At 72.7% G+C, this 87,923-nt stretch carries 78 protein-coding genes, 1 tRNA gene and 1 pseudogene; 25 read left to right on the forward strand and 55 right to left on the reverse strand.

Translation table 11 applies throughout. From position 1 onward, the window contains the following. Positions 1-183: 183 nt before the first annotated feature. From ACGF1Z_RS33650 to ACGF1Z_RS33680, 7 genes are all read right to left on the reverse strand, one after another. The gene (locus ACGF1Z_RS33650; RefSeq protein WP_393010125.1) at positions 184-1,821 is read right to left on the reverse strand and encodes an ABC transporter ATP-binding protein; all 1,638 of its coding nucleotides are present in this window, start codon (positions 1,819-1,821) and stop codon (positions 184-186) included. Further along, positions 1,818-2,807 carry an ABC transporter permease gene (locus tag ACGF1Z_RS33655; protein WP_393010127.1) on the reverse strand — a complete coding sequence of 330 codons (990 nt, stop codon included), beginning with the start codon at positions 2,805-2,807 and terminating at the stop codon, positions 1,818-1,820. Before ACGF1Z_RS33655 ends, ACGF1Z_RS33650 begins: the two co-directional genes overlap by 4 nt. Next, complete coding sequence (locus tag ACGF1Z_RS33660; RefSeq protein ID WP_393010262.1) at positions 2,804-3,787, reverse strand: ABC transporter permease; 984 nt, start codon at positions 3,785-3,787, stop codon at positions 2,804-2,806. The genes ACGF1Z_RS33655 and ACGF1Z_RS33660 overlap by 4 nt, the downstream gene beginning before the upstream one ends. 2 nt (positions 3,788-3,789) lie before the next feature. After that, entirely contained in the window at positions 3,790-5,520 is a 1,731-nt protein-coding gene (locus ACGF1Z_RS33665) for an ABC transporter substrate-binding protein (RefSeq protein WP_393010129.1), read from the reverse strand. 173 nt (positions 5,521-5,693) lie between these two features. Beyond that, on the reverse strand, positions 5,694-5,789 hold the full coding sequence (locus tag ACGF1Z_RS33670; RefSeq protein ID WP_393010131.1) for an Ms4533A family Cys-rich leader peptide: 96 nt from the start codon (positions 5,787-5,789) through the stop codon (positions 5,694-5,696). 122 nt (positions 5,790-5,911) lie between these two features. Beyond that, positions 5,912-7,435, reverse strand: a complete 1,524-nt coding sequence (locus ACGF1Z_RS33675; RefSeq protein WP_393010133.1) for a DUF3152 domain-containing protein — start codon at positions 7,433-7,435, stop codon at positions 5,912-5,914. 8 nt (positions 7,436-7,443) lie between these two features. Beyond that, on the reverse strand, positions 7,444-8,427 hold the full coding sequence (locus ACGF1Z_RS33680; protein ID WP_393010135.1) for an alpha/beta fold hydrolase: 984 nt from the start codon (positions 8,425-8,427) through the stop codon (positions 7,444-7,446). Positions 8,428-8,550: 123 nt separating this feature from the next. On the opposite strand from ACGF1Z_RS33680, the gene ACGF1Z_RS33685 reads away from it, so the two are divergent. The 4 genes from ACGF1Z_RS33685 to ACGF1Z_RS33700 all read left to right on the forward strand — a co-directional run bounded on the left by ACGF1Z_RS33685 (position 8,551) and on the right by ACGF1Z_RS33700 (position 10,561). Then, complete coding sequence (locus ACGF1Z_RS33685; protein WP_393010137.1) at positions 8,551-8,766, forward strand: hypothetical protein; 216 nt, start codon at positions 8,551-8,553, stop codon at positions 8,764-8,766. 307 nt (positions 8,767-9,073) lie between these two features. Continuing rightward, positions 9,074-9,733 (forward strand): TetR/AcrR family transcriptional regulator, encoded by a 660-nt coding sequence (locus tag ACGF1Z_RS33690; protein ID WP_393010138.1) that lies wholly within the window; start codon positions 9,074-9,076, stop codon positions 9,731-9,733. Positions 9,734-9,862: 129 nt separating this feature from the next. Beyond that, positions 9,863-10,090 carry a DUF3107 domain-containing protein gene (locus tag ACGF1Z_RS33695; protein WP_365338563.1) on the forward strand — a complete coding sequence of 76 codons (228 nt, stop codon included), beginning with the start codon at positions 9,863-9,865 and terminating at the stop codon, positions 10,088-10,090. A gap of 201 nt (positions 10,091-10,291) precedes the next feature. After that, positions 10,292-10,561, forward strand: coding sequence for a hypothetical protein (locus ACGF1Z_RS33700; RefSeq protein ID WP_393010140.1), 270 nt, complete (start codon positions 10,292-10,294; stop codon positions 10,559-10,561). Positions 10,562-10,664: 103 nt separating this feature from the next. On the opposite strand, the gene ACGF1Z_RS33705 is transcribed toward ACGF1Z_RS33700, so the two are convergent. Beyond that, complete coding sequence (locus ACGF1Z_RS33705; protein WP_393010142.1) at positions 10,665-11,396, reverse strand: ferritin-like fold-containing protein; 732 nt, start codon at positions 11,394-11,396, stop codon at positions 10,665-10,667. Between the two features lie 479 nt (positions 11,397-11,875). Between ACGF1Z_RS33705 and ACGF1Z_RS33710 the strand changes: the two genes are divergently transcribed. Together ACGF1Z_RS33710 and ACGF1Z_RS33715 are read left to right on the forward strand one after the other, a co-directional pair. Beyond that, complete coding sequence (locus ACGF1Z_RS33710) at positions 11,876-14,731, forward strand: DEAD/DEAH box helicase (protein WP_393010143.1); 2,856 nt, start codon at positions 11,876-11,878, stop codon at positions 14,729-14,731. Between the two features lie 142 nt (positions 14,732-14,873). Continuing rightward, positions 14,874-15,776 (forward strand): alpha/beta fold hydrolase, encoded by a 903-nt coding sequence (locus ACGF1Z_RS33715; protein WP_393010145.1) that lies wholly within the window; start codon positions 14,874-14,876, stop codon positions 15,774-15,776. Here the strand turns inward: ACGF1Z_RS33715 and ACGF1Z_RS33720 are convergent. Further along, positions 15,736-16,653, reverse strand: a complete 918-nt coding sequence (locus ACGF1Z_RS33720; RefSeq protein WP_393010147.1) for an NYN domain-containing protein — start codon at positions 16,651-16,653, stop codon at positions 15,736-15,738. The two genes, ACGF1Z_RS33715 and ACGF1Z_RS33720, sit on opposite strands and share 41 nt — an antisense overlap. A gap of 108 nt (positions 16,654-16,761) precedes the next feature. Here ACGF1Z_RS33720 and ACGF1Z_RS33725 point away from each other — a divergent pair, with 108 nt between their 5' ends. Continuing rightward, a complete protein-coding gene (locus tag ACGF1Z_RS33725) occupies positions 16,762-16,914 on the forward strand; it encodes a hypothetical protein (RefSeq protein ID WP_393010149.1) in 153 nt (50 codons plus the stop codon). An 84-nt stretch (positions 16,915-16,998) separates the two neighbouring features. On the opposite strand, the gene ACGF1Z_RS33730 is transcribed toward ACGF1Z_RS33725, so the two are convergent. The 4 genes from ACGF1Z_RS33730 to ACGF1Z_RS33745 form a co-directional block, all read right to left on the reverse strand. Then, on the reverse strand, positions 16,999-17,604 hold the full coding sequence (locus ACGF1Z_RS33730) for a MarC family protein (protein WP_376632142.1): 606 nt from the start codon (positions 17,602-17,604) through the stop codon (positions 16,999-17,001). Positions 17,605-17,773: 169 nt separating this feature from the next. Next, on the reverse strand, positions 17,774-18,634 hold the full coding sequence (locus ACGF1Z_RS33735) for a PHP domain-containing protein (protein ID WP_393010151.1): 861 nt from the start codon (positions 18,632-18,634) through the stop codon (positions 17,774-17,776). 354 nt (positions 18,635-18,988) lie between these two features. Further along, entirely contained in the window at positions 18,989-19,627 is a 639-nt protein-coding gene (locus ACGF1Z_RS33740) for a DUF6758 family protein (protein WP_393010153.1), read from the reverse strand. 113 nt (positions 19,628-19,740) lie between these two features. Next, positions 19,741-20,331: a suppressor of fused domain protein gene (locus ACGF1Z_RS33745; RefSeq protein ID WP_393010155.1), complete on the reverse strand. Its 591-nt coding sequence runs from the start codon at positions 20,329-20,331 to the stop codon at positions 19,741-19,743. Positions 20,332-20,749: 418 nt separating this feature from the next. Here ACGF1Z_RS33745 and ACGF1Z_RS33750 point away from each other — a divergent pair, with 418 nt between their 5' ends. Further along, positions 20,750-21,883 (forward strand): magnesium and cobalt transport protein CorA, encoded by a 1,134-nt coding sequence (locus tag ACGF1Z_RS33750; RefSeq protein ID WP_393010157.1) that lies wholly within the window; start codon positions 20,750-20,752, stop codon positions 21,881-21,883. Between the two features lie 50 nt (positions 21,884-21,933). Further along, on the forward strand, positions 21,934-22,449 hold the full coding sequence (locus tag ACGF1Z_RS33755; RefSeq protein ID WP_393010159.1) for a hypothetical protein: 516 nt from the start codon (positions 21,934-21,936) through the stop codon (positions 22,447-22,449). A gap of 75 nt (positions 22,450-22,524) precedes the next feature. Here ACGF1Z_RS33755 and ACGF1Z_RS33760 read toward each other — a convergent pair whose 3' ends face one another. After that, positions 22,525-23,346, reverse strand: a complete 822-nt coding sequence (locus ACGF1Z_RS33760) for a hypothetical protein (protein WP_393010161.1) — start codon at positions 23,344-23,346, stop codon at positions 22,525-22,527. 222 nt (positions 23,347-23,568) lie between these two features. Here ACGF1Z_RS33760 and ACGF1Z_RS33765 point away from each other — a divergent pair, with 222 nt between their 5' ends. Genes ACGF1Z_RS33765 through ACGF1Z_RS33775 form a run of 3 tightly spaced genes read left to right on the forward strand, consistent with a single transcriptional unit; the run spans position 23,569 to position 26,592 of the window. Then, positions 23,569-24,837: a magnesium transporter MgtE N-terminal domain-containing protein gene (locus ACGF1Z_RS33765; protein ID WP_376632129.1), complete on the forward strand. Its 1,269-nt coding sequence runs from the start codon at positions 23,569-23,571 to the stop codon at positions 24,835-24,837. After that, positions 24,830-25,414: a DUF1003 domain-containing protein gene (locus ACGF1Z_RS33770; RefSeq protein ID WP_393010163.1), complete on the forward strand. Its 585-nt coding sequence runs from the start codon at positions 24,830-24,832 to the stop codon at positions 25,412-25,414. The genes ACGF1Z_RS33765 and ACGF1Z_RS33770 overlap by 8 nt, the downstream gene beginning before the upstream one ends. Positions 25,415-25,458: 44 nt before the next feature. Beyond that, complete coding sequence (locus tag ACGF1Z_RS33775) at positions 25,459-26,592, forward strand: Mrp/NBP35 family ATP-binding protein (RefSeq protein WP_393010165.1); 1,134 nt, start codon at positions 25,459-25,461, stop codon at positions 26,590-26,592. Positions 26,593-26,711: 119 nt separating this feature from the next. On the opposite strand, the gene ACGF1Z_RS33780 is transcribed toward ACGF1Z_RS33775, so the two are convergent. From ACGF1Z_RS33780 to sigE, 5 genes are all read right to left on the reverse strand, one after another. Further along, positions 26,712-27,314 carry a hypothetical protein gene (locus ACGF1Z_RS33780; protein ID WP_393010167.1) on the reverse strand — a complete coding sequence of 201 codons (603 nt, stop codon included), beginning with the start codon at positions 27,312-27,314 and terminating at the stop codon, positions 26,712-26,714. Between the two features lie 75 nt (positions 27,315-27,389). Continuing rightward, complete coding sequence (locus ACGF1Z_RS33785; RefSeq protein ID WP_393010169.1) at positions 27,390-27,830, reverse strand: sec-independent translocase; 441 nt, start codon at positions 27,828-27,830, stop codon at positions 27,390-27,392. A 91-nt stretch (positions 27,831-27,921) separates the two neighbouring features. Beyond that, positions 27,922-29,676 carry a trypsin-like peptidase domain-containing protein gene (locus ACGF1Z_RS33790; RefSeq protein WP_393010171.1) on the reverse strand — a complete coding sequence of 585 codons (1,755 nt, stop codon included), beginning with the start codon at positions 29,674-29,676 and terminating at the stop codon, positions 27,922-27,924. Between the two features lie 85 nt (positions 29,677-29,761). Beyond that, on the reverse strand, positions 29,762-30,463 hold the full coding sequence (locus ACGF1Z_RS33795) for an anti-sigma factor family protein (RefSeq protein WP_393010173.1): 702 nt from the start codon (positions 30,461-30,463) through the stop codon (positions 29,762-29,764). Then, positions 30,460-31,218, reverse strand: coding sequence for an RNA polymerase sigma factor SigE (gene sigE, locus ACGF1Z_RS33800; RefSeq protein ID WP_393010175.1), 759 nt, complete (start codon positions 31,216-31,218; stop codon positions 30,460-30,462). Before sigE ends, ACGF1Z_RS33795 begins: the two co-directional genes overlap by 4 nt. A 208-nt stretch (positions 31,219-31,426) precedes the next feature. Here sigE and ACGF1Z_RS33805 point away from each other — a divergent pair, with 208 nt between their 5' ends. Beyond that, the gene (locus ACGF1Z_RS33805; RefSeq protein WP_393010177.1) at positions 31,427-32,041 is read left to right on the forward strand and encodes an O-methyltransferase; all 615 of its coding nucleotides are present in this window, start codon (positions 31,427-31,429) and stop codon (positions 32,039-32,041) included. A 95-nt stretch (positions 32,042-32,136) separates the two neighbouring features. Here the strand turns inward: ACGF1Z_RS33805 and ACGF1Z_RS33810 are convergent, their stop codons facing one another. Continuing rightward, a complete protein-coding gene (locus ACGF1Z_RS33810; protein WP_376632111.1) occupies positions 32,137-32,304 on the reverse strand; it encodes a DUF3117 domain-containing protein in 168 nt (55 codons plus the stop codon). 279 nt (positions 32,305-32,583) lie between these two features. Between ACGF1Z_RS33810 and ACGF1Z_RS33815 the strand changes: the two genes are divergently transcribed. Continuing rightward, positions 32,584-33,387 carry an enoyl-CoA hydratase/isomerase family protein gene (locus ACGF1Z_RS33815; protein WP_393010179.1) on the forward strand — a complete coding sequence of 268 codons (804 nt, stop codon included), beginning with the start codon at positions 32,584-32,586 and terminating at the stop codon, positions 33,385-33,387. 27 nt (positions 33,388-33,414) lie between these two features. Here the strand turns inward: ACGF1Z_RS33815 and ACGF1Z_RS33820 are convergent, their stop codons facing one another. Together ACGF1Z_RS33820 and ACGF1Z_RS33825 are read right to left on the reverse strand one after the other, a co-directional pair. Beyond that, positions 33,415-34,005, reverse strand: a complete 591-nt coding sequence (locus ACGF1Z_RS33820) for a DNA-3-methyladenine glycosylase I (protein ID WP_393010181.1) — start codon at positions 34,003-34,005, stop codon at positions 33,415-33,417. Beyond that, positions 34,002-34,322, reverse strand: a complete 321-nt coding sequence (locus ACGF1Z_RS33825; RefSeq protein ID WP_393010183.1) for a DivIVA domain-containing protein — start codon at positions 34,320-34,322, stop codon at positions 34,002-34,004. The genes ACGF1Z_RS33820 and ACGF1Z_RS33825 overlap by 4 nt, the downstream gene beginning before the upstream one ends. A 113-nt stretch (positions 34,323-34,435) precedes the next feature. On the opposite strand from ACGF1Z_RS33825, the gene folP reads away from it, so the two are divergent. Continuing rightward, positions 34,436-35,296, forward strand: a complete 861-nt coding sequence (gene folP / locus ACGF1Z_RS33830; protein ID WP_393010185.1) for a dihydropteroate synthase — start codon at positions 34,436-34,438, stop codon at positions 35,294-35,296. A 129-nt stretch (positions 35,297-35,425) separates the two neighbouring features. Here folP and ACGF1Z_RS33835 read toward each other — a convergent pair whose 3' ends face one another. Then, complete coding sequence (locus ACGF1Z_RS33835; protein WP_393010186.1) at positions 35,426-36,175, reverse strand: TIGR00730 family Rossman fold protein; 750 nt, start codon at positions 36,173-36,175, stop codon at positions 35,426-35,428. Positions 36,176-36,259: 84 nt separating this feature from the next. Then, positions 36,260-37,354 (reverse strand): succinyl-diaminopimelate desuccinylase, encoded by a 1,095-nt coding sequence (gene dapE, locus ACGF1Z_RS33840; RefSeq protein ID WP_393010188.1) that lies wholly within the window; start codon positions 37,352-37,354, stop codon positions 36,260-36,262. Positions 37,355-37,392: 38 nt separating this feature from the next. Between dapE and ACGF1Z_RS33845 the strand changes: the two genes are divergently transcribed. Continuing rightward, on the forward strand, positions 37,393-38,331 hold the full coding sequence (locus tag ACGF1Z_RS33845; RefSeq protein ID WP_393010190.1) for a hypothetical protein: 939 nt from the start codon (positions 37,393-37,395) through the stop codon (positions 38,329-38,331). A gap of 381 nt (positions 38,332-38,712) precedes the next feature. Further along, positions 38,713-39,141 carry an ATP-binding protein gene (locus ACGF1Z_RS33850; RefSeq protein WP_393010192.1) on the forward strand — a complete coding sequence of 143 codons (429 nt, stop codon included), beginning with the start codon at positions 38,713-38,715 and terminating at the stop codon, positions 39,139-39,141. A gap of 77 nt (positions 39,142-39,218) precedes the next feature. Here ACGF1Z_RS33850 and ACGF1Z_RS33855 read toward each other — a convergent pair whose 3' ends face one another. Both ACGF1Z_RS33855 and fdxA read right to left on the reverse strand, forming a co-directional pair. Then, a complete protein-coding gene (locus ACGF1Z_RS33855) occupies positions 39,219-40,313 on the reverse strand; it encodes a bifunctional succinyldiaminopimelate transaminase/glutamate-prephenate aminotransferase (RefSeq protein WP_393010194.1) in 1,095 nt (364 codons plus the stop codon). 78 nt (positions 40,314-40,391) lie between these two features. Beyond that, entirely contained in the window at positions 40,392-40,712 is a 321-nt protein-coding gene (gene fdxA, locus ACGF1Z_RS33860; protein ID WP_010474859.1) for a ferredoxin, read from the reverse strand. 112 nt (positions 40,713-40,824) lie between these two features. Between fdxA and ACGF1Z_RS33865 the strand changes: the two genes are divergently transcribed. Both ACGF1Z_RS33865 and ACGF1Z_RS33870 read left to right on the forward strand, forming a co-directional pair. Continuing rightward, complete coding sequence (locus ACGF1Z_RS33865) at positions 40,825-41,826, forward strand: GNAT family N-acetyltransferase (protein ID WP_393010196.1); 1,002 nt, start codon at positions 40,825-40,827, stop codon at positions 41,824-41,826. A 14-nt stretch (positions 41,827-41,840) separates the two neighbouring features. Beyond that, positions 41,841-42,659: a tetratricopeptide repeat protein gene (locus ACGF1Z_RS33870; protein WP_393010198.1), complete on the forward strand. Its 819-nt coding sequence runs from the start codon at positions 41,841-41,843 to the stop codon at positions 42,657-42,659. Between the two features lie 11 nt (positions 42,660-42,670). On the opposite strand, the gene ACGF1Z_RS33875 is transcribed toward ACGF1Z_RS33870, so the two are convergent. From ACGF1Z_RS33875 to ACGF1Z_RS33895, 5 genes are all read right to left on the reverse strand, one after another. Further along, positions 42,671-42,748: transfer RNA gene (locus tag ACGF1Z_RS33875), tRNA-Trp, on the reverse strand. A 264-nt stretch (positions 42,749-43,012) separates the two neighbouring features. After that, positions 43,013-45,022 carry a hypothetical protein gene (locus tag ACGF1Z_RS33880; protein WP_393010200.1) on the reverse strand — a complete coding sequence of 670 codons (2,010 nt, stop codon included), beginning with the start codon at positions 45,020-45,022 and terminating at the stop codon, positions 43,013-43,015. A gap of 291 nt (positions 45,023-45,313) precedes the next feature. Next, positions 45,314-45,730 (reverse strand): DUF6113 family protein, encoded by a 417-nt coding sequence (locus ACGF1Z_RS33885; RefSeq protein ID WP_393010202.1) that lies wholly within the window; start codon positions 45,728-45,730, stop codon positions 45,314-45,316. Beyond that, positions 45,727-46,728, reverse strand: a complete 1,002-nt coding sequence (gene mshB, locus ACGF1Z_RS33890) for an N-acetyl-1-D-myo-inositol-2-amino-2-deoxy-alpha-D-glucopyranoside deacetylase (protein ID WP_393010204.1) — start codon at positions 46,726-46,728, stop codon at positions 45,727-45,729. Before mshB ends, ACGF1Z_RS33885 begins: the two co-directional genes overlap by 4 nt. Before the next feature lie 41 nt (positions 46,729-46,769). Continuing rightward, positions 46,770-46,964, reverse strand: a complete 195-nt coding sequence (locus tag ACGF1Z_RS33895; protein WP_376632082.1) for a hypothetical protein — start codon at positions 46,962-46,964, stop codon at positions 46,770-46,772. A 156-nt stretch (positions 46,965-47,120) separates the two neighbouring features. Between ACGF1Z_RS33895 and ACGF1Z_RS33900 the strand changes: the two genes are divergently transcribed. Beyond that, positions 47,121-49,319, forward strand: a complete 2,199-nt coding sequence (locus tag ACGF1Z_RS33900; RefSeq protein ID WP_393010206.1) for an alpha/beta fold hydrolase — start codon at positions 47,121-47,123, stop codon at positions 49,317-49,319. A 76-nt stretch (positions 49,320-49,395) separates the two neighbouring features. On the opposite strand, the gene ACGF1Z_RS33905 is transcribed toward ACGF1Z_RS33900, so the two are convergent. The 14 genes from ACGF1Z_RS33905 to ACGF1Z_RS33970 all read right to left on the reverse strand — a co-directional run bounded on the left by ACGF1Z_RS33905 (position 49,396) and on the right by ACGF1Z_RS33970 (position 69,358). Next, a complete protein-coding gene (locus ACGF1Z_RS33905; protein ID WP_393010208.1) occupies positions 49,396-50,349 on the reverse strand; it encodes a hypothetical protein in 954 nt (317 codons plus the stop codon). 201 nt (positions 50,350-50,550) lie between these two features. Next, positions 50,551-51,852, reverse strand: a complete 1,302-nt coding sequence (locus tag ACGF1Z_RS33910) for an ABC transporter ATP-binding protein (protein WP_393010210.1) — start codon at positions 51,850-51,852, stop codon at positions 50,551-50,553. Continuing rightward, the gene (locus tag ACGF1Z_RS33915; protein ID WP_393010212.1) at positions 51,845-52,828 is read right to left on the reverse strand and encodes an ABC transporter ATP-binding protein; all 984 of its coding nucleotides are present in this window, start codon (positions 52,826-52,828) and stop codon (positions 51,845-51,847) included. The genes ACGF1Z_RS33910 and ACGF1Z_RS33915 overlap by 8 nt, the downstream gene beginning before the upstream one ends. A gap of 6 nt (positions 52,829-52,834) precedes the next feature. Further along, a complete protein-coding gene (locus ACGF1Z_RS33920; RefSeq protein ID WP_393010214.1) occupies positions 52,835-53,854 on the reverse strand; it encodes an ABC transporter permease in 1,020 nt (339 codons plus the stop codon). Further along, positions 53,847-54,770 (reverse strand): ABC transporter permease, encoded by a 924-nt coding sequence (locus tag ACGF1Z_RS33925; RefSeq protein ID WP_393010216.1) that lies wholly within the window; start codon positions 54,768-54,770, stop codon positions 53,847-53,849. The genes ACGF1Z_RS33920 and ACGF1Z_RS33925 overlap by 8 nt, the downstream gene beginning before the upstream one ends. 112 nt (positions 54,771-54,882) lie before the next feature. Further along, entirely contained in the window at positions 54,883-56,511 is a 1,629-nt protein-coding gene (locus tag ACGF1Z_RS33930; RefSeq protein WP_393010218.1) for an ABC transporter substrate-binding protein, read from the reverse strand. Between the two features lie 331 nt (positions 56,512-56,842). Continuing rightward, entirely contained in the window at positions 56,843-57,952 is a 1,110-nt protein-coding gene (locus ACGF1Z_RS33935; protein ID WP_393010220.1) for an ABC transporter ATP-binding protein, read from the reverse strand. Next, the gene (locus ACGF1Z_RS33940) at positions 57,945-59,000 is read right to left on the reverse strand and encodes an ABC transporter ATP-binding protein (protein ID WP_393010222.1); all 1,056 of its coding nucleotides are present in this window, start codon (positions 58,998-59,000) and stop codon (positions 57,945-57,947) included. Before ACGF1Z_RS33940 ends, ACGF1Z_RS33935 begins: the two co-directional genes overlap by 8 nt. 11 nt (positions 59,001-59,011) lie before the next feature. Next, the gene (locus ACGF1Z_RS33945; protein ID WP_393010224.1) at positions 59,012-59,971 is read right to left on the reverse strand and encodes an ABC transporter permease; all 960 of its coding nucleotides are present in this window, start codon (positions 59,969-59,971) and stop codon (positions 59,012-59,014) included. After that, the gene (locus tag ACGF1Z_RS33950; protein ID WP_393010264.1) at positions 59,964-60,896 is read right to left on the reverse strand and encodes an ABC transporter permease; all 933 of its coding nucleotides are present in this window, start codon (positions 60,894-60,896) and stop codon (positions 59,964-59,966) included. The genes ACGF1Z_RS33945 and ACGF1Z_RS33950 overlap by 8 nt, the downstream gene beginning before the upstream one ends. 171 nt (positions 60,897-61,067) lie before the next feature. Next, entirely contained in the window at positions 61,068-62,705 is a 1,638-nt protein-coding gene (locus ACGF1Z_RS33955) for an ABC transporter substrate-binding protein (RefSeq protein ID WP_393010226.1), read from the reverse strand. Between the two features lie 516 nt (positions 62,706-63,221). Continuing rightward, a complete protein-coding gene (typA, locus tag ACGF1Z_RS33960; RefSeq protein ID WP_393010228.1) occupies positions 63,222-65,123 on the reverse strand; it encodes a translational GTPase TypA in 1,902 nt (633 codons plus the stop codon). 285 nt (positions 65,124-65,408) lie between these two features. After that, a complete protein-coding gene (locus ACGF1Z_RS33965; protein ID WP_393010230.1) occupies positions 65,409-67,799 on the reverse strand; it encodes an ABC transporter family substrate-binding protein in 2,391 nt (796 codons plus the stop codon). A 512-nt stretch (positions 67,800-68,311) separates the two neighbouring features. After that, complete coding sequence (locus tag ACGF1Z_RS33970) at positions 68,312-69,358, reverse strand: hypothetical protein (RefSeq protein ID WP_393010232.1); 1,047 nt, start codon at positions 69,356-69,358, stop codon at positions 68,312-68,314. 115 nt (positions 69,359-69,473) lie between these two features. Between ACGF1Z_RS33970 and ACGF1Z_RS33975 the strand changes: the two genes are divergently transcribed. Next, positions 69,474-71,597 (forward strand): TPM domain-containing protein, encoded by a 2,124-nt coding sequence (locus ACGF1Z_RS33975; RefSeq protein WP_393010234.1) that lies wholly within the window; start codon positions 69,474-69,476, stop codon positions 71,595-71,597. 84 nt (positions 71,598-71,681) lie between these two features. Next, a pseudogene (locus tag ACGF1Z_RS33980) lies at positions 71,682-71,795 on the forward strand (PspA/IM30 family protein); the annotation flags it as partial. Between the two features lie 98 nt (positions 71,796-71,893). On the opposite strand, the gene ACGF1Z_RS33985 reads toward ACGF1Z_RS33980, so the two are convergent. The 6 genes from ACGF1Z_RS33985 to ACGF1Z_RS34010 all read right to left on the reverse strand — a co-directional run bounded on the left by ACGF1Z_RS33985 (position 71,894) and on the right by ACGF1Z_RS34010 (position 78,723). Beyond that, a complete protein-coding gene (locus tag ACGF1Z_RS33985; RefSeq protein ID WP_393010236.1) occupies positions 71,894-74,500 on the reverse strand; it encodes a SpoIIE family protein phosphatase in 2,607 nt (868 codons plus the stop codon). Between the two features lie 144 nt (positions 74,501-74,644). Further along, complete coding sequence (locus ACGF1Z_RS33990) at positions 74,645-75,067, reverse strand: ATP-binding protein (protein ID WP_393010238.1); 423 nt, start codon at positions 75,065-75,067, stop codon at positions 74,645-74,647. 110 nt (positions 75,068-75,177) lie between these two features. After that, positions 75,178-75,678, reverse strand: a complete 501-nt coding sequence (locus tag ACGF1Z_RS33995; RefSeq protein ID WP_393010240.1) for a (deoxy)nucleoside triphosphate pyrophosphohydrolase — start codon at positions 75,676-75,678, stop codon at positions 75,178-75,180. Positions 75,679-75,732: 54 nt separating this feature from the next. Then, positions 75,733-75,912 (reverse strand): SPOR domain-containing protein, encoded by a 180-nt coding sequence (locus ACGF1Z_RS34000; protein WP_393010242.1) that lies wholly within the window; start codon positions 75,910-75,912, stop codon positions 75,733-75,735. 160 nt (positions 75,913-76,072) lie between these two features. Next, positions 76,073-77,800 carry a purine-cytosine permease family protein gene (locus tag ACGF1Z_RS34005; protein ID WP_393010244.1) on the reverse strand — a complete coding sequence of 576 codons (1,728 nt, stop codon included), beginning with the start codon at positions 77,798-77,800 and terminating at the stop codon, positions 76,073-76,075. Between the two features lie 170 nt (positions 77,801-77,970). Next, the gene (locus ACGF1Z_RS34010; protein ID WP_393010246.1) at positions 77,971-78,723 is read right to left on the reverse strand and encodes a GntR family transcriptional regulator; all 753 of its coding nucleotides are present in this window, start codon (positions 78,721-78,723) and stop codon (positions 77,971-77,973) included. A 224-nt stretch (positions 78,724-78,947) separates the two neighbouring features. Here ACGF1Z_RS34010 and ACGF1Z_RS34015 point away from each other — a divergent pair, with 224 nt between their 5' ends. After that, complete coding sequence (locus ACGF1Z_RS34015) at positions 78,948-80,297, forward strand: glycoside hydrolase family 18 protein (protein WP_393010248.1); 1,350 nt, start codon at positions 78,948-78,950, stop codon at positions 80,295-80,297. 476 nt (positions 80,298-80,773) lie between these two features. On the opposite strand, the gene ACGF1Z_RS34020 is transcribed toward ACGF1Z_RS34015, so the two are convergent. Next, positions 80,774-81,787, reverse strand: coding sequence for a DUF4190 domain-containing protein (locus ACGF1Z_RS34020; RefSeq protein WP_393010250.1), 1,014 nt, complete (start codon positions 81,785-81,787; stop codon positions 80,774-80,776). A 293-nt stretch (positions 81,788-82,080) separates the two neighbouring features. Here ACGF1Z_RS34020 and ACGF1Z_RS34025 point away from each other — a divergent pair, with 293 nt between their 5' ends. Further along, on the forward strand, positions 82,081-83,247 hold the full coding sequence (locus tag ACGF1Z_RS34025; protein WP_393010252.1) for a serpin family protein: 1,167 nt from the start codon (positions 82,081-82,083) through the stop codon (positions 83,245-83,247). A 66-nt stretch (positions 83,248-83,313) separates the two neighbouring features. Here the strand turns inward: ACGF1Z_RS34025 and ACGF1Z_RS34030 are convergent, their stop codons facing one another. Continuing rightward, positions 83,314-84,888, reverse strand: a complete 1,575-nt coding sequence (locus ACGF1Z_RS34030; RefSeq protein ID WP_393010254.1) for a S8 family serine peptidase — start codon at positions 84,886-84,888, stop codon at positions 83,314-83,316. A gap of 246 nt (positions 84,889-85,134) precedes the next feature. On the opposite strand from ACGF1Z_RS34030, the gene ACGF1Z_RS34035 reads away from it, so the two are divergent. After that, positions 85,135-86,256: a threonine synthase gene (locus ACGF1Z_RS34035; RefSeq protein WP_393010256.1), complete on the forward strand. Its 1,122-nt coding sequence runs from the start codon at positions 85,135-85,137 to the stop codon at positions 86,254-86,256. On the opposite strand, the gene ACGF1Z_RS34040 is transcribed toward ACGF1Z_RS34035, so the two are convergent. Both ACGF1Z_RS34040 and ACGF1Z_RS34045 read right to left on the reverse strand, forming a co-directional pair. Next, positions 86,241-86,723 (reverse strand): cupin domain-containing protein, encoded by a 483-nt coding sequence (locus ACGF1Z_RS34040; protein WP_393010258.1) that lies wholly within the window; start codon positions 86,721-86,723, stop codon positions 86,241-86,243. The genes ACGF1Z_RS34035 and ACGF1Z_RS34040 overlap by 16 nt on opposite strands. Before the next feature lie 84 nt (positions 86,724-86,807). After that, positions 86,808-87,521 (reverse strand): DUF4232 domain-containing protein, encoded by a 714-nt coding sequence (locus ACGF1Z_RS34045; protein ID WP_393010260.1) that lies wholly within the window; start codon positions 87,519-87,521, stop codon positions 86,808-86,810. Positions 87,522-87,923 lie beyond the last annotated feature (402 nt).

Consider the following 87,923-nt stretch of genomic DNA (forward strand, 5'->3'; position numbering starts at 1 on the left):
CCGTTCTCCGGTGGCCGGCGGTCACCGAGCGGGTCGGGTGACCCGCAGCTGTAATAAGGTCTGCTTCTGTGGGGGTGGTGCGACGGACGGTTGTCCGCCCCACCACCGGAAGGGGTGAATGCACGTAACTTTCCCACCACGGTCGCGTTCCGTCGCGGTACGAGGCGGTTCGGTCACCCTCGGTCAGGCGGCGGCGGCCTCCGGGACGAGGCCGCGCCGGTGCTCGCGGCGCTCGGCGGCGAGCACCGGGTCGAGGGACGGGACGGCCGCCAGGAGCCTGCGGGTGTACGGGTCGCGCGGGGCGCCGTACACCTCCTCGACGGTGCCCTGTTCGACGATCCGGCCGCCCCGCATCACGGCGACCCGGTCGCTGACCTGGCGCACCACCGACAGGTCGTGGGCGATGAAGACGAGCCCGAGGCCGAGTTCGGCCTGGAGGTCCGCGAGGAGGGCGGTGACCTGGGCCTGGGTGGTGACGTCGAGGGCCGAGACGGGCTCGTCGCAGACGATCAGGCGGGGCTCGGCGGCGAGCGCCCGGGCGATGCCCACGCGCTGGCGCTGGCCGCCGCTGAACTCGTGCGGATAGGCGTCGTAGCGGTCGGGGTCGAGCCCCACCCGGTCGAGGAGTCCGCGCACCCGGGCCCGGATCCGCGTGTCGTCGGTGGCTCCCGCCGCGCGCAGCGGGTCGGCGACGGACTCGCCGACCGAACGGCGGGGGTTGAGCGAGGAGACGGGATCCTGGAACACCATCTGGAGCTCGCGCCGGTACGGGCGCAGTTCCCGGTCCGACAGGCGCCCGATCTCCGTGCCCCGGTAGCGCAGCGTGCCGTCGGTCGGGTCGAGGAGCCGGACCAGCATCCGGCCGAGGGTGGTCTTGCCGCTGCCGGACTCGCCGACCACGCCGAGGGTCTCCCCGGCGCGCACGGTGAGCGACACGCCGTCGACGGCGGTGACGCGGGCCGCGCCGCGCCCGAACTCCCGGCGCAGCCCGCTCGCTTCGAGGAGCGGCTCACCCCGAGCGGGCCGGGGGTTCCGCAGCGGGCCGTCCAACCGGGGCACGGCGGCGAGCAGTTCGCGGGTGTACGGCTGCCGGGGCGCGCCCAGCACCCGGCCGACGGGGCCGCGTTCGACCTCGCGTCCGCCCCGCATGACGAGCACGTCGTCGACGCTCTCGGCCGCCACGCCCACGTCGTGGGTGACGAGCAGCAGCCCCATGCCGGTCTCCCGGCGCAGCTCGTGCAGCAGATCCAGGATCTGGGCCTGGACGGTGACGTCGAGGGCGGTGGTCGGCTCGTCGGCGACGAGCAGCCGCGGTTCGCAGGCGAGGGCCATGGCGATGAGGGCGCGCTGGCGCATGCCGCCGCTGAACTCGTGCGGGCGGGAGCGGGAGCGGCGGACGGCGTCGGGGATGCCGACCCGGTCGAGGACCTCGACGGCGCGGGCCCGGGCGGCCTTCCGGGTGCCGCGCCGGTGGACCCGGTACACCTCGGCGATCTGGTCGCCGATCGCGTAGTACGGGTCGAGGGCGGACAGCGGGTCCTGGAAGACCATGGCGGCCACGGAGCCGCGCAGCGTCCGCAGGGCGGCGGGGCTCGCGGTGGCGACGTCGATGCCGTCGACGGCGACGCGCCCGCCGACCCGGGCGCCGGTGCCGTGGTGGAGGCCGAGGAGGGCGCCGGCGACGGTGGACTTGCCGCTGCCGGACTCGCCGACGAGGGCGAGCGCCCGGCCGGCGTCCAGGGTGAAGGACAGGTCGTCGACGGCGCGCACGCCGTCCTCGTAGGCGACGGTCAGCCCTTCCACGGTGACGAGCGCGGTCATGTGAGTGCCACCCTTCGGTCGGCGAGGGCGTAGAGGAGGTCGGCGACGACGTTGGCCAGGACCACGGCGACGCCCGTCAGGAGCACGACGCCCACGACGATCGGCAGGTCGACGTGCCGGACGCCGTCGATCAGGGTCTTGCCGAGGCCGGGGATGCCGAAGAGGGACTCGGTCAGCACGGCCCCGCCGAACATGGTTCCGAGGTCGATCGCGCTGAGCGCGATGACCGGCGGCACGGCGCCGCGCAGGGCGTGCCGGGTGACCACGGAGCGCTCCCCCACGCCGTACGCGCGGAAGGTGCGGATGTGGTCCTCGGCCAGCGTCTCCAGGGTGGAACTCCGGGTCAGCCGGGCGTATTTGGCGGACTCGAAGAAGCCGAGGGTGAGCCAGGGCAGCAGCATGTTCCAGGCCCACTGCTCGGGGTCCTCGCCGAGCGGCACGTAGGTCGGGAAGGGCAGCCACCGGAGGTAGGCGCAGACCGTCATCAGGAGGAGCAGGCCCAGGATGAAGACGGGGGTGCCGGTGCCGGCGAGGGTGAGCACGGTCAGCGCCCGCTCGGTCGGTCCGCCGCGGCGCAGCGCGGAGAGGAGTCCGGTGCCGATGCCGACGACGAGCCAGATCACCATGGCGCCGAGGGCGAGCGAGGCGGTGGCGGGCAGCCGCTCCAGGATGACCTGGGTGACCTGCTGGTCGGTCCGGTACGACAGGCCGAGGCAGGGTGCGTCGCAGTGCAGGAGGCCGGTGCCGGCGGAGTAGTCGCGGCCGGCCGCGACCCCCTGCAGGAAGCGCAGGTACTGGACGGCCACGCCCTCGTTCAGGCCGAGTCGCTCGCGCACCTGGGCCACCTGCTGCGGGTTGCAGCGTTCGCCGCAGGCGAGCCGGGCCGGGTCGCCCGGTGCCAGGTAGAACAGCCCGTAGACGAGGACGGAGAGCGCGAGGAGGACGAGGACGGCGCTCGCGAGCCGCTTCAGGACGTAGCGGGTCATGCGGGACGTTCCTTGGGTCGGGCCTTGCGGGTGCCGACGGTCAGCCGGCCGGCCTCGCGCGGGTCGAGGGCGGTGCGGACGGCGTCGCCGAGGACGGTGAAGGCGAGCACGGTCACGAAGAGCAGTCCGGCCGGGAGCAGCACGAACGCCGGGTCGGCGCGGAACCAGGTCTGTGCGGTGGACAGCATCTGGCCCCAGGACGGGGTGGGCGGGGTGACGCCGACGCCGAGGAAGGAGAGCGAGGCCTCGACCACGATGTTGGTGGGGACGAGGATCGCCGCGTACGTGATGACGGGCGCGGCGAGCGAGGGCAGCAGCTCGCGCCGGGCGGTGCGCCGCGCGCCGGAGCCGGCGAGCCGGGAGGCGGCGACGAAGTCGAGGCTCTTGAGGGTGAGGGTCTGGGCGCGCACGATCCGCGAGGTCCCGGCCCAGCCGAGCAGCCCGATGACGAGGATCAGCAGCAGGGGGCGCGGGAAGTCGCGGGGCACGACGGCGGTGAGCGCGATGGCGAGGACGAGGAACGGCAGGGCGAGGAACACGTCGGTGACCCGGCCGAGGACGGCGTCGGCCCAGCGGTTGCCGAGACCGGCGGCGAGGCCGACGAGCAGTCCGGTGAGGACCTGGACGGCGGTGGCGCCGACGGCGACGAGCAGCGAGATCCGGGCGCCGTACAGGAGCCGGACGAACAGGTCGCGTCCGGTGCCGGGTTCGACGCCGAGCCAGTGCTCGGGGCTGATGCCGCCGAAGGAGCCGTACGGGACGCCGCCGCGGGCGGAGTCGACCAGGTCGTCGTGGTAGGTGTGCGGGTCCTGCCCGGCGAGGGCCGCCAGCAGCGGCGCGGCGAGGGCGAGCAGCACGAGGAGGACGAGGACGGAGGCGGCGGTGAGCGCGGACGGGCGGGTGCGCAGCCGCCGCCACACCTGCCGGGCGGCGCCGGGGGCGGGGGTGCCCGCCACCGGCGCCGGGACGTCGGTCGGCAGGCTCACTTGACCGCGACCTGCGAGACGTCGAGGACACCGGTCCAGTCGCTGATGACGACGTTCTTGACGTTCTTGCCGACGAGCCGCTTGTAGACGGGGTGGAAGAGCGGCACGTCGAGGGCCTGCGCGCCGATCTTCCGGTCGAGGGCGCCCCAGCGGGCGGCGGCGGCCTTGAGGTCGGTCAGCTTGTTGATCTCGTCGATCTCCTTGTTGACCGCGGGGTCGTTCAGCTGGGCGTGGTTGTAGTTGGAGCCGTTGGCGACGATCTGCCGGCCGTCGAAGATCGGCGCGAGGAAGGGGCCGCCGGCCGGCCAGTCGGCGCCCCAGCGGGAGAGGAAGAAGCCGGGGGCGTCCTTGACGCTCCAGCGCTTCTCGTTGAAGGAGTTGGGCTCCTGGCCGTCGAGCTTGACGGTGATGCCGGCCTTGGCGAGCGCCTCCTGGACGGCGGTGGCTATCTCGGGGCTGGTGGTGCGGTTCTGGGCGGTGGAGTGCAGCAGGGTGACGGTCAGGCCGTTCGGGTAGCCGGCCTCCTTGAGGAGCTGCTTCGCCTTCTCCGGGTTGCCGGTCTTCCCGGCCGGGAAGTGGTCGTAGGCGGTGAAGCCGAAGGCCTGCTGCTCGGGCAGGAAGGTGGTGGCGGGCTCGGCGAGCGCGGAGCCGCCGGCGGCGTTGACGACGCTGGTGCGGTTGACCGCGTAGGAGATCGCCTGGCGCACCTTGGCGTTGTCGAAGGGCTTCACCTTCGGGTTGAAGGCGATGTAGTTGGTGAAGCCGAAGTGGCCGGTGCCGACGCGGGCGGCGAGCTCCCGGTCGGAGCCGACCTGGGCGAGTTCGGCCGGGCCGAGGTTGGTGTCGGTGGTGACGGCGGCGGCGTCGGCGCCCGCGGAGGTGGCGAGGCGCTGGTTGATGACGGCCTCGTCGAGGCCCGAGCGGACGTCGATCCGGTCGGGGTAGGCCTTGCGCTCCTCGTCGGTCTTCGGGTCCCAGTGGGCGTTGCGCTCCAGGACGAGGTGCTCGCCGTCGTTCTCGTTCCTGACGACCTTGTACGGGCCGGACGAGACCGGGTGCTCCTCGTACTTCGCGCCGGTGTCCCTGGCCTTGGGCACGGGGGCGAACTGGGTCTGGGTGGCGACGAAGGGGAACTCGCCCTCGGGCTTCCTCAGCTTGAAGACGAGGGTCCGGGCGTCGGGGGTGACGATCGAGGCGAGGCCCTTGGGGTCCTTGTAGGGGCCCTGGTAGGTGTCGCCGCCGACGAGCCAGTCGCGCAGGTAGGGGGCGCCGCCGGAGAGTTCGGCGGCGAAGGAGCGCTCGATGCCGTACTTGACGTCGGCACTGGTGATGGGCGTGCCGTCCTCGAACTTCAGGCCCTCCTTGAGGGTGTACGTCCACTCGGTCGCGTCCTTGTTGGGGCGGCCGGTGTCGGTGGCGAGGTCGGGGACGACCTCGGTGCCGGCGGCGCCCGCCTCGCGGTTGCGGGTGGTGAGCGTGCGGAAGACGAGGGAGGGGACGTTGCCGCCGCCGGAGGTGTAGAGGCGCGCCGGGTCGAAGTCGCTCTGGGCCTCGTTGTTGAGGACGGTGAGGGTGCCGCCCTTCCGGGGCGCGCCGTCGGCGCCCTGGCCGGCGGCCCCGCCGCCGGAGGCGTCCTGCGGTCCGGCGCAGGCGGCGGCGCCCGAGGCCAGGACGAGACTGACGGCGGCCGCTGCCACGCGGCGCGAGATGACGGACGATGGACGCATGGGAAGGTACCTCTCGGGGTGAACTGCGGGAAAAGGAAGGCGACTTCCGCAGGCACGGCGCGACGGGCACCGAAAGGGTCCGGGAGGGAACAGGAACGCGCGCCTGCGGGACGACCCGGGCGCGCGGAGAGAGGGCGGCGGCGAGAAGGCCGACGCGTGCGCTCGGGCAGGCGTCAGCGACAGAGAACGTCGGCGACCGCGTGTCCGGTCACGCCGAAGAGCGCCAGCTCAAGGGCGGCGCGATCGGAGGCGACGGGACGGTGCGACATGCCGAGAAATATGGACGACCACCCGGACGATGTCAACGCGCCTGCCCGCGTTTTCGAGACGCCCGTCTCACGGACCGGACGCGGTGCGGCGCGCAGCAAGGGCGCGCCGACCGGACGGGACGTCAACTCCCCGGGTGCACCCAGGGGTTGGGGCGGCACTTGATGTCGTCGATGTCCAGGGACTTCGTCTGCTGCTGCATCACGGGGGCGAGCGCGCCGGGCGTCCGGCAGCTCACGTGGCCGTGGCCGAGCCGGTGCCCGACCTCGTGGTTGATGAGCATCTGGCGATAGGCGTACATCGCCTTCGGGCCGAAGGTCACCGAGCCCTGCGCCCACCGGAAGGCGTTGATCATCACGCGCTCGGTGGAGGCGGAGTCGCAGGACACGTTGTCGACCGTCGTGTCCAGGCCGGACTTCCGGCACCAGTCGCCCGTGGTCCCCGGACTCGCCAGGGTGATCACGAACTCGGGCTCGCCGCTGGAGATCCGCTCGAAGGTCATCTCGCCCCTCCCCGCCCAGCTGCGCGGGTCGTTGAGCGTCTTCTGCACCGCCTGGGCGAACAGCACGCCGTCGAGCCCGAGGCCCTTCTCCACATCGACCCGGTAGCGGATCTTGCGGCCCTTCCCCGGCGCCCTGTCGAACCCGGGCACGGCCTGGAACTCCCCCGACGCCTTCGACTTCGGGTCGATGGGGAACTGGCGGGCCATCAGCTGCTCGTACGTCGGCAGCGCGGCCGGGGCCGGCCGCACGGGAGCCGCCCGCTCGTCCGAGCGGGAGGCCGGGCTCGCGGCGCCGACGCGGTCCGCGGACTCGTCCGCCGCGCTGGTGCTGCGCCCTCCGTCGTTCTCCTGCCCGGCGACCTGGCCGGCGACGACGACGGCGAGCACGGTGGTGATCGCGGCCGCGGCGATGCCGGTGAGGGTCCGCCCGAGCCGGGCCGGCTGCCGCTCCGGTGACGAGGCGTCCGGCTCGTCCGCGGCGGGCTCGTGCGCCGTCTCCCCGGAGCGCGCGCCGGGGTCGGCAGGCGCGGGCACCGGCCGGTCGGCGCGGCGCGGCCCGGGGATGAAGGGTGCGGCGGGCACGGCCTCGTCCTGCACGGGATGTCCGCCGCGGGTGGCGCTGTCGTGGGGCCCCTGGTAGCGGGGCGTGCCGTGCATCGGCGTGTCGAAGGCGGGCGCGGCCGGAACGCCACGGGCGGGCGTGTCGCGGAGGGGGGCCGCCGGGCGGCGCGGGCCGCCCTGCCCGGGAGCCGGCCGGCCCTGCGGGCCGTAGCCGGGGACGCCGTTCGCGGGCGTGTCGTACGGGGGGCGGGCCTGGCTGCGCGGGCCCTGCGCCGGGGCCGCCTGGCCCCGCGGGCCGTAGCCCGGGGCGCTGCCGCGTCCCGGGGCGGTCCGGCCCTGCGGGCGCTGGTCCGGGGCGGTGCCGTGACCGGGGGCGGCCTGCCCCCGCGCGCCGTACCCGGGGACCCCGTGCGTCGGCGTGTCGTGTCCCTGCGTGTCGTAGGGGGCCGGCTGCTGCGGGGGCGCCGGGGGCTCCTGCCCCTGGCCGCGCCTGCGTCGCCCCGTCCCCGGGCCCGGCCCTGTGGCCTCCCGCTGCCCGGTGTCCGCCACCGGGGCGACGGGGCCCTTGCGACTATGTCGTCCCACGGTCCGGCTCAGCTCCCGCCCTCGGCCGCCGCCTGGTGCGCGGCATCGGTGATCAGCTCGCGTACCGCCGCGGCGACGGTCTCCGGATACTCCATCATCGCGACGTGCCCGGCCTCGGGGAGCGTCAGGAGGCGTGAACCGCGGAACGCCGCGGCCGCCCTGCGCGCCATCCGGTACCCGACCAGCTGGTCGCGGCCACCGTAGACCAGGAGCGTCGGTGCGAGCACCCGCTCGGCCTGACGCCACAGCCCGTGCTGGCCGCCCAGCGTGTACGCGTCGACGATGCCGCGCGAGGAGCGGGCCATCGCGTCCCAGAAGTAGGGGAGCTCCAGGCGCCGCTCCATCTCCTCGACGGCGTGCCGGAGGCCTTCGTCGGTGACGCGGCCGGGGTCGCCGTAACAGAGGGAGAGCACGCCGCGGACCCGCTGCTCGGGGGTCCAGTCCCGGCTGAGCCGCGCGAACAGGGAGGCGACGCCGGGCAGTGCGAGCAGCGCGGTCGGCCAGGCGGAACGCTGGGCGCGCAGTTCGGGCAGGGCCGGCGAGATCAGGGTGAGGGTGCGGACCAGGTCGGGGCGCACGGCGGCGACCCGGGTGGCGACCGCGCCGCCCAGCGAGTTGCCGAGGAGGTGCACGGGGCCCCGGCCGCCCGCGTCGAGCAGCCGGATGACCGCCCGGGCGTGGCCCGTGACCGAGTAGTTGCCGTCGTCCGGCGGCGGCGAGTCGCCGAAGCCGGGCAGGTCGACCGCCTCGCCGTCGACCAGGTCCGCGAGCAGCGGCATCAGGGCCGACCAGTTCTGGGACGAGCCGCCGAGCCCGTGCACGTACAGCGCGGGCGCGAGTCCGGGCCGGGCGCCGGGCCGGGCGCGCACGGTGAGCGTGAGGCCGGGCAGCGCGACGGAGCGCAGCTCCTCGCCGTCGGCGATCCGCACGGTGCGCGACCGGGTCGCGGGTGGTGCGGCGGTCCGGGTTTCCGGCAGCTCGGTCGAGGACATGGAGGCGATATTACGAGACGATCACGCCCGGGCGTGTGTGTGCGGCGTCACAGGATCGGGTGCGGCACGCCGGGGTACCTCCTAGGCTCGGACATGAGAGTCATCGCGACCGGAAGGAACCGCATGACTACCGACCCGACCGAGCCGGACACATTCGCCGGGAAAGAGGACGTCGTGCTCGACGAGGAGACCCCGGAGGCCGACGCGGCCGAGCAGCACGCCGCGCTGCAGCAGGACGAGGACGAGCCGCTGAACCAGATCGCCCACGAGTCGGCGGACGACGCGGACGCCGTCGAGCAGGCGCGCGTGGTCACGCTGGACGAGGACGACTACCGCTGACGTCCGGCGGTCGCCGCACCCGTGGCTCCGGGCTTCCGCGCGCGCCCGTCGGCCACGGCTTCCCCGGTCTGCCCCGGCGCCGCCGGTGTGCCTCCGGCCGTCGGGCGCGCCCCTTCGGCTACCGCCGGGTAGCGTCGCGGACCCCTGCCGTTCTGTTCGATTCCATGACCATCTTCTTGCCCGGTGCCTCTCGCCCCGGGCGTCCGGTCCGTGAAATTCTGCGTTCGCACCGCGCACAGCCGGGTTACCCAAAAGTACGATGGCGGCGCGACGCATATGCGCGCATGGATCGATTTTGGGAGGCGGCGTGAGCGCCATCGAGCAGACAGAGGCAGCACGCCCGCGGGGCACGCGCCTGCCGCGCCGTGCCCGACGCAACCAGCTTCTCGGCGCCGCCCAGGAGGTGTTCGTCGCCCAGGGGTACCACTCGGCCGCCATGGACGACATCGCCGAGCGGGCCGGGGTCAGCAAGCCGGTGCTCTACCAGCACTTCCCCGGCAAGCTCGAGCTCTACCTCGCGCTGCTGGACCAGCACTGCGAGGCCCTGCTCCAGTCGGTGCGCACGGCACTCGCCTCCACCACCGACAACAAGCTCCGGGTCGCCGCGACGATGGACGCCTACTTCGCGTATGTGGAGGACGAGGGCGGCGCCTTCCGGCTGGTCTTCGAGTCCGACCTCACCAACGAGCCGGCCGTGCGCGAGCGCGTCGACCGGGTCTCGCTGCAGTGCGCGGAGGCCATCTCGGAGGTGATCTCCGAGGACACCGGCCTCTCCAAGGACGAATCGATGCTCCTGGCCGTGGCCCTCGGCGGCGTGTCCCAGGTCGTCGCCCGCTACTGGCTCTCCAGCGAGTCACCGGTCCCCCGCGACAAGGCGGTGGCCCTGCTGACCTCGCTGGCCTGGCGCGGCATCGCCGGCTTCCCGCTGCACGGCGCGGACGGGCAGCTCAGCGCCGAGGGGCACTGAGGCCCCCACCGGCTCTGTTCGCTCCTGGCGTTCCGCGCCCGCGCCGTGTCCGTCCCCTTACCGGGCTAATGTGTGCCAGGTACGGCGCGGGACCCACGCGCAAGGCTGACCGTTCGGAGGGACATAGCCGTGGAGGTCAAGATCGGCGTGCAGCACGCACCCCGGGAGATCGTGCTGGAGAGCGGGCAGTCCGCCGAGGAGGTCGAGCGCGCGGTGGCCGACGCGCTGGCCGGCAAGGCGCAGCTGCTCAGCCTGACGGACGAGAAGGGCCGCAAGGTCCTGGTGCCGGCCGACAAGATCGCATACGTCGAGCTCGGTGAGCCGGCGGTGCGCCGAGTGGGCTTCGGCGCACTCTGATCGGCGGATCGAAGACGGAAGGCCCGGTGGACACAGGTCCACCGGGCCTTTCGCATGTCCGGCCGCGGTACGGCCACGGCTCCGCCACCCGGCCGTCATCGGCGCACGTCAGGGGGTACGGGAAGGATTGTCCTCACGAGTGACCGGGTAGGACGGGTGTGACCGACCTGCCCGCCCCGCACCGACGCGAGGTGATTTGCCGTGTTTCTGGAAGCCCTCGGTTCCGCTCTGCTCGGCTTCGCCCTGGCCTGGGCCGCCCTGCACCGGTTCTCCGACCGCCTCCCGGCACGGGGCGTCGTCCTCGTCACGGGTTCGCTCGGCGGAGTCTTCGGCGCCCTGGTGACCCACGGAGCCCTCGGTCCCGGTCACTTCCTCGCCACTCTGGTCGGTGCCGTCGCGGTCGCGGCCGTGCTGCTCTCGCTGCTGCTGCGGCCGGCCTCGCGACGGCTGCGCCGATCAGCCGCGGCCTAGGCCCCGTCGCCGAACTCCCGCCTGCCCTCCGGGCAACGACAGGACTTTGACGACAGGACCCAGGGTCGGGGCCGGGAGACAGACCCCAGGGGCCTCCGGGCCGTCAGGCCGCGAGGCCGAGGGCCGCCATCCGCTTGGTGTGGGCCTCGGTGATCCGCGAGAACATCCGGCCGACCTCGGCGAGGTCGAAGCCCGCGGCCATCCCGTCGACGCCGCCGACCAGCATCGTCGACAGCGCGTCGCGCTCGGCGACCACGCGCTGCGCCTGCGACAGGGCCTCGCCCATCAGCCGGCGCGCCCACAGCGCGAGGCGGCCGCCGACGCGGGGGTCGGCGTCGATCGCGGCGCGGACCTTCTCGACGGCGAAGTTGCCGTGGCCCGTGTCGTCGAGGACCGAGAGCACCAGCGCGCGGGTGTCGGAGTCGAGACGGGCCGCGACCTCCCGGTAGAAGTCGCTCGCGATCGAGTCGCCGACGTACGCCTTGACCAGGCCCTCCAGCCAGTCGGACGGCGCGGTCTGGCGGTGGAAGTCGTCCAGCGCCTTGGCGAAGGGCTCCATCGCGGAGGTCGGCTCGGCCTCGACGGTCGCGAGCCGGTCGCGCAGCTGCTCGAAGTGGTGGAACTCGGCGGAGGCCATCTTCGCCAGCTCCGCCTTGTCCGCGAGGCTCGGCGCCAGCTTGGCGTCCTCGGCGAGCCGCTCGAAGGCCGCGAGCTCGCCGTACGCGAGCGCGCCGAGCAGGTCGATCACGGCGGCGCGGTACTGCGGCACGGCGGAGGCCGTCGCCCAGTCCTGGGCGGCGATACCGGTGTGTGTGGCGTTGTCAGGCGTCTCCATGAAGCGCACAATAGCCCGCTCCGCCGACGGCCCCAGGCCCTGGTCAGTGACTGTGACCGTGACCTCCTCGGGAATTCTTCCGACACACATGCGCGATTCCGGGGTACAGTGGTAATGCGCCTGCTGAGTATGCGGACATGCTTTCGCACGTTCGGACGTACACGGTAGGCCGACGCATGAATGAGGATGCCCGGTCGGTGGCCCGATCGGCTCCGGCCCGACAGCCCTTCCGGCGGCCCGCCGAGGGGTCCCTCAGCGGCACGACGCTCGAGCGGCGGCAGTGGTCCCGCGCCACCCGGTGGAGATCTTTCCGATCCTGCCGGAGGTTCCCGGCACGGTGAGACCCCCTTCGTTCGCCTCGCGCCGCGTCTCACAGAAGAGGCAGCACCCTGACTACGTTCCGCGACCTCGGGATTCTTCCCGAGACGGCCGAGGCCCTCGAAGCCGTCGGCATCGTTTCCCCCTTCCCCATCCAGGAGATGACCCTCCCGGTCGCCCTCACCGGCACCGACATCATCGGCCAGGCCAAGACCGGTACGGGCAAGACCCTCGGCTTCGGCCTCCCGCTGCTGGAGCGCGTCACCGTGCCCGCGGACGTCGAGGCCGGCCGGGCGAAGCCCGAGCAGCTGACCGAGGCCCCGCAGGCGCTCGTCGTCGTCCCCACCCGCGAGCTGTGCCAGCAGGTCACCAACGACCTGCTGACCGCGGGCAAGGTGCGCAACGTCCGCGTCCTCGCGATCTACGGCGGCCGCGCGTACGAGCCGCAGGTCGAGGCCCTGAAGAAGGGCGTCGACATCATCGTCGGCACCCCGGGCCGTCTGCTCGACCTGGCCGGCCAGCGCAAGCTCGACCTCTCCCACGTCAAGGCCCTCGTCCTGGACGAGGCGGACGAGATGCTCGACCTCGGCTTCCTGCCGGACGTCGAGAAGATCATGAACATGCTCCCGGCCAAGCGCCAGAGCATGCTGTTCTCGGCGACCATGCCCGGCGCGGTCATCGGCCTGGCCCGCCGCTACATGTCGCAGCCGACGCACATCCGCGCCACCTCGCCCGACGGCGAGGGCGTCACCGTCGCCAACATCAAGCAGCACGTCTACCGCGCGCACTCGATGGACAAGCCCGAGATGGTCTCCCGCATCCTGCAGGCCAACGGCCGCGGGCTCGCGATGATCTTCTGCCGGACGAAGCGCACGGCGGCCGACATCGCCGAGCAGCTGGAGCGGCGCGGCTTCGCCTCCGGCGCGGTCCACGGCGACCTCGGCCAGGGCGCCCGCGAGCAGGCGCTGCGCGCCTTCCGCAACGGCAAGGTCGACGTGCTCGTCTGCACCGACGTCGCCGCGCGCGGCATCGACGTCGAGGGCGTCACGCACGTCATCAACTACCAGTCCCCCGAGGACGAGAAGACCTACCTGCACCGCATCGGCCGCACCGGCCGCGCGGGCGCGAGCGGTACGGCGATCACGCTGGTCGACTGGGACGACATCCCGCGCTGGCAGCTGATCAACAAGGCGCTGGAGCTGGACTTCAACGACCCGGTCGAGACGTACTCCAGCTCGCCGCACCTCTACGCCGAGCTCGACATCCCCGAGGGCACCAAGGGCATCCTGCCGCGCGCCGAGCGCACCCGCGCCGGCCTCGACGCCGAGGTGCTCGAGGACCTGGGCGAGCCCGGTGGCCGCCGTGCCCGCGGCGGTCGTCCGGAGAAGACCGAGGAGCGCCCGGAGCGCACCCGGACCCCGCGCCAGCGCCGCCGCACCCGCGGTGGCACGGACGCCCCGGAGCAGACCGTCGCCGAGGCCCCGGCCGCCGACGCGGACTCCGCCGAGGCGACCGCGCGTCGTCCCCGTCGCCGCCGCACCCGCGGCAACGCCCCGTCGGCCGGGATCCCGGTCGCCGGCGCCGCCACCGCCGTCGCGGAGCCGGCAGAGGCTCCGGCCGCCGAGGCCCCTGCCGTGGAGAGCCCGGCCGCGGAGACCCCCGCCGCCGAGCCGCGCACCCGCCGCGCCCGGTCCCGGGGCGCCCGCGCGGCCGAGGCCGCCGGCACGGACACCGTCGTCGCCGAGGCCCCGGCCCCCGAGCCGGTCGTCGCCGAGACCGCCGTCACGGAGACCCCCACCGTCGAGGACCGCCCGCGCCGCACCCGTGGCCGGTCCGGCAACGGCCGCACGGCCGAGGCCGTCGGAACGGAGGCTCCGGCCGCCGAGGCACCGGCGGCGCCCGTCGCCGAGACCCCGGCGCCCGTCACCGAGTCCGCTCCGGCCGAGCCCAGGCCGCGCCGGCGTCGTGCCCGTGGTGGTGCCCGCCCGGAGACCGGCGAGACGACGGCCGCCCCGGCCGCCCGCCCCGCCGCCCCGGCCGGCCGCGCCGCGACCGCCGTCGAGACGCCGGCACCGCGCCGGCGTCGGGTGCGGCGCCCGGCCGCCGAGGACAGCGTGACGTTCCAGACGGTCGAGACGGCCGCCGCCGCGCTCGCCGCCACCGCCACGGTGCCGGCGCAGAGCACGGCCGAGCCGATCCCCGCCGCGCAGCCGAAGGCCGCCGCCGTGCAGCCGAAGGCCGCCACCCAGGTCGTCACCGCCGCCGTCCCGGCGCAGGCCGCCGAGCCGGTCGCGTCCGGGCCGCGAGGGCGTCGCCGCGCCACCCGCCCGGCGACGAGCTCGACCGCGACGACGGTCCAGGCCCCGAAGGAGCCGGAGGCTCCGGTCGCACCGGCCGCACCGGTCGAGGAGCCGAAGCCGGCCCGTCGCCGCGCGACCCGTAGGGCGTCGAGCCCGGTGACGTCCACCCCGGCCCCCGAGGCCGTGGTGATCGTCGAGACCGCCCCGGTCGAGGCCGCCCCGGTCGAGGCCGCTCCGGTCGCCGTGGCGCCGGTCGAGGCCGAGGCGCCGAAGAAGGCGGCCCCGCGCAAGCGGGCCGTCAGGAAGGCCGCCGAGCCGGTCGCCGCCGAGGCCGTCGCCGAGGTGGCGGAGGCTCCGAAGGCCCCGCGCAAGCGCGTCGCGAAGAAGGCCGTCGCGGCCGAGGCGCCGGTCGCCGAGGCCGGGACCGCGGAGGCGCCGAAGAAGGCCGCACCGCGCAAGCGGGTCGCCAAGAAGGTCGCCGAGGCCGTCACCGACGTCGTCGCCGAGGTGGTCGAGGCCGCGCCGAAGGCCCCGCGCAAGCGGGTCGCCAAGAAGGCCGTCGCGGCCGAGGCGCCGGACGCCTCGGAGCCGAAGACGCCGGCCCGTCGGCGCACGGTGAAGAAGGCCGCCGAGGCGGTCGACCCGGCGGAGGCGCCCAAGAAGGCCGCACCGCGCAAGCGCGTCGCCAAGAAGGCGGCCGCCGAGCCGGAGGCGTAGGCCCTCCCGAGCAGCACCCGCCGCGGCCCGGTCCCTCCCCGAGGGGCCGGGCCGCGGCGCGTACGGAACCGGGCCGCGCACCGTCCGGACCTGCGCCGACCGGCCGGAAGCCGGCCCCGACGGTGCCGGTTACAGTCCCTGTATGAGCAAGCCCCGGTCCCTGGCGCTGCCGCCGCGCACCCGTGCCTACCGTCTCGGCACCGCGCGCGGCGACTTCGCCGTCCTCGACACCGCCCCCGTCGGCCCCCCGCACGGGACCGCGCTGCTGCTGCCCGGCTACACGGGCAGCAAGGAGGACTTCCTCGCGCTGCTCGCCCCCCTCGCCGAGGCCGGCTACCGCGTGGTCGCCGTCGACGGACGCGGCCAGCACGAGACGCCCGGACCGCGCGGCCGGGCCGCCTACCGCCGCAAGGCGCTGGCGCTCGACGCGGTGGCGCAGGCGGCGGTGCTCGGCGACGGCCCGGTGCACCTGCTCGGGCACTCCTTCGGCGGGCTGGTGGCCCGTGCGGCGGCGCAGCTCGCGCCCGAGGCCTTCGCCTCGCTCACCCTGCTGTCCTCGGGCCCGACCAGGGTCGCCCGTTCGCAGCGCGTCCGGGTCCGGGCGCTGCGCGGCGCGCTCGCGCTGCTGCCGAAGGAGCGGGTGTGGCAGGCGACCCGATGGCTGGACAGCCGGGGCGAGGAACCGGGCCCCGGGGACCCCCCGGAGATCGTGCGGTTCCTGCGCCGGCGCTGGATGCGGACCCGGATCGCCCAGCTGTCGGGTGCGGGCCGCCTGCTGCTCGGCGACCCGGACGGCACGGCGGCGCTGGGCGCGCTGCCGCTCCCGCTGCACATCGCGTACGGCGACGAGGAGACGGTGTGGCCGGTCCCCGATCTGGCCGCCGCGGCCGCCCGGACGGGCGCGCAGCACACGGTGGTGGCGGGAGCGGGCCACTCCCCCAACGTCTCGCATCCGCAGGAGCTGGCGGCCCGGCTGACCGCGTTCTGGGACCGGGCCGCCGAGGTCAGTACTGCGCCCGCAGGTGCTGCCAGAAGCCGTCCCTGAGGGAACGGCGCAGCGCGGCGTGGCCGCGCATGGAACGGCTGAGCAGGCGTTCCGCCTCGACGAGGAGGTCCTGGTCGACGGGGCCCGGCAGATACGGGTGGCCGGGGAGCAGCTCGCCGAGCTGGTCCCGGCCGCGCTCGGCGAGCCAGGTCGCGGCGATCTGCGCGCCGATGAAGCGGACCTCGTCGCGTGAGGGCGGGGGCTCGCTCTCGTTCTCGTACAGCGTGACGGGCTTGCGGGTCACGTAGGGGCGGCAGAAGTCGAGGTCGAAGACGCGCTGGCTGTCGACCTCCCAGAGCAGCGGTTCGGCCTGGTTGCCGCCCTCGGCCGCCTCGATGCCCCAGAGGTGGACCCGGGCGCCGTAGCCCTGGGCGGCCTCGACGGCGGAGACGAGGTCCTCGTCGCCGCCGACGAGCGCGGCGTCGCTGATGGCGCGGTGCCTGGCGAGGGACTCCAGGTCGGAGCGGATGAGGGAGTCGACGCCCTTCTGCTGGTTGTTGGCGTTGAGGTTGCCGAGGCGGACCTTGACGTCGGGCAGGGCGGCGACGGCCTGCTGTTCGGGGGTGTGGATGCGGCGCCGGGCGCCGTCGTACCAGTAGACGCGCAGCAGGCGGCTGTCGGCGAAGATCGTGCGCGCCGTGTCGATGAAGGCCTCGATGAGGCCCTCGGCGTCCAGGTCGAAGTTGCGCCGGTCCTCGGTGCCCGCGACCAGCAACCCGGCGGAAGCATAGACGTAACCCGCGTCGACGAAGATGGCATGCGTGGAGGGGGTCTTCGCCACCTCGGCCAGCATCCGCTGGAGGAGTTCGTTGGTGCGCTCCAGGCGGGCCTCGATTCCGATCGGCTCCTCCCTCCCGACCTGTGAGTAGTTAGTCATCCGAAAAATTTCCTTAGCGTAGGGAATGTTTGCAGGATGCATGCCGTTGAACCCCTACGTAACGCAGTTCTCCACCAGGAGGATCAACTCAGACGAAGGGAGAAGCCCATGCGCTTCGAAATCCTGCGACTTGACGACATCGACGGTACGCCCGTCGACCGGACCGTCGTGGACGCCGCCTCCGTCAACGGGATCGTGCAGCAGGCCGCCGCTGTCGGCCAGCGCATCTGGATCCGTCCCGCCGAGGCCACGGCCTCGTAACGGGCACACCTTTCACGCACCGCGCCCCCGCACGGACTCCGCAGACGCGGAATCCGTACGGGGGCGCAGTGGTGTGCGGGGGCCTCAGGAGGCCTGGATGACCTGGGTGACGCCGTTGATGATCTGCTGCACGGCGATCGCGGAGAGCATCATGCCCGCGAGCCGCGTCACCAGGACGACGCCGCCGTCCTTGATGACCCGGATGATCACCAGGGAGTAGCGCATGGTCAGCCAGAGGACCACGTGCATGGCGACGATGGCGGTCCACACGGAGACCTGCGAGGCGACGCCGTCCGCGTGCTGCACGGCGAGGATGACCGACACGATGGCGCCGGGGCCGGCCAGCAGCGGCATGCCCAGCGGGACGAGCGCGACGTTGACGTCCTTGGTCTGCTTGGGCTCGTCGGTCTTGCCGGTGAGCAGGTCGAGCGCGATGAGCAGCAGCAGCAGACCGCCCGCGATCATCAGCGCGGGGACGGAGACGTGCAGGTAGTCGAGGATCTGCTGGCCCAGGATGCCGAAGACGGTGATGACACCGAGGGCGACGGCGGCGGCCTGCCAGGCCATGCGGCGCTGGACCTTGGCGGCGCGGCCGGAGGTGAGGGCGAGGAAGATCGGCGTGATCCCGGGGGGATCCATGATCACGAAGAGAGTCAGGAACAGCGAGCCGAAGACGGCGACGTCGAACACGGTGAAGGGCCTTGCGGGAAAGGGGTGTACAAGAGCATCCGGAACAGGGGGTTCCGGCGGAGGGGCAGGGCGGACCCCGCGGACAGGGAGGGCGGACGCACCACGCCGGAGCGCACGGCGTCAGGCCGCGCGGCGCCCGGGCAGGGCGGAACGTGGTGGTGTCGGACGGCTAGCGGCGTCCGCCGGCGCCCGGCACCGGGAAGGCACCGGTGGCCCGGCGGGTGATCTCGCCGAAGATCTCGGGGTCGGTGGTGAAGTCCCCGAGGGCGCAGGTCTTGCGGCTGCCGTGGTAGTCGCTGGAGCCCGTGGCCAGCAGCCCCAGTTCCTTCGCGAGGCCGCGCAGCCGGGCCCGGGTCGGCTCGTCGTGGTCCATGTGGTCCACCTCGATGCCGTCGAGACCGGCCTCGGCGAGCCGGGCGATCGCCGACTCGGGCACGCACTCGCCGCGCTTGACGGCCAGCGGGTGCGCGAAGACGGTGACCCCGCCGGCGGCCTTGACCAGCCGGACGGCCCCGAACGGGTCCAGCTCGTGCTTCTCGACGTACGCCCGGCCCCCGTCGGCGAGCCAGTCGGAGGTGAAGGCGCCGGAGACGTCCGGCACGACACCCAGCTCGACGAGGGCCTCGGCGACGTGCGGGCGGCCCACGGAGCCGTCGCCGGCGATCCGGGCGACCTGCTCCCAGGTGACGGGGACGCCGAGCTCCCGGAGCTTGCCGACCATGGCGCGCGCCCGCGGCACCCGGTCGTCCCGGACCAGCTCGCGCTCGGCGGAGAGGGCGGGCTCCTCGGGATCGAAGAGGTACGCCAGCATGTGGAGGCTCACGCCGTCGAGACGGCAGGACAGCTCGGCCCCGGTGACGAGGGTGAGTCCCTCGGGCAGGGCGGCGATCGCCTCCGCGTACCCGCGGGTGGTGTCGTGGTCGGTCAGCGCGACCACGTCGAGCCCGGCGGCGGCTGCGTTGCGGACCAGCTCGGCCGGGGTGTCCGTGCCGTCCGAGGCCGTGGAGTGGGTGTGCAGGTCGATGCGCACGACGCGGGACTCCAGGGTTCGGGGCGGACGGTGGGGACGCTCCAGCATAACGGGCGAAGAGCGCACATCCGTACGGATCCGGTGACGTCCTCGCCCCTTACCCCTGGGCGCGGCTCCGCGTGCCCCGACGGGCCCCGCGCCCGTATGCCACCGGTCGCACCGGCGGCCCCGGCGCCCGGACCACCGTGGCCCGCGCCGCCGCGCCGCCGGCCGCCGCGCTCGCCGGCACACGGCGCACCCCCGGCGCCGTCGCCGCGCAGACGTCCGCGGCCGGCGCCCGGACCGCGCGTACGCCACCGGCCGGCGCCGCTGCGACGCCCGCCTCCGCGGCGCGCCGCGACCGCCGTCGCGGCCTCAGGTCAGCAGCCTCGGGGTCAGCGCACCGCACGGCAGCAGCTCGACCTCCGCGCCCGCGTCCCGCAGGTCGGTCAGGACCAGCTCGTCGTACATCAGCAGGCCCGACTGCTCGGGCCAGACGATCGCCCACAGCCAGAGCCCGCACGCCTCGCCGGCGAAGACCGCGCGGTCCTGCGGGGCCCCGGTGACGTGCCAGAGCGGGGTCGGCCGGCCGGCGGCGAGCACCTTGACCTGCGCCGGCTTGTCGATCGCCATGCCGGCACCGGGATCCGGACCGTCGATGCCCGCGTACCGGGCGCCGAGCCCGACGCCGAGCTCCTCGGCGACGAGCAGCAGCTCCCCGATCCCGCCGAGCGGACCGGGTCCCGAACAGGCCACGGCGGTCGCGCGACCGCCGCTGCGGTCGTCACCGGCGTACGCGACCCCGGTGAACAGCCATCCGACGGGAAGGGGCCACGGCATCCACACCGGCACGTGGGCACGGTGCACCACGACACCGAGGGCCTCGACGCTGGGCGGGATCACGGGCTGGAGCGGGTGCACCGAGCCGTGCACGTCGCACTGCCAGGAGTCGGCAAAGAGACCGGGCGCCCTGACCCGGCCACCGCACTTCGGGCAACTGGGTTCGCCCCTCATAGGGCTCAACGGTCCTACCCCTGGGGCCTCGCGTCAAGGACGATCACCGATGATCACCCGTCCGGCCGGAGCTGGTCACGCTCCGCCGGTACGCGATCGGATCCCGAACCCGTTCAGTCCAGCGTGACCGACCTGCGCAGCGGGTCGCGGAGGTCCGTCCCGTTCGCCAGCCAGCGCTCCTCCAGGGCCTGCGCCCCGTGCACCCGCTTCCACGCCGCCTCGTTCGAGGTCATCGGCAGCAGCGGCAGGAAACGCACGGGATCCATGGGCTCGTCGAGCTCCAGGTCCTCCACCAGCCCCCCGGATTCGGCGACCAGCACCGAGCTGAACGGGGCACCCGGCCACAGCGGCTCGCCCACGTCGAGCGAGGCGCCCGGGGCCACGACCACCCCCTCCACCTGCGGGGTGGCGGCGAGCACCGCGAGCGGTCGGAGCACCTTGTCGGTCTCGGCGAGCCCGGCGCGCACGGAGAGCACCAGTTCCGCGCGGGGACCCTTCACCGGATCGGCGAGCGCGGCGGTCGGATCGGCCATCGGCTGCGCGGACATGCCGAGGGTCGCGTAGCGCACGAGGCCGGCGTCGGCGTCGACGAAGCGCAGGACCTCGATGCGATCGGTGCCGAGGAAGGTGATCGCCGCGCGTGCGTCCGGCTCACCGAGGGCCGTGCGCAGCCGGGCCTCGACCAGAGCAAGAATTTCTCCCATGCCGCGAGCATAAAGCGCGTATGGAACGGGCAAAATAAGGGATTGACCCTCTGTCGGCTGATAGTCTTGGCCACTGGTCGGGACTCCCGACTGCTCGTCACACGTCATCCCTCACGGGGGACCGGCCGGAGGAGGTGGGACTGCGATGGACCGAAGTCGATCGGGCAGTACCAGCAGGCTCTTCCGCCGCAGCGCACCCGGCCCGGTGCGTCTCTCCTCCCGGTGATCCGGGGACCGCATCCGGTCCCTTTCTCCCCGGCATCTCGCACGACGGAAGAGCATCCCTCTTTGCCTGTCTGTAGCGAACGCCGTCACCGCGATCCTCCGGTGCCGCCCGCTTTGTGGACGACGTGGCTCCACGTCCTCATTCCGGGCTGTTCCACGGTCGCCGACGGCCTCTCCGTGAAGGAGCACGCCCATGTCGATGATCCGTGACCTGCGCGCCGCCGTACGTCCGTCCCTGCGGCACTCCCTGCGCAAGACCACGACCGTCTCCTCGTACGCCAACTACGACGCCACGCGCGACCCCACGGCCGCCACCGCCGTCGTCGACTGCGCCGTCTACCGCGACGGCCGCCGGGTCGACGACCGGGCGTGCCTCACCCCGCGCGGCGCGATGCGCCAGGTGCGGGAGAGCGGCGGCTTCGCGTGGATCGGCCTGCACGAGCCGACGGAGGCCGAATTCGCCGGTATCGCCGCGGAGTTCGGGCTGCACCCGCTCGCCGTCGAGGACGCCGTCCACGCCCACCAGCGGCCGAAGCTGGAGCGCTACGACGACACCCTGTTCACCGTCTTCAAGACGATCCACTACGTGGAGCACGCCGAACTCACCGCGACCAGCGAGGTCGTGGAGACCGGCGAGGTGATGGTCTTCACCGGCCCCGACTTCGTCATCACCGTCCGGCACGGCGGCCAGGGCTCCCTGCGCAACCTCCGGCACCGGCTCCAGGACGAGCCCGAACTGCTCGCCAAGGGCCCCTCGGCCGTGCTGCACGCCATCGCCGACCACGTCGTCGACGGCTACATCGCCGTCGCCGACTCCGTCGAACTCGACATCGACCAGATCGAGATCGACGTCTTCTCTCCGCCCGCCAAGGGTTCCACCCGCGGCGCGGACACCGGCCGGATCTACCAGCTCAAGCGCGAGGTACTGGAGTTCAAGCGGGCCGTCACGCCGCTGCTGCGCCCGATGCAGCTGCTCAGCGAGCGCCCCATGCGGCTGGTCGACCCCGACATCCAGAAGTACTTCCGGGACGTCGCCGACCACCTGGCCCGCGTCCAGGAGCAGGTCATCGGCTTCGACGAGCTGCTCAACTCGATCCTCCAGGCCAATCTGGCGCAGGCGACCGTCGCCCAGAACGAGGACATGCGCAAGATCACCTCGTGGGCGGCCATCGTCGCCGTCCCCACGGCGGTCTGCGGCGTCTACGGCATGAACTTCGACCACATGCCGGAACTGCACTGGAGGTACGGCTACCCGATGGTGCTCGGCGGCATCGCCGTCATCTGCTTCGCCATCCACCGCACCCTCAAGCGCAACGGCTGGCTGTAGCGGTCCCGGCCACCGGGGTCGGGGTCCCCCGCGATGGCTAAGCTGCGGGCATGACAGACGCGCAGCTCGGGCCCGCCCTCGTCGAGGAGGCCACGAAGAAGTCCGGCCTCATCTGGGTCCGGGGCGACGCCCCGGCCGCGCGGGCGCTCTGGCACGTCTGGCACGACGGCGCCGCCCATGTCGTCGGCGACGGACCCGGTGAGCAGCCGCTGCCGGGACTGGTGGACGGCGGCACCGCCGAGGTCACCGTACGCAGCAAGGACAAGGGCGGCCGGATCGTGGCCTGGACGGCCGCGGTGCGCGAGCTGCCGGCCGGTTCCGAGGAGTGGGACGCCGCCGTCGCCGAGCTGAAGGGCAAGCGGCTGAACGCCCCCGACGGCGAGGCGATGCCGGACCGCTGGGCCCGCGAGTGCCGCGTGGTCCGCCTCGACCCGCGCACCTCGACGACCGACCTCCCGGACGGCTCGCTGGCCGCCGTCCCGCTCCCGTCCCCGGGCATCACCCGCCGACCCGTGCCCGCCGGCCTGCCGAAGCTGCTCCTGAAGAGGAAGCGCCGCGCGCGTTAGGTCCGGGGCGGGCGGGAGTTCGACGACAGGGCCTGGTCGCGCCCGCGGTGCCGCGGGCCGCCGTCTCCCCCGGCCTCAGCCGCGCGGCAGCTGCTTGCCGTAGTCCACGGTCTGGCCCTTCGCGGGCTCGGCGAGCGGGAAGTCCCTGTCCCACTCGGACAGGACGACCACGCCCGCCCCGCCGCCGCGGGCGAAGCGCACCGGGAAGGGGGTGCCCTCCAGGGAGACGTCGAGGGAGCCGCCCTCGCCGTCCTCGCCGCCCCTGACGTTGATCGTGCGGACCCCGCCGATCCTGTCGTAGTCGCCCTTGGCGACGTCGCCGTGCAGTCCGATGAGCCCGTCGAGCAGCAGGTCCATGTCGGTGAAGCCGCGCAGTTGCTTGTACGAGGGGTCGTCCTGCGGCACCTTCACGTACTTGTCGTCGAGCTTGTCGGCGGCCTCGGAGCCGGAGTCGGAGTCCCCGCCGGATTCCGAGGAGGAGCCGGAACCCGAGCCGGAACCCGACGACGGGGCGTCCGAGGGCTCGCCCGAGGTGGGGTCCTCGTGCTCCCAGAACGCCGCGTCGGCCTTGAGGAAGAGCTCGTCGCCGACGCGCAGCAGCTCGAAGGTGCTGTTCTTGATGGTCACCGAGCCGGACGCGCCGTCCTGCTTGAGGCGCATGTTCAGCTTGTACGTGCCGCCCTTGCTGACGAGCGTGCCGGACAGGCGCACCGCCTTGGCGGCGTCCGCGGCCGACTGGGCCTTCTTCTCGATGGCCATGGCGTCGAGCTTCCCGACGCCGTTGGTCCCCTCGTCCGGGTCGGAGGCGCAGGCGGTCAGCGACGTCATGAGACCGGCGCACAGCGCCAACGGCAGGACGGCCCGGCGGATGCGCGAGGACGGACGGAGGACGGTCACCTGGGCGCCTCTCGGTCGGTGGGGGGGAACGGGCCCGGTCGGGGCCGGGTGCCGGTGGGGTCGGCAGACCGCAGCGTACCCGGGCCGGGTCACGGCGCCGCAGGCAGCCGGACGGGGGCTCTGCCGGAGCGGCACGCAGCGGCACGGGCTAGCCTGAACCCGGCAAGCGGGGTGTCGACCCCGGATCGACCCGAATCGTGCGGCACCGAGGAGGCGCGTGGCATGGCGGCTGGCGCCCCCCGGATCTTCGTCTCCCATCTCGCCGGAGTCCCCGTCTTCGACCCGGTCGGCGACCAGGTCGGCCGGGTCAGCGACCTGGTGGCGATGCTGCGGGTCGGCCGCCGCCCGCCCCGGCTCCTCGGCATGGTCGTCGAGGTGCTGTCCCGGCGGCGTGTCTTCGTGCCCATGACCCGGATCACCGGCGTCGAGTCCGGGCAGGTCATCACCACCGGCGTGGTCAACATGCGCCGCTTCGAGCAGCGCCCCACCGAACGGCTCGTGCTCGGCGAGCTCCTCGACCGCCGGGTGACGCTGGTGGAGTCCGGCGAGGAGGTCACCGTGCTCGACGTGGCCATCCAGCAGCTGCCGGCCCGCCGCGACTGGGAGATCGACAAGGTCTACGTACGGCGCGGCAAGGGCGGTGCGCTGCGCCGCAAGGGCGAGGCGCTGACCGTCGAGTGGTCGGCCGTCACCGGCTTCTCCCTGGAGGAGCACGGGCAGGGCGCCGAGAACCTGGTCGCCACCTTCGAGAAGCTGCGCCCGGCCGACCTCGCCAACGTGCTGCACCACCTCTCCCCGAAGCGCCGGGCCGAGGTGGCCGCCGCCCTCGACGACGACCGGCTCGCCGACGTCCTGGAGGAGCTGCCGGAGGACGACCAGGTCGAGATCCTGGGCAAGCTGAAGGAGGAGCGGGCCGCCGACGTCCTGGAGGCCATGGACCCGGACGACGCCGCCGACCTGCTCTCGGAACTGCCGGAGGAGGACCAGGAGCGGCTGCTCACCCTGATGCAGCCGGACGACGCGGCGGACGTGCGCCGGCTGCTGGCGTACGAGGAGCGGACCGCGGGCGGTCTGATGACCACCGAGCCGATCGTGCTGCGCCCGGACGCCACGGTCGCCGACGCGCTCGCCCGGGTGCGCCAGCAGGACCTGTCCCCCGCGCTCGCCGCGCAGGTGTACGTGTGCCGCCCGCCGGACGAGACGCCCACGGGCAAGTACCTGGGCACGGTGCACTTCCAGCGGCTGCTGCGGGATCCGCCGTTCACGCTGGTCAGCGCGCTGGTGGACAGTGATCTGCCGCCGCTCGGCCCGGCCACCCCGCTGCCGGCCGTGACGAGCTACTTCGCCGCGTACAACCTGGTCGCGGCCCCGGTGGTGGACGAGGGCGGTTCGCTGCTGGGCGCGGTGACGGTGGACGACGTGCTCGACCACCTGCTGCCGGACGACTGGCGCGAGACCGAGTTCCACGAGGAGGGGGTGCACGGTGGCTGAGCGCACCCAGGAGCGGGACCGCGAACGCGACCGGGAGCGGGACCGCGCGCTGCCGCGGATCCGGCTCGACCAGCCGCGCGTGCGGCGCCCCCGGCTGCTCCCCGAGTACGACCCGGAGGCCTTCGGGCGCCTCTCCGAGCGCATCGCGCGCTTCCTGGGGACGGGGCGGTTCCTCGTCTGGATGACGCTGCTCATCATCGCCTGGGTGGTGTGGAACGTCTCCGCGCCGGAGAACCTGCGGTTCGACAGGTACCCGTTCATCTTCCTGACCCTGGTGCTGTCCCTGCAGGCGTCGTACGCGGCCCCGCTGATCCTGCTCGCGCAGAACCGGCAGGACGACCGGGACCGGGTCAACCTGGAGCAGGACCGCAAGCAGAACGAGCGCTCGATCGCCGACACCGAGTACCTGACCCGGGAGGTCGCGGCGCTGCGGATGGGCCTCGGCGAGGTGGCCACGCGCGACTGGATGCGCTCGGAGCTCCAGGACCTGCTCAAGGAGCTGGAGCACCGGGACGGGGACCGCCGGGATCTATTCCCGGACGAGGCCGCCCGCGGGAGTGACGTACCCGACCGTTGACAGGGCTTTCATGAGCCGGTGGTCGTCGCCGTACCATCTCTACTATGGCTACGGAAGACGCGGTGCGCGAAGCACTGGCGACGGTGAACGACCCAGAGATCAACAAGCCGATCACCGAGCTCGGCATGGTCAAGTCGGTGGAGATCGGTTCCGACGGGCGGGTCGCCGTCACCGTCTATCTGACGGTCTCCGGCTGCCCCATGCGCGACACCATCACCCAGAGGGTGACCGACGCCGTCTCCCGGGTCGAGGGCGTCACGGGCGTCGACGTCTCGCTGGACGTGATGAGCGACGAGCAGCGCAAGGAGCTCGCGGCGGCGCTGCGCGGCACCACCGCCGAGCGTGAGGTGCCGTTCGCGAAGCCGGGCTCGCTGACCCGCGTCTACGCGGTCGCCTCCGGCAAGGGCGGCGTCGGCAAGTCCTCGGTGACGGTCAACCTGGCGGCCGCGATGGCCGCCGACGGTCTGAAGGTCGGTGTCGTGGACGCCGACATCTACGGCCACAGCGTGCCCCGCATGCTGGGCGTGGACGGCCGTCCGACCCAGGTCGAGAACATGATCATGCCGCCGTCGGCGAACGGCGTGAAGGTCATCTCCATCGGCATGTTCACCCCGGGCAACGCGCCGGTCGTGTGGCGCGGCCCGATGCTGCACCGCGCGCTCCAGCAGTTCCTCGCGGACGTGTACTGGGGTGACCTGGACGTCCTGCTGCTCGACCTCCCGCCGGGCACCGGCGACATCGCGATCTCGGTCGCGCAGCTCGTGCCGACCGCGGAGATCCTGGTCGTCACCACCCCGCAGCAGGCCGCGGCCGAGGTCGCGGAGCGAGCCGGCTCGATCGCCGTGCAGACCCACCAGAAGATCGTCGGCGTCGTCGAGAACATGTCGGGCATGCCGTGTCCGCACTGCGACGAGATGGTCGACGTCTTCGGCTCGGGCGGCGGTCAGCGGGTGGCGGACGGCCTGACCAAGACCACCGGCGCCACCGTCCCGGTGCTCGGCTCCATCCCGATCGACGTCCGCCTCCGCGAGGGCGGCGACGACGGGAAGCCGGTCGTCCTGGCCGCCCCCGACTCCCCGGCCGGCGCGGCCCTGCGCACCATCGCGGGCAAGCTCGGCGGCCGCCAGCGCGGTCTGTCGGGCATGAGCCTGGGCATCACGCCGAAGAACAAGTTCTGAGCCACGGGGGCGGGCACCCGTCCGCCCCCGCCCGCGGACCCGGCCGTCCTTACGGCCACCGCGCCATGACGAAGGGGCACCCCGCGAGCGGGGTGCCCCTTCGTCATGCCCTCAGCCCGTCAGGCGTACGCGCCGAGGTCCTTCACCTGCGCGAAGCCGAGCCCGTAGGCGCTCATCCCCCGCCCGTAGGCGCCGATGTGCACCCCGGGGGCCGAACCCGCCAGCACCCAGCCGAACTCGGACTCCCGGTAGTGGAACGGCACCGGGACGCCGTCCACGGGAAGGGAGAGCGTGGACCAGGCGGGGCCTTCGAGGTCGTCGGCGAGCTCGAAGGCCGTCTCGGTCTGCTGGTCCAGCCAGTTGTCCCGCAGGGCGTGGTCGAGCTGGGCGGGCCAGGTGTGGGCCAGCAGCCCCGAGCCGGCCAGCCAGGCCGCGGAGGACACCGTCGTGGCGTCGAGGACGCCCGTGCCGTCACCGGAGCGGCGCACGGGGTGGGCGGCGACCGTCACGACGACCGCGAACCGCTCCTTCTCCGCGCCGCCGGCCTCGGACTTTATCGACGGCTCGTCACCGTGCCCCATCGACCCGTGCTGTACGGTCCCGTCCGCCGCCGTGCCGATCTGCATCAGCCGGCGGGGCCCGGTGAACGCCTCGTCGAGCCCGTACCAGGCGAAGGGTGCGCGCAGAAACCCATCGGCTTCCACCCGACTCGTCGTCTTCATCTCCGGCAGCCTCCTCGTTGCGTCAACAGAGGGAGGATAGCCACCGGGACGCACCGGAGCGGTGACAGGCCGTCGTCAGGTGGCGTCCGCGTCGTACGGCGGGCGCTCGCCGGTGTCCGGCTTGTCCTGCTTCTTCAGCAGGTCCGGAGAGCCGTTGACCGCGGCGGGCGCCGGGGCGGCCGCGACCTCCCGGCCGTGCACCGCGTCCGCGACCTCGTTCATCTCCTTCTTGAGGTCGAAGGTGGAGCGGAGCTCCTTGAGGTCCTTGAGGTCCTCGTTGCCCTCGAGCTGCTTGCGGATGAAGTTCTTGGGGTTGAGGTCCTCGAACTCGAAGTCCTTGAACTCCGGGCCGAGCTCGTTGCGGATGTCCTGCTTCGCGCTGTCGGAGAACTCGCGGATCTTGCGGATGAACCGGGACACGTCCTGGATCACCTTGGGCAGCTTCTCGGGGCCGAAGATGAGCACGGCGAGCAGCACGAGCGTCACCAGCTCGAGCGCGCCTATGTCGCTGAACACCCTGTAGCTCCTTCACGCCGGTCCCCGGACCGCTCCACGGTACCCGCCGAACCTGTCGGGCGGGTACCACGTGATGTCCTCCACATGGCGGTCAGCCGCCGGTCGAGGTACCGAGGGTCAGGGTCTTGGTCTGCTCTTTGCCGTTGCGGGTCAGCGTCAGCTTCAGCCGGTCGCCCGGGCGGTGCGCGCGGATCTTCACGATCAGCTCCTCGCCGCTGTGCACCCGCTGCCCGTCGACCTTGGTGATGACGTCGCCGGGCCGGATGCCGGCCTTGTCCGCCGGGCCGCCGGGCGTGACGGAGGCGGCGCCTCCCTTGCCCTTCGCGCCGACCCGGGCGCCGTCGCCGCCGTACTGCATGTCGAGGCTCACGCCGATCACCGGGTGGGTGGCCTTCCCGGTGTTGATGAGCTCCTCGGCGACCCGCTTGCCCTGGTTGATCGGGATCGCGAAGCCGAGGCCGATCGAGCCGGACTGCCCGCCGCTCTCGCCGCCGGAGTTGCCCGCCGCGCGGATGGCGCTGTTGATGCCGATGACCCGGGCCTGCGAGTCGAGCAGCGGGCCACCGGAGTTGCCGGGGTTTATCGGGGCGTCGGTCTGCAGCGCGTCGACGTAGCTGATGTCGCTGCCGTCGCCCTTCTCTCCGCCGGCGGTGATCGGGCGTTCCTTGGCGCTGATGATGCCGGAGGTCACGGTGTTGGAGAGGTCGAAGGGGGCGCCGATGGCGACGACGGGGTCGCCGACGCGGACGTTCTCGGAGTTGCCGAGCCGCAGCGGTTCGAGACCGGAGACGCCGGACACCCGGATGACGGCGAGGTCGTAGCCGGTGTCGCGGCCGATGAGCTTGGCGCGGGCGGACTCGCCGTTGGAGAACGTGACGGAGATCTCTCCGGCGGAGGCCGCCGCGTCCACCACGTGGTTGTTCGTGAGGATGTGGCCGCCGGTGTCGAGCACGAAGCCGGTGCCGGTGCCGGAGGAACCGCCGCCGCTGACGTGGATGGTGACGACGCCGGGCAGGGCGCGCGCGGCGATCCCGGCGACGCTCTCGGGGGCGCGGCCGATGTCCTCGGGGTCGGACTGGGGCAGCTCGACGGTGCTGATGCCGCCGTGCCGCTCGATGTAGGCGCCGACGCCGCCGCCGATGACACCGGTGACGAGGGCGAAGGCCAGCGCGCCGGCGAGCGCGAGGCCGCGGCGCGGCTTCCTGGGCGGCTTGCCCTCGGCCGGAGCCTGCTGGGGTACCCCCCAGGGGTCGTAAGGGGGCGCCAGGGGGGCCGTGGGGGGCTGCGGTGCCGCGTGGGCCACCTGGGCCGCCGGCACCGGCGGTACGGGCCGCTGGACGGGCGGCGCCGGCGCCCACGGACCGGGCTCGCCGTAGGGCGGGGTGCGGTACGGATCGGGGGCGTGCAGGGGCTGCGGGGCCGGCTGCTCGGGGGCGGCGGTCTGCGCCGGTACGGGAGCGGGGGCCGTCTCGGGCCCCGGCTGGACGGCCGGATCGGGGGCGGGCGCCGCGGGGGCGTCCGTGACGACCGGCACGGCCGCGGTGACCTCGGGCTCAGCCGAGGGCGCGGGGACCGCCGGGGCGGCCGGGACCTCGGGGGCGGGCCCGGGTATGACGGGTCCCGCCGGGGCGTCCGGGCCGGCTGCCGGTGCGGGTACGCCGGGCGGGGGCCCCTCGGTCCCGGGCCCCGGTGCGGCCTCGGGCTCCGGTGCGGTCCCCCTCGCGACCGGCGCCGGGGCGGCGAGGGTGAAGTCCGTGTCCTCTGCCGGTTCGGCGGGTGCGGCGGGCGTCGTGGGTGGTGTGCTGCTCGACGGCCGGCTCCACCAGGTCGGCTTCCCGTTCTTCATGCTCTCCCCGCACCAGATGACCTGTCCGCGCCGCCCGCATCGCCGGGCGGCGCGCCCCTGCCCCTGGATTCAACCAGGTCGCCGGTCAGTGGTGGGAGGGGCTGGGGGCCGGGGTGACCGTCGGGATGTTCAGGTCGGCGCCCGGAGCGTACGACAGGCGCAGTGCCGGGCTCGCGGGACGTATGAAGGGGGACAGCTCGAGGCGGGCCGGCACGACCGTCGGAGGCGCGGGTTCCGCTCCGGGGTCGCGGCGGGAGCCCGACGCGAAGGTCGCCGGGGCGCGCAGCGGGGTGAGGTTGTTGCCCGTGCCCTGGCCGCCGCGGGTCGTGTCGAGCTGCATGGTGCCGCTCAGCGCGATGGCCGCGAAGGAGACCGCGCTGGCCGCCACGAAGGCGAAGCGCCGGCCGCGCCCGGAGGAGCGGTCGCCGACCTCGTGGATGCGGAAACCGCTGTCCGGGGTGCCGGGCGCCGCCGTGGCGAAGCCGTCGGAGCGCACCCCTCCCCGGCGGAGGAGGTCGTCGAAGGGACCCCCCTGGTCATCCGGTCCCCCCGGCAGCCCCTGGAGGCGTGCCAGCAGCCCCTCGGACGGCGGCGGGGGCGCGCTGGCCGCGAAGACGTTCTTCAGGCTGCGCTGGGCGTCCGCCTCGGCCTTGCACTTGGGGCAGGTCGCGAGATGGGCGAGGACGCGCTCGCGGGTGTCGTGACCGAGTTCGCCGTCGACGAGCGCGGCGAGCCGGTCCCCGAGGTGGTGCTCCGCGGGGGTCGGTGACGGACTGGTGCCACTCACGCCGTTCCGCCCTCCCAGCCCACGCCGGCGAGGGCACGCTCCGCACGCGCCGCGGGAGAGCGGTGCTTGAGCGCCTTGCGCAGGTGGGAACGGCCGCGGTGGATGCGGCTGCGGACGGTGCCCAGCTTCACGCCGAGGGTCGCGGCGATCTCCTCGTACGAGAGGCCCTCGATGTCGCAGAGGACGACCGCGGCGCGGAACTCGGGCGCGAGGGTGTCCAGGGCCTGCTGCACGTCGGCGTCGAAGTGCGTGTCGTTGAAGGCCTGCTGAGGAGACGGCTCGCGGCTGGGCAGCCGCTCGGCGGCGTCGTCGCCGAGCGCGTCGAAGCGGATGCGCTGCTTGCGCCGCACCATGTCCAGGAACAGGTTCGTGGTGATGCGGTGGAGCCAGCCCTCGAAGGTCCCCGGCGTGTAGGAGGACAGGGAGCGGAAGACGCGGACGAAGACCTCCTGGGTGAGGTCCTCGGCGTCGTGCTGGTTGCCGGTCAGGCGGTAGGCGAGCCGGTACACCCGGCCACTGTGCGTGCTGACGATCTCCTCCCAGCTGGGCGGAGTCCACGCCTGCGATTCCGCATCCGATGCGAAGGTCGCGGTGGTGGGTGCGGAATCGGTGGTGCGGGAACGGTCAGCGGTGTCGGTCACGGATTTCGGCTCACCTGCCGAACGAAGAAGGCGACGGAGCACTCCTCTCCGATCCACAGGCGCAGCCGCACCTCCCCTGTCGGCTCTGGTGGTGTCCAGTGGAGCCCCTACCATAGCCACCTCGCCCGTTAGCTCCGGATAAGAATCTTTACGCGAATTTGGGTCCGGCCCGCGTCCGCGACCCGCCCCGCTTCCTGTCTCTATGAACGCGCGGTCCCATCTGCGGGTTCCCGCGCGCAGCGGATACAGTCGACGCCTGCGTCAACTACGGCGTCCATGACGGGGACAGGAGAGGGCCATTACCGCCAACCGGCAGACGAGCTTGGCGTTCGCCGAGGCCTTTGTCGCCGAGGACGAAGCGCTGCGCTGGGCCCGTGACCGGGCCCGTGAGGCGGGGCTGCCCTCGGTGTCTCCGGGCACCGGCGCCGCGCTGCGCCTGCTGGCCGCGACGGCGGACGCCAAGGCGGTGGCGGAGATCGGCACGGGTACCGGCGTGTCCGGGATCTACCTGCTGCTGGGGATGCGGCCCGACGGGGTGCTGACCACCGTGGACATGGAGCCGGAGCGGCAGGCGCACGCGAAGGCGGCGTTCCGCGCGGCGGGTTTCGCGGGCAACCGGGCCCGGTTCATCCCGGGCCGGGCGCTGGAGGTCCTCCCCCGGCTCGCGGACGGCGGTTACGACCTGGTCTTCTGCGACGGGGACCGGCTGGAGCTCCTGGACTACCTCGCTGAATCGTTGCGCCTGCTGAGACCGGGCGGTCTCGTCTGCTTCGAGGGCGTCTTCGCGGACGGCCGCACGGTCGACTCGGCGGCGCAGCCCGCCGAGGTGCAGCGGATACGCGAGCTGCTCCGGACCGTGCGCGAGAGCCGGGAGCTGCTGCCCACGCTGCTCCCCGTGGGCGACGGTCTGCTGTGCGCGGTACGCCGGGGCGCCTGAGCCCCTCCCTGCGGCACCCCGCCCCCGACACACCGCTGCCCCGGCGCGGTGATCACCGTGCCGGGGCAGTAGCGGAAATGCGCGCGAGGCGCGGGTCAGCCGACGACTTCTCGCAGGGCTTCGCCGAGCGCCTTCGCCTCGTCCGGGGTCAGCTCGACGACGAGCCGGCCGCCGCCTTCGAGCGGAACGCGCATGACGATGCCCCGCCCCTCCTTGGTCACCTCGAGCGGGCCGTCACCCGTCCGCGGCTTCATGGCCGCCATGCTCGTTCCCCTTCCTGAAACCAGCTCACGTCAGCATCGAACACGATTGCTTCCAGGTCATTATCCCGCATCACAGGACCCGATGACCAACATCAGGTGGCATCGCTTCCGCAACGCGCTTTCACAAAGCCGCACATTTCGCCGATCCACCTGCGATACTTCGCCGCCATCGGTCGGCGTCCGGGCGGTGATTCTTTGACGCAGCTCACATGTGCGGACCGGGTGATCTCCGCCATGCTGGGCCGGTCAGACGACGCGAAGAAGCGAAGGGACCCCTTGATGGCCGACACGGTGCTGTACGAGGTGAGCGACGGGCTCGCCACCATCACGATCAACCGCCCCGAGGCCATGAACGCGATGAACGTGGCGGCGAAGGTCGCCCTGCGCGACGCGGCCGAGGCGGCCGCCGCGGACCCCGCCGTACGGGCGGTGCTGCTCACCGCGGCCGGTGACCGCGCGTTCTGTGTGGGCCAGGACCTCAAGGAGCACGTGGGCCTGCTCTTCCAGGACAAGGAGACCGGCACGAGCGACACCATGAACACCGTGCGCGACCACTACAACCCGATCGTGCGGGCGCTCACCGGGATGGCGAAGCCGGTCGTCGCAGCTGTGAACGGCGTCGCGGCCGGCGCGGGCTTCGGCTTCGCGCTCGCGGCCGACTACCGGGTGGTCGCGGAGACCGCCTCCTTCAACACCTCCTTCGCCGGCGTGGCCCTCACCGCCGACTCGGGCATGTCCTGGACCCTGCCGCGTCTCATCGGCCAGAGCCGGGCCGCCGACCTGATGCTCTTCCCCCGCTCGATCAGCGCCCAGGAGGCGTACGAGCTGGGCATCGTGAACCGGCTCGTGGCCGCGGACGCGCTCGCCGAGGAGGCCGCGAAGGTGGCCCGCAAGCTGGCCGAGGGCCCGACGGTCGCCTACGCGGCCCTGAAGGAGTCCCTCGCGTACGGCGCCGACCACTCGCTCGCCGAGGCCCTGGAGAAGGAGGACGAGCTCCAGACGAAGGCGGGTGCCTCGGAGGACCACACCATCGCCGTGCAGGCCTTCATCGCCAAGGAGAAGCCGGAGTACCTCGGCCGCTGAGCGGGCCGGGCGGGTGCGGGCGCCGGCTCAGCGGCCGGCGCCGCGCGCCAGGCAGTCGGCGAGGTGGTCGTCGACCAGACCGCAGGCCTGCATCAGGGCGTACGCCGTGGTCGGGCCGATGAAGCGCAGGCCGCGCTTCTTGAGGGCCTTGGACAGGGCGGTCGACTCGTCCGTCACCGCCGGCACCTCGGTGACGGACACCGGGGCCCGGCGGCGCGCCGGATCCGGCGCGTGGGACCAGATCAGGGTGTCGAGCTCGCCCGGCTTCCAGTCGGCCAGGACCTTCGCATTGGCGATCGTGGCGTCGATCTTGGCACGGTTGCGGATGATCCCCTCGTCCGCGAGCAGCCGCTCCCGGTCGGCGTCGGTGAACCGGGCCACCTCGGCGATCCGGAAGCCGGAGAACGCCGTCCGGAAGCCCTCACGGCGGCGCAGGATCGTGATCCACGACAGCCCGGACTGGAAGGCCTCCAGGGACAGGCGCTCGAAGAGGGCGTCGTCGCCGTGGACCGGACGGCCCCACTCCTCGTCGTGGTACGCCACGTAGTCCTCGGTCGACAGACCCCAGGGGCAGCGCAGCCGGCCGTCCGGCCCCGCGATCGCCCTGCCGTCGCTCACTCGCCCTCCTCGTCGCCCCGCCGCCGGGCGCCCGCCAGGGCGGCCTCCAGATCGGCGATCCGGGCGTCCCGCTCGGCGATCTCGGCGCCGAGCCGGTCCAGGACGTCGTCCACGTCCCCCATCCGGTAGCCCCGGGCCACGACGGGGAGGCGCAGCGCCTCGACGTCTCCCGGTCCGACCGGGCGGGTCGCGGGCAGCGGATCCACCAGCTGCTCGGGCGCAGCCTCGGGCAGCACCTCACTGTCACCGCCGCCGACCACCGCCAGGGTGACCGCCGCGACGACCACGACCATCGTGATCAGCAGAAACCAGAACACCTGCGCGCCTCTCCCCGTCCGTGGAAAACGTCCCGTGCCGATCGTGCCATGCGCCACCGACAGTTAGGGTCGCAGACGAGGCAGGCGACCGGTCGCGAGGGAGGACATAAGGGATGCTGCGCTTGGGACGGCGTGAATTCGGGCCGCACGAGCCGGTGATCATGGCGATCGTGAACCGGACCCCGGACTCCTTCTACGACCAGGGGGCCACGTTCCGCGACGAGCCGGCGCTCGCCCGGGTCGAGCAGGCCGTGGCCGAGGGCGCCGCGATCATCGACATCGGCGGGGTCAAGGCCGGCCCGGGCGAGGAGGTCACGCCCGAGGAGGAGGCGCGGCGCACGGTCGGCTTCGTCGCCGAGGTGCGGCGCCGCCATCCGGACGTGGTGATCAGCGTGGACACCTGGCGGGCGGACGTCGGCGAGGCGGTGTGCGAGGCGGGCGCGGACCTGCTCAACGACGCGTGGGGCGGGGTCGATCCGCGACTCGCGGAGGTCGCGGCGAAGTACGGCGCGGGGCTCGTGTGCACCCACGCGGGCGGGGTGGAGCCGCGGACCCGGCCGCACCGGGTCGCGTACGAGGACGTGATGGCCGACATCCTGGACGTGACGGTGGGCCTCGCGGAGCGCGCGGTGGCGCTGGGCGTGCGGCGGGACGGGATCATGATCGACCCGGGGCACGACTTCGGGAAGAACACGCGGCACAGCCTGGAGGCGACGCGGCGGCTGGGGGAGATGGCGGACACCGGCTGGCCGGTGCTGGTCTCCCTGTCCAACAAGGACTTCGTCGGCGAGACGCTGGACCGGCCGGTGAAGGAGCGGGTGCTGGGGACCCTGGCGACGACGGCGGTGTCGGCGTGGCTGGGCGCCCAGGTGTACCGGGTGCACGAGGTGGCCGAGACGAAGCAGGTCCTGGACATGGTGGCGTCCATCGCCGGGCACCGGCCGCCCGCGGTCGCCCGCCGGGGCCTGGCCTAGGCACCGGCCGGCCCCGGCCGGCGGACGAGCCGCCGGCCGCCGTCCCCGCCGACCGGCCGGAGACGGGCCTGGGGACCGGAGACGGGGCCGGCGGACCGTTCACGTCCGCCCGGCCCCCGCGGCCCCCGGCTAGCGGCCGACCTCCTTCGTCACGAGGGCGACCGCCTCGTCCACGTCGTCCGTCACATGGAACAGGAGCAGGTCCTGCTCGGAGGCCTTGCCGCCCGCGACGACCGAGTCGCGGAGCCAGTCGACCAGGCCCTTCCAGTACGCGCTGCCGAAGAGGACGATCGGGAAGCGGGTGACCTTGCGGGTCTGCACCAGGGTCAGGGCCTCGAAGAGCTCGTCGAGGGTGCCGAGACCGCCCGGCAGGACGACGAAGCCCTGCGCGTACTTCACGAACATCGTCTTGCGGACGAAGAAGTAGCGGAAGTTGACCCCGATGTCGACGTGCGGGTTGAGGCCCTGCTCGAAGGGCAGCTCGATGCCGAGCCCGACGGAGACGCCCTGGGCCTCGCGGGCGCCCTTGTTGGCCGCCTCCATGGCGCCGGGACCGCCACCCGTGATCACCGCGAAGCCGGCTTCGACGAGCGCGCGGCCGAGGCGCACGCCGGCCTCGTACTCGGGCGAGTCGGACCGGGTGCGTGCCGAGCCGAAGACGCTGATCGCGCTGGGCAGTTCGGCCAGGGCGCCGAAGCCCTCCACGAACTCGGACTGGATGCGCATGACCCGCCAGGGGTCGGTGTGCACCCACTCCGAGTCGCCCTCGGTGTCGAGCAGGCGCTGGTCCGTGGTGCCGGGCTGGATCTGTTCACGGCGCCTGAGCACCGGTCCCAGCCGCTGCTCCTCGGGCTTCTTCGGCTCCTCGGGTACACCCATGGCCGGCTCCTTTCACCGTTCCACTGATCTTCCGGTCCGGTCAGGGTAGGACCACAGAGGTGACGAAAAGCGAAATTCCGGGAATCAGTCGGTCAGCCAGTCGCGGAGACGTGCCTCGCAGTGGTGGATCCGCTCGACGTGCACGTGCTCGTCCCGCTTGTGCGCGTAGAGCGGGTCGCCCGGGCCGTAGTTGACCGCGGGGACGCCGAGCGCGCTGAAGCGGGCGACGTCGGTCCAGCCGAACTTGGGGTGGGCGCTGCCGCCGACCGCCTTCATGAAGGCCGCGGCGGCCGGGTGGGACAGGCCGGGAAGCGCGCCGCCGCTCTGGTCGTCGATCACGAACTCGGCGACCCCGCAGTCCGCGAAGACCTCCCGGACGTGCGCCTCGGCCTGCTCCGGGGAGAGGTCGGGGGCGTAGCGGTAGTTGACGGTGACGACGCACTCGTCGGGGATGACGTTGGTGGCGACGCCGCCCTCGATGCCGACCGCGTTGAGGCCCTCGTGGAACTCCAGGCCGTCGATGACCGGCCTGCGCGGCTCGTACGCGGCGAGCCGGGCGAGGATCGGGGCGGCGCTGTGGATGGCGTTGGAGCCCATCCAGGAGCGTGCGGAGTGGGCCCGCTCGCCCTCCGTGCGCAGCTTGACGCGCAGGGTTCCCTGGCAGCCGCCCTCGACCTCGCCGAAGGACGGCTCCAGGAGCACGGCGAAGTCGCCCGCGAGCCAGTCCGGGTGGGCGTCGGCGATGCGGCCGAGGCCGTTGAGGTGGGCGGCGACCTCCTCGTTGTCGTAGAAGACGAAGGTGAGGTCGCGGTTGGGCGCGGGGACCGTCGCGGCGATGCGCAGCTGGACGGCGACGCCCGACTTCATGTCGGAGGTGCCGCAGCCCCAGAGGATGCCGTCCTCGTCGAGCCGGGAGGGCACGTTGTCGGCGATCGGGACGGTGTCGATGTGCCCGGCGAGGACGACCCGCTCGTCCCGGCCGAGCTGCGTGCGGGCGACGACGTTGTTCCCGTGCCGGTCGACGGTGAGGTGCGGCAGGGCCCGCAGGGCCTGCTCGATCGCGTCGGCGAGCGGCTTCTCGGTTCCGCTCACGGAGGGGAAGTCGACGAGGGCGGCGGTGAGCGCGGCGCCGTCGAGCGCGAGGTCCAGCGAGGTCGCGAGAGGAGCGGTGTCAGCCATGTGTCGACCCTAACTCGGCCTCCAGTACGGTGGGGCGCGTGTCCGAGCCCAGCCGTGTCTCCCGTCCCGCCCGCCGCGGTCGTCCCGCCCGGTTCGCGTCGGCGTTCGCCGTGCTCCTCGGCCTGGTCGCGTATGTCGCGGTGCACTACGTCACCGGCAGCATGGGCGCGCCGCGCTGCACGGTCGGAACGGGGGCGAACCGGTACGAGTTCACTCCGGAGCAGGCGTCCAACGCGGCGACGATCGCCGCCGTGGGCACCACCCGGGGGCTGCCGGAGCGCGCGGTCACCATCGCCCTGGCGACGGCGCTCCAGGAGTCGGGGCTGCGGAACATCCGGCACGGCGACCGGGACTCGCTCGGCCTGTTCCAGCAGCGGCCCTCGCAGGGCTGGGGGACGCCGGAGCAGATCCTGGACCCGGTGTACGCGTCGGGGAGGTTCTACCAGGGCCTGGAGAAGGTCCCGGGCTACTCGCGGCTGCCGCTGACGGTGGCGGCGCAGAAGGTGCAGCGCAGCGGTTTCCCGCAGGCGTACGCGAAGCACGAGCCGGACGCGACGCTGCTCTCGGCCGCGCTGACCGGCCGGGCGCCGGCCGCCCTGTCCTGCACGGCGGACGTCAAGGAGGGCCGGCCGGGCGATCCGGGCCGGGTGCGCGCCGAACTGGTGCGGGCGTTCGGCCCGGAGACGGCGCCGAGGCCGGAGGTGAAGGGCGCCGGGGCGGCCGGGGCGATGGCGGCCGGGGCGGGCGCGGTGGAGCTCACGGTGCCGGTGCGGGAGAACCGCCGGGATCACGGCACCCGGGAGCAGGGCGGCTGGGAGCTGGCGCAGTGGGCGGTCGCACGGGCGGGCGAGCTGCGGATCGCGGAGGTGTCGTACGGGGACCGGGTCTGGGTCGCGGACGACGCGTCGGGCGCATGGGAGCGGGCGAGGTCCCGGGGCACGGACGGTTCGACGGTACGGATCAGGCTGGCGCGCTAGGTGCAGACCCCGCCCCGACGGGGAGGCGGCCCCGGGGACCCGCAGGAACCGGGAGGCCGCCGCCGGGTGTCCGTCCCGACCGGATCGGCCGGGCGGGCGTCCGTGCGGGATGTCACCCGGACGTGTCATAGGGCGGATGCCCGGAGAAGCTCTGCGGACAACTTCCCAGGAGGCTGACATGTCACCGCAAGGCCCTTGCGCCGCAAGGGAAGTGACGGTTCGGCACACCCCGCCGCACTGACGCCTTCGTCCGGTTTCCTCCCCGCCCGACCGGACGACGCATTACCCAGTCTTTGCCTTCGGCGTCCGCAACCTCCCCCGCCCCGGGGCCGGTTGTCACCGCGTAATCGACCTCGTCGTCCTCTCCGTCGAAGGAGCACCATGTCCCTCCCCCTGACCCGCCGGATCGCCCGCGCCGCCCTGCTCGTCGCGGCCGGAGCAGCCCCCGTGGTCGGTGCGGCCGGCTCCGCGAGCGCCCTGGACCACGGCATCGTGCCGGCCGGCGGCCTGTCCGGACTGACCGCCCTGGACACCGCCGAGGCGGGCTCCACCGTCGACGGCGCCTCGCAGACCGCGACCGGCGTCGTCGGCGACACCGGCAAGACCCTCGGCTCCGCCGGCAAGACCGCCACCCCGGCCGCCCGGAAGGTCACGGGCGACACCGCCGGCAATGCCGGCGAGGTCCTCGGACGGACCGCGGGCGCCGCCACCGAGAGCGCCGAGGCTCCCACCGGCGGCGCGGTCGGCGCCCTGCCGACCGGCAACCTGCCGACCAACGGCCTGATGGGCGGCCTGCCGATCGGCGGCTGACCACCACCGCCGCACCACGCGTGAGGGCCGGGGAGCGCTACTCCCCGGCCCTCACGCGTGCTCCGCGGTCGCGGACGTCACCCCAGGCGCTTGACGGCCGCCTCGACCCGCTCGTCGGTCGCCGTGAAGGCCACCCGCACGAAACGCTCGCCGGCCGTGCCGTAGAAGTCGCCGGGAGCCACCAGGATGCCCTTGTCGGCCAGGTAGGCCACCGTGTCCCAGCACGGCTCGTCCCGGGTCGCCCACAGGTACAGGCTGGCCTCGCTGTGCTCGATCCGGAAGCCGTGCGCCTCCAGGGCCGCGCGCAGGGCCGCGCGCCGGGCGGCGTACCGGGCCCGCTGCTCCGCCACGTGCGCGTCGTCGCCGAGCGCCGCGACCGTGGCGGCCTGCACCGGGGCGGCGGTCATCATGCCGCCGTGCTTGCGGATCTGCAGCAGCTCGCCGAGGACGGCCGGGTCGCCCGCGATGAACGCGGCCCGGTAGCCGGCCAGGTTGGAGCGCTTGGACAGCGAGTGGACCGCGACGATCCCCTCGTACGAGCGCCCGCAGACGTCCGGATGCAGCACGGAGACCGGGTCGGCCTCCCAGCCCAGCTCCAGGTAGCACTCGTCGGAGAAGACCAGCACGCCGTGCTCGCGCGCCCAGGCCACGATCCGGGTCAGCTCGTCCTTGCCGAGGACCCTGCCGGTCGGGTTGGACGGGGAGTTGAGCCACAGCAGCTTCAGCCCGGCCGGGTCGAGCTCCGTCGGGTCGTCGTAGACCACGGGCTCGGCGCCGCACAGCCGGGCGCCGACCTCGTAGGTCGGGTACGCGAGCCGCGGGTAGGCGACCCTGTCGCCGGGGCCCAGGCCGAGCTGGGTCGGCAGCCAGGCCACCAGCTCCTTGGAGCCGACCACCGGCAGCACGTTCCCGTGCGCGAGGCCGACGGCGCCGAGCCGGCGCCCGCACCAGCCGGTGAGCGCGTCCCGCAGTTCCCTCGTTCCCCACACCGTGGGATAGCCCGGCGAGTCCGCCGCCGCGACCAGGGCTTCCCGGATCACCGCGGGAACGGGGTCGACGGGGGTGCCCACGGACAGGTCCACGATGCCGTCCGGGTGGACGGAGGCGGTGGCCTTATAGGGCTCCAGCCTGTCCCAGGGGAAGGCGGGCAGACGCGAAGAGACGGCGTTCACGGAATGACTCCTCGTAGGTGCGGAAACACGCATCGGTCCCGTACAGCGGCGAGGCCGTACGGGACCGAGGGCGAATGATCAGCCGTTCTGCGGCGGCAGGGCGGCGATGAAGGGGTGGTCGCGCTCGATCAGGCCGAGCTTGGAGGCACCACCGGGCGAACCGAGCTCGTCGAAGAACTCGACGTTCGCCTTGTAGTAGTCCTTCCACTCCTCCGGAGTGTCGTCCTCGTAGAAGATCGCCTCGACCGGGCAGACCGGCTCACAGGCCCCACAGTCGACGCATTCGTCCGGGTGGATGTACAAGGACCGCTGGCCCTCGTAGATGCAGTCGACGGGGCACTCCTCGATGCACGCCTTGTCCTTGACGTCGACACAAGGCTGCGCGATGACGTAGGTCACGCTGTCGTTCCTCCTCGATAGGGCTGGTCTGCGCGGGAGCGCGGTGTCGTCGATGCCCGCCCCTAGTATCTCCGTTCTTGGGGACGATCCGAACAGGAGGGGCGCAGAAGCTGTGGAATTCACCGGTGGAGGACGTCTCGAAGTCCGCATTACCGCCGCTGACGTGGGAAAACGCGTCTCGGTGCGGTACCTGACGGACTCGGGTGCGCCGGGTGAGACCTTCACCGACGCGGTCGGTGTTCTCACATCGTGGGAAGCGGGTGTGCTGCTGATCACACGCCGGACCGGCGGGGCCGTCCGCATCGCGGAATCGGCGCTCGTCGCGGGCAAGGTCGTCCCGGCCGCACCGGCCCGCCGGCGCGGCCCCGCCGCCTCCTACGCCGAACTCGCCCGGGTCGCGGCCCGCGGCTGGCAGCCCCTGGAGAGCGAGGCGCTCGGCGAGTGGACCCTGCGGGCCGCGGCCGGGTTCACCCGGCGCGCCAACTCGGTCCTCCCCCTCGGTGACCCGGGCCTGCCCCTCGACGCCGCGCTCGACCGCGTCCGGTCGTGGTACGCGGCCCGCGGCCTGCCCGCGTACCTCCAGACCGCGACCGGCGCCGAGGGCACCCAGGAGGTGCTGTGCGTGGAGCTGGAACGGCGCGGCTGGACGCGCGAGGTCTCGGCCGAGATGCGCGTGGCGGGCCTGGCACCGATCGGCGACCTGGACGCCGACGTCACGGCGGTCCGCCTCGCCCCGTCCTTCGACGAGCACTGGCTGCGCCGCTACCAGCGCTTCGGCGAACCCGGCCCGCACGTCCTGAAGGTGCTCGGCAGCGGCCCCCGTGTGTGGTTCGCGTCCGTACCGGGCACGGAAGACATACCGGCGGCGATCGGACGCTGCGTGGTGGACGGGCGCTGGGCCGGCTTCATGGCGGTCGAGGTCGCCCCGGAGCACCGCCGCCGCGGCCTGGCGACGGCCGTCATGACGGCTCTCGCCCGCCGGGCCCTCGACGAGGGCGCGTCGGCGGCCTGGCTCCAGGTGGAGTCGGACAACGAGGGCGCCCGTGCGCTGTACGAAGGGATGGGCTTCACCACCCACCACCACTACCACCACTACCGAGAGACGGACGCGTGACCGACGGAGGCGGCGTGACCGACTGGCGGCGGGAGTTCGCGGAGGAGGCCCGGGCGGAGCGGCCCGACCTCGTCCGGCTCTGCCTCCTCGTCGGCGCGGTGGCCGACCCGGCGGTGACGCAGGCCGACCTCGACGCCGCCGAGATCGAACTGGACCGGCTGGCCGGACTCGTGCCGTACGGAACGCGGAGCGCCGACGCCTGGGTCGCGGCGCTCGCCGACCTGCTCGGCCGGCACGAGGGCTTCCAGGGCGTTCCCGCCGACTACCAGCGCCTGGAGTCCTCGCTCCTGCACGAGGTGCTGCGGCGTCGCCGCGGCCTGCCCATCCTCCTCTCCGTGATCTGGATGGAGGTGGCCCGCCGGGCCGGGGCCCATGTCTACGGCCTGGGGCTGCCCGGGCACTTCGTGGTCGGCTTCGGCGACCCGGAGGACCTGCACCTGGCCGACCCGTTCGCCGGCGGCCGCGCCATGACCGGTGCCGACGCGGAACTCCTCGTCGCGGGCGCCACCGGGGAGGCCCTCGACCCGTCGATGCTGCGCCCGGCGACACCGGCGGCGATCGTGCTGCGCATCCTCAACAACATCCGCGCCTGGGCCTCGGCCCGCCCCGAGCGCTCCGACGTGGCCCTCTGGGCCGTCGAGCTGTCCCTGCTGCTCCCCTCCCACCCGGCCCGGCTCCGCTACGCGCGTGCGGAACTCCTCGTCCAGCGCGGCGACTTCCTGACCGGCGCGGCGGAGATGGAGGCGTACGCGACGATCATGGACGCGGTGGAGCCGAGCGCGGCGGAGACGATCCGCCGGAAGGCGAAGGCGGCGCGGGCCCTGCTGAACTGACCCGGCGGGAGGGCGGGGCGGCCGGATTCGAACCGGCGTCCTCGCGGTTTTGGAGACCGCGCGCGACGACCGCTGCGCTACGACCCCGCCCCGGGGAGCAGCCTAGAAGAAGGAGCCCCCGGCGGGCGAGCCCATGACGTCCGCGTCCGTGGCGTCGCGCGTGCCCCGGGCCGGTGCCGCCGCGATCCGCGCCCTGTGTGACGCACGAGCACACCGGGCGGAAGGCGCACGACGAACACCCCCACGGTGGCAGGCCCCCGGGGCGCGGCGGGGGTGGTAGGCCCCGGGGCGCGCAAAGGGCCGCGTGCCGCACCGTGCGTGCGGCCCGCGGCCCGGGTGCGTGCAGGTGCCGGTCAGCCCTCGCCCGTCAGGTCGATCGTCTTGGTGCGCTCCGCGACCGTCTTGCCGCGCAGGGCGTCCCGCATCACGAAGGCCACGTCGTCGGCCGACACCTGGTGCTTGCTGCCGTCCGCCTTGGTGATCATGATGCCGTCGAAGACGCCGTCGAGGAGCTCGTCGATCGCCTGCTTGTTGTAGACCTCGATCAGGCGCCCGTCGACGGCCTTCATGGAGAGGATCTTCGGCAGCGACTTCGCCGGGCCGAAGTCGATGGACTTCGAACCCGCCTTGATCTTGATCTTGCCGGACATGGCCGGTTCCGCGAACTCCTCCATCGCCCGGTCCAGCTCCGCCTTGGTGATGGTCGGCCGGCGGGTGACGACGGGCAGGTCCACCGTGTTCGGGTGGCCGGTCTCGACCTGGGCGCGGTACGCGTCCTTGACCGCGATCATCGAGCGCTGGACGTCCAGGCCCTTGCCGGGCTTGCCCTCGACCGCGGTGGCCTTGCCGGGCGAGAAGACGATCGTGCCCTCGACGGCCGAGCCGGAGCTGCCCGCCAGGTCGGTGAGGGCGACGCCCAGCTTCTCCTCGTCGACCGGGAAGACCGGCTGGACGACCCGCTCTCCGCCGAAGAGCGAGCCGATGACGCTGACCGGGTTGTAGTCGCTGCCGGCCGCCGCGCGCACCGTCTGCTGCGCGTCCAGGGCGAGGCCGGCCTTGTCGGGGGCCAGCTCGGCCTTCTTGCCGCCGACGTTGAGCTGGAGCGGCGCGTGGGCGCGCGTGCCGAGCACCGCCTCCAGCTTGGTGACGGCCTCGTCCTTCGTGCTGCCGCCGATGTCCACGCCGAGGACGGTGGTCCCCTTCGGCACGTCGGCGTGGTTCATGAGGAGTCCGGCGCAGTAGGCGAGGCCGGCCAGGCCGATCACGCCGGCACCGGCCAGCACCAGCTTGGAACGCTGCTTCTTCGCGGGCCTGGCGGGGGCCGGCCTCGGCTGCGCCGGGAGCTCGGTCCGGTCGGGGACGCGCGGGGTCAGGTCCGGTCCGCCGGCCGGGACGACCGGGATGCCGCTGGTCAGCGTCGAGCCGGAGACGTGCCCCTGGTCGCCGCCCGGGCCCGGCACCGGGGCCGGGGGCTGGGGCGTCAGGATCGCGGTGTCGTCGGACATCCGCGGCGGCTGCGGGCCGCGGTCCGGCAGACCTCCGCGCCGGGCCGCGCCGCTCTGGTGGCCGGGGCCGACGACCGGGCTGCTGCCGGTGACCGGGCCGGTGGTCGGTCCGCTGGGTGCCATGGGCTCGCCGACGACGGGCGTGCCGCCGGCCGGGGTGTGGCCGGGGCCGCGGTCGTAGAGGGGGTTGGCGGGGGCGCCCGGCCCGTCGAAGACGGGGGTGCCGCCGGCCGGGGTGCCGTCGTACATCGGCGTGCCGCCCGCCGGGGTGCCGTCGTACGCGGGCGTGCCGCCGGCCGGCGTGTGGCCGTACGCCGGAGCGCCGCCGGCCGGGGTGCCGTCGTACGCCGGGGCCCCCCTGTCCGGTGCGCCGCCGGTGAGCGGGGTGACGATCGGCATGCTCTGGGTGGTGCTGCCGGCGGTCGGGACGCCGTCGGTCGCGGAACCCGCGAAGCCGGAGCGCGGGGTGGCGGGAGCCGCGGGGGCGGCCGGGGCGGGGGCCGACGGTCCCGGGCCGAGGGCCGGGGCGCCCGCGGCGGGCTTCGGCGCGGACGCCTTGCGCGGCGCGAACCAGTCGCTGGTCGGCCGCTCGTCCGCCTGCGGCGCCTGCTCGGCCCGGGCGGCGGGTTCCGGCCTGGGCGCGGGCTCCGGCGCCGGGCGCACGGGCTCGGCCGGGGCCTTCGGCTCGGGCGCCGGGGCCGGACCCTCGCCCGCCGCGCCGCCGCTGTCGCCGACCGGCTTGCGGACGACCACGGGCGGAATCGGCCGCGAACCCGGGATGTTGATCCGGATGCGGGTGGTCAGTGTGGTTTCGGTCTTCGGCTCCTCGGAAGGCGCGGAGGCACCGGCCCCCTCCACCGCTTCCTGGCCGCCGCGGAGGCCGTACGGCGGGGTGCCCGAGGGGTACGCGGCCCCGCCGCGCCCCTGGGCGCCGGAGGACGAACTGTCAGTCTCTCGACCAGTTTCACGACTCAAAGCAGGATCTCCCGGTTGGCTCCGCCGCCCGCTCTTGCTGATGCTCGTGGTGATCCGGGCGGTCGGCGGCGCGCACCACCATACTGGCCGCCGCCGATCCGTACCCGACCCGGCGTGGATCCGCCACGGGCATTCCGGCCGAAGTCAGGACAGCACAGGGTCAAGTACCCCTGTTCAGGGGGCCGGTCGGGACAATCTGGTCATCGTGGCGCACATCACAGCGACGGCCATGCCGCCGAGCAGGAACACCATCTCCCCGACGCCGCCGCCGAACAGGCCGTCCCCTTCGGGGCGTCCGAAGCTCAGCAGCACGATGGCGACGAGCCAGCCGCCGCCCGCCGCGGCGACGCCGAGCTGGTTCCCGGTGGCGCGCCGTCCGCCGTAGAAGAGGGCGGCGGAGCCGAGCAGGGCCAGGAGCAACCCGGCGGGGAACCACGCGGCTTGGACGAGCGAGCCGGCGGCGCCGACGAGTGCTCCGAGGACGACGAGCACGGCATACCAGGCGTACCGGGCACCGGGGGCGAGTTCCCCCGTGGTGTGCGCGGGGTGCGCGACCCGTCCGGGCCGGGCGGGCTGCTTCTGCGCGGTCATCCGGCCGCCTCCGACCCGGTCGCGCCGGACCCGGCGGGCGTCGTCCCGGACGCGGCGGGCGCCGCCTCCGTGGCGCCCGGCTCCGTGGCGCCCGGCTCCGTGGCGCCCGGCTCCGCGAGCCCCGCGAACAGATCGGTCTCGCGCTCCCCGGCGGGCGCGCCGGACGCGCCCCGGACCAGCTCGTAGTACTCGGTCGTGAAGATCGGCTGGGCCAGGTTGTTGGAGAGGGCGAAGAAGGGGCCGTCGACCGCGACTTGGGTGGCATGGGCGGCCATGGCGGCGCTCTTGCGGGCCGCGTGGGCCTCGCCCGCCACGATCTCGGTGGTGATGCGGGCGTCGTCGACGACGCCGGGCACGTCGTCGATCCGGGCGTCGGCGGGGAAGACGGAGCCCTCGGCGCGCAGCCGCGCGAAGCCGGCCTCGGCGACCGGTCGCGGGACCCGGTTCCAGTAGATCTTGGCGATGGCGTGGGCCGGACCGAGATCGGGACGGTAGGCGGGGTCGGCGGCGAGCTCGGCGGCACGCATGGCGACCCGGTGGGCCTGGATGTGGTCGGGGTGGCCGTAACCGCCGTCGGGGTCGTAGGTGACGAGGACCTGCGGGCGGGTCTCGCGGACGACCGCGACGAGGTGGGGAGCGGCGGTGTCGACGTCGGTGTTCCAGAAGGCGTTCTCGCGCCGGTTCTGCTCGACGCCCATCATCCCGGAGTCGCGGAAGCGTCCGGGGCCGCCGAGGAAGCGGTGGTCGGTGACGCCCAGCTCCTTCATCGCGGCCGCGAGCTCGCCGACGCGGTGGTCGCCGAGGCGGTCCTCCCGGTCGGGCGCGAGGTGGGCGAGCTCGGGCGGGATGACCTCGCCCTCCTCGCCCAGGGTGCACGTCACCAGGGTCACGAGCGCGCCCTCGGCCGCGTACCTGGCCATGGTGGCGCCGTTGTTGATCGACTCGTCGTCCGGGTGCGCGTGCACGAGGAGCAGACGACGGGCTGGGAGAACCGTCATGGCCCCACCCTACGAGGCGGGGCCACGGAAAGACCGGCAGGTCAGAACTTGAGGCCCCCGATCATGCTCGCCACGTTCGTGGTGAACGTACTGATGGACGGGGCGATGGACGAGCTCGCCAGGTAGAAGCCCAGGAGCGCGCAGACCGCCGCATGCCCAGCCTTGAGCCCGGATTTCCGGATCAGCAGGAAGACGACGATCGCCAGCAGCACCACCGCCGAAATCGAGAGTGCCACGGCGGTTCACCTCCACACTTCTTCGGTCGGACGTTCGGTTGGCATGTGCCTGGTGGATGCATACCCACCTAGCGCTACGGATCATAACTATCCGTGCCATCGCATCGATCGGTGTACGGGGGCATGAGGGGGCGCACGGACGCTAGTTTCGGTCATATGACGTCGCCACAGGAGCAGTCCTCATCCCTCTCGTTCCCCCGTCAGCACGCCCGGACGCAGCGCTTCACCCTGGGTGCCCCGCGCGGCTTCACCGTCTCGCCGGACGGCGAGCGGGTGGTCTTCCTCCGCTCCGCCTCGGGGACCGACCGGTCGCACGGGCTCTGGGTGCTGGCCCTCGGCGAGGCGACCGGGACGACCGGAACCACCGGTGCGGTGGAGCGGCTCGCGGCCGATCCGGAGGTGCTGCTGGCGGGCGCCGCCGAGGAGTTGTCGCCGGAGGAGCGGGCCCGCCGCGAGCGCAGCCGGGAGGGCTCCGCGGGGATCGTCGGCTACGCGGTGGACGGAGCAGTGGAGTTGGCGGCCTTCGCGCTGTCGGGTCGGCTCTTCACGGCGGAACTGCGGGCCGGCACGACGCGCGAGCTGCCGGTGCCCGGGCCCGTGGTCGACCCGCGGCCCTCGCCGGACGGGCGGTCGGTGGCGTACGCCGCGGGCGGGGCGCTGCGGGTGACCGGCGCGGACGGCGCCGGCGACCGGGCGCTCGCGGAACCGGAGGCGGAGGGGGTCACGTACGGACTCGCGGAGTTCGTGGCCTCGGAGGAGATGAGCCGCTCCCGGGGCTTCTGGTGGGCGCCGTCCTCGGACCGGCTGCTGGTGGAACGGGCGGACGCGCGGCCGGTGCGGCGCTGGTGGATCGCGGACCCGGCGCACCCGGACCGGGAGCCGCAGGCGGTGGCGTATCCGGCGGCGGGCACGCCCAACGCGGAGGTCGGTCTCCTCCTCGTGGATCTGTCCGGAAACCGCACCGAGGTGGTGTGGGACCGGGAGGCCTTCCCGTACCTGGCACGGGTCCACTGGGGGGCCGGCGGACCGCCGCTGCTCCTGGTCCAGGCGCGGGACCAGCGCACCCAGGCCTACCTGGCGGTCGACCCGGAGTCGGGGGCCACCCGGACGGTGCACGTGGACGAGGATCCGGTGTGGCTCGAACTCCTCGGCGGAGTGCCGGCCTGGACACCGGACGGGCAACTGGTGCGCATCGAGGACCAGGCGTCCGAGAACGGCGCCCGGGTGCTCGTGGTCGGGGACCGGACGCTCACGGACGCGCGGCTGCAGGTGCGGGCCGTGCTGGACGTCGGCGCGGAAGATGTCCTGATCTCGGCGTCGGCGGGCGAGGCTGCCGAGGCCGGCGGGACGCCCGGGATCGGCGAGATCCACGTGTACCGGGTCGGCTACGCGGCCGGCGGCGACCCGTCGCCGGAGCGCCTGTCCGCCCCGGCGGGCGTGCACGGCGCCGTCCGGTCGGGTGCGGTGACGGTGCTGTCCTCGGCACGGACGGACGCGCCGGGCAGCGTGACGCGGGTGCTGCGGGACGGGAAGCCGGTCGCCGAGGTCTCCTCGTACGCGCAGCGCCCGGTGCTCTCGGCCGGGGTGCGGCTGACCGCGGCGGGCGCGCGCCGGATCCCGTGCGCCGTCCTGCTGCCCTCGAACCGGACGGAGGACGACGGGCCGCTGCCGGTCCTGATGGACCCGTACGGCGGTCCGCACGGACAGCGGGTGCTCGCCGCGCACAACCCGCACCTGACCTCCCGGTGGTTCGCGGAGCAGGGCTTCGCGGTGGTCGTCGCCGACGGGCGGGGCATGCCGGGCCGCTCCCCCGGCTGGGAGAAGGCGATCAGCCGGGACCTCACGCTGTCCCTCGACGACCAGGTGGAGGCGCTGCACGACCTGGCGGGGCGGTTCCCGCTGGACCTCGGGCGGGTGGCCATCCGCGGCTGGTCCTTCGGCGGCTATCTCGCCGCGCTGGCGGCACTGCGCCGTCCCGACGTCTTCCACGCGGCCGTGGTGGGCGCCCCGGTGACGGACTGGCGGCTCTACGACACCCACTACACCGAGCGCTATCTGGGCCACCCGGACGAGGAGCCCGAGGTCTACGCGGCGAACTCGCTGCTGTCGGACGCCGGGTTGACGGACCCGCGGGAGCCGGCCCGGCCGATGATGATCGTGCACGGTCTCGCCGACGACAACGTGGTGATGGCACACACCCTGAGGCTCTCCTCCGCCCTGCTCGCGGCGGGCCGGCCGCACGAGGTGCTGCCCCTCTCGGGCGTCACGCACATGACGCCGCAGGAGCAGGTGGCGGAGAACCTGCTGCTGCTCCAGGTCGACTTCCTGCGCCGGTCCCTGGGCCTCGGGCGCTAGGTCCCGTCGTCACGCTCCCGTCGTTGCCCGGAGGGGCAGGCGGGAGTGTGACGGGAGGGCCTCTTCGCGCCGGGTGTCACCAGCCGGGCGGGCGCCGGGTGGGCGGGGCCGGCGGCAGGGCCGCGGCGGGGCGGTACGGGGCACGGCGCGAGCGCCCCGACCGCCCGAGCAGCGCCATCACGGCGAGCCCGGCGAGCAGCGCGAAGCCGGACGCGAGGTCGTAGGCCGCGGAGTAGAGCTCCAGCTCGGGGACGAAGGTGTGCCAGTCGGGCCGCAGGGCCGCCGCGACCCCGCTCGCCCCGACGCCCGCGAGCAGCAGCCCGGCGAGCAGGCCGAGCGACCGGGCGTGGCCGGCGCGGGCGAAGGCGCTGCCGGCGGCGGCGAGGAGCAGCAGCACGAGGACGGCGTTCAGCCAGCCCGGCGGGACGGCGAGGGCGGGCAGGAGCAGGGAGCGCCCGCCGGTGAAGCGGCTGACGGTGTAGTCGGCGGGCAGCAGCGTCGCCCAGCGCAGCTCCCAGGCGGCCCACATCAGCCCGGCGAGCGCGCACAGGACGCCGGCGGTGACGGCGGGTCCGGTGCGGACGGGCGGCGCGGCGGCCGGCTCCGGCGGGTCCTGTCCTTCGGCGAGCCCGGTGCGGTCGTCACGGCCGGCGGCGGCGGTGACGACGAGCGCGCCGCCGAGGGCGAGGCTCACGAGGGCGGTGACGAGCTCGTCCACACCGGAGGCCCACAGCCCGGGCAGCCGCAGGGCGAGCGTGGTGAGACCGGTGACGGCGAGCGCGGGCCCGGCGAGGGAGGAGCGCAGGGCGGTGACGGCGGTGGCGGCGTAGGCGACGAGCAGCAGCGGGTCGACGAGCGAGGTGGCGGCGCCGGCGTGGGTCCGGAAGCGGTGGTCCCCGGCCCAGGACCAGAGCAGTCCGGTGCTCGGACCGAAGACCGCGAGGTCGCGCAGCAGCCAGACGACGATGACGAGGGCGAGCGCGGCGCAGAGGGCCGCGCCGGCCAGGCGTGCCGTTCGGGTCACAGTCACGGGGCCGATACTCACGGTCGCCGTGGGCCGGGACAAGCGGTTCCGCATATGCGGGAAGCGTGTGCGTCAAGTCGGGCCGCGGGGCGACCGGCCGGGGCGACATGGCGCGCCCCGGCCGGTCCAACGGCACCCGCACGGCCGTACGCTGTGCAGCTTCCCGCGTCCGTATATCGGATCCGATTCGGTGAAGTTGCCTGCGCGTTAAGGCGCTTCGAATCCGGGACCGGACCCGGGGTCCCTTCCGGGATCCGCCCCGGAGCCGGATCCTGAGCCGGCGTCCGGGCCGGCGTCCGGGCCCAGGCCCGGGCCTGAGGCGGGTCCGGCGCCCGGGCCTGAGGCGGGTCCGGCGCCCGGGCCTGGGGCGGGTCCGGCGCCCGGGCCTGAGGCGGGTCCGGCGCCAGGCACCGCACCCGTGCCCGGGCCCGCGGGTCCCGAAGGCGGCGCGCCCTTCTCGGGTCCGGCGTCCGGTCGGAGCTCCTCCGGCGGCACCACCCGCTTCTCCTCCGCGAAGTGGCAGGCCGAGTCGTGCTTCGCCGGGGACTCGGTGAGCCGGAAGACGGCGGGGACGGCGAGCAGCGGGACCTCCAGGGCGCAGCGCTCCTGGGCCTTCCAGCAGCGTGTGCGGAAGCGGCAGCCGGAGGGGATGTTGGCCGGAGAGGGCACGTCGCCGGTGAGGATGATCCGCTCGCGGTGCTCGCGCGCCTCGGGGTTCGGCACGGGCACGGCCGACAGCAGCGCCTGGGTGTAGGGGTGCGTGGGGTGGTCGTAGATCTCGGCGTCGCTGCCGATCTCCACGATCCGCCCGAGGTACATGACGCCGACCCGGTCGGAGATGTGCCGGACGATGGACAGGTCGTGCGCGATGAAGACGTACGAGAGGCTGAACTCGTTCTGGAGGCGTTCGAGCAGGTTCACCACCTGGGCCTGCACGGAGACGTCGAGCGCCGAGACCGGCTCGTCGGCCACGATGATCTCGGGCCGCAGGGCCAGTCCGCGGGCGATGCCGATGCGCTGGCGCTGGCCGCCGGAGAACTGGTGCGGATAGCGGTTGATGTACTCGGGGTTGAGGCCGACGACGTCGAGCAGGTCCTGCACCTTGCGCCGCCGGTCGCCCTTGGGCGCGACCTCGGGGTGGATCTCGTACGGCTCGCCGATGATGTCGCCGACGGTCATGCGCGGGTTCAGCGAGGTGTACGGGTCCTGGAACACCATCTGGATGTTGCGGCGCACGGCCCTGAGCGCCTTGGCCGAGAGCGTGGTGATGTCCTCGCCCTTGTAGGCGATCGACCCGGAGGTCGGCCGCTCCAGGTTGACCAGCATCTTCGCCACGGTCGACTTGCCGCAGCCGGACTCGCCCACGATGCCGAGGGTCTCGCCCGCCTTGAGGTCGAAGTCGACCCCGTCGACGGCCTTGACCGCGCCGACGTGCTTCTTGAAGAGGATGCCCTGGGTCAGCGGATAGTGCTTGACCAGGTCGCGGACCTGGAGAATCGCCTCAGCCATGGAGGCACTCCTTCCAGTAGTGGCAGGCGCTGGTACGCGGGACGGGCGATTCGGTGACGTCGTACAGCGGCGGCACGTCGGTCCGGCACCGTTCCCGGGCGAGCGGGCAGCGCGGGTTGAAGGAGCAGCCGGAGGGGATGGCCAGGAGGTTGGGGGGCAGGCCCTTGATGGCGTAGAGCTCCTGGCCCTTCTGGTCGAGGCGCGGGATCGAGTCGAGCAGACCCCGGGTGTAGGGGTGGGCGGGAGCCTTGTAGATCTCGTGCACGGGCGCCTGCTCGACGATCTTCCCCGCGTACATCACGGCGATCTTGTCGGCGACGTCGGCGACCACACCGAGGTCGTGGGTGATGAGGATGAGGCCCATGTTGAGCTCACGCTGCAGTTCGGCGAGCAGGTCCATGACCTGGGCCTGGACGGTGACGTCGAGGGCGGTGGTCGGCTCGTCGGCGATGATCAGCTCGGGTTCGAGGGCGAGGGCCATCGCGATCATGATGCGCTGGCGCATACCGCCGGAGAACTGGTGCGGGTACTGGCCGACGCGCTCCTTGGCGGCGGGGATGCGGACCCGGTCCATCAGTTCGACGGCCTTGGTCCTGGAGTCCTTCCGGGACATGCCCCGGTGCACCTGGAACATCTCGCCGAGCTGGTCGCCGACGCTGATGACGGGGTTGAGGGAGGACAGCGCGTCCTGGAAGATCATCGCCATCTTGGCGCCGCGGATCTTCCGCCGCTCCTCCTCCTTGAGGGTGAGCAGGTCCTGGCCCTGGAAGCGGATCTCACCGCTGGTGATCTTGCCGGGGGGCACGTCGAGGATGCCCATGACGGCCTGGGCCGTGACGGACTTGCCGGAGCCGGACTCGCCGAGCACGGCCAGGGTCTCCCCCGCGTCGACGGAGTAGTTGACGCCGTTGACCGCCTTGGCCACCCCGTCGCGGGTGTGGAACTCCACGTGCAGGTCGCGCACTTCGAGCAGCATGGTCGGCTACCTCAGCTTGGGGTCGAGGGCGTCGCGTACCGCGTCGCCGAGCATGATGAAGGCGAGCACCGTGACGGCGAGCGCGCCGGCCGGCCAGAGCAGCATGTGCGGGGCGTTGCGGATGTACTGCGAGGCCGAGGAGATGTCGATGCCCCAGGAGACGGTCGGCGGCTTCAGGCCGACGCCGAGGTACGACAGGGTCGCCTCCAGGGCGATGTAGGTGCCGAGCGCGATGGTCGCGACGACGATCACGGGGGCGATGGCGTTGGGCGCGATGTGCCGCAGCATCATCCGGGAGTTGGAGGCGCCGAGCGCCCGGGCCGCCTGGACGTAGTCGTTCTGTTTGGCGGTGATGACGGAGCCGCGGGCGATGCGGGAGAGCTGCGGCCAGCCGAGCAGCACCATGAAGCCGATGACGGGCCAGACGGTGGAACTGGTCACCACCGACAGGAGCACCAGACCGCCGAGGACGACGGGGATGGCGAAGAAGACGTCGGTGATCCGGGACAGGAAGCCGTCCCACGCGCCGCCGAAGAAACCGGCGAGGCCGCCGAGGATGCCGCCGAGGATCGCGACGCCGAGGGTGGCGCAGACGCCGACGGTGACGGAGGTGCGGGCGCCGTAGACGACCCGGGTGTAGACGTCGCAGCCCTGGCCGTTGAAGCCGAAGGGGTGGCCGGGCTGGGAGCCCTCCTGGGCCTTGGACAGGTCGCAGTCGAGGGGGTCCCCGGAGGCGATCAGCGAGGGCCAGATGGAGATGACGACGAGGAAGAGGATGATGAGCCCGGAGACGATGAAGACCGGGTTGCGCCGCAGGTCGTGCCAGGCGTCGGACCACAGCGAGCGCGGCTTCCTGTCGACGCCGGCCTCCGGGCCGGCGTCCGGGCCGTTCTCGAGGTTCTTCTCCAGCGTCTCGGCCTCGGCGGTGCCGAAGTCGGCCGCCCCTCCGGCTCCGGTCGATGCCACGGCGCGTCCTTCCTCGCCGTACGACTCGAGCGGCTCGAACGGCTCAATCGGCTCAGGCATAGCGAATCCTCGGGTCAAGGACGGCGTACAGGAGGTCGACCAGCAGGTTGGCCAGGAGGAACACCAGGACGAGGATCGTCACGAAGCCGACGACGGTCTGGGTGTTCTGGCGGACGATGCCCTGGTAGAGCTGGTAGCCCACGCCGTGGATGTTGAAGATCCGTTCGGTGACGATGGCGCCGCCCATGAGTGCGCCGATGTCGGCGCCGATGAAGGTCACCACGGGGATGAGGCTGTTGCGCAGCAGGTGCCGGGTGATGACCCGGCGGCGCGGCAGGCCCTTGGCGACGGCCGTGCGGACGTAGTCGGCGCGCTTGTTCTCGGCGATGGACGTGCGGGTGAGCCGGGTGACGTATGCGAGCGACACCGAGGCGAGGACGAGCCCGGGGACGATCAGTTCGCTGAACGGCGCCTCGGGCGAGACCGCCGGTTTGATCCAGCCCCATTCGACGCCGAGCAGCAGCTGGAGCAGCAGGCCGGTGACGAAGGTGGGGATGGAGAGGACGACCAGGGTCAGCAGCAGCACCGAGGTGTCGACGGGGTGCCCGCGCTTGAGGCCGGTGACGACGCCGAGGGTGATGCCGATGACGACCTCGAAGAGGATGGCGACGATGGTCAGCCGGATGGTGACGGGGAAGGCCGCGGCCATCAGTTCGGTGACGGGCTGGCCGTTGAAGGCGGTGCCGAAGTCGCCGGTGAAGACGTTGCCCATGTAGGTCAGGTATTGCTGCCAGACCGGCTTGTCGAGGCCGAACTCCTTCTCCAGCTGGGCGGCGGTGGCGGGATCGCAGGCGCGGTCGCCGCACAGGCCGGCGATGGGGTCGCCCATCACGTTCACCATCAGGAAGATCAGCAGCGTGGCGCCGAAGAAGACCGGGATCATCTGCAGCAGCCGTCGGATCACGTAGCGACCCACGAAAGCCTCCAGGGGTGGGGGGAGGAAGCCGGGCGGGGAAAGCTGCACGGCCCGGCGCGGGGGTTCCGCGGGCCGGGCCGTACGCTGCCGACCGGTACGGCCTGCTAAGGCGTCACTTGACCTTGATCTGGTCGTAGACCGGGACGCTGAACGGGTTGAGCGTCACGTTCTCGACCCGCTCCGAGTAGCCGGCGCTGCCGTTCTGGTACCAGAGCGGGATGGCGCCCATGTCGCCCTTGAGCACCTCTTCGGCCTGCTGGAAGAGTCCGACGGCCTTCGGGGTGTCGGTCTCGGCGTTGGCCTCGTTGACCAGCTTGTCGAACTGCGGGTTCGAGTACTTGCCGTCGTTGGAGGAGGCGTTGGTGTAGTACAGCGGCTGCAGGAAGTTCTGGATCAGCGGGTAGTCCATCTGCCAGCCGGCCCGGAACGGACCCTTCATCTTCTGCGTGCTGACCTGGCTGCGGAAGTCGGCGAAGGTGCCGATCGGGTTGCCGACGCAGGCCCGGTTGTTGCCGAGCGCGTTGTTGATGGAGTTGCAGACCGCGTCCACCCACTCCTTGTGGGAGCCGGTGTCGGCGTTGTACGAGATCGTCATCGTGCCGCCGGGGATGCCGCCGCCTTCGGCGACCAGCTTCTTGGCCTCGGTCGGGTTGTACGTGCAGGCGTCGCCGCAGATGTCCTTGAAGCCGCCGGCCTCGCCGAGCACCGGGGAGGTCCAGTCGACGGCGGGGGTGCGGGTCTTCTGGAAGATCGTCTGGGTGATCTGGTCCCGGTTGATCGCCATGGACAGGCCCGTGCGGAGCTTCTCCTGGCCGGGCTTGTTCCAGGCGGGGTCGTAGAACGGGAAGGAGAGCGTCTGGATGATGCCGGCCGGGGTGTTGATGTAGCGGTTCCCGAGGTCGGCGGAGACGTTCTTGAGCTGCGAGGCCGGGATGTCGTCGACGAGGTCGAGGTTGCCGGCCGTCAGGTCGGTGTAGGCGGTGTTGTTGTCGGTGTAGACCTTGAGGGTGATGCCGCCGTTCTGCGCCTTGTCGGGTCCCGGGTAGCCGTCCCACTTCGTGAGGACCATCTGGGAGCCCTTGGAGTAGGTGTCGACCGTGTACGGGCCGTTGCCGACCGGCTTGCTCAGCCAGCCGGCGTGGTCGGTGTAGAAGACCTGCGGCAGCGGGGAGTAGGCCGCGTAGCCGAGGGTGTCGGGGAAGGTCGAGAACTTCTGCGTCAGCTTGATCGTGAAGGTCAGGTCGCCGGTGACCTTGAGGCCCGACATCGTCGTGGCCTTCTGCGCCCCGGAGTCGGGGTGCACCTGGTCGTAGCCCTCGATGTAGCTGAAGAAGTAGGCGTTCTTCTGGTTGTTCTTCAGGCTCGCGCCGTAGTTCCAGGCGTCGACGAAGGACTTGGCGGTGACCTTCTCCCCGTTGGAGAAGGTCCAGCCGCTCTTGACCGTGACGGTGAAGTTGGTCGAGTCGGTCGTCTCGATCTTCTGGGCGAGCATGTCCTTCGCCGCGCCGGTCTTCGGGTCGTACTGCTTGAGCCCGCGGAAGATCATGGACAGGACCTTGCCGCCCTGCACCTCGTTGGTGTTCGCCGGCTCCAGCGGGTTCTGCGGGTCGCCCCACGAGGAGGACACGACGCCGTCCGCGCCTCCGCCGCCGCCGCTGTCGCCGCCACCTCCGCAGGCGGTCGCCGCGAGGGCGACGGCGGTGGCCAGAGCGGCCCACTTGGCGTGCGTGGCTCCGCGCATGGAGTGCCTCCCGATGTCCTGAGCATTACTTAGGCCCCAATATCACCCCATATTGACGGGAGTGCACTTTTATGGCGTCCGGATGAACAGGCCCTCGGGCGCCGGGGCGGCGCGCCCCGAGCGGCGAGCACGCGAGCCGGTCGCGGAAGGCTCCCGGTCGCGCACGGCTCCCCCGCCGCCGGCGCCTCGCGCTCGGTCCGGACCCCGGTCGCTCCCGCCCGGACGGGCACGCCTCCCCGGGCATGCGGAAACGGCCGGTCCCCGGCGCCTTGTGGCACCGGGGACCGGCCGTCGGCCGGGCTCGGGGAGCCCGGAGTCGAGTGCTCGGCACTCAGGACGCGTGCACGACGTCCTTCTCCTCGGCGAAGTGGCACGCGGACTCGTGCGCGGCCGGGGTGTTCTGACCCTGGAAGCGCTCCGGGACCGCGAGCAGCGGGGTCTCGGTGGCGCAGATGTCCTGGGCCTTCCAGCAACGGGTGCGGAAGCGGCAGCCCGACGGCGGGTTGGCCGGCGAGGGCACGTCACCGGTGAGGATGATCCGCTCGCGGTGCGCGCGGGCCTCCGGGTCCGGCACCGGCACCGCGGAGAGCAGCGCCTGGGTGTACGGGTGGGTCGGGTGGTCGTAGATCTGGGTGTCCGTACCGATCTCGGCCATCTTGCCCAGGTACATCACGCCGACGCGGTCCGAGATGTGCCGGACGATCGACAGGTCGTGCGCGATGAAGATGTAGGACAGGTTGAACTCGTCCTGCAGCTTCTCCATCAGGTTGATGACCTGCGCCTGGACGGACACGTCCAGGGCGGAGACCGGCTCGTCGCAGATGATGATCTCCGGGTTGAGCGCGAGGCCGCGGGCGATGCCGATGCGCTGGCGCTGACCGCCGGAGAACTGGTGCGGGTAGCGGTTGATGTACTCGGGGTTCAGACCGACGACGTCGAGCAGCTCCTGCACCTTGCGGCGCCGGTCACCCTTCGGGGCCACCTCGGGGTGGATGTCGAAGGGCTCGCCGATGATGTCGCCGACCGTCATGCGCGGGTTCAGCGAGGTGTACGGATCCTGGAACACCATCTGGATGTTCCGGCGCACGGCCTTGAGGGCGCGGCCGGAGAGCCGGGTGATGTCCTGCCCCTTGTAGAAGACCTCGCCGGCGGTGGCCCGCTCCAGGTTCATCAGGAGCTTGGCGACCGTGGACTTGCCACAGCCGGACTCGCCCACGATGCCGAGGGTCTCGCCCTGGTAGAGGTCGAAGGAGACCCCGTCCACGGCCTTGACCGCGCCGACCTGCTTCTTGAAGAGGACGCCCTGGGTGAGCGGGAAGTGCTTCTTCAGGTCACGGACCTGGAGGATCGGCTCACCGCGCCCGATCGGAGCCTCGATGGCGGCTACGGCCTCCGCCTCGGACACGCCCCCGGCCTCGTTCGTCTTGCTCAGCTCAGCCATGGATCGTCTCCTTCCAGAAGTGGCAGGCGCTCTTGCGGCCCGGCAGCTCGGCGCCGTTCTGCTCGGTGACCGGCGCCAGCGGCGGGATCTCCGTACGGCAGATGTCGTCGGCCTTGGGGCAGCGCGGGTTGAAGGCGCAGCCGGTGGGCACGCGAAGCAGGTTGGGCGGCAGGCCCTTGATCGCGTAGAGCTCCTGGCCCTTCTGGTCCAGGCGCGGGATCGAGTCCAGCAGACCGCGGGTGTACGGGTGGGCCGGGCGCTTGTACAGCTCGTGCACCGGCGCCTGCTCCACGATGCGGCCGGCGTACATGACCGCGATCTTGTCCGCGACGTCGGCGACGACGCCGAGGTCGTGGGTGATCAGGATCAGACCCATGTTGTATTCCCGCTGGAGCTCCGCGAGGAGGTCCATGACCTGGGCCTGGACGGTCACGTCGAGCGCCGTGGTGGGCTCGTCCGCGATGATCAGGTCCGGCTCCAGGGCCAGCGCCATGGCGATCATGATGCGCTGGCGCATACCGCCGGAGAACTGGTGGGGGTAGTCGGAGACCCGCGCCTTGGCGGCGGGGATCTTGACCTTGTCCATCAGCTCGATGGCCTTGGTCTTGGCGTCCTTCTTGGACAGGCCGTGGTGCACGCGGAACATCTCGCCGAGCTGGTAGCCGACGGAGAGGACCGGGTTCAGGGAGGACAGCGCGTCCTGGAAGATCATCGCGATCTTCTGGCCGCGGATCTTCCGGCGCTCCTCGTTGGACATCTTGAGCATGTCCTGGCCGCGGAAGAGGATCTCGCCCTGCGGGATCTTGCCGGGCGGCATGTCGAGGATGCCCATGATCGCCTGGGCGGTCACGGACTTGCCGGAGCCGGACTCACCGAGCACGGCCAGCGTCTCACCGGCGTCGACCGAGTAGTTGACGCCGTTGACCGCCTTGGCCACACCGTCGCGGGTGTGGAACTCGACGTGCAGGTCGCGGACTTCGAGCAGCGGACCGGTGTGGCCGCCGTCGCGCGGTGCGGGGACCGTCGCGGTGTTGTCGATGATGGTCACGTTCGCCCTCCTCAGCGCATCTTCGGGTCGAGGGCGTTGCGGACTGCTTCGCCGAGCATGATGAATGCCAGCACGGTGATGCTCAGCATGATCGAGGGCCACAGCAGGATGTGCGGGGCCACCCGGATCTGGTCGACGGCGGTGGAGATGTCGACGCCCCAGGAGACGGTCGGCGAGGCGAGACCCAGACCCAGGTAGGACAGGGTGGCCTCGGCCGAGATGTAGCCGCCGAGTGAGATGGTGGCGACGACGATCAGCGGGGCCATGGCGTTCGGCAGGATGTGCCGGAACAGGATCCGCGTGGTGCCGGCGCCCAGAGCCGTGGCGGCGTGGACGTAGTCGGCCTGCTTGACCGTGATCACGGCACCGCGCATCACGCGGGCCATCTGGGTCCAGCCGAGGAACGCCAGCGCGCCGACGACGACCCAGACGGTGCGGTCGGTGAAGGACTGGAGGACGACCATCGCGCCGAGCAGGAACGGGATGCCGAAGAAGATGTCGGTGATCCGGGAGAGGACCGCGTCGAGCACGCCGCCGAAGTAGCCGGCCAGCATGCCGATGAGGCCGCCGAAGATCGTGACGATCGCGGTGACGCAGACGCCGACGATGATCGAGGCACGGGTGCCGTGGATCAGGCGGGCGTACACCGAACGGCCCTGGCCGTCGTAGCCGAGCCACTCGGCCGAGCCGATGTGGCCGAGCTCCGGCTTGCCCAGGAAGTGCTTCACCAGGTCACCGGCGGTGGGCGAGGCACTGGTGAACAGGCTCGGGACGGCGGCGATGAGCAGCAGGAAGAAGATCATCACCGCGGAGACGAGGAAGTACGGGTTCCGGCGCAGGTCCGACCAGGCGTCGCCCCAGAGGCTGCGGGCCTTCTCCGACTGCGGCGCCGGCGCGGCCGCCGCGTCGATCGACGGGGGAGCGATGGCGTCCTCGACGGCGTCGGCCGCGGTCTTGGTCACGTCAGGCATAACGGATCCTCGGGTCCAGGACCGCGTACAGCAGGTCGATGAGCAGGCTGGTGACGAGGTAGACGATCACCAGGATGGTGACGAGGCCGACCAGGGTGCCGCCCTCGCGACGGGAGATCGACTCGGCGATCAGGCCGCCGATGCCCTTGATGTTGAAGATCTTCTCGGTGACGACCGCACCACCCATGAGGGCACCGATGTCGGTGCCGAGGAAGGTGATGACCGGGATCATCGAGTTGCGCATCAGGTGGACGCCGATGATGCGGCGCTTCGGCAGACCCTTGGCGATGGCCGTGCGCATGTAGTCGGCGCGCAGGTTCTCCGCCATGGTGGTCCGGGTCAGACGCGCCACGTAGGCGAGGGAGAGGCCGCCGAGCACGACGGCCGGGGCGATGAGCTCGTCCCAGCTCTGCTCGGTGGACACGTTCGGGGCGATCCAGCCCAGGTTGAACGCGAACTGCATCTTGATCAGGAAGCCGAGCACGAAGACCGGGATCGAGATGATCAGCAGCGTGAAGATCAGGATGGCGTTGTCGGCCAGGCGGCCGGCGCGCAGACCCGCGATGATGCCGAGGCCGATACCGAAGATCAGCTCGAACGCGAAGGCCAGCAGGGCCAGTTGGAGCGTGACGGGGAACGCCTCGCCCAGCACCTCGGTGACCGGCCGCCCGTTGCGGATCTGGGTGCCGAAGTCCAGGTGCAGGATCATGTCCCGCATGTAGGCGAAGTACTGCTCCGGCAGGGACTTGTCGAGACCCAGCTCGTGGCGCTTGGCGGCCAGGGTCGCGGGATCCGCGCCCTTGTCACCGAACATCGCCAGCACGGGGTCACCGGGCAGGCTGTGAACCATGAGGAAGATCAGCAGGGTTGTCCCGAGGAAGACCGGGATCATCTGGAGCAGTCGTCGTGCGACATAGCGCCCCATCATGCCTCCGTTGAGATGTGACGGCCGCAGCCGACGGGCCCTCCCTCGACGGTCTGCCCACACATGGGCATGACGATGTCGTGGAAGGGCCCCCCAGCCACTGCGTAAGGCACCGCGACGGGGCTGACGTTCCGTCAGCCCCGCTGCGGCGAGCGGACTACGCTTGGGTGATTACTTCTTGACCTCGACGCCGGTCAGGATCGGGTCGCCGTCCTGGCCGTACGCCACGCCGGAAACCTTCTCCGAGAAGCCCGCGTTGACCTTGTAGTACCAGAGCGGGATCGACGGCATGTAGTTGACCAGGTCCTTCTCGATGGCCTGGTACGCCTTGACCGACTCGTCGAGCGTCTTGGCCGAGTCAGCCTTGGCGATCTTGGCGTCCAGCTCCTTGTTGGAGAAGTCGCCCTGGTTGCCGCCGGCACCCGTACGGAACAGGTCCGAGATGAAGTTGGCGTTCACCGGGTAGTCGAGCACCCAGCCGGAGCGGTACAGGGACTTGACCTGCTTCGTCTTGCGAGCAGTCAGGTCGGCCTGGAAGTCCGGCTTGCCGTCACCGACACACTGGACGCTGGTGGCCTGCTGGATGGAGTTGCAGACAGCCTCCACCCACTCCTTGTGGCCACCGTCGGCGTTGTACTGGATGGAGATCTTGTTGCCGGGCACACCGCCGCCGGCCTTGATGAGCTCCTTGGCCTTGGCCGGGTCGAACTTGGTGACCTCGACCGCGTTCGGCTGGTAGCCGAGCACGCCCTTGGCGACCCAGCCGGTCGCGGGCTCACGCGTGCCGTTCAGCACCGTCTTGGTGATGGTGGCACGGTCGATCGCCATGGACAGACCCTGGATGACGCGCGGGTCGATCTGCTTCGGCTTCTTCCACTGGTCGGCGTAGAAGGCGACGGCGATCGTCTGGATCGCGGAGTACGCCTGGTCGACAGCGCGGTCGCCGAGGTCCTGGCGGTAGACCGGCAGGTCCTTCGGGGCGATCTGACGCAGAACGTCGACGTTGCCCGACTTCAGGTCCTCGTACGCGGCCTCGAGGGTGGTGTAGTTCTTGAAGACCACACCGCCGTTCTTCGCCTTGTTCGGGCCCTTGTAGCCGTCGAAGCGGGTGATCTCGATCTGCTTCTTGTGGTCCCAGCTCTTGAACTTGTAGGGACCGTTACCGACCGGCTTCTGACCGCCGGCGACCGGGTCCTTGTAGAAGGAGGCCGGGAGCGGGGCGAAGACGATGTAGGCGAGCTTGTGCGCGAAGTACGGAACCGCGGTGTTCAGCTCGATCGTGAAGGTGTTGTCGTCGACGATCTTCAGACCCTCGAGCTTGTCCGAGCTCGGCTTGGCGCCCTCGGCCTCGGGGTGGACCTTGTCGAAGCCCTTGATGTCGGCGAACCAGGACGCGAGGCCCTGGGCGTTCTTGACGTTGGCGTTCCAGTTCCACGCGTCCACGAAGGACTTGGACGTGACCGGCGTGCCGTCGTGGAACGTCCAGCCCGGCTTGAGCTTGACGGTCCAGGTCTTCGAGTCGGTCGTGGTGACCGACTCAGCGTTGATCATCTCCAGGGAGCCGTCGGCCTTGTAGTCGACCAGGGTCGAGAACAGACCGGCCATGACCGCGGAGCCGTTGGACTCCATCGTGTCACCGGTGAGCAGCGGCTTCTCCGGCTCACCCAGCTCGATGGAGAAGATGCCGTTCGGGTCGACAGCACCCGAGGCACCCTTGCCCTCGTCGCTCTTACCCCCGCCACAGGCGGTCGCTGCCAGGGCGACGACGATCGCGCCCGCTACCCACTTGGCGCTCTTGGCACCGCGCATGGGTTCCTCCTCATGAGTCCACTTGTCACTACAAGAGAGGCACTTCGAGTTCTGCCGACACCCCTGACGGCGTTGCACTCAAGTGCCCCGAGTGTGCTCGTGAGTCGGCACTCCCCACAGTGCGTGACCCATTGACCCGAGCTCAATGGAGCCAACTATTAAGTACGTCCGGGCTGTAAACCACACTTAAGTGGTCTCGTTTTGACAACATCGCCAAGCCCCCGAAGACCGAAATCCGGACAAAGCGATCACAGACAGACAGCGACGAAACGGACCGTTAACACACGTTCCGGAGAGCGACGACCGATATCCGGACGCACGGCCCGCTAAATGTGGTTGACGAAACGTTGACAACGGGGCCGGTTCCCGACCCCGGCGGGGGCACTCCGGTCACGCTCCGGAAGCAGGTCGGAGGTACGCCGGGGCACGCCGGGGGTACGGCGAAGGGCCCGGCCCCCCGCACAGTGTGCAGGGGGCCGGGCCCTTGATGTGAGCTTTCGCTCAAACCCCGGAGGGTCAGCTGTTCTTGGCGCGGGACGCGGCGCGGGCACGCTCGCGCTGGTCCAGGTTGACCTTGCGGATGCGGACGGCCTCCGGGGTCACCTCGACGCACTCGTCGTCGCGGCAGAACTCCAGGGACTGCTCCAGGGAGAGCTTCCGCGGCGGCACGATGGCCTCGAACGAGTCGGCCGACGAGGACCGCATGTTCGTGAGCTTCTTCTCCTTGGTGATGTTCACGTCCATGTCGTCGGAGCGCGAGTTCTCGCCGACGATCATGCCCTCGTACACCTCGGTGCCGGGGTCGGTGAACAGCACGCCGCGCTCCTGCAGGTTGGTCATCGCGAAGGCGGTGACGGAACCGGCGCGGTCGGCGACCAGCGAACCGTTGTTACGGGTCTGCAGCGGGCCGAACCACGGCTCGTGGCCCTCGTGGATCGAGTGCGCGATGCCCGTACCGCGGGTCTGGGTCAGGAACTCCGTACGGAAGCCGATGAGGCCACGGGACGGGACGACGAACTCCATGCGGACCCAGCCGGAGCCGTGGTTCGACATGTTGTCCATGCGGCCCTTGCGGACACCCATGAGCTGGGTGACGGCGCCCATGTGCTCCTCGGGCACGTCGATCGTCATGCGCTCGACCGGCTCGTGGACCTTGCCGTCGACCTCCTTGGTGACGACCTGCGGCTTGCCGATGGTCAGCTCGAAGCCCTCGCGGCGCATCTGCTCGACCAGGATGGCGAGCGCGAGCTCACCACGGCCCTGGACCTCCCAGGCGTCGGGACGCTCGGTGTCGAGGACGCGCAGCGAGACGTTACCGATCAGCTCGCGGTCCAGACGGTCCTTCACCTGGCGCGCGGTGACCTTGCGGTCCTTGACCGCGGTCTTGGCGTCCGCGCCCTTGCCGGTGCCGCCGCGGCCGACGAGCGGCGAGGTGTTGGTGCCGATGACCATGGAGATGGCCGGCTCGTCCACCGTGATGAGCGGCAGCGCGACCGGGTTCTCCGGGTCGGCCAGGGTCTCGCCGATCATGATGTCCGGGATGCCGGCGACGGCACAGATGTCACCGGGGCCGGCGACCTCGGCCGGCTTGCGGGTGAGCGCCTCGGTCATCATCAGCTCGGTGATGCGGACGTTCTGGATCGAGCCGTCCCGCTTGATCCACGCGACCGTCTGGCCCTTGCGCAGCTCGCCCTGCTCGACGCGGAGCAGCGCGATACGGCCGAGGAAGTTGTCGGCGTCGAGGTTGGTGACGTGGGCCTGGAGCGGCGCGTCCTCCTCGAACGTCGGGGCCGGGACGTGCTCCAGGATCGTGGAGAAGAAGGGCTCCAGGTTGGTGGAGTCCGCCGGGACGGTGCCGTCCTCCGGCTTGGTCAGCGAGGCGATGCCGTCACGGCCGCAGGCGTAGACGATCGGGAACTCGATCTGGTCCTCGTCGGCGTCGAGGTCCAGGAAGAGGTCGTAGGTCTCGTTGACGACCTCGTCGATCCGGGAGTCCGGGCGGTCCGTCTTGTTGATGCAGAGGATGACGGGCTTGCGCTGCATGAGGGCCTTGCGCAGCACGAACCGGGTCTGCGGGAGCGGACCCTCGGAGGCGTCCACCAGGAGGACGACGGCGTCGACCATCGACAGACCGCGCTCGACCTCGCCACCGAAGTCGGCGTGACCGGGGGTGTCGATGATGTTGATCGTGATCGGGGCCCCGCCGTCCTTGGGGTGGTACTTCACCGCCGTGTTCTTGGCGAGGATCGTGATGCCCTTCTCACGCTCCAGGTCGTTCGAGTCCATCATGCGGTCGTCGAGCTGCTGGTGGGCGGCGAAGGCACCGGCCTGCTTGAGCATGGCGTCGACGATGGTCGTCTTGCCGTGGTCGACGTGGGCGACGATGGCGACGTTACGGATGTCGTGGCGCGTGGGCATGGGTGGCTTGCGCTTCTCTCGGATCGTGGGAATCGGCGTCAGTTCCTCTTACGCCCGCCGGGCGGACGCGCCACGGCTATGTCCTATGGTACGGGGCTGCCGTGCAAGGGGCTTCCCCGGAGGGATCCGAGAGGGTCTACTAGGAGATTTCAGGGTGTGGGGAAGATCATGCGACCGGGTCAAGGGGTCGACATGATCCTGCCCGCCGGGGTCACCGGCGGGCAAGGAAATTGAGCTGCTTCTGAGCTTGCGACTTGGACTTTCGGCGGCTTTAGGGTATTGCGCTCACTTGCGGGTGTTGCGCTCCGCGCCCTGGGCCGACTCCGGCTTCTTGTAGCCGATGTCCTGGTAGCGGGGGGCCGCGAAGCCCCAGGCTCCGGCGTTCACGATCTCGGGCCTGGCCGCCACCAGCTGGGGGCGCTGGTAGAGCGGGATGGAGCCGGCCGCGGCCCAGATCCGGGCGTCGGCCTGGCGGACCAGGTCGCGGGCCTCCTCCTCGTCGAGGGTGGCCGCCGCCTGGTCGAAGAGCTGGTCGATGCGGTCGGTGCCGACCCGGGAGTAGTTCTGCTCCACCAGGAGCGAGCCGTCGGAGGCCGGCTCGGGCTTGGCGTAGATCGGCCGGGCGTCGGTCGCCGGGAAGGCGGTCGCCGGCCAGGAGTAGAGGGCCAGGTCGTAGTCGCCGGAGGCGATGTGGTCCTTGAAGAAGCTCTCGTCGGAGACCTTGGTGACCTCGGTGCGGATGCCGACGGCGTCGAGCATCCGCACGATCCGGTCGCCGACCGCCCGCAGCGACTCCGAGCCGGGTCCCGAGGGCAGGACGAAGCGGAGGCTGAGCGCCTTGCCGTCCTTGCCCAGGCCCTTCGCGGCACCGTCGGCCGCGGCCGGGGCGGCCGTACCCCGCGGGGCGTAGGCGCCGGCCACCGGCTTGGCGGGGTGCGCCTGGAGCTGCGACTGCGCCTGGGGGCCGGGGCCGCCCGTGTCGAGGGCGGCGGCCTGACGGAGCAGCGCCGCGCTCTGGAGGGCGGCGACGGGGGCCGGGGCCAGGATGTTGGTGCCGTTCTCGGGGCCGCCCGCGCCGATCAGCGGGGCGGTCGCCCGGCGCCCGCCCGGCTTGTCGTCGCCGACGATGTAGAGGCCGTCGTCGGAGGCGGCGTCGGCCTCCTTCGCCGGCGCCTTCTCGTCGGTCTTCTTCTCCGCCTTCTTCTCGGCGTCCGGCTTCCGGGACTGCTTGTCCGTGGCCTCGCTGCCCGCCTTCGTCCCGGCGGACGGCTTCTGCAGCGCCCCGCCCGGCACCCAGCCCGCGTCGGCCAGCAGCGCCCGCGCCTCCTTGGTGTCCTGGCTGCCGAGCGCGTCGCTGCTGTCGGTGTACGCGGCCTGGCCGGCGAGCGCGAGGTGGCTGCCCGGGGGCCTGGCCGGGAGCCCGAGGGGCTTGAGCACCGTCTCGGCCAGCTCCTGGCGGTCGATGGCGCGGGCGACCGCCCGGCGCACCCGCTCGTCGGCGAGCGGCCCGGACTCGCCGTTGAGGGAGAGCTGGGTGTAGGCGGGCTCCAGGGACTTGCGGACCACGAACCGGGCGAGGCCGTTCTGCTCGGCCGCGTACCGGGCGACGGCCTGCTGGTTCTTCTCGCGGGCGGCCCGTACCTCCTCGGCCTTCTCCTCGTCGGAGCCGTAGGCGAGCGCCCAGGACTTCAGGGCGGCCGCGGGGGTGGTTCCGGAGCCGGGCCCGTGGGCGGGCGGCTGCGCGCCGCTCCGGCCGGACCGGGCATCACGGGCGGCGAGGGCGATCCGCTCGGCGACGGCCCGGTCGATCTCGGCGAGGTCCAGCTTGCCGGCGGCGAGCGCGGTGGCCCGTTCGGCGCGGGGCACCGCGGTGAGGACGAGCGTGTCGAGCTTGGCGTTCTGCCCCCACCAGCGGGGGTTGCGGGCGAGCGTGACGCTGCCGGTCTTCCGGTCGATCGTCTTGAGAAGGAACGGTCCTGCAGTGGCCTTCAGGGAGGCGCGGGCTCCGTCGTTGAAGGCGCTCGGGGAGCCCATCACCTCCTTCGGGTAGAGGGGGGTGAAGAGCGAGCGCCAGTCGGCGTAGGGCTTGCCGAAGGTGACCCGTACCTGCAGGTCGTCCTTGCCGCGCTCGATCTTCTCGATCCGCTCGTAGCCGGCGTTGCGGGCCGTCCAGTAGGCGCTGTCCCGGCCGCTGAGCGCGCGCCACTGGGCGACGAAGTCCGGGGCGCCGATCTCGCGCCCGTCGCTCCACACCGCCTGCTGGTTGAGCTTGTAGAGGACGACCTGCTTGGGCTCCGTCTCGATGACTTCGGCGGATTCCAGGTAGTCCGGGTTCAGCCGCGGCCGGCCGCGCTCGTCGAGGGTGTGGAGGGCGGGCAGCACGGCGCCCGCGATGCGGGCGGTGGTGCCGTCGGCGTCGGCCTGGAAGGCGTTGAGGGTGGTGGGCAGCGCGTCGACGGCCCAGCGGAGGGTCCCTCCGTCGGCGACCCGGTCACGTGCGGCCGGCGCGTTGTCCTGGGCGGCGGCCGGCGGCTCGTCGCCGCTGTCGCCGGAGCTGCATCCCGCGAGGACGGCGAGCGCGAGGACCGCGCTGCCGAGGGTCGCGACGGAGCGGAGCGTGCGGGAGCGGGGGCTCCTGGAGCATGTCCTCCCGCGAGGGGCGCCGACCTGGGACATGACTTGTACCCCTTCGTCCAGTTTCATGCCATTTGGAGATGATCACACCTATTGCTCATCCACTGAAAAGGACGGAGCGGATCCGGCGACGGCGACACGGCGGCACGACCGGCAAACCCCACTCGTGCGGCCCAATCGCCCGGCGGCCGGGCGATTGGGCCACCGGGCCACTGGGCCCCCGGGCCCCGGTCGGGGCATCGGGCCGCCAGGCCGCCGCGGACGGGCGGTGGCGCGGACAGCGCGTCGGGGCGCCGGGCCGCAGACGGGCGGTGGCCGGGCCGCTGGGCCGCCGGGCGTCGGGGCGCGGACGGGCGGTGGCGCGGACAGCGCGTCGGGGCGCCGGGCCGCAGACGGACGGTGGCCGGGCCGCCGCGGACGGGGTGTCGCGGCGCGGACGGACCGCCCTACCGCCGAGCCCCGGGCCCCGGCCGGGGCGTCGGGCCGCCGCGGACGGCCGGTGCCGCGGCCACGGCCGCGGACGGCCGGCCCAAGGGCCGTCGCGGCCGATCAGGTCAGTGCCAGCCCTCCCGGTACGCCCGCCAGTCGCCCTCCTGCGCCGCGAAGTCCACGTACAGCGCCAGCCCGAAGCGCTCGCGGTCCGGGTCCGTGCGTCCGAGTCCGAGGCGCGCGCCGCGCACGGCGGCTGCGACGGTCTCGGCGGACTCGTGGTGCCCGAGGTCGTCCTCGTGGAAGAAGGGCAGACCCATGAGCAGGTCCGTGCCCTCGGGCGTCACCTCCAGCGCGAGGCTGGTCTGCTGGGCGACGTAGCCGCCGTACATCCCCTCCAGAGGCATCCAGGTGTCGTACGACATGACCGCGATCTGGTCGACCCTCCGGGCGACCTGTCCGAAGAACTCCTGCGACCACCATTTCTCGCTGCCGGAGAGCGCGCCGAGGGCGGAGTGGGCGCCCGGCAGCGGGTCTATCTGGTGCGAGGCGACCGAGAGCAGCGCCTTGCGCTGCCGGGTCAGCGCCCCGAGATCGTCGAGCAGTGACAGATAGTCACGGTCGTCGGAGTGCAGCGGCTCCAGGTCGAAGTGGACGCCGTCGAATCCGGCGTCGAGCACCTGCCGGGCCGAGGCCACGACCGCGGCCCGGGAGGCGGCGTCCTCCAGCCGCAGCCCGTCGGGCCCCTCGCCGGCGAGCACGTCGCCCAGCCAGGCGTGCACCCGTATGCCCGGCATCGTGCGGTGGACGGCGTCGACGAACGGGCGCGCCCGCGGATGGCGGGCGGCGGGCAGGGTGCCGTCGTGTTCGAGGGGCCCCGCATGGACGTACAGGTCACGTATGCCCGTGCCCTTGATCCGCTCGGCGAACGCGGCGAGGTCGGCGTCCTTCTTCCGGCCGTCGACCCAGGCGTGGCCGAGCCAGATGGCGTCCTTGCCCCGGGTCCTCGTCCCCTCGCGCACCTCGCCCGTGTAGTTGAGACGCAGGGCCGTGCCCGCGGCCAGCACCGGCACGACGAGCACGAGGACGAGACCGAGGACCCACCAGCGCCCCCGTCGCCACACGCTCTTCCATCGTCCGTTCACCCGGGCCCCCGAGGGTCGTCGTGTCACTGGAACCACCGTAACGATGGCTACCGACAGTGACGCGCCCCTGTGGAGAACGGTTTCCGCACGTCCGGCCCGGCCCGGTCGCGTGCCCCCCAAGCCCGGACATAGCCTCATTTCTGTGACACGGACAGCCGCCCGAGCCCTGCTGTCGGTGCTGGTGGCGGCGTGCTGGCTGGTCGGGCCCGCCGTTCCCGGCGCCCACGCCGACGACCCCGTCGTCCTGTCCCGGGAGGGGCAGATCACGGACCGCGTCGACGCTCCCGGCGACCGGCGCCCCGCGGTGGTCCAGGCCCTCGACCGGCTCCACGACGCCCGGCGAGTTCGGTTCCCCGGCGTCTCCGTACGGGACTTCTCCGGCCGCCCCGCTCAGGGCTGGGCCGACGCCACCACCGACCGCAGCGGCCTCGGCCGCGACGACGTCCTGCTCGCCGTCGTCACCCACGACCGGCGGTTCGGCCGTTCCGCCGCCCCGGACGCGCCCCTCACCCAGACCCGGCCCGACGACGTGGCCCGCACCGCCGTCGAGCCGGCGCTGCGCCGGAGCGACCGGGCGGGCGCGGCAACCGGCGCCGGGGACGGCCGCACGGCCGTCCCCGCCGGCCGGCCCGTGCCCGCCCCCGCGATCACTCCCGGACCCGCCGAGGCCGGCGGGGCGGCCGGTGACGCGACCTCCGCGACCGACCTGGTGCTGCCGGTGGTGCTGGTCGGAGGCGCCGGCGCCATCGCCGCGTACGCGTACACCAAGCGCCGCCGCCGGACCGCCACCCGCACCACGCCGGGCGGCGGGGGCTGGGGCTCCGCCGCCGGCGGCAGCGGCTGGGGCACACCGAAGGGACCCCCGCCGCCCCGCCTCGAGGAGCTCGACGGGCAGGCCCGGCAGGCGCTGGTCGCCACCGACGACGCGGTGCGGACCAGCCAGGAGGAACTGGGCTTCGCGACCGCCCAGTTCGGCGAGGAGGCCGCCACCCCGTTCACCGAGGCGGTGCGGTACGCGGAGAGCGAGCTCACGGCCGCGTTCCGGCTGCGGCAGCAGCTCGACGACGCGTTCCCCGAGGACGACGCGACCCGGCGGTCCCTGCTCGACGAGATCCTCAGGCGCTGCGCCGACGTCAACACCCGCCTCGACGCCGAGGCCGAGGGCTTCGACCGGCTGCGCGACCTGGAACGCAACGCCCCGCAGGCACTGGAGTCCGTCGAGGCGGCCTTCCGCGAGCAGGCCGCCCGGATGGGCACCGCGGAGGCGACGCTGACGGCGATGCGCGCGCGGTACACCGAGTCAGCGGCCGGCCCGGTGTCCGGGGACGTCGAACAGGCGAAGGACCGGCTGGTGTTCGCGACGACCACCGTCACCCGGGCCCGGCAGCGGCTGGACGCCGGTGACAGCGGCGGCGCCGCCGTGCAGATCCGGGCCGCCGAGGGCGCCGTCGACCAGGCCGCCCGGCTGATCGAGGCCGTGGACCGGCGGGCGCAGGAGCTCGCGGCGGCGGTGGGGAGGCTGTCCGGGGCGCTGGCCGGGACCGAGGCGGACCTGGCGGACGCCCGCGGGCTGCTCGAAGGCACCCCGGAGGGGGTGCCGGTGGCCGACCTGCGGGGCCGGATCGGGCGCGCCGGGGCGGTGCTCGCCGGCGTGCGCGCGAGGGTCGAATCCGAGCGCTACGACCCGATCGACGCGCTGCGCCGGGTCGATGAGGCGGATACGGCGCTCGACGAGGCTCTGGAGGGCGCGCGGGGGCGCGAGTCGGGCAGCAGGCGCGCTCGTGCGCTCCTGGACCGGGCGACGCTGACGGCCCGTTCGGCGGTCGGGGCGGCCTCCGACTTCGTCACCACGCACCGCGGGGCCGTGGGCGCGGAGGCCCGTACGCGCCTGGCCGAGGCCCAGCGGCGCCTGGAGCGCTCGGGGCAGCTGGCCGACGAGGACCCGCGGGCGGCGCTCGCGGAGGCGCGGCAGGCGGACCTGCTCGGCCGGCGGGCGCAGGAGCTGGCCGAGCGCGATGTGCGGTCGTACGGAAACCCGAACGGCCTGGGCGGTGTGCCGGGCGCGGGAGGTGCCGGCGGGGGCGGGCTGGGAGGGGCGGTGCTCGGCGGCATCATCCTCGGCGGACCGTTCGGGGAAGGACGGGGCCGGGGCGGCCACGGCGGTGGGCCGGCCGGGGGGTTCGGGGGCGGGGGCCTCGGCGGGGGGCCCGCCAGCTTCGGCGGCGGGGGTACACGCGGCCGGCTGGGCGGCGGCGGGCGTTTCTGAGGCCCGTCCCGGCGCTCGCCGGCCGATCCGTACAGCGCGTACGGCGCGTACGTCGCGTGCGGCGCGTACCCGAGGAGACCGGGCATGAGCAGGCGGACCGTCCCGGGCCGGGTCACCCGGTCGGCGAAGGCCGGCATCGACGCGCTCCCCGACCGGGCCGGGGATCCGCAGAAGACGCTGGACCAGCTGATCCGGGACGAGCTGGTCCGGGACGAGCTGATCCGGGACCGTGCGGCCGCCGGGGCTCAGGGGCGGTCGTGGACCGGCCGGGGCTGCGCCCGGACCGGTCCGGGGACTCAGAACATGCTGAGGAGCTGATCGACCGTCGGCTCGGCAAGGCCGTCGCCGTCGGGCAGCGGCAGCTCGAACCAGACGGTCTTGCCGCGCGGGGTGCGCCGCGAGCCCCAGGCCGCGCTGAGCAGTCCCACCAGCTGAAGTCCCCGCCCGCCCTCGTCGGTGTCCTTGGCCCGGCGTCGCCGGGGCTGGACGAGACCTGCGTCCCACACCTCGCAGACCAGGGTGCGGTCGCGCAGCAGCCGCAGCCGGATCTCGCCCTCGCCGTAGCGCAGGGCGTTGGTGACCAGCTCGCTGACGAGCAGTTCGACGGTGTCGATCAGGGGCTCCAGCTCCCAGGCGGTGAGCTGGGCGCGGGCCAGTTCGCGGGCCCGGCCGACCGAGCGGGGCTCCCTGGGGAGCCGCCAGTCGCCGACGGCCTCGGTGGGCAGCCCCTGGATGCGGGCCATGAGGAGGGCGATGTCGTCCTCGCCGTGCCGGGTGTCGAGGGTGGTCAGGACGTGGTCGCAGACGTCCTCGAGGGGTCGGCCGTGGTTCGCGAGGGCGCTGCGGAAGGCGCTCAGTCCCTCGTCGAGCGCGTGATCGCGGGATTCGACGAGCCCGTCGGTGTAGAGGGCGAGCAGGGCGCCCTCGGGCAGCTCGACCTCGACCTCCTCGAAGGGCTCGCCGCCGACGCCCAGCGGCATCCCCGGCGGTACGTCGAGGAGCAGCGCCTCCTCGCCGGGTTCGACGAGCACGGGCGGCAGGTGGCCCGCGTTGGCGAAGGTGCAGCGCCGGGTGACGGGGTCGTAGACCGCGTAGACGCAGGTGGCGAGGTAGACCTCGGAGAGCTCGGGGCCGCGGGCCTTGTGGGCCCGGGCGGACTGCTGGGCGCCGGCGGGGGCGCCGAGGCCGCGGGCGATCTCGTCGAGGTGGGAGAGGACCTCGGCGGGTTCGAGGTCGAGCTGGGCGAGGGTGCGCACGGCGGTGCGCAGTTCGCCCATGGCCACGGCGGCGCGCAGGCCCCGGCCCATGACGTCGCCGATGACCAGCGCGGTTCGGTGGCCGGGGAGTTCGATGACGTCGAACCAGTCGCCGCCGACCTCGGAGCCGACGGTGCCGGGGAGGTAGCGGCAGGCGATGTCGAGTCCGGCGGCCTCGGGGTCGCCGGGCGGCAGCAGGCTGCGCTGGAGGATGAGGGCCCGCTCGTGCTCGCGCCGGTAGAGGCGGGCGTTGTCGATGCAGACGGCGGCACGGGCGGCGAGTTCGACCGCGAGGGCGCGGTCGCGCTCGCCGAAGGGTTCGCTGCCCTTGGCCCGGGAGAACTGCACGAGGCCGACGACGGTGTCGTGGGCGACCATCGGAACCACGAGGGTGGACTGGACGAGGCTGCCGTCCGCACCGGGCACCGTGCGCACCCGGCCGGTGCGCAGGGCTCCGGCGCAGGGCGAGTTGAAGGGGTAGCGGTGGACCGAGCCGACCTCGATGGGCCCCGTGTCGCAGCACACCTCTCCGTCGGGGCCGGGGGCCCGGGTGGCCGTGTCGTCCCCGCTGGGGCGCGGCTTCCCGATCCGCGCGGGGGTGTCGGAGACGGCGCTGGCGACGGCGACGCGGCGCAGTTCGGCGCTGCCCGCCCCGTAGCCGACGTCGTGGGAGCTGCCCCAGCGCCCGGGCGGGGCCTCGTCGCCGGTCAGCAGCCCCTGGTAGAGGTCGACGGCGGCGAGGTCACAGAAACCGGGCACGGCGACGTCGAGGAGTTCGCGGGCCGTGGCCTCCAGATCGAGGGAGTTGCCGATGCGGGCGCCCGCCTCGTTCAGCAGGGCGAGGTTGCGGCGGGCGCTGGCGGCCTCGCGGGCGGCGTTCTGCCGGCGGGTGACGTCGATGCCGAGGCCGGCGACGCCGACGGGGCGGCCGGAGCCGCTGTGCACGCGGTAGAGGTTGATGGACCAGTGCCGCCGGTCGGTCGAGCCGGGAGCGGCGCCGGCGATCTGGAGGTCGGCGACGGACTCGCCGGTCTCCAGGACCTTGCGCAGTGCGGCGGTCATCCGCTCGGCCTCGGGCCGGGCGAGGTAGTCGTGCACGGTACGGCCGCGGTGGTCGTCGGCGCTGCCGCCGAAGACGGTGGCGAAGCGGCGGTTGGCCCGCTTCACGGTGAGGTCGGTGCCGAAGAGCAGGAAACCGAAAGGGGATTGGCCGAAAATGGCCTGCGAGGCGGCGAGGTCCGTCTCGATCCGGCGCAGCGCCCGGACGTCGACGACGATGCACAGTGCCGCCTTCTCCCCGCGCTCGGTCTCGCTGGGCATGACGTACATCTCGGCGATGCCGCGGGGCCTGTCCTCGCCGGGCATCCGGAAGGGGACGAGGCCCGTCCACTCCCTGCCGTCGAGGATCTCCTTGACCCTGCGATGTCCGCGCTCACGCAGGTCGGCGGGCATGAAGGCCTCGACCGGGTCCTTGCCCCTGGCCTCCTCGGCGGTCACGCCGAAGAGGTCCACGGCTCGTCTGCTCCACTGGTCGACGAGCCCGTCGGGACCTATCGAGAAGGAGGCGACCCGGATGTAGTCATAGATCGACCCGGGCGGGCTGCTCTGCCACACGACACCGCTCGGCGTCTCAGGTATCTCGCTCACGCGACCGTCCCCTCCAGCTCACCGCACCGGACCGGCCATGACCGAAGTATTCAGCACCACGGCCCCCGTCGGCACGACGTTCACGATCACAGGGTGGTCTCGTTCGTTTCCGGCCGAGTCCCGCTGATCGTCGTCCCACTCTCTTTACTCACCAGGGAGGGCCAGCTCGAACCACACGGTTTTCCCGGACCGCCCGGCACGGGTGCCCCAGCGGCGGGCGGAACAGGCCACGAGCTGGAGTCCGCGGCCTCCCTCGTCGTCGGGTCCGGCGGGACGTTCGGTGGGCTCGTCCGGAAGCGGATCGGAGACTTCCACGAGGAGGGCGGGGCCGTGTCCGGGGCCGGTTCCGTCGGGCTGCCGCCGGACCAGGCGCACGCCGATCGGCCCGGAGGCGTAGCGCAGGGAGTTGGTCACGAGCTCGCTGACCAGCAGCACGGTCACGTCACCGATCACCGAGTCGAGCTGCCAGGCCCTCAGGGTGTCCCGCACCGCGTGACGAGCCGTGCGCACGGCGTTGGCCTCCGCCGGAAAGTGCCACTCGGCGCAGTCGCCTTCGGTGTCGATCACGAGGCCCACGTCCTATTTCGGGGGGTTAATGGGCACATACCCGATATTCGGAGCGGGATATCGCGCCGGACTCCCCGGTGGGCGCACGGTGGCACGAACGGCGTAGGAGGTCAGTCGCGTACGCCGTCCGCCGGGGCGGCGGGGGCTTCCGGGCCGGGCGGCAGCAGCCGGGCCGCGGGGGCTTGCGGGCCGGGAGGCAGCAGCCGGGCGGCCTCGGCGACGGCGGGACGGTCCTGGTCGAGCCAGTCGACGGAGTCCAGCTCGTCGCGGGCGAGCCAGCGCAGCTCGTCGTGGTCCTCCAGCGGCTTCGGCTCGCCGGAGACGAGCCGGGCCGCCCACACCCGCAGGACGTATCCGGGCTTGAGCGGCCAGTCCCCGGGGATGCGCTCACCGGTCTCGGTCTCGACGCCGAGCTCCTCGCGCAGCTCGCGGACCAGCGCCTCTTCGGGGGTCTCCCCCGGCTCCTGCTTGCCGCCGGGCAGCTCCCAGCGGCCGGCGAGCTCGACGGGGGCGCTGCGTCGGGCGGCGAGGAGGCGCCCCTGGTGGCAGAGGGCCCCGGCGACGACCACGACAGGGTCGGGCGTCCCGGGGTCCGTTCGGCGATCGGTCATGGTGCGGAGCGTAACCCGGGCGTCGTCACCGGCCGCCCGGGCAGCGGCCGAGGGTCAGAGGGCGTGCTGTCCGACGCGCTCGACCCAGTAGAGCTGCTTGTGTCCGCGGTCGTCGAGGCTGTCGGCGACCTTCTGGGCCTCGTCCTTCGTCGCGTACCGGCCGACGCGGTAGCGGTTGCCGTTGTCGTCCTGACGTATGACCAGCCAGGCAAGGTCGGGACCGCTGTCGCTCATCGGGCTTCTCCCTCCGCCGGACCGGCCATGTCTGACGATCTCCTGGAAACCGCACTGCGCATATGCCGGAGCTTACGCCTGACCTTTACACAGCGGATACGGGTTTTCACAAAGAGATACGTATCTGGCCAGTAACAAACGGCGGAGGGAGGGCGACCGCTTAGCGGACGGGGCCGGCGGGGTCCGCGGAGGGTGCCCCCGGCACGGTCGGGACCGGCATCAGAACGGGTCCGGCCGCCGCGGGGTCCTTGCGGCAGACGTCGCCGCACGCCGCGTCGAGCGAGCAGCACAGCGAGCAGACCGGGCCGGAATGGGCCGGGCAGTCGACGATGTCGGGCAGCTCGTACGCGGTCTCGCAGACCCCGCACACATGGGTCGCCGTCACGTCGGCCACGTCCACGCCGGGTCCGTTCACCGGGTTCGGCCGGGCCAGGTAGTAGCGCCCCTTCGTCGCCCAGGCGATCAGCGGGCACAGCACCAGGGCGAGACCGGCCGCGAGGAAGGTCGAGAAGGCCTCCGCGTACGGCCCGAAGAGCCCGAAGAAGGCCAGGATGGAGACCACGGAGGCGATCACCATGGCCCCGAAGCCGGCCGGATTCACGGCGTACAGATAGGCACGCTTGAACTCGATGTAGGGCGGGCTCCAGCCGGCCCGCTTGTTGATGACGAGATCGGCGGCGACGGCGGCGATCCAGGCGATGCCGACGTTGGAGTAGAAGCCCAGCAGCCTGCCCAGGGCCGCGAACATGTTCATCTCCATCAGCGTCAGCGCGATGGCGAGGTTGAGGAAGATGTACCAGACCCGGCCCGGGTGGCGGTGCGTCAGCCGGGAGAAGAAGTTCGACCAGGACAGCGAACCGCTGTAGGCGTTGGTCACGTTGATCTTGATCTGGGAGACGATCACGAAGAGCGCGGCGGCCGGCAGCGCGAAGGATCCGAGCCACGGCTTCAGCGCCTCGATCTGCGGGGCGATCGGCTCCAGGGCGTGGGTCTTGCCGACGGCCTCCAGGGCGACGAACGCGAGGAACGCGCCACCGAGCTGTTTGGCCGCGCCGATGACCACCCAGCCCGGCCCGGCGGCGAGCACGGCGAGGTTCCAGCGCCGCCGGTTCTCGGCGGTCTTCGCCGGCATGAACCGCAGATAGTCGGCCTGCTCGCCGATCTGCGCGATGAGGGACAGCGCCACACCGGTGCCGAGCCCGAAGCCGATCCACGAGAAGCCGGCGCCCGCGCCCTCCGTGCCGCCGAAGGAGGCGAAGGCACCCCAGGCGTCCGGCGCCTCGAAGGCGAGGGCGAGGAAGGGCAGCACCATGCCGACGATCCACAGCGGCTGGGTCCAGGCCTGGACCTTGGCGAGCGCCCCCATGCCGCGGAAGACGATCGGGATGACGATCAGCGTCGTCACCAGATAGCCGACCTCGACCGGCAGCCCCACGGCCTGGTGCATGGCCTGGGCCATGATCGAGCCTTCGAGCGCGAAGAAGATGAAGGTGAAGGAGGCGTAGATCAGGGAGGTGAGGGTGGAGCCGAAATAGCCGAAGCCCGCGCCCCGGGTGATGAGGTCCATGTCGAGGCCGTAGCGGGCACAGGCGCGGGCGATCGGGATGCCGGTGAGGAAGATGATCACGGCGGCGGTCAGGATCGAGGCGAGACCGCTCGTGAAGCCGTAGGTGAAGACGATCGAGGCGCCGATGGCGAAGTCGGCGAGATAGGCGATCCCGCCGAGGGCGGTCCCGGCCACCGTGCCGGGCGACCAGCGCCTGAAGGAGTGCGGGGCGTAGCGCAGCGAGTAGTCCTCGCGGCTCTCGTCGGCGGCCAGCCGCGCATAGCGGCGGCGGGGCGGCGGGGCCGCGGAGGAGGAGGTGTCACGGGTGACCGTGTCCGTCATGGGGGCTCCTGTCGTCCGACCGGGGTGCGGGTACGGACGTGGAAGCTAGGAGCGGGGCGTGACGAACCGTCGCGGCCCGGCGTTGCCCCCGCGTTACGGAATCCGGCGCCCCGTCAACTCGGCGTGAACGCGCCCGGACACACCGCACCGCCCTTCGGTCGGCCCGCCCCTCACCGCACCGGCAGGTGGTACGCGATCCGGTAGCGGTCGGCGGGGACGACGACGTCGGCGGTCTCGACGGCCAGCCCCGACGCGTAATAGGTCCGCGCGACGACCATGACCACATGGCCGGGCACGCCCCCGAGGGTCAGCAGCTCCTCCGCGAGTCCGGGGCGGGCGCCGACCTCCTCCACCACGTTGTCCACGACCACGTCGATCGCGGCCATCCGCTCGACCACGCCGCAGCCGCCCAGCGGGCCCTCCTCGGGCAGCATCACCGGGGTCCGGCCGGTGACCCCGAGCGGCTCCCAGGAGGTGGAGAGCATCATCGGCTCACCGCCGTCCCGGAAGACGTACCGCGTGCGCATCACCCGCTCCCCCGGCTCGATGCCGAGCCGGGCGGCGACCTCGACGCTCGCCGGCTCCTGCTCGCTGCTCGACTCCCAGGTGCCGCGCGCCCCTTCGGCCGCCTGCTCCTGACGGAAGGGGTTGGCGCCGGACGGCGGCCGGTACCCGGAGCGGGCGATGCGGCGCGGGACGGGCCGCTCGCGGACATAGGTCCCCGAACCCGAGCGGCCCTCGACCAGACCCTCCGCCATGAGGACCTTGCGCGCCTCCAGTGCGACGGTGTCCGAGACCCCGTACTCCTCCCGGATGCGCGCCTGTGAGGGGAGCCGGGTGTGCGGGGGAAGCGAGCCGTTCGCGATCTTCGCCCGAAGATCACTCGCCACGCGCAGATAGGCGGGCTGCTCACCGAACGTCACTGGACACTCCCCTCAGCTTGACTGTGAGCTACAGCCTGACAACCGAGGGTGCGCACCCGCAAGCATGGGCCAGAGTTTCACCCGAAGTGATGATTCACCTTTACGTAAACCCTTCCCGCAGGTATAGCCACCGAACTCCCGTCGGAATCCTTGACGTTAATGGTCCAGACCAATACGTTCCTGTCCGCACGCTCCCTTCCGGCACCCGCACAGGAACGAGCCCCATGCGTCGCAGAACCCTTTCCCGGCTGTCCGTCGCCGCGGTCTCCCTCGGCCTCCTCGCGACCCTTGCGCCCTCCGCGGGCGCGGCCCCCGGCGCCCCGCCCGCGCACGACCACGGGGCGCGGCCCGCGTACAAGCGCGTCGGGTACTTCACCCAATGGGGCGTCTACGGACGCAACTTCCAGGTGAAGGATCTGGACACGAGCGGCACGGCGGCCAAGCTGAGCCACATCAACTACGCCTTCGGCAACATCGGCGCGGACGGCCGCTGCTTCACCGGCAACGTCCCCGGTGAGGCCGACGCCTGGGCCGACTACGTCCGCCCGCTCGACGCCGCCGGCTCCGTCGACGGCGTCGCCGACACCGCGGACCAGCCGCTGGCCGGCAACTTCAACCAGCTGCGCGAGCTCAAGGCCAAGCACCCCGGCCTCAAGGTGATGATCTCGCTGGGCGGTTGGAGCTGGTCCACCCACTTCTCGGACGCGGCCCGCACCCCCGCCTCCCGCAAGGCCCTGGTCGCCTCCTGCATCGACCTCTACATCAAGGGCGATCTGCCCGCCGACGGCACCCGCGGCGGCGCGGGAGCCGCCGCGGGCCTCTTCGACGGCATCGACATCGACTGGGAGTGGCCCGGCTCCGCGGGCGACACCGACACCGTCTTCCGCCCCGAGGACAAGCAGAACTTCACCGCGCTCGTCAGGGAGTTCCGCACCCAGCTCGACGCGTACGCGCGGTCCCGGAAGCAGCGCACGCACTACGAGCTGTCGGCCTTCGTGCCGACCGCCCCCGCCAAGATCGACGCGGGCTTCGAGGTCCGGAAGATCATGCGGGACCTCGACTTCGTCAACCTCCAGGGCTACGACTTCCACGGCAGCTGGGAGTCCACCACCGCCCAGCAGTCGGCGCTCTTCGCCGCCCGGGGCGACTTCAGCGTCGACCAGACCGTGAACGACTGGCTCCGGCGCGGCGCGCCCGCCCGCAAGCTCGTGGTCGGCATGCCCTTCTACGGCCAGGGCTGGACCGGGGTCACCGGCGGCGGCGACGGCCTCGGCCGACCCGCCACGGGCGCCGCGCCCGGCACCTGGGCGGCCGGCTCCGAGGACTACAAGGCGCTCAGGAAGCTCGCGGACGGCGGCGCGTTCACGGTCCACCGCGACCGGAGGAACGCCCACGCGTGGCTCTTCGACGGGACCACCCTGTGGACGTACGACGACCCGCAGGTCCTGCGCGCCAAGTCGGCGTACGTACGGGCCAGGGGCCTCGGCGGCGCGATGTTCTGGTCGCTCGACGGGGACACCCCGGACGGCGAACTGATCACGGCGGTGAACGGCGTCCTGGGCGGCCGCCGCTGAGGCACCGCCCTCGGCGCGCGGAGCCTTCGGGGTCGCGGCCCGTCGCGCGGCGCCCCCGGCGAGGTCCTCTCGCCGCAAGCCTCTCCCCCGACGCCTCCCGAGGCGTCACCCGGACCGCGGGCCGACCCCGCCTCGGACGGTCCGGCCGGGGCGGCGGTCGGTCACGGGCCGCCGTCCCCGGCCCGCCGTTCCGGCCCGCTGCCGGCGGGGCCGGGCCCCCTCCCGGGGCCCGGCCCCGCCGGCCTTCCCTGCCCGGCGCGGACACCGCCGCCCCGGACCGGCCCGGCCCCTCGGGCCCCGCCGGAACCGCTGCCCCACCGGGACGGCCGCCCGAACTCCGTACCGGCCCCGAGATCCCTCCCCGCCCGAACCCCGCACCGGCCCCGAATCTTTCCCCGCCCGAGCCCCGCACCGGCCCCGGATCCCTCCCCGCCCGGCCCCCGGCCCGCCCGGCCGGCCCTCCGCCCGGCCTCACCTCAGGCCTTCTCGCCACTGTCCTCCAGCGTGTCGGTGAGCCCCAGCGCCGAACGCGGCGCGGTCTCGAAGTCCGTGGAGAGGGCGTCGAAGGCGAGGTCGTACGAGGCCCAGAAGGCGCCCGCGTCCTTCGCCGTCGCCAGCTCGTGCCAGGTCCGCGCGGCGGCGTCCAGCTTCTTCGCCAGCTCGCCGACCGGCTTCGCGGACGCCCCGGACCAGCTGTGCCCGTGCAGTCCGGCGCTCGCCGCGGTGACCGCGTGGTGCACCTTCCGCGCCCAGGCCCTGTTGGCGGCGAGGTCGGTGTCCGCGTCCTCCTCGGGCTCCTCGACGAGGGCGTCGTCGATCGGGTTCATGCTCCTCAGGTAGTGCACCTGGTGGACGTCGAGGGTGGTCGCGTCGCTGCGCAGGGAGCTGGTGAGGGGCGTCTTCTCGGAGGCGAACGCGCAGGTCACCGTCCGGTCGCCGGCCCGCCAACTCTGCTTGCTGGGCAGGTAGTAGTAGGTCACCGCCGACTCCGGGACGGCCCACGCGTCCATCGCGTAGGCGCTGTTCGTCGAGTCGCAGCGCTGCTCGGCGATGCGGTCGATCGCGTCCTCGCCGGGCCATGACGAGAAACCGGTGACCTTGAAGCCGCCGGTCACCTCGCCCTCGTGCGGCTTGGTGCACGGGACCGTCTTCACGTCGGTCGTGTACGACTCCATCTTGCCGTCGATACGGAAGCAGTCGCCCTTGCGCAGGGTGAACGGCGAACCGGAGGCCGCGGCCTCGTCGAAGCCCTTCTTGAAGTCCCGCCAGGCGTCGCCGAATCGGCCGGTCGCGAGGCCGAGCATCAGCGACAGGCAGGCGAGGGAGGACAGGATGATGCCCGCGATGGCCAGCCCCTTGCCCTGCTGCTGCCGCTTCCGGATCTGCGGCAGGGCGATGAGGCCGAAGACGAGGCCGAGCGGCGGCAGGCAGCACACGATGCCGGAGACGAGGGAGGCGACGGCCAGGCCGTTGGTGGTCCGGCGGGGCACGCCGTAGGGACCGGGAACGCCCGGAGCGCCGGGCCCGTAGGGTCCGTACGGTCCGGCCGGCGGCGAGGTGTACGGACCCGGGGACGCGTACGGGCCCGGGGCCGCGTAGGGCCCGGTCGCAGGCGCCCGGCCGGGCGGGGGCCACTCCGCAGGCGGCTGCGGGGGCTGCTGCGGGGCCGGGGAATCCTGAGGCGGCTGGGACGGGTCCACGAGTACGGTGCTCCTGATGGGGCGGGAGAGTCGGGGAATCGAACGGGCGCGCGCATCGTACGTGGTCCGGGGGCGGGGGCGGAATGCGGGTCTCGACGGTACGGGCGGTCAACCGCCTCGCAGCACGCTGGGCCGGCGCCCTCCCCGCGGACGGCGGGGACACCGTGCTGTCCGCGACCGGCGTCTGGCCGCTGCTCGCCTTCCTCGCGGACGGCGCCGCCGGCCCGGCCCGGGACGAGCTGGAGGACGCGCTCGGGCTGCCCGCCGACCGTGCGGCGGAGGCGGCGCGCGAACTGCTCGCGGGACTCGCGGCGATCCGCGGGGTCGCCTCGGCCGTCGGCCTGTGGGCCCGGCCTGACCTGGAGCTGCGCGCCCCCTGGGTCGCGGGGCTCCCCCCGGCGACGCTCGGTCGCTTCACCGGCGACGGCCCGGCCGACCGGAAGGCCCTGGACACCTGGGCGGCCGAGTGCACGGAGGGCCTGATCCCGGCGATGCCCGTCCCCGTGGACGAGCGGACGGAGCTGGTGCTCGCCTCGGCCCAGGCCGTACGGACGACCTGGCTTCGCCCGTTCTGGGAGCGCCGGACGCGACCGGCGCAGGGACCGTGGGCCGAGCGGACGGTCTCCTTCCTGCACCGGACCACGTCCCTGCTCGACCGGGTCGGCGTGGCCGAGACGGCGGCCGGCCCGCTCACGGTCCTCAAGGTGCTCGGTGCCACGGGTGTCGACGTGCATCTCCTCCTGGGCACCGAGGGGGCGGGGAGCGCCGACGTGCTGCGGGCCGGACTCGACGTCCTCGGGGGCGGACGCCCGCTCGTCACCGGCGACCGGCTCCCGCCCGGCGCGCCGGGCCCGGGTCTGCGCGTGGACACCGTGCGCAGTACCGGCCGCGACCCGCGGCTCTCGGTGGCGACGCCCGCCTTCTCGCTCGCCGCCGGGCACGATCTCCTCGCGCACCGCGAGGTCTTCGGCCTGACGACCGCGAGCGACAGCGGCCGCGGGCACTTCCCCGGGGTCGCCGAGGAGCCGCCGGCGATCGCGGAGGGCCGTCAGTCGGCGGTCGCCCGCTTCGACGCCGAGGGCTTCGCGGCGGCGTCGGTGACGGCGTTCGGCGTGGTGGGCTGCGCCGCCCCCCGCACCACGTACCGGGTGCGGCGCGTCGCTCTCACCATCGACCGCCCCTTCGGGTTCCTCGCCGTGCACCGCACCTCGCGGCTGGTCCTCACGGCGGGCTGGGTGGCCCGGGCATGACGGAGGGGCGGCCGCCGGTCCGGCGGCCGCCCCTCGTCTACGGGTTCGGCAGGCGACGCGGGGGCGTCAGAACTGCAGCGCCCAGGAATCGATCTTTCCGGTGTCGTAGTTCGCGTTGTCGGTGACGCGGAGCTTCCACGTGCCGTTCGCGGCCTCGGAGGAGGCGTTGACGGTGTACGTGGTGTTGATGTTGTCCGCGCTGCCGCCGGTGCCGAAGGCCTTCAGCGTGTACGCCGATCCGTCGGGGGCGATCAGCTGGACCTGGAGGTCGCCGATGTACGTGTGGACGATGTTCACCGGCACCTGGAGGGCGGCCGGGGCGTTGCCCGTGACGCCGCTGACGGTGACCGGGGACTCGACGGTCGCGTTGTCGTTGATCGCGTAGTCCGCGGTGTTCTCGAACCGCGGCCCCGGCGGGGTGGTGGTGCCGCCGCCCACGTAGAGCAGCCGGTTCGGAGAGCCGGTGCCCGGGCTGGTGACGACGTTCGGGGTGGCCGCGGCGACGAGGGCGGAGGAGACCTGCGCCGGGGTGGCCGTCGGGTTGGCGGCCAGGTAGAGGGCGGCGGCGCCGACGACGTGCGGGGTGGCCATCGACGTTCCGGAGATGGTGTTGGTGGCCGTGTCGCCGGTGTTCCACGACGAGGTGATCGAGGAGCCGGGCGCGAACAGATCGAGGCCGCTGCCGTAGTTGGAGTAGCTGGCCCTGGCGTCGCTGGACGTCGTCGCGCCGACGGTGATGGCCTCGGCGACGCGGGCGGGCGAGTGGTTGGCCGCGTTGTCGGTCTCGTTGCCGGCGGCGACCCCGTACGTGACGCCGGAGGCGATCGAGCGGCGGACGGCGTCGTCGAGCACGGTGTCGACCCCGCCGCCGAGGCTCATGTTGGCGACGGCCGGCTTCACGGCGTTCTGGGTCACCCAGTCGATGCCGGCGACGACCTGCTCGGTGGTGCCCGAGCCGGAGTTGTCGAGGACGCGGACGCCGACGATCTTCGCCTTCTTGGCGACGCCGTACGTGTTGCCCGCGACGGTGCCGGCGACGTGCGTGCCGTGGCCGTGGCCGTCCTGCGCGGTGTTGTCGTTGTCGATCGCGTCGTAGCCGTAGGAGGCCCGGCCGCCGAAGTCGCTGTGGGTGATGCGGACGCCGGTGTCGATGATGTACGCCGTGACGCCCTGGCCCGCCGTGTCCGGGTAGGTGTAGCTCTGGTTGAGCGGGAGCGCCTTCTGGTCGATCCGGTCGAGGCCCCAGGACGGCGGGGAGGGCTGCGTGCCGTCGACGTGGAAGACGCGGTTCTGGCTGACGGACTCGACGGCCGGGTCGGCGGCGAGCTTCCTGGCCTGCGCCTCGGGGAGTTCGACGGAGTAGCCGTTGAGGGCCGCGGTGTACGTGCGCCGGATCTTGGCGCCGAACTTCGTCGCGACGGCACGTCCCTTCGCGGTCTCCGCCTGGGCGGCGGACTCGCGCAGGGTGACGATGTAGCTGTTCGCAACGGTCCCCTCCGCGCCGGCGTTCAGGATGACGCCTTCGGCGGTGGTCCCGGCGGCGGTGGCCGGGAGGGCGGAGAGGGAGCCGAGCGCAAGGGCTGCGACGGCTATGGCACCGGCGGCGGCGAGTCTGCGCCGCGAGTCACGCATCACGGACATGTGAGGGGTCCTCCTCATCGGGTGGTGCGCTGCTGTGGGGGTCGTGGTGCTGGGGAACGGGGGTGGCACCGGTGGAGCTGTTGAACCGGCAACCGACTATCAGGTACATGACAAGACGGCAGAGGGAAGCCTCCGCCGCCCGCCGTCTCCGGCGTCATGTCCGGCTGCCGAGCGAAAGATTGACCGATCCATAGGAATCCCACAAGGGCTACGGGCCGCACGTCACACAGCCGCCACACGCCTGCCATGCTGGGGATCATGAGCGCCTACGTGTGCCCCCGCTGCCGGACGCACGCCCCCGCGTCCGCCCTCACCTGGTGTTGTCCGCACTGCCGTGGTCCGTGGGACCTCGACTTCACCGCCGCGCCGGTGCCCCTCGCGTCCCTCCCGTCACGTGTGAATTCCTTGTGGCGTTACACGGAGGCCCTGCCGCTCGCCACGGGAACACCCCGGGTGACCCTCGGCGAGGGCCGGACCCCCCTGGTCCCGCTCACCGACACCGTCTCGGCCAAACTCGACTTCCTCATGCCCACGTTGTCCTTCAAGGACCGGGGTGCCGTCATGCTCGCCGAGCTGGCGCTGCGGCTGCGGCCGCGCACCGTGATCGCCGACAGCAGTGGCAACGCGGGCACGGCCGTCGCCGCGTACTGCGCCCGCGCCGGCCTCGACTGCGCCGTGTACGTCCCGGAGGGGACCTCCCCCAAGAAGCTGGAGCAGATCCGCGCCCACGGCGCCCGCGCGGTCGTGGTGGCCGGCGACCGGGAGGCGACCGCCCGGTCGGCGCGCGAGGCGGCGGACGCGCCCGACGTGTTCTACGCCTCGCACGTGTACAACCCGCACTTCCTGCACGGCACGAAGACCTACGCCTACGAGCTCTGGGAGGACCTCGGCGGCCGGCTCCCGGACACCCTCGTCGTCCCCGTCGGCAACGGAACGCTCCTGCTCGGCGTGGCCCTCGCCGTCGAGGAGCTCCATGCCCACGGGCTCGTCGACCGCCGCCCCGCGCTCGTCGCCGTCCAGGCCGAGGCCGTGTCCCTGCTGGCCGCCGCCTTCCACGCGGGCGCGGACGACCTGCCGGGCCCGGCGGAACCGCGCCCCACCCTCGCCGAGGGCATCGCGATCCCGAACCCGCCTCGCGCGGCCCAGATCCTGCGGGCGGTACGCGCGAGCGGCGGCACCTTCCTCACCGTGACGGAGGGCGCGATCCGCACCGCCCAGGCCGACCTGGCGCGCCGCGGCCTGTACGTGGAGCCGACGGGCGTCGCCTGCTGGGCGGCCGTCCGCGCCACGCCCCGCCCCGGAACCACCGTGGTCCCGCTGTGCGGCGCGGGCGCGAAGACGGGAATGGCCGGTCAGTCGGTCCAGTAGGTGTCGTGCCTGACGAAGAACTCGGTGCGCTCCTCGTCCGTCATTCCGGCCACCGTCGACACCTTCTCGAAGTACTCCTCGCGGGGCGCGCCGGGCGCGAACAGCAGCAGCATGGAGGCCGGCTCGTCCGCGTCGTTCCGGAAGGCGTGCAGCCCGCCGGTGGGCACGTACAGGAAGTCGCCCTTCTTCGCGTCGACCCACTGCCCGCCGTCGTAGAGCCGCACGGTGCCGTCGAGGACGAAGAACGTCTCGGAGATGGTCCGGTGGAAGTGGGTGGCGGGCCCGCCCGCCCTGGCCTGCATGTCGATCCGGTAGAGCCCGAACTCACCGCCGGTGGAGGCGGTGGTCGCGAGATAGTGCGTCCGCGTGCCGCCCGGCGAGACGAACTCCGGGGGCGTGCCGGCGGGCCGGAAGGCGGCGCTGATCTCGCCCGTCTCACCGTGGTAGCGGGCTTCGGGGTACGACATGGGCGGCTCCGTTCGTCGATGCCACGGGGGCTGTCCCCTTCCTACCGGAACCGCCCCCGGACCGCCGCCGATTCCCCGCGGGGATCAGAACTCGTCGGCGCCGTTGCGCAGTTCCGGCGTCCAGTACCCGGTCTTGGCGGCGGCCTCGTCGACGGCCAGGCCACCGGCCGGAGCCTTCACGACCACACTGCCCTCGGCGGGGTCGCTGCCGGCGAACAGGTTCACGTTGAACGAGCTCACGACCTTGTTGTCCTCGTGCGCCCCACCGAGCGCGACCCGCACGTTGGCGTACGCCGGGGCGCCCGGCTCCAGGACCACGGGCGCGGCCGGCTTGCTCTTCGCCACCGCCGGAACGTCCTTGGCGGTCTGGATCTCGCCGAAGGCGATCAGCGGGTAGCCGTCGAGCCGGCAGGCGCGGCCCGACGTGTTGGTCGCGGTGAGCACGATGTGCTCGGTCGGCGTCTCGTCCACCTTGGCCGCGGTGATCTTCACGTCCCGGTAGGTGCAGGACGCTGCCTGGGAGGAGCCCTTGGAGGTCTTGGACGTCTTGGTGGCGGACGTACCGCCGGTGCCGCTGTCGCTGCCGCCGGCGGACCCGCCGCCCGACGTGCTGTTCCCGGCCACGACGGAGGACGTGGACGCCGAGGCGGAGGCGGCGGCGCTCGGCGCGCCGGCGCTCGCGGAGGCCGCGGCACCCTCGTCCCTGGTCCCGTCGTTCCCGCCGCAGGCGGTGAGGCCCAGCGAGAGGGCGGCGATGCCGGCGACGGCCAGGACGGTGTACTTGCGCTGCGTACGCATGGTGGTTCTCCCCCGTAAGAAGGTCCGGACGGCCCGAACCCGGTGACGTCTACACCTTCCCGCGCGCTCTTACCGTCCTGCTTGCGTACGGCTAACGCCCCGCTGTCGCCCCCCGGCGACCGGCCCCATACGCCCCCGGGCCTGCCCTCGGTGTCGCATGGAGGGCGGGGTGGAACGATCCGTCACCGGAAGGCAGGAAGGCCGCCATGCACCTGCGCACATCTACGCGACGGGTGATCCGGAGCGTGTCGGCGGGGCCGCCGAAGCCCCTCGTTACGGCCGTACACCGCATCGCTGACGCCGGCCTGTGAACGCAGAAAAGCCCCGCACCATAAGGTGCGGGGCTTTCCCACAATGATTGTTCGGCGGCGTCCTACTCTCCCACAGGGTCCCCCCTGCAGT

Origin of the sequence: Streptomyces sp. NPDC048018 (genome assembly GCF_043202995.1) — a bacterium.
GTDB lineage: Bacteria > Actinomycetota > Actinomycetes > Streptomycetales > Streptomycetaceae > Streptomyces.

Bases quoted from the DNA above. Each gene is read 5' to 3' on its own strand.
- ACGF1Z_RS33650 (WP_393010125.1), bottom strand. From the start codon at position 1,821: ATGACCGCGCTCGTCACCGTGGAAGGGCTGACCGTCGCCTACGAGGAC.
- ACGF1Z_RS33655 (WP_393010127.1), bottom strand. From the start codon at position 2,807: ATGACCCGCTACGTCCTGAAGCGGCTCGCGAGCGCCGTCCTCGTCCTC.
- ACGF1Z_RS33665 (WP_393010129.1), bottom strand. From the start codon at position 5,520: ATGCGTCCATCGTCCGTCATCTCGCGCCGCGTGGCAGCGGCCGCCGTC.
- ACGF1Z_RS33670 (WP_393010131.1), bottom strand. From the start codon at position 5,789: ATGTCGCACCGTCCCGTCGCCTCCGATCGCGCCGCCCTTGAGCTGGCG.
- ACGF1Z_RS33680 (WP_393010135.1), bottom strand. From the start codon at position 8,427: ATGTCCTCGACCGAGCTGCCGGAAACCCGGACCGCCGCACCACCCGCG.
- ACGF1Z_RS33685 (WP_393010137.1), top strand. From the start codon at position 8,551: ATGACTACCGACCCGACCGAGCCGGACACATTCGCCGGGAAAGAGGAC.
- ACGF1Z_RS33705 (WP_393010142.1), bottom strand. From the start codon at position 11,396: ATGGAGACGCCTGACAACGCCACACACACCGGTATCGCCGCCCAGGAC.
- ACGF1Z_RS33710 (WP_393010143.1), top strand. From the start codon at position 11,876: ATGACCCTCCCGGTCGCCCTCACCGGCACCGACATCATCGGCCAGGCC.
- ACGF1Z_RS33715 (WP_393010145.1), top strand. From the start codon at position 14,874: ATGAGCAAGCCCCGGTCCCTGGCGCTGCCGCCGCGCACCCGTGCCTAC.
- ACGF1Z_RS33720 (WP_393010147.1), bottom strand. From the start codon at position 16,653: ATGACTAACTACTCACAGGTCGGGAGGGAGGAGCCGATCGGAATCGAG.
- ACGF1Z_RS33725 (WP_393010149.1), top strand. From the start codon at position 16,762: ATGCGCTTCGAAATCCTGCGACTTGACGACATCGACGGTACGCCCGTC.
- ACGF1Z_RS33740 (WP_393010153.1), bottom strand. From the start codon at position 19,627: ATGAGGGGCGAACCCAGTTGCCCGAAGTGCGGTGGCCGGGTCAGGGCG.
- ACGF1Z_RS33745 (WP_393010155.1), bottom strand. From the start codon at position 20,331: ATGGGAGAAATTCTTGCTCTGGTCGAGGCCCGGCTGCGCACGGCCCTC.
- ACGF1Z_RS33750 (WP_393010157.1), top strand. From the start codon at position 20,750: ATGTCGATGATCCGTGACCTGCGCGCCGCCGTACGTCCGTCCCTGCGG.
- ACGF1Z_RS33755 (WP_393010159.1), top strand. From the start codon at position 21,934: ATGACAGACGCGCAGCTCGGGCCCGCCCTCGTCGAGGAGGCCACGAAG.
- ACGF1Z_RS33765 (WP_376632129.1), top strand. From the start codon at position 23,569: ATGGCGGCTGGCGCCCCCCGGATCTTCGTCTCCCATCTCGCCGGAGTC.
- ACGF1Z_RS33775 (WP_393010165.1), top strand. From the start codon at position 25,459: ATGGCTACGGAAGACGCGGTGCGCGAAGCACTGGCGACGGTGAACGAC.
- ACGF1Z_RS33780 (WP_393010167.1), bottom strand. From the start codon at position 27,314: ATGAAGACGACGAGTCGGGTGGAAGCCGATGGGTTTCTGCGCGCACCC.
- ACGF1Z_RS33790 (WP_393010171.1), bottom strand. From the start codon at position 29,676: ATGAAGAACGGGAAGCCGACCTGGTGGAGCCGGCCGTCGAGCAGCACA.
- sigE (WP_393010175.1), bottom strand. From the start codon at position 31,218: ATGGTAGGGGCTCCACTGGACACCACCAGAGCCGACAGGGGAGGTGCG.
- ACGF1Z_RS33810 (WP_376632111.1), bottom strand. From the start codon at position 32,304: ATGGCGGCCATGAAGCCGCGGACGGGTGACGGCCCGCTCGAGGTGACC.
- ACGF1Z_RS33815 (WP_393010179.1), top strand. From the start codon at position 32,584: ATGGCCGACACGGTGCTGTACGAGGTGAGCGACGGGCTCGCCACCATC.
- folP (WP_393010185.1), top strand. From the start codon at position 34,436: ATGCTGCGCTTGGGACGGCGTGAATTCGGGCCGCACGAGCCGGTGATC.
- ACGF1Z_RS33835 (WP_393010186.1), bottom strand. From the start codon at position 36,175: ATGGGTGTACCCGAGGAGCCGAAGAAGCCCGAGGAGCAGCGGCTGGGA.
- dapE (WP_393010188.1), bottom strand. From the start codon at position 37,354: ATGGCTGACACCGCTCCTCTCGCGACCTCGCTGGACCTCGCGCTCGAC.
- ACGF1Z_RS33850 (WP_393010192.1), top strand. From the start codon at position 38,713: ATGTCCCTCCCCCTGACCCGCCGGATCGCCCGCGCCGCCCTGCTCGTC.
- ACGF1Z_RS33885 (WP_393010202.1), bottom strand. From the start codon at position 45,730: ATGACCGCGCAGAAGCAGCCCGCCCGGCCCGGACGGGTCGCGCACCCC.
- mshB (WP_393010204.1), bottom strand. From the start codon at position 46,728: ATGACGGTTCTCCCAGCCCGTCGTCTGCTCCTCGTGCACGCGCACCCG.
- ACGF1Z_RS33900 (WP_393010206.1), top strand. From the start codon at position 47,121: ATGACGTCGCCACAGGAGCAGTCCTCATCCCTCTCGTTCCCCCGTCAG.
- ACGF1Z_RS33910 (WP_393010210.1), bottom strand. From the start codon at position 51,852: ATGGCTGAGGCGATTCTCCAGGTCCGCGACCTGGTCAAGCACTATCCG.
- ACGF1Z_RS33915 (WP_393010212.1), bottom strand. From the start codon at position 52,828: ATGCTGCTCGAAGTGCGCGACCTGCACGTGGAGTTCCACACCCGCGAC.
- ACGF1Z_RS33920 (WP_393010214.1), bottom strand. From the start codon at position 53,854: ATGCCTGAGCCGATTGAGCCGTTCGAGCCGCTCGAGTCGTACGGCGAG.
- ACGF1Z_RS33930 (WP_393010218.1), bottom strand. From the start codon at position 56,511: ATGCGCGGAGCCACGCACGCCAAGTGGGCCGCTCTGGCCACCGCCGTC.
- ACGF1Z_RS33935 (WP_393010220.1), bottom strand. From the start codon at position 57,952: ATGGCTGAGCTGAGCAAGACGAACGAGGCCGGGGGCGTGTCCGAGGCG.
- ACGF1Z_RS33945 (WP_393010224.1), bottom strand. From the start codon at position 59,971: ATGCCTGACGTGACCAAGACCGCGGCCGACGCCGTCGAGGACGCCATC.
- ACGF1Z_RS33950 (WP_393010264.1), bottom strand. From the start codon at position 60,896: ATGGGGCGCTATGTCGCACGACGACTGCTCCAGATGATCCCGGTCTTC.
- ACGF1Z_RS33955 (WP_393010226.1), bottom strand. From the start codon at position 62,705: ATGCGCGGTGCCAAGAGCGCCAAGTGGGTAGCGGGCGCGATCGTCGTC.
- typA (WP_393010228.1), bottom strand. From the start codon at position 65,123: ATGCCCACGCGCCACGACATCCGTAACGTCGCCATCGTCGCCCACGTC.
- ACGF1Z_RS33965 (WP_393010230.1), bottom strand. From the start codon at position 67,799: ATGTCCCAGGTCGGCGCCCCTCGCGGGAGGACATGCTCCAGGAGCCCC.
- ACGF1Z_RS33995 (WP_393010240.1), bottom strand. From the start codon at position 75,678: ATGACCGATCGCCGAACGGACCCCGGGACGCCCGACCCTGTCGTGGTC.
- ACGF1Z_RS34000 (WP_393010242.1), bottom strand. From the start codon at position 75,912: ATGAGCGACAGCGGTCCCGACCTTGCCTGGCTGGTCATACGTCAGGAC.
- ACGF1Z_RS34005 (WP_393010244.1), bottom strand. From the start codon at position 77,800: ATGACGGACACGGTCACCCGTGACACCTCCTCCTCCGCGGCCCCGCCG.
- ACGF1Z_RS34015 (WP_393010248.1), top strand. From the start codon at position 78,948: ATGCGTCGCAGAACCCTTTCCCGGCTGTCCGTCGCCGCGGTCTCCCTC.
- ACGF1Z_RS34025 (WP_393010252.1), top strand. From the start codon at position 82,081: ATGCGGGTCTCGACGGTACGGGCGGTCAACCGCCTCGCAGCACGCTGG.
- ACGF1Z_RS34030 (WP_393010254.1), bottom strand. From the start codon at position 84,888: ATGTCCGTGATGCGTGACTCGCGGCGCAGACTCGCCGCCGCCGGTGCC.
- ACGF1Z_RS34035 (WP_393010256.1), top strand. From the start codon at position 85,135: ATGCTGGGGATCATGAGCGCCTACGTGTGCCCCCGCTGCCGGACGCAC.
- ACGF1Z_RS34040 (WP_393010258.1), bottom strand. From the start codon at position 86,723: ATGTCGTACCCCGAAGCCCGCTACCACGGTGAGACGGGCGAGATCAGC.
- ACGF1Z_RS34045 (WP_393010260.1), bottom strand. From the start codon at position 87,521: ATGCGTACGCAGCGCAAGTACACCGTCCTGGCCGTCGCCGGCATCGCC.